We start from the raw sequence: 113,455 nt of genomic DNA, 5'->3' as shown, positions 1-113,455 counted from the left end.
CGGTGTATTGCAAGACCTTGGAAACGCCAGCCAGTGCAGCCCCTGGCCGATGCGCAGGTGCATGCCCTCGGTATCGATCCCTACCAGCGAGGCCGGTGCGCTGGCAGGCAGGCCGCTGAGCTCGACGTAGTGCGCGATGGCGTTGGCATGGTCGTCGTTCATGTGCTCGACCATGCTCACCTCGGCCTTGCCGGCGAACGGGTTGGCCAGGGTCACGTCGTCCAGCCAGTGAATCGCGCCGAAGCCGCCGATATAGCGATGGCGCACCGGCCTGAGCACCCAGAAGTCGAAGTCGTGGGCGCTGTGGTACTGGCTCGATTCGGGGAAGTAGCGGTAATAGCGCCCGGCGGCGGCCTCGATGGCCTCGGGGTCGGCCAGCTTGTGGGCCTCGGCCATCACGGTAAGACGACCCACCGCCTGCACGTCCTCGGCATCGCGCTCGCCTACCAGCAGCGAACACTTGGGGTCTTTTTGCAGGTTGTGGGTGTGCTGGGCAATGCGACTGATCAGGATCAGCGGGTTACCGTCGGCGTCCAGGCAGTACGGCACCACGGAACCGAAGGGGAAGCCGGGCATCGATTTGGAATGGGTCGAGAGTACGCCACGGTACTCCTTGAGCAGCAGCTCTCTTGCCTGCCTTGCAGCCTTCGCGCTCACGGGGGTGCTCCTGGGAAAGGTGTGATCGCGACAAGCTAATCATTATCAGTGGCGATTGCCAAGGGGCCTGCAGGCGCCGGCCCCTGAATGCGAAAGCGGTTTACCAGGCCACGCCGAAGCCGACGGTGTAGCGCGTCTTGTCCAGGTCGCTGTCGCTGGTGCCGCTGATGATGTCCTTCTCGGCCTTCAGGTTCAGCGATGCCCATTCGGTGACCTTGTAGCGCAGGCCCACCTCGGCATCCAGGCTGTAGTCCGCCACGCCGCCCAGCGGCTTGCCAACCTCGCCGTTGGTGAACAGCTCGACCGACTTGCCGATCAGGTAGCGGTTGTAGTCCCACTTCACGCCCAGCGAATAGAAGTTGTCCTTGCCGCCGTCGCTGTACTCGTAGTCGGTGCGGTTGAGCAGCGAACCCAGCGAGAACGCGCCCAGCTCGTCGTCCCAGAACTGGTAGCCCGGGCCGGTACCGACCGTGCGCTGGCGGGTCAGGTCTTCGATGTGGTCGCGCTTGTAGTTCAGACGCCCCTGCCAGAACCACTGCTCGGTAATGAAGCGGTCCAGCGCGTATTCGGCGCTCCAGTTGTTGGTGGTGGTCGTGTCGTTCTTGGTCTCGCGGTTGTACTCGCCCTCGGCGTTATGCCGCCAGCGACCGTGACGGGCAGTGGTCTTGAAGTCGACGTCATAGTCGTCACTGTCGGTCTCGGCGCGCTTGTAGTCCAGTGCCAGGTCGATGTTGCCCTTCCACAGCATGTCTTCGACCAGCGGCTTGGGCTTCATGATCTGCTGGATGCTGGCCAGTTCAACCGCCTTGGGCGCCTCGCCATTGGCCAGGATCACCTGGCCGTCTTCACCGGCCTGCAGCGACTTGGCCTTCTCGCCGGTGTAGGCGTCCTGCTTGACCAGCAGTTCCTGGTCGCTCTCCAGGGTCTTGACCTTCTTCCAGTCCAGCGCGATGGAGCCACCGTATTCGGTCTGCAGCACCAGCTTGCCACCGTCGAAGACCTTGATCTTGCCGCTGAGCCGGTCGCCGTTCTTCATCCATACGGTATCGGCCACCGCAGGGGCGCAGACACCGGTCATCACAAGGCACAACAAGGCTCTAGAATACATAGGCAGTACAGAAACTCGGGTTCGCAGAAAAATCGGGCATTATCCAGATACCCGCCAGCAGAACAAGGACTGACCCAGCCAATGCCGATGAGTTCAATTCGTATTTGTGCGCCCTGCCCCCTTCACTGCCCCGCAACGCCCCGATGAGCGCGGCCTTGACCGACGCGCAGCAGCGCGCAGAAGACCGACGGACGGCGCTCTACCTGGTGCTGGGCCAACTGCCGCCAGGCAAGGTGGTCAGCTATGGTGAACTGGCGGCCATCGCCGGCCTGGGCCGCGCGGCGCGCTGGGTGGGGCGCACCCTCAGCCAGTTGCCGAGCGACACTCGCCTGCCCTGGCACCGCGTGCTGGGCGCCGGCGGACGCCTGAGCCTGGCCCTTGGCACGCCCTCCGGGGATGAGCAGCGGGCCCGCCTGCGGGCCGAAGGGGTGACCGTCCGGAACAATCGTGTGGATATGTTGCGCCATGGCTGGCGCCCGATGGAGCACAGCGGTTAGAGTGCGCGCTTTGTTTTCGCAAACTTGAGGCAGATGTTGGCCCATGCCCCGTAAAACCTGGCGCGCTGCGCTCGCTGCCTATGCCAGCCCGTCGACCCTGGTGCTGTTGCTGCTCGGCTTTGCCGCCGGCCTGCCCTATATGTTGGTGTTCTCGACCCTGTCGGTATGGCTGCGCGAAGCCGGGGTTGCCCGTGAAACCATCGGTTATGCCAGCCTGATCGGCCTGGCCTACGCCTTCAAGTGGGTATGGTCGCCACTGCTGGACCAATGGCGCCTGCCATTGCTGGGCAAGCTTGGCCGACGCCGTTCCTGGCTGGTGCTGTCACAGATCCTGGTGGTCATCGGCCTGGTCGGCATGGGCTTTTGCGACCCGCAGAAGCACCTGTCGTGGCTGATCGCGCTGGCGGTGCTGGTGGCCTTCGCCTCGGCCACCCAGGACATCGCCGTGGATGCCTACCGTCTCGAGATCGCCGGCGACCAGCGCCAGGCCGCCCTGGCCGCCAGCTACATGGCCGGCTACCGGGTCGCCGCCCTGCTGGCCACTGCGGGCGCGCTGTTCTTTGCCGAAGGGTTCGGCTCCACCGGCTTCAGCTACAAGCACAGCGCCTGGACCGGCACCTATGTGCTGTTCGGCGTGCTGATGGTGCCCGCCCTGATCACCAGCCTGCTGATGCGCGAGCCGCCCGTACCACTGCGTACCCAGCTGTCGGCGGCGCGCTACGGCTTCGGCCACCAGCTGGCCTCGGTCTTCGTGCTGATCATTCTGCTGGTGTCGGTACCGGCGATGTTCACCCAGCTGTACAACACCGATTTCGCCAGCGTGCTGTTCGAAGGCGCCAGCCTGCTCGACCTGCTGCTTGAAGACCGCGCCTTCCTGCGCGCGATCCTCTACATCACCCTCACCACGCTGTGCCTGTCGTCCATGGGGCGACGCGGGCTGGCCCCGGTGCTGACTCCGGTCAACGACTTCATCGTGCGCTACCGCTGGCAGGCGCTGCTGCTGCTGGGGCTGATCGCCACCTACCGCATGTCGGACACGGTGATGGGCGTGATGGCCAACGTGTTCTATATCGACCAGGGCTTCACCAAGGACCAGATCGCCAGCGTCAGCAAGATCTTCGGCCTGTTCATGACCCTGTTCGGGGCCGGCATGGGCGGCCTGCTGATCGTGCGCTTCGGCATCCTGCCGATCCTGTTCATCGGCGGTGTGACCTCTGCGGCGACCAACCTGCTGTTCCTGATGCTCGCCGACATGGGGCCGAACCTGCAGATGCTGGTGGTGACCATCTCGCTCGACAACTTCAGCTCGGGTCTGGCGACCTCGGCCTTCGTGGCCTACCTGTCGAGCCTGACCAACCTGAAGTTCTCGGCCACCCAGTACGCCCTGCTCAGCTCGATCATGCTGCTGTTGCCGCGCCTGATCGGTGGCTACTCAGGCGTGATGGTCGAGAAGTACGGCTATCACGACTTCTTCCTGATCACCGCGATGCTCGGGGTGCCAACGCTGATCCTGATTGCCTTGCACTGGCACCAGGAACTGCGGCGCGGCAAGCTGGCCCCCGTGGAGCCCGAGACCACCGAGCGCCCCGGAGCCTAGGCCAGCGACGCCAGTTCGGCGTCGTCCTGCAGCACCGTGCGCAACGGCCACAGCGCCAGCAACCCGGCGCAACCTGCCGCCAGGGCGAAGCTCAACAGGCTCGCCCCTGCCCCCAGCATCGCCAGCAAGGCACCGCCCAGGCCCAGCAAGGCGATGGTGATCATGCCCAGCATCGCCGACACCAGGCCCTTGCTCTGCTCGCTGGAGAACAGCGTCATGCGGTACAGCACCGCGTTGGCGATGCCCAGGCCCAATGCGTACAGCGACATGCCCGCCACCAGGCTGAACACCGAAGGGTACAGCCAGGTGCCCAGCATGGCCGCGCCCAGGCCGATCAGATACGGCCACAGGGCCTTGCGGATCAGCGCGCGCAGGCTGTAGCGCTCGGCAATGCGGTTGATGATCAGGTTGCCCGCAATCAGGCCGCCGAACACCGGCAATTGCCACAGCGCATAGTCCAGGGTGCTCAAGCCCTCGTCATGAATCAGCAGCACCGGCGACAGACCGATCCAGCCGATCAGCGGCAGGCCCACCAGGCCCAGGGCAGCGCTGCCGGCAACGAAGCGGCGGTTGCCCAGCAGTTGCCCGTAACCGGCCAGCAAGGGCAGCAGGTGGATGGGCTGGAAGGCCAGGCGCGTACCGTTGCGCCGCTCCACCCCCAGGGTTTCAGGCATGAAGCGGTACAGCGCGCACCAGGTCAGCACGGCGAACCCTGCGAACAGTACGAACAGCCAGCGCCACGAGACCCATTCCAGCAGCACGGTGCCTACCAGTGGGCCGAGCAGCGGCGAAAGCAGCGCGATGTTGGCCAGCAGGGCCATCATGCGCACCGCATCCGCCTCGCTGAAGGCTTCGTTCAGGGCCGGGTAGCTGACCGTGACCACAAAGCCCAGGCCGATACCCTGCAACAGGCGCAGCAGGTTGAACAGCTCGATGCCCTCGACCCAGTAGGTGGCCAGGCAGGCCAGGCAGAAGATGGCGCACCCCCACAGCAGCAGCGGACGCCGCCCGTAGCGGTCGGCCAGCGGGCCGATCAGCCACTGCAGCAGCACACCGCCAAGCAGGTAGAGGTTCAGCGCATGGGGGATGAATTCGGGGCTGGCATTCAGGTCGCCCACCACCGTGGGCATGGCAGGCATCACCACGTCGCTGGCCAGGTAGGTCAGCAATTCGAACAACGCCAGGGTCATGGCGAAACAGAATGCCCGGAACGGGGTGATGTTTATCAGCGGGGTAAGCATGGCAAGGCCTGGCAGGGAAAATCAGCCAGCCTGTATGCCAGAAAAGGCAAAGGTCGGACAGTAACAAGAAGTGAACAAGTGTAATCGGTGCACCCGAATCGCGGGGCAAGCCGCGCTCCCACGCGGTAATCACTGTCTCCAGACACATGATGTACCTGTGGGAGCGGGCTTGACCCGCGATGAGCTCGAGGCGTGTTACTGCACGGCCGCTTCCTGCACCACACGGATTACCCGCTGCGGAAACGGGATGTCGATGCCCTCGGCCTTCAACCGGTCGCGCGCATGCTCGTTGAGCATGAACATCACGTCCCAGTAGTCAGCCGTCTTCACCCAGGCTCGCAGCGACACGGTGATCGAGCTGTCGCCCAGTGCCGAAATCACCGCCTGGGGCGCGCCCGGCTCCTGCAGCACCCGTGGGTCATTGGCCAGGTCCAGCAGCACCTTGCGCGCTACCTGCAGGTCGGCCTCGTAGTCCACGCCCACATCGAACACCACCTTGCGGGTCGGCTGGCGGTTGGTGTTGGTGATGATGCCGTTGGACAGGCTGCCGTTGGGCAGGATCACCGTCTTGTTGTCACCGGTACGCAGCACCGTGTGGAAGATCTGGATGCTGTCCACGGTACCGCTGACCCCCTGGGCCTCGATCCAGTCGCCCAGGCGGAACGGACGGAACAGCAGGATCAGCACCCCACCGGCGAAGTTCGCCAGGCTGCCCTGCAAGGCCAGGCCGATGGCCAGGCCGGCGGCACCGATAGCGGCCACGAACGAGGTGGTCTCGATGCCGATCATCGAGGCCACGCTGACCACCAGCAGGATCTTCAGAATGATGTTCGCCAGGCTGCTGATGAAGCCTTGCAGCGCCAGGTCGGCGTTGCGCAGGGCCAGCAGCTTGCCCAGGCGGTAGGTGACCTTGTTGATCACCCACCAGCCGATGGCCAGGGTCAGCAGCGCCAGCAACAGGCGACTGCCGTATTCCATGATCATCGGGATCCAGGTCTGCGAAGTCCTGACCAGCTGATCCACTTCAGCGTTCAAATCCATAGGTTGTCTCCTGATGCCGGGCGGCAAAAAACGGGGAAAGCGTGGCGCCGCAATCGTTTCAGCGGCCGCAGAAACCTCGGACGCCGAAATGGCGCCAAGGTTCCGGGTGCACGGGGATCAGTCGCGGAAGTTGTTGAACTGCAGCGGCATGCCGAACTCCTTGGCACGCAGGGCCGCGATGGCTTCCTGCAGGTCGTCGCGTTTCTTGCCGGTAACGCGTACCTGCTCGCCCTGGATGGCGGCCTGGACCTTGAGCTTGGCGTCCTTGATGTGGGCGACGATCTTCTTGGCCAGTTCCTTGTCGATGCCTTCCTTCAGCGTCGCTTCCTGCTTCATCACCTTGCCCGATGCGAAGGCATCCTTGACCTCCAGGCACTGCACGTCGATCTTGCGCTTGACCAGCGCCAGCTTGAGGATGTCGATCATCGCCTCGAGCTGGAACTCGGCCTCGGCGGTGAGGTTGACGGTCAGTTCCTTTTCCTTGAACTCGAAGCTGCCCTTGCCCTTGAGGTCGTAGCGGCGGTCGAGCTCCTTGACCGCGTTTTCCACGGCGTTGGTGACTTCGTGCTTGTCCAGTTCCGATACCACGTCGAACGACGGCATATCCATTCTCCAAAAAAATAAACGCACGCTCATGGGCCCCTGGTCGCAGAGCATGATGGAGCGTGCCGGGTTTGACGGTTAAAATGCGGGTTCATTATAACGGTTGCGAAACGCAGATGAGCAGCACCTGGCATATTCTCGGCGCCGGCAGCCTGGGCAGCCTCTGGGCCTGCCGCCTGGCACAGGCCGGCAAGGCGGTCCGCCTGATCCTGCGCGACCCTGCGCGCCTGCACGCCTACGAGGCAGCGGGCGGCCTGAGCCTGGTACACAACGGCCAGGCGCAGCGCCACGCGATCCCCGCCGAAACCGCCGATGCAGGCACGCCTATCCACCGGCTGCTGGTGGCCTGCAAGGCCTACGACGCGCCCGCGGCAGTGGCGCAGCTGGCGCCGCGACTGGCGCGCAATGCCGAGCTGGTGTTGCTGCAGAACGGCCTGGGCAGCCAGGACGAAGTCGCCAGCCAGGTCCCCCACGCACGCTGCATCTTCGCCTCCAGCACCGAGGGCGCGTTTCGCGAAGCCGACTGGCAGGTGAACTTTGCCGGGCATGGCTTCAACTGGCTGGGCGACCCGGCCAACCCACTGCCGCCCGATTGGCTCGACGACCTGACCGACGCCGGCATCCCGCACCAGTGGACCCCGGACATCCTCACCCGGCTGTGGCGCAAGCTGGCGCTCAACTGCGCCATCAACCCACTGACCGTGCTGCATGCGTGCCGCAACGGCGGCCTGGCCGAGCATCACTGCGAGGTGGCCACGCTGTGCGCGGAGCTGGCCGAGCTGCTGCAGCACTGCGGCCAGCCCGAAGCCGCCTCCGACCTGCAGGTCGAGGTCGAACGGGTCATCCAGGCCACGGCGGCGAACTACTCTTCCATGTACCAGGACGTGCGCCAGGGCCGACGCACCGAGATCCACTACCTGCTCGGCCACGCCTGCCGCGTTGCCGCCCGCCACGGCCGCCATCTGGCGCACCTTGAACGGCTGCACCGGCGCCTGGTCGAACACCTGAACGCACGCGGGTTGCCCAGCGACTGAGGGCAACGCTACCCTGCCCCTCCACCCACAGGATCACGCCGTCACCATGCCCTTGCGCGAACGCCTGGAAAACCTGCCGGTCGGCCAGAAGCTGCTGGCCGCCCTGCTGGTGCTGCTGATCACCATTCTGCTGGTGGCCAACCTGACCTTCATCAGCGCCGCCTACTGGATCTCCCAGGAGGCCATGGCGCCCCAGGCCCTGCAGACCATCGGCCGCCTGGTATCGCACCCGGAGCTGGCACAGCGCGCCGCCGACTCGCCAGAGGCGGCCAACGACCTGCTCAAGGAACTGGACAGCTACACCCCGCTGCGCGCCGCCGCGCTGTATGGCAGCGACGGCAAGCTGCTGGCGCAGTTGCAGCACGGCGAACCCCTGGCAGTGCCCAAGCGCTACCGCAACATCGAAAGCTGGCGCCTGACCGAGTTTCGCAGCACCCAGCTGGTAACCCTGCCGCGCCCCGGCAACCCGCCCGGGCATCTGCTGCTGGTGGCCAGCAGCGAGCTGCCGATGGCCTTCTATACCGGCACACTGACCGCCAGCCTGGGCATCCTGGTGTTCAGCATCCTGCTATGGATGCTGATTGCGCGGCAGATCAAGCGCCTGATCACCCAGCCGATCTACCAGCTCGAACAGCTCTCGCGCCAGGTAACCCGCGAAGAGAACTATGCCCTGCGTGCGCGCCCCGGCAACCGCGACGAAATCGGAAGCCTGGCCGAGGCGTTCAACACCATGCTGTCGCGCATCGAAGCCCGCGAACAGCAACTCAAGCGCGCCCGCGACGAATTCCAGACCGCCTATGACCAGGCCCAGGGCCTGGCCGAGGAAACCCGTCACACCAACCGCAAGCTGGAACTCGAAGTACAGGTGCGCAGCAAGATCGAGCGCAAGCTCACCGGCTTTCAGAACTACCTCAACAGCATCATCGACTCCATGCCCTCGGCACTGATCGCCCTGGACGAACAGCTCTACGTGACCCAGTGGAACCAGGAGGCCAGCGCGCTTTCCGGCACGCCGCTGGACGAGGCGCTGAACCAGCCTATCTTCCTCGCGTTCGAGCCGCTCAAGCCGTTCCTGCCGCAGCTCAAGGAAAGCGTCGAGAAGCACCGCGTGGCCAAGATCGAGCGGGTCACCTGGACCAGGGGCGACGATGCGCGCCACTACGCCCTGACCTTCTACCCGCTGATGGGCGGTGGCGGGCGCGGCGTGGTGATTCGCATCGACGACATCACCCAGCGCCTGTCGCTCGAAGAGATGATGGTGCAGTCGGAGAAGATGCTATCGGTCGGTGGCCTGGCTGCTGGCATGGCGCACGAGATCAACAACCCGCTGGGGGCGATCCTGCACAACGTGCAGAACATCCGTCGACGCCTGTCCCCCGACCTGCCGAAGAACCTGGAGCAGGCCAGCGAAACCGGCATCGACCTGGGTACGGTCAACCAGTACCTGGAAAACCGCCAGGTACCCCAGTTGCTCGATGGCATCCAGCAGGCCGGCGCACGGGCGGCCAAGATCGTCACCCACATGCTCAGCTTCAGCCGCCGCAGCAACCGCCAGATGGCACCGTGCGACCTGCCGGCACTGATCGACCAGGCGGTGGAGATCGCCGGCAACGACTTCGACCTGACCGAAGGCTTCGACTTCAAGGGCCAGGCCATCGTGCGCCAGTTCGACCCGGCCCTGGGCCCGGTGCCCGGCACCGCCAACGAGCTGGAACAGGTGCTGCTCAACCTGCTCAAGAACGCCGCCCAGGCGATTCACCAGCGCGAAGACGACAGCGAACCGGGGCGTATCATCCTGCGTACCCGGCTCAACCCGCCGTGGGCCGAGATCCAGGTCGAAGACAATGGCGTGGGCATGCCCGAGGCGGTGCGCAAGCGCACCTTCGAGCCGTTCTTCACCACCAAGGAAATCGGCCAGGGCACTGGCCTGGGCCTGTCGGTGTCGTATTTCATCATCACCAACAACCACAAGGGCCAGATGGAGGTGCAGTCGGCGCCGGGTCAGGGCACGTGCTTCACCTTGCGCCTGCCGCTGAGCAACCTGCCGATGCCACCCCCCGGCCCGCCAACGATGGAGTCATGAGCATGGGTTTTCGCTTGTCGAAGATTTACACCCGCACCGGCGACAAGGGCGAAACCGGCCTGGGCGACGGCCGTCGCGTCGCCAAGGACCATCCGCGCATCGAGGCCATCGGCGAGGTGGACACGCTCAACAGCCAGCTGGGCGTGTTGCTGGCAGGCCTGGCCGAGCAACACCTGGACGAGGTGGTCGAAGTGCTGGCGCCGTGTCAGCATCGGCTATTCGACCTGGGTGGTGAGCTGGCGATGCCCAGTTACCAGGCCTTGAACGAGGCCGAGGTGCAGCGCCTGGAAGCGGCGATCGACCACTGGAACGAAGAGCTGGGGCCTCTGGAGAACTTCATTCTGCCGGGCGGTTCGGCGCTGATTGCCCAGGCGCATGTATGCCGCAGCCTGGCCCGCAGTGCGGAGCGGCGGTGTCAGCAGTTGAATGCGGCAGAGCCGCTGGCGGGGGTAGGGCTGGCGTACATCAATCGGCTGTCGGACTTGCTGTTCGTGGCGGCGCGGGTGATTGCGCGGCGCCAGGGGGTGGCGGAGGTGTTGTGGCAGGCTGCGGCCAGGCCATGACGCCGCTTCGCCGGCAAGGCCGGCTCCTGCAAAGGTCAGCGCCGTCTGTAGGAGCCGGCCTTGCCGGCGAGGCTTCACTCAGGCCTCAGGCCAGAACGCCCGAATTCCGGCCACGCCTTGGGCGCCGAACTGCCAGGCCCGCTCGCAATCAGCCGGCCCCACGCCACCCAGCACATACACCGGCCGGTTGAAGCCTTCGATCAGCTCGCTGGCCTGCTCCCAGCCCAACGGTACCGCCTCGGGATGCGTCTGGGTCGCCTGCACCGGCGACAGGGTGACGAAATCCACCCCCATCTGCTCGGCCAGCTCCAGTTCTTCGGCGTTGTGACAAGACGCGGCCAGCCAGCGCTCCCTGGGGAACGGTCGGCCCTTGGGCGCATATTTGCGCAACTGCTCGGCCGTAAGGTGCCACCCTGCCGCCGGGAAATCGCCCAGCCACTCCAGCGGCCCCTTGAGCATCAACTGCGCCTTGCCGGCACACAGCCCCACCGCATCCACCGCCACATCGCGGTACTTGGGGTCGTAGCCGTTGGGCGCACGCAACTGCACCAGCTTGATCCCGCCGGCAATCGCCTTCTGGATGCCGCGCAGCAACTGCGGGGCTTCCAGTTCGCCCGGGGTGATCAGGTAGTGGCCAGGCAACCGCGCGGCCGCCACGATGGGCTGGTTGGCTTCAGGGAAGTCGTATTGCGGCAGTTCGCGTGGCGACACCCAGGCCAGTGGCTGGCCTTCGGCACCATGGGGCTCGCCGGTAAAGCCGTCGACCTCCCACACGTCCAGCAGCACCTGCTTGTCGGGGTAGTCGTGACGCACCTTGATCAAGGGCCGTGCACGGGTCACGACGATGCCCAGTTCCTCGTGCAGCTCGCGGGCCAGGGCGATCTCGACCGCCTCCCCCGCCTCCACCTTGCCGCCGGGAAACTCCCACAGGCCGCCCTGATGCTGGCTGTCGGCACGGCGCGCAATCAGGATGCGCCCGTCGGTGCGGATCACCGCAGCGGCAACATGCACCCGCTTCACGACGCACGCTCCGCCAGCGCAGCCTGCTGCCAGGCCTGGAAGGCCGGCCACTGGTAGATGGCCTCAACGTAGGCGGCGGCTGCCGCTGGCAGTTCGACACGGTAGCTGCGCAGGCGCACCGCCACCGGGGCGAAGAAGGCGTCGGCCAGGCTCAGTTCGCCGAACAGGTACGGGCCCGGGGTCTTGGCCACCAGGCGGCACTCGGACCACAGCGCGACGATGCGGTCGATGTCGATCTGCACCTCGAGTGGAATGCTCTCAAGGGCCTGATCGTGGTCCAGATTCATCGGCATGGTGCTGCGCAGGGCGAAGAAGCCACTGTGCATCTGCGCGCAGGCCGAACGCGCCTGGGCCCGGGCAGCGATGTCGCTGGGCCACAGGTTGGCTTCAGGGTGGCGCTCGGCCAGGTACTCGGCGATTGCCAGCGAATCGGCGATGGTGCCGTGCTCGGACTTGAGCAGGGGCACCTTGCCGGTGGCGGAGTGCGCCAGGATGCGCTGGCGGGTATCGGGCTGGTTGAGGGTGATCAGCAGTTCGGTGTAGGGCACCCTGGCAAGTTCGAGGGCCAGGGCGGCGCGCAGCGACCAGGAGGAATACAGCTTGTCGCCGATGATCAGTTGGTAGCTCATGGGTGGGCTCCATCGGGATGTGCGGGGGCCTATTGCGGGTCAAGCCCGCTCCCACAGGGTTACTGCAATCCTTGAGGGAGCGGGCTTGACCCGCAATACGGTCAGGTACGGTATTCGGCGTTGATCTTCACATACTCATGGGACAGGTCGGTGGTCCAGATCGTCTCGCTGCAGTCGCCACGCCCCAGGTCGATGCGGATGGTGATCTCTTCCTGGGCCATCACGGCCGAGCCCTGGGCCTCGGTGTAGGTGGCGTTGCGGCCGCCTTTGCTGGCGATGCACACATCGTCCAGGTACACGTCGATCAGGCTCACGTCCAGGTTCGGCACGCCAGCACGGCCCACAGCTGCCAGGATCCGGCCCCAGTTCGGGTCGGAGGCGAACAGCGCGGTCTTGATCAGCGGCGAATGCGCCACGGCATAGCCGACGTCCAGGCATTCCTGATGATTGCCACCACCGTTGACCTGAACGGTCACGAACTTGGTCGCGCCTTCACCGTCACGCACGATGGCCTGGGCCACTTCCATGCACACCTCGAACACCGCCTTTTTCAACGCGTCGAACAGCGGGCCGCGGGCTTCGGTCACTTCAGCCACGTCGGCCTTGCCGGTGGCGATCAGCATGCAGCAATCGTTGGTCGAGGTATCGCCGTCGATGGTGATGCGGTTGAACGACTTGTTGGCGCCGTCCAGCAGCAGGTCCTTGAGCACGGCCGGCGCCACCTTGGCGTCGGTGGCGATGTAGCCGAGCATGGTCGCCATGTTCGGGCGGATCATCCCGGCGCCCTTGCTGATGCCGGTCACGGTGATGGTTACGCCGTCATGCTGGAACTGGCGGCTGGCACCCTTGGGCAGGGTGTCGGTGGTCATGATGCCGGTGGCGGCCTCGGCCCAGTTGTTTTCCGACAGGTCGTCCAGGGCGGCCTGCAGCGCGCCTTCGATCTTCTCGACCGGCAGTGGCTCACCGATCACACCGGTGGAGAACGGCAGCACCGCGTCGGCGTCGACACCCGCCAGCTCGGCCAGCCTGGCGCAGGTGCGCTCGGCAGCGGCCAGGCCGGGGGCGCCGGTACCGGCGTTGGCGTTGCCGGTGTTGGTCAGCAGGTAACGCACACTGCCCTGCACGCGCTGCTTGGCCAGGATCACCGGGGCAGCGCAGAACGCATTGAGGGTGAACACGCCGGCAACGCTGGAGCCTTCGGCGCAGCGCATTACCACAACGTCCTTGCGCCCGGGGCGCTTGATGCCCGCAGAGGCAATACCGAGTTCAAAACCTGGAACCGGGTGCAACGTTGGCAAAGGACCAAGACCGACAGCCATGAAAGCGCTCCTAGAAAAAAGGCGCCGGCTCGAGATACCGGCGCTTGAGATGGAACAACGCCGCGACGGTTGGGCCCGTCGCGGCGCGGTGTTCAGATATCAGCAGGGGGCAACGGCAGTGCGATCAGTCGATCTTGCCGTGGCACTGCTTGAACTTCTTGCCCGAACCGCACCAGCAGGGTTCGTTGCGGCCCAGCTTCTGCTCGTTGCGCACCGGCGCTGCGGCCACGGCGACGTCGGCACCCTCCTCAAGCAGCTCGCCCGCTTCCAGGCCAGGGGCCTCGGCGTGCTGGAACTGCATGCGCTGGGCCAGCTCTTCGGCTTCGCGGCGCAGGCGTGCTTCCTCTTCGATCGGGTCTTCGCGGCGAACCTGAACGTGCGAGAGCACGCGGATGGTGTCGCGCTTGATCGAGTCCAGCAGTTCCTGGAACAGGGCAAACGACTCGCGCTTGTATTCCTGCTTCGGGTTCTTCTGGGCGTAGCCACGCAGGTGGATACCGTGGCGCAGGTGATCCATGGTCGACAGGTGGTCTTTCCACAGGTCGTCGATCACACGCAGCAGGATCTGCTTCTCGAAGGTACGCAGGGCATCGGCGCTGGCCTGCTCTTCCTTCTCGTTGTAGGCCGCCATCAGCTCGGCCATCAACTTCTCGCGCAGGGTCTCTTCGTACAGGTGGTCGTCTTCGTCCAGCCACTGCTGGATCGGCAGCTTGACCCCGAAATCGCTGGCCAGTGCCGCTTCCAGGCCCGGCACGTCCCACTGCTCGGGCAGCGACTGTGGCGGGATGTGCTGGGCCACGGTGGCATCGAGCACTTCCTGGCGGAACTCGGCGATGGTGTCGCCGATGTTGGTCGCCGCCAGCAGGCTGTTGCGCATGTGGTAGATGACCTTACGCTGCTCGTTGGCCACGTCGTCGAATTCGAGCAGTTGCTTGCGGATGTCGAAGTTGCGACCTTCGACCTTGCGCTGGGCCTTCTCGATGGCGTTGGTGACCATGCGGTGCTCGATGGCCTCGCCGGACTGCATGCCCAGGGCCTTCATGAAGTTCTTGACCCGGTCGGAGGCGAAGATGCGCATCAGGCTGTCTTCCAGCGACAGGTAGAAGCGGCTCGAGCCCGGGTCGCCCTGACGGCCGGAACGGCCACGCAGCTGGTTGTCGATACGGCGCGATTCGTGGCGCTCGGAGGCGATCACGTGCAGACCACCGGACTCGATCACCTGCTGGTGACGCTTCTGCCAGTCGGCCTTGACCTGGGCAACCTGCTCGGGCGTCGGGTTGTCCATGGCAGCCACTTCGACTTCCCAGTTGCCGCCCAGCAGGATGTCGGTACCACGACCGGCCATGTTGGTGGCGATGGTCAGTGCACCCGGGCGACCGGCCTGGGCGATGATCTCGGCTTCCTTCTCGTGGAACTTGGCGTTCAGGACCTTGTGATCGATGCCTTCCTTGATCAGCAGGTTGGACATGTGCTCGGAGGTTTCGATGGTGGCGGTACCCACCAGCACCGGACGCCCGGAAGCCATGCTCTCCTTGATGTCGGCGATGATCGCGGTGTACTTCTCTTCGGCGGTCAGGTAGACCAGGTCGTTGAAGTCCTTGCGCGCCAGCGGCTTGTTCGGCGGGATCACCATCACGTTGAGCTGGTAGATCTGGGCGAATTCGAACGCTTCGGTGTCAGCGGTACCGGTCATGCCGGACAGCTTGTTGTACAGGCGGAAGTAGTTCTGGAACGTGGTCGAGGCCAGGGTCTGGCTCTCGGGCTGGATGTTCAGGTTTTCCTTGGCCTCGATGGCCTGGTGCAGGCCCTCGGACAGGCGACGGCCCGGCATGGTGCGGCCGGTGTGCTCGTCGATCAGCAGGATCTGGCCGTCCTGCACGATGTACTCGACATTGCGGTGAAACAGCTTGTGGGCACGCAGGCCGGCATACACGTGGGTCAGCAGGCCCAGGTTGTGCGCCGAGTAGAGGCTCTCGCCCTCGGCCAGCATGCCGACCTGGGTGAGCATCTCTTCGATGTACTGGTGGCCGGCTTCGTTGAGTTCGACCTGGCGGGTCTTCTCGTCGATGCTGTAGTGGCCTTCCTGGGTGACCTGGCCTTCGACCTCTTCGATGTGCTGCTTGAGCTGCGGGATCAGCTTGTTGATCTCGATGTACAGCTTGGAGCTGTCTTCGGCCTGGCCGGAGATGATCAGCGGGGTACGGGCTTCGTCGATCAGGATGGAGTCGACTTCGTCGATCACGGCGAAATTCAGCTCGCGCTGGAATTTCTCTTCCATGCTGAACGCCATGTTGTCGCGCAGGTAGTCGAAACCGAATTCGTTGTTGGTGCCGTAGGTGATGTCGGCGGCATAGGCGATGCGCTTTTCTTCCGGCGGCTGGAACGGGGTGACCACACCCACGGTGAGGCCCAGGTATTCATACAGAGGGCGCATCCAGTTGGCGTCGCGGCGGGCCAGGTAGTCGTTGACCGTGACCACGTGCACGCCCTTGCCGGACAGCGCGTTGAGGTACACGCCCAGGGTCGCCACCAGGGTCTTGCCTTCACCGGTACGCATCTCTGCGATCATGCCCTCGTGCAAGGTCATGCCACCGATCAGCTGTACATCGAAGTGACGCATGCCCATGACCCGCTTGCCGGCCTCGCGCGCAACGGCGAAGGCTTCGGGCAACAGTTGGTCAAGGGTCTCGCCTTTGGCCAGGCGCTCTTTGAACGCTGCGGTCTTGGCCCGCAACTGCTCGTCCGTCAGGGCGACCATCTGCTCTTCGAAGGCATTGACGATCTGTACCGTCTTGAGCATGCGTTTGACTTCACGCTCGTTCTTGCTTCCAAAAAGTTTTTTTAACAAAGGCGCAAACATATTGGCAGGATCTTCCACACGTAGGGATGGAGGGCGGCCCCGTGAGTCGCCCGTGCAGCCCTTATGGCCGCATGCGAACGAGCATTCTACCCGGAAACGATGGTGAGGAAAGTGGCGGATTTCCACGATGCTGGCACAGCGCTTTTTGACGGGGCTTTTTTACAATAAGGCCTTTTTCGCCAACTTCAACCCATCGTCACATGAAGAATTACCGGCGGGGCGATCTGTTAAGATGGCGCCACTGTACTTTTCGGACCCTGCCCATGGCTTTTCGCCCCCTGCCCGCCCGTGCACCCGCCGTGCTTTTGCGTGAAGCGCGACCGCTCAAGGCCCTGTTCAGCCAGGCCCAGCGCCTGGCCCAGCTGCAGCGCCTGGTGGAGAGCCAGTTGCAGCCGGCAGCGCGTGAGCATTGCCATGTGGCCTCGTGGCGCGAGGGTACGCTGCTGCTGATCGTCACCGACGGGCACTGGGCCACGCGCCTGCGTTACCAGCAGAAACGCCTGCTGCGCCAGTTGCAGATGATGGAGGCCTTCAGCAGCCTGACCCGCATCAATTTCAGGGTGCAGCCGGTGGCCGGTGTGGCACCCGCGGCGGGGCACCCGATGGACATCTCGACACGTTCGGCGCAGAACATCCACGCTACGGCCGAAGGGATCACCGACCCCAAGCTCAAGGCAGCACTGGAGCGTCTGGCCAGGCACGGCAAGGGATAGACGAGCGCACAGCGCTCGCAAACCTGCGAGTGCGCGGCAATAAAAAAGGGCCACCCGAAGGCAGCCCCAAAAAATAACTAAAGAAGAGAGAGTTCGTACTTACACTGCCGCAACCGGACGCATGTAAGAGATCGGTGCCGTGCTGGCATCTTCGAACGTCACCACTTCCCACGCATCGGTTTCCTCGATCAGCTTGCGCAGCAGCTGATTGTTCAGCGCGTGTCCGGACTTGTAGCCCTTGAACTCGCCGATCAGGCTGTTGCCCAGCAGGTAGAGGTCGCCAATCGCATCGAGGATCTTGTGCTTGACGAATTCGTCTTCGTAGCGAAGGCCGTCTTCGTTGAGCACGCCATCCTTGTCCACGACGATGGCGTTTTCCACGCTGCCGCCGAGGGCGAGGTTGTGCTTGCGCAGGTACTCGATGTCACTCATGAACCCGAAGGTACGGGCGCGGCTGACTTCCTTCACGAACGAGGTGCTGGAAAAGTCCACGCTGGCACTCTGGGTCCGGTTGTGGAACACCGGGTGGTCGAAATCGATCTCGAAACTCACCTTGAACCCTTCGAAAGGCAGGAAAGTGGCGCGCTTGTCGCCGTCTTCCACTGTCACTTCACGCAGGATGCGGATGAACTTCTTGGCTGCGTCCTGTTCTTCCAGGCCGGCAGATTGAATCAGGAATACAAAGGGCCCGGCGCTGCCGTCCATAATTGGCACTTCGGACGCGGAGAGCTCGACGTAGGCGTTATCGATGCCCAGGCCAGCCATGGCCGAGAGCAGGTGCTCTACCGTGTCTACCTTGGTATCGCCATTGACCAGTGTCGTGGACATGGTCGTCTCGCCGACGTTTTCCGCACGGGCAGGGATCTGCACCACAGGGTCGAGGTCGGCACGGCAAAATACGATGCCGGTATCCACAGGGGCGGGCTTGAGGGTCAGGTAAACCTTTTCCCCGGAGTGCAGGCCGACACCTGTGGCACGGATGATATTTTTCAGGGTGCGTTGTTTAATCATGGCATTGGCCGCTTCAGCGCAAATTGCGAACTGGTATCAACAAAGGCTGAGGATAATAGCAGACCCGGCCTTTGCTGAACACCAATCACCTTCATAGCCCTGATAAATTCCATTAATCGGCCTGACGACGCAGGAAAGCCGGGATATCCAGATAATCCAGGTCGTCCTGCGGGTTCAGCTTCTGTGCCGCAGCGGCCCCGGCGTGAGCCTGGTTGCGCATGACGGTCGGACGCTCCAGATCGCGGTAGTTGACCGAAGGTTGCTCCGGACGGGCCGGTGCAGGGGCTGGGGTCTGTACAGCGGACGCTTGCAGGGTGTTGTCGATGACCTTGACCGGTTTCTCGATCTTGGCACCCAGGCCGGTGGCTACCACGGTGACGTGCAGCTCGTCGCGCATGTCCGGGTCGATGACGGTACCGACCTTGACCATGGCGTGGTCGGAGGCGAATGCCTCGATGATGCTGCCCACATCGGAGTATTCACCCAGCGACAGGTCAGGACCTGCGGTGATGTTCACCAGGATGCCGCGGGCGCCCTGCAGGTTGACGTCTTCGAGCAGCGGGTTGCGGATGGCCGCCTCGGTCGCTTCACGCGCACGGTTCGGACCGCTGGCGCAGCCGGTACCCATCATGGCCATGCCCATCTCGCTCATCACGGTACGCACGTCGGCGAAGTCGACGTTGATCATGCCCGGACGCTTGATGATGTCGGAGATACCGCGAACGGCACCGGCGAGCACGTCGTCAGCCTTGGCGAAGGCCGACAGCAGGCTGGCATCCTTGCCCAGGATGGTCAGCAGCTTCTCGTTCGGAATGGTGATCAGCGAATCGACGCTGTCGGCCAGGGCACGGATGCCCTCGTCGGCGATCTGCATGCGCTTGCGACCTTCGAACGGGAACGGACGGGTCACCACCGCAACGGTGAGGATGCCCATTTCCTTGGCCACTTCGGCGATGATCGGAGCAGCACCGGTACCGGTACCGCCGCCCATGCCGGTGGTGATGAACACCATGTTGGTGCCTTGCAGCACTTCGGCGATGCGCTCACGGTCTTCCAGCGCGGCCTGACGACCGACTTCCGGATTGGCACCTGCACCCAGGCCCTTGGTCACGCCGGTACCCAGTTGCAGGATGGTGCGCGCGCCGATGTTTTTCAGCGCTTGAGCATCGGTGTTGGCGCAGATGAATTCGACGCCTTCGATGTTGCTCTTGACCATGTGATTGACGGCGTTGCCACCGCCGCCACCGACGCCGATCACTTTGATGACCGGGCTTTGCGGGACGTTGTCTACGAGCTCGAACATTTTCCCTCTCCTTTCAGTTCTCTAGTTTTTTGCGCCTACTACTACTGCTTTGAAACTTAAAAGTTGCCCTGGACCCAGCGCTTGAGTCGCTCAAGCACCGGGGCCTTCGGTTCATCGCCATAGCTGTTGCTGCTGATACCGGTCAGGGTCACGCCTTCGGACTGCTTCTGCAGGCCATAGGTCAGAAGGCCCACGCCGGTGGAATAGATGGGGTTGCGCACCACGTCGCTCAGGCCCCGCACGGTGTAAGGCACGCCCAGGCGTACCGGCATGTGGAAAATCTCTTCGGCCAGTTCCACCGCGCCTTCCATCTTGGCGGTACCGCCGGTGAGCACGATGCCGGCCGGCACCAGGTCTTCGTAGCCACTGCGACGCAGTTCGGCCTGGATCAGGGTGAACAGTTCGTCGTAGCGTGGCTCGACCACTTCGGCCAGGGCCTGGCGCGACAGTTCGCGCGGCGGACGATCGCCCACGCTAGGCACCTTGATGGTTTCGCCGGCACCGGCCAGCTTGGCCAGGGCACAGGCGTAGCGGATCTTGATCTCTTCGGCGTACTGGGTGGGGGTACGCAGCGCCATGGCGATGTCGTTGGTCACCTGGTCGCCGGCAATCGGAATCACCGCCGTGTGGCGGATGGCGCCCTCGGTGAAGATCGCGATGTCGGTGGTACCGCCGCCGATGTCCACCAGGCACACGCCCAGCTCTTTTTCGTCATCGGTCAGCACCGAGTAGGCCGAGGCCAGTTGCTCGAGGATGATGTCGTCGATTTCAAGGCCGCAGCGGCGCACGCATTTTTCGATGTTCTGTGCTGCATTGACCGCACAGGTGACCACGTGCACCTTGGCTTCCAGGCGCACGCCGGACATGCCCAGCGGCTCGCGCACGCCTTCCTGGTTGTCGATCACGTAGTCCTGCGGCAGGGTGTGCAGCACCCGCTGGTCGGCCGGGATGGCCACGGCCTGGGCCGCGTCCAGCACCCGCTCCAGGTCCGCCGCGCTGACTTCGCGATCGCGGATGGCGACGATACCGTGGGAGTTCAGGCTGCGGATGTGATTGCCCGCCACGCCGACGAACGCCGAGTGAATCCGGCAGCCAGCCATCAGCTGGGCCTCTTCGACGGCGCGCTGGATCGACTGCACGGTGGATTCGATATTGACCACCACGCCCTTTTTCAGCCCGCGCGATGGATGGGTGCCGATACCGACGATTTCCAGGGTGCCATCGGCGGCCACTTCGCCCACCAGTGCAACCACCTTGGACGTACCGATATCCAGCCCGACGATCATTTTGCCGCTATGCGCATTTGCCATGGGTCCTGCCTCTCTCTAATTCTTCGCAACAGCGGGTTGGGCTGTCGTCGGTGCATTCGGTTCCCGCCAGCCAACGGCCAGGCCATTGGCGTAACGCAGATCGATGCGGGCGATGTTCGTGATCTGTTCTTTGAGCGTCTTGTCGTAAATGGCAATGAAGCGGCGCATCTTTTCCACCAGATGGTCGCGCCCCAGCAGCAACTCGATACCCGGCCCGGCGCTGCCGGCACCAGTGGTCAGGAACCAGCTGCCCCGCTCGCGCAGTTCCAGCCGGGCGATCGAGAAGCCCATGGGCCGCAACATCTGGCTCAGTACCTGATATTGCTGCATCACTTGCTGCTGCGCCCGCTGCGGCCCGAACAGCTGCGGCAGGTGCTCGTAGTTGGCCAGCTCGCGCGGGGTGAAGGCCTGGCCCTGGTTGTTGAGCAGGGCCTCGTCGCCCCAGCGCGCCACCGGCAGCTGTTCCTCGAGGCGGATCACCACTTCGTCCGGCCACACGCGACGCACTTCGGCATGCGCGATCCACGGCATCTGCTCGAGCTCGGTGCGCATGCTGGCCAGGTCGACGGTGAAGAAGCTGGCGGCCACATAGGGCGCGATACGCTGCTGCACGGCCTGCTGGCTGATGTAGCTCAGGTCGCCCTGCACGGCGATCTTGGTGATCGGCCGGTCGGCATACGGCATCAGGCGCTGTGCGCCCTCGTAGGCACCGAACCCGGCCACTACCAGCAGAACCGGCCACAGCAGACGCTTGAACACGCTGAAATTGGCCTTGGGCAGGCGCGCCGACAGTGGCTCCTTGGCCACCATCCGGCTGGCACCGCGCGGCACCGGCTTGCGGCCGGTGGCGGGTTGCTGATGACGTACCATCGCGCCTTGCATGGGCTTAACCTCGCGCCTCGACGCTGGCCGCCAGGATCGCCAGCACCAACTGCTGGAAGTCCAGGCCGGCCGCGCGTGCCGCCATTGGGACCAGGCTGTGATCGGTCATGCCTGGTGCGGTGTTGACTTCCAGAGGCCAGAAGTTGCCCTGCTCGTCCTGCATCACGTCCAGACGACCCCAGCCGGCAATGCCGATGGCGTCGCACGCACGTGCGGTCAGTTCGATCAGTTCCTGTTCCTTGGCAGCGTCCAGGCCGCACGGAATGCGGTACTGGGTATCGTTGGCGACGTACTTGGCGTCGTAGTCGTAGAACGTGTGCGGGGTGCCCAGCGCAATCGGCGGCAGCACCTGGCCGCGCAGCACGGCAATGGTGAACTCCGGACCGTGAATCCATTGTTCAACCAATACTTGCGAGTCGTAGGTGGCGGCGTCCTTCCAGGCAACGATCAATTCTTCGACGCTGCTCACTTTCGCCATACCGATACTGGAGCCTTCATGGGCCGGTTTGACGATCAAAGGGAAGCCCAGTTCCGCGCCCGCAGAAATACAGTCTTGCTCGCTGGCCAGCACCGCGTGGTGCGGGGTTGGAATACCCAGGCTTTTCCACACCTGTTTGGTGCGCAATTTGTCCATCGCCAGGGCCGACGCCAGGATGCCGCTGCCGGTGTAGGGGATACCCAGGCACTCGAGCAGGCCCTGCATGCTGCCGTCTTCACCGCCACGGCCGTGGAGAATGATGAAGGCGCGGTCGAGCTTCTCGCGCTGCAGACGGTCGAGCAGATCGTCACCCACATCGATGGCGATCACCTCGACGCCGGCGCTGGTGAGCGCCTCGATCACTGCGGCGCCGGACTTGAGCGACACCTCGCGCTCGGCGCTCTTGCCGCCGTACAGCACGCCGACACGGCCGAAGGCCTTCGGGTCGATGGTCGAGTGCAGCTTGGAGTATTGAGCAGTCATTTGGCCTTCCCTGCGGTGGCAACCGCGCCCGCGAACAATGGGCTTTTCAACAATTGCGGGGCCAGGCCACCGATGTCGCCGGCACCCTGGCACAGCAGGATGTCACCGGCACGCAGCAGCGGCTTGACCAGTGGCGCCAGCTCGATGCCGCGCTCGATGTAGATCGGGTCCAGCTGGCCACGCTGACGGATGCTGTGGCACAGCTGGCGGCTGTCGGCCCCCGGGATCGGCTCTTCGCCGGCCGGGTAGACCTCCATCAGCAGCAGCACGTTGGCATCGGCCAGCACCTGCACGAAGTCGTCGTACAGGTCGCGGGTACGGCTGTAGCGGTGCGGCTGGTAGACCATCACCAGGCGGCGCTCCGGCCAGCCACCGCGCACGGCCTTGATCACGGCCGCCACTTCGGTGGGGTGGTGACCGTAGTCGTCCACCAGCATCACGCTGCCACCGTCGACCGGCAGTTCGCCGTACACCTGGAAACGTCGGCCCACGCCCTGGAAGCCCGAAAGCCCCTGCACGATGGCCTCGTCGCTGATGCCCTCGTCGGTGGCGATGGCAATGGTGGCCAGTGCATTGAGCACATTGTGGTTGCCCGGCATGTTCACCGACACGTCCAGCGGCTCGCGGTCACGGCGCAGCACGGTGAAGTGGGTCTGCATGCCCGACTGGCGCACATTGATCGCGCGCACGTCGGCTTCCTCGGCAAAGCCGTAGGTCACTGCCGGGCGCTTGACCAGCGGCAGGATCTCGCGCACCACCGGATCATCCAGGCATACCACGGCCAGGCCGTAGAACGGCAGGTTGTGGAGGAACTCGACGAAGGTCTTCTTCAGCTTGTTGAAGTCGCCCTCATAGGTCGCCATGTGGTCGGCGTCGATGTTGGTGACCACGGCCACCAGCGGCTGCAGGTGCAGGAAGCTGGCGTCGCTTTCGTCGGCTTCGGCAATCAGGTAGCGGCTGGTACCCAGTTGTGCATTGGTACCTGCTGCATTCAGCCGGCCACCGATCACGAAGGTCGGGTCCAGGCCGCCGGCGGCGAACACCGAGGCCAGCAGGCTGGTGGTGGTGGTCTTGCCGTGGGTACCGGCTACCGCGATGCCGTGGCGATAGCGCATCAGTTCGGCGAGCATTTCGGCACGCGGTACCACGGGGATACGCCGCTCAAGGGCCGTCGCCACTTCCGGGTTGGCCGTATTGATGGCGCTGGACACCACCAGTACATCGGCACTGGCGGCGTTCTCGGCGCGGTGGCCAAGGAAGATTTCGGCACCAAAGGACTCCAGGCGCTCGGTGACCGGCGAGGCCTTGAGGTCCGAGCCGGAAACCTGGTAACCCAGGTTGAGCAATACCTCGGCAATACCGCACATGCCCACGCCGCCGATACCGACGAAGTGGATGCGGCGGATACGGCGCATTTCAGGTTGCGGGATGGCTTTCTGGCTTTCAACCATGGGCCACCTCCAGGCAGATATCGACCACGGTGCTGGTAGCCGCGGGCTTGGCCAGGCGTCGTGCGGTGCTGGCCATGGTGTCGAGTTTTTGCGGTTGCATCAGTACCTCGTTCAGGCGTTCAGCGAGCTGCGCTGCGCCAGTTGTCGCTTGCGGCATCAGGAAGGCGGCGCCTTCACGTGCCAGATAGTGGGCGTTGTGGGTCTGGTGATCGTCGATGGCATGGGGCAGCGGCACCAGCATCGAGGGCAGACCGGCCGCAGCCAGTTCGCTGACGGTCAGCGCACCGGCCCGGCAGATCACCAGGTCGGCCCAGCCATAGGCGTGGGCCATGTCTTTGATGAACGGCTCTACCTGAGCCTCGATCCCGGCCTCGCGATAGCGCTCGGCGGTAATCTGGTCATGCTGCTTGCCGGCCTGGTGGAACACCTCGGGGCGCAGGGCCTCGGGTACCAGGGCCAGGGCCTGTGGCAACAGTTTGTTCAACGGCTCCGCGCCCAGGCTGCCGCCCAGCACCAGCAGGCGCGCGCGGCGCCCGGCCAGTGGCGCGCGCACAGGCTCCAGGAACAGCTCGCCGCGCACCGGGTTGCCGGTGGTGCGCAGTTTGTCGCTGGCCTCGAAGGTGTTCGGGAAAGCTTCGCAGACTCGGCCTGCCAGCGGCACCAGCAGCCGATTGGCGGTACCGGCCTTGGCGTTCTGCTCGTGGATCACCACGGGCACGCCAGCCAGCTTCGCCGCCACACCGCCCGGGCCGGTCACATAGCCGCCAAAGCCGACCACACACACCGGCTTGAGCCGACGGATGATGCGCCGCGCCTGCAGCACCGCCTTGAACAGGGTGAACGGCGCCTTGAGCAGCGACAGCTTGCCCTTGCCACGCAAGCCGGTGACCTGGATCAGGTGCAGTTGCAACCCGGCCTGGGGCACCAGCTCGTTTTCGATACCGCGTGGGGTGCCCAGCCAGTGCACGGTGTAACCGCGTGCCTGGAACTCACGGGCGCAGGCCAGGGCCGGGAACACGTGGCCCCCGGTGCCGCCTGCCATGATCAATACGTTTTTGCCTTCAACGGCCATGTCTTGGCTCCTCGGCAAAATCGCTCTCATCGAATTCATGTTCTTCGCTGCCCAGGTGCGTGCGGCTCTCCCACTCGATGCGCAGCAGCAGGCCCATGCACACGCAGCAGATCACCAGCGAGCTGCCGCCGTAGCTGAGGAACGGCAGGGTCAGGCCCTTGGTCGGCAGCAGGCCGACGTTCACCCCGATGTTGATCAGGAACTGGCCGATCCACAGGAAGGCCAGGCCGTAGGCCATGTAGGCGGCAAAGAACTGCTTGGCTTTCTCGGCCCACAGACCGATGTACATCGCGCGCAGGCTGACGAACACGAACAGCGCAACGGTCAGCAGCGAACCGACCACGCCCAGCTCTTCGGCCAGTACCGAGAACACGAAGTCGGTGTGTGCTTCGGGCAGGTAGAACTGCTTCTGCACGCTGTTGCCCAGGCCCACGCCCAGCCACTCACCGCGGCCGAAGGCAATCAGGGCCTGGGTCAGCTGATAGCCGGAACCGAATTGATCCGACCAGGGGTCGGTGAAGGTGATCAGGCGCGCCATCCGGTAGGGCTGCGCCTGTACCAGAATGAACACCGCCGCCACCGCCAGCACCACCATCAGGCTGAAGCGGAACAGCCCCACCCCGCCCAGGAACAGCATCGCCGCGGCGGCGCCCATCATCACCACCGTGGCGCCGAAGTCCGGCTCCATCAGCAGCAGGCCGGCCATCGGCAGCAGCACGATGAACGGCTTGAAGAAGCCCATCCAGCTCTCGCGTACCTCGGTCTGGCGGCGCACCAGGTAGCCCGCCAGGTAGATCACCACGAACACCTTGGCGATTTCGGAAGGCTGCACGTTGAAGAAGCTGAAGCCGATCCAGCGCATCGAGCCGTTCACTTCGCGGCCGATGCCCGGCACCAGTACCAGCACCAGCAACCCGAAGGCACCGACCAGCATCATGAAGCCCATGCGCTGCCAGGTGGCGATCGGCACCATCATGGTGACGACGCAGGCGACCAGGCCGATGGCCACGTACACCAGGTGACGGATCATGTGGTAAAGCGGGTTGCCCGACTGCAACGCGGCCACTTCCGAGGAGGCCGAGGTGATCATCACCAGGCCAAGGCCCAGCAGCGCCAGGCAGCCCGCGAGCATGGCGAAATCGAGATCGATGCCGCGACCAGTGACCAGGGGGGACGGATAAGGCTTGATGATGCCGAAGATCATGCCAGCCCCTCCACGGCCTGGGCGAACAGGCGCCCACGCTCTTCGAAGTTCTTGAACATGTCCAGGCTTGCGCAGGCAGGCGACAGCAGCACGGCGTCGCCTGGCTGGGCCAGCGCGGCGCCCTGCTGCACGGCTTCGTCGAGGCTGCTGACGCGAATCAGCGGCACGCTGTCGCCCAATGCCTGGGCCAGGCGCTCGGCATCACGGCCCAGCAGCACCACGGCGCGGCAGTGCGCCGCCACCGGGGCACGCAGCGCCGAGAAATCCGCGCCCTTGCCGTCGCCGCCGGCCACCAGCACCAGCTTGCCGTCGATATCCGCACCCAGGCCTTCGATGGCCGCCAGCGCGGCACCGACGTTGGTGGCCTTGGAGTCGTCGTACCAGCTCACGCCGTCACGCTCGCGCAGCCACTGGCAACGGTGGGCCAGGCCGGCAAAGGTGCGCAGGCTGGCCAGCATGGCGTCGAATGGCAGGCCTGCGGCATGCCCCAGGGCCAGCGCCGCGAGGGCGTTGGACTGGTTGTGCGCACCACGGATCTTCAGCTCGCGCACCGGCATCAGGGTCTGGAACTCGAACGCCAGGTACTTCTCGCCGTTCTCTTCGCGCAGCCCGAAGCCCTTGAAGTCGGGCACATTCAGGCCGAACGTCCAGCACGGCACGTTTTCCATCGGCAGCGGACGGCTCAGGGCATCCTGGCGGTTGACCACCACCTGCCGTGCGCCACGGAAGATCCGGTGCTTGGCCAGGTGATAGGCCGGCAGGCCGCTGTAGCGGTCCATGTGGTCTTCGCTGACGTTGAGCACGGTGGCCACTTCGGCATTCAGCTGATCGGTGGTCTCCAGCTGGAAGCTCGACAGCTCCATCACGTACAGCTCGATGGCGTCGTCCAGCAGGTCCAGTGCCGGGGTACCGAGGTTGCCGCCCACTGCCACACGTTTGCCTGCCGCAACGGCCATCTCCCCGACCAGGGTGGTGACGGTGCTCTTGGCATTGGAACCGCTGATGGCAATGATCGGCGCCTTGGCATTGCGCGCGAACAGTTCGATGTCGCCCGACAGCTTCACGCCGCGCGCGGCAGCCTGCTGCAGGGCCGGGGTCGCCAGGGCCAGGCCGGGGCTGACGTACAGCTCGTCGGCACGGCACAGGAACTCCACATCCAGTTCGCCACAACGCACTTCCACCTGCGGGTAGTCGCGACGCAAGGTCGCCAGCTCCGGCGGGTTCTCGCGGGTATCGGCCACCGCAAACGCAATGCCCCGGTTCGCCAGGAAGCGAACCAGGGACATGCCGCTCTTGCCGAGGCCGACAACGATGCGGAAGTGGTCAGACGCGATCAGGGACACTCGTTTCTACCTCAGTTTCAGGGTGGCAAGGCCGAACAGCACGAGAATCACGGTGATGATCCAGAAGCGGACGATCACCCGAGGCTCGGGCCAACCCTTGAGTTCAAAGTGGTGGTGGATCGGTGCCATGCGAAACACGCGCTTGCCGGTCAGCTTGAAGGAGGCCACCTGGATCACCACCGACAGGGTCTCCATCACGAACACGCCGCCCATGATGAACAGCACGATCTCCTGACGCACGATCACGGCAATGGTGCCCAACGCGGCACCCAGTGCCAGGGCGCCGACGTCACCCATGAACACCTGCGCCGGGTAGGTGTTGAACCACAGAAAGCCCAGGCCCGCGCCGATCAGCGCGCCGCAGAACACGATCAGCTCGCCGGCGCCCGGCACGTAGGGGATCAGCAGGTATTCGGCGAACTTCACGTTGCCCGACAGGTAGCAGAAGATACCCAGCGCGCCTCCGACCATCACCGTCGGCATGATCGCCAGGCCGTCCAGGCCGTCGGTCAGGTTGACTGCGTTGCTCGAGCCCACGATGACGAAATAGGTCAGCACCACGAAGCCGATGCCCAGCGGGATGGTGACATCCTTGAGCATCGGCACGATCAGGGTGGTTTCCACGCTGGTGGGCGCGGTCATGTACAGGAAGATCGCCGCGCCCAGGCCGAACACCGATTGCCAGAAGTACTTCCAGCGGCTTGGCAGGCCACGCGAGTTCTTCTCGATCACCTTGCGGTAGTCGTCGACCCAGCCGATGGCGCCGAACAGCAGGGTGACGATCAGCACCACCCACACATAACGGTTGGTCAGGTCGGCCCACAGCAGCGTGCTCACGCCGATGGCAGACAGAATCAGCGCACCGCCCATGGTCGGGGTGCCGGACTTGGAGAGGTGCGATTGCGGGCCGTCATTGCGCACGGCTTGACCGATCTGGCGAATCTGCAGGGTACGAATCATCCAGGGGCCCAACCACAGGGCCAGCGACAACGCGGTCAGTACACCCAGAATCCCGCGCAGGGTCAGGTACTGAAAGACCGCGAAGCCTTTGTAGAACTGTTGCAGATACTCAGCCAGCAGCAGCAGCATTAATGTTTCTCCCCGCTGGAACCGCACAAGGCCGCCACGACGTTTTCCATCGCAGCGCTGCGCGAACCCTTGATCAAAATGGTGGTGTTGTTGGCCTGCTCGACGCGAACGGCGTCGATCAAGTCAGCTTGAGTGGCGAAATGATGGGCCCCGGTGCCAAATGCCTTGACCGCTTCGGCCATCATCGGGCCCACGGCATAAAGTGCTGCAACCTTGCCCCTGGCGTATGCGCCGACCTGCCGATGCCCTTCCTCGGCCCACTGGCCCAATTCGCCGATATCCCCGAGCACCAGGACGGTACGCCCGGAAAAGCCGGCGAGTATATCAACGGCAGCGCACATGGAGGTGGGGTTTGCGTTGTAACTGTCGTCGATCACGCGCACACCGGTGGGCGCCATGTGCACCACGGTGCGGCCCTTGACCGGCTGCACCGCGTCAAGACCCTCGACGATGCCTTCCAGTGTCACGCCGAAAGCCTGTGCGGCAGCCGCGGCGGCCAGGGCGTTGCTAACATTGTGAGTGCCCAGCAGGTTGAGCTGGACGCGGGCGTTGCCCAGCGGGCTGCGCAATTCGAAACCGGGGCAGCCGCGTTCGTCGTGACGAATGTCGGTGGCATGAAAATCTGCGTCGGCATTGGCCAGGGCGAAAGTGATCACAGGGTGATGGCCGGCGCGCTGCTTCCAGATGCCGAACGCCTTGTCATCCAGGTTCAATACCGCCACGCCATCCTGGCCCAGGCCTTCGAGGATCTCGCCCTTGGCTTCGACGATTTTCTCCGGCCCGCCGAACTCACCCACATGAGCGGTACCGGCGTTGTTGATGATCACCACCTGCGGCCGGGTCAGGCCGACGGTGTAGGCGATTTCGCCGATGCGCGAGGCGCCCAGCTCGATGACCGCCGCTGTATGGTGCGGGGCCAGCTCCAGCAGGGTCAGCGGTGCGCCGAAGTCGTTGTTGAGATTGCCACGGGTGGCCAGTACCGGCCCGCGGGTGCGCAGGATGCTGGCCAGCATCTCCTTGACCGTGGTCTTGCCACTGGAGCCGGTGATTGCGGCAACCGGCTTGTCGAAGGCGGCGCGATTGAGCGCCCCCAACTGGCCCAGGCCCAGGCGGGTATCGGCAACCACCAGTTGCGGCAGGTTGCTGCCCGGCACTTCGTGCTGCACCAGCGCCGCGACGGCGCCCTTGGCTGCCACTTCGTCCAGGTAATCGTGACCGTCGAAACGCGGCCCGGCCAGGGCGACGAACAACTGGCCAGGGGTGATCGCGCGGCTGTCGATGCTGACGCCATCGAAGGTTGCATCCTGGCCATGCAGGCGGCCCTGCAGCGGCGCTACCAACTGGCTGAGGGACATTGACTCAAGCATTCGGGGCCTCCCAGGCTGCCAGGGCTCTTTCGGCCTCGACCAGGTCGGAGAAGTCATGGCGCTCGCCGTTGATCTCCTGGTAATCCTCGTGCCCCTTGCCCGCCAGCACGATGACGTCGTCGGCAGCGGCGGTGGCAATCAGGTGCGCAATCGCCGGGCCACGGCCGGCGATGAACTCGACGCTTTCACCCCGGGCGAAGCCTGGGCGGATATCGTCGAAAATCTGCTGGGGCGCCTCGCTGCGCGGGTTGTCGTCGGTGACCAGCACGCGGTCGGCCAGGCGCTCGGCCACTTCGGCCATCAGCGGGCGCTTGCCGCGATCGCGGTCGCCGCCGCAGCCGAACAGGCACAGCAGCTTGCCTTGCGCATGGGGACGCAGGGCTTCGAGGACCTTTTCCAGGGCATCGGGGGTGTGGGCGTAATCGACCACCACCAACGGCTTGCTGCCACCGCCCAGGCGCTGCATGCGCCCTACGGGGCCCTCGAGCTGCGGCGTGACCTTGAGAATTTCGTCCAGCGGATGATCCATCGCCATCAGCGTGCCGACCGCGGCCAGCATGTTGCTGAGGTTGAAGCGCCCGAGCAGGCGGCTGCGCAGCATATGCTCGCCCTGTGCCGTTACCAGCACCGCACGCACGCCATCGTCGTCGAACTTCGCTTCGCGGCAGTACAGCGAGGCGGCAGGGTCGACGAGGCTGTAGCTGATCAGGCGCGAATCACCCTTCTGCGCCGCCAGCTCACGCCCGAAGGCATCGTCCAGATTGACCACCCGCGAGCGCAGGTCGGGCCAGGCGAACAGGCGCGCCTTGGCGGCCTGGTAGGCCTCCATGCTGCCGTGGTAGTCCAGGTGATCGCGTGACAGGTTGGTCATTACCACGATGTCGAAGGCCAGTGCCGCTACCCGGCCTTGTTCCAGCGCATGGGAGGACACTTCCATGGCCACGGCCTTGGCGCCAGCCTTCTTCAGGTCGCCCAGGGTCGACTGCACGGCAATCGGATCTGGCGTGGTCAGCCGGCCACTTTGCAGCTGGCCATAGAAACCGGTACCCAGGGTGCCGATCAGGCCGCAGTGCTGGCCCAGCAGGTCGAGCGCCTGGGCCACCAGCTGGGTGACGCTGGTCTTGCCGTTGGTGCCAGTCACGCCGATCAGCTCGAGCTGGCGGCTCGGCTCGCCATAGAAGCGCCCCGCGATATCCGACAGCTGGGCAATCAGGCCCTTGACCGGAATCATCGGCACATCGGTGATCGGCAGCACGGTGGTGTTCTGCACTTCATAGGCCACGGCTGCCGCGCCGCGCTTGAGCGCATCGGCAATATGCTCGCGGCCGTCGACACGCGCACCCGGCACCGCCAGGAACAAGTCCCCGGCGCGGACCTTGCGGCTGTCCAGGGTCAGTTCGCGGATCAACGGGTCGTTGTTGCCGCTCAGGGCAAACAGCTTACTCAATGGCATCGACATCAACCGCGCCCTCCCTTGGCGGGCGCAGCACCGGCCTGCTGCTGTGGAGTAGGAGCCGGCAGGTTGTCTGGCGGCACGTTCATCAGTCGCAGGGTGCCGGACATGACCTTGCTGAATACCGGCGCCGATACCAGGCCGCCGAAGTAGCCACCCTTGCTCGGCTCGTCGATCACCACCACGATGGCATAGCGCGGATCGCTCATCGGGCCGAAGCCGGTGAACAGCGAGCGGTAGGCGTTCTCGGTGTAGCCCTTGGAACCGACCGTGGCCTTACGGGCCGTACCCGACTTGCCGCCCACGTGATAGGAAGGCACCTGCGCACGGAACACGCCACGTGGCGCTTCGATGACCTGCTGCAGCATGCCCTGGATGGTCTTGGCGGTATCCTCGGGCACCACCTGGGTGGCTTCCGGGGTCTTGTCCACCTTGAGAATGCTCAGCGGTACCATCTTGCCGTTGTTGGCCAGCGCGGCGTAGGCATGCACCAGCTGCAACGCGGTCACCGACAGGCCGTAGCCGTAGGACAGGGTCGCGGTCTCGGCCTTGCGCCACTCGCGGTGGTTGGGCAGGTTGCCGACACGCTCGCCCGGGAAGCCCAGGCCGGTGTACTGGCCCAGGCCCAGTTGCGACATCACGCGGTAGATGGACTCGCCACCGATATCGAAGGCGATCTTGCTCATGCCCACGTTACTGGAGTTGATCAGGATGCCGGTCAGGTCGAGGATCGGGCCTTCGCTCCTGGACACGTCACGAATGGTGTAGCGGCCCAGCTGCAGGGTGCCCGGATAGACCTCGACCTTGTCGGTCGGCTTCCAGCGTCCGCTCTGCAGGGCGGCGCTCATGGAGAAAGGCTTGACCGTGGAACCCGGCTCGAACACGTCGATGATGGCACGGTTGCGCATCGCCGCCGGGAACATGCTGCGGCGGTTGTTGGGGTTGTAGGTGGGCTGGTTGACCATGGCCAGCACTTCGCCGGTCTTCACATCCATGATCACCAGGCTACCGGCCTTGGCTTCCTGTTCGGCAATCGCGTTACGCAATTCGCGGGTGGCCAGGTACTGCAGACGCAGGTCGATGGACAACGCCAAGGTCTTGCCGGCCTTGGCGTTCTTGGTGACCTGTACGTCCTTGATCAGCCGGCCGCGCCGGTCCTTGATCACCTGCCGCTTGCCGGGCACCCCGGCCAGCCACTCGTCGTAGGCGAGCTCCACCCCCTCGCGACCGTGATCGTCGAGGTCGGTGAACCCGACCATGTGCGCAGCGACATCGCCGGCGGGATAGAAGCGGCGGAACTCTTCGATGCCATACACGCCGGGCACCTTGAGGTCGAGCACCACCTGGCCCTGCTCCGGGGTAAGGCCGCGGACCAGGTAGATGAATTCCTTGTTGGCCTGCTGTTCGAGGCGCTCGGCCAGTTGCTGCGGGTTCTGCTTGAGCGCGGCGGCAAGCGCCGGCCAGCGGTCCTTGGCAGCCTGCATCTCCTTGGGGTTGGCCCACAGGGTGGTAACCGGCGTACTCACGGCCAGCGGCTCGCCGTTGCGGTCGGTGATCAACCCGCGGTGCGCAGGAATCGGAATGTGACGCAGGCTGCGGGCATCGCCCTGCCCCTTGAGGAAGTCGCGGTCAACCACCTGCAGGTCGACGATACGCCAGGCAATGGCCCCCACCATGATCACCAGCAGGCCGACCACAACGCGGAACCGCCACGGGTAGAGTGCGCCTTCAAGTTTCATCATGGCGCCACCATCCGTACTTCGTCAGCGGCGGGAATGCGCATGTGCAGCTGTTCGCTGGCCAGGTTCTCGATACGGCTGTGGGCGGTCCAGGTGCTCTGTTCCAGAATCAACCGGCCCCACTCGGCCTGCGCCTTGTCGCGTTCGTTGAGCTCGCCGTACAGGGTATTGAGCAACTGGCGGTTCCAGTGCGCACTGTAGGACACCGCCACCGACGAAACGAGCACGCCAATGAACAGCAGCAGCATCAGGAAGCTGCCGCCTGGCAAGGGCTTGGCGAAAAGCCTGCTCAACGCAGCTTCTCCGCCACACGCATGACCGCGCTACGCGAGCGCGGGTTGGCCTTGAGCTCGGCCTCGGAGGCGAACTGCGCCTTGCCATGGACCTTGATCTTGGGCTCGAAGGGCTTGTGTTGTACCGGCAGGTTGCGCGGCAGGTTGTCGGCCTCTCCCTTGGCCAGCTTGCGCATGAACAGCTTGACGATGCGGTCTTCCAGCGAATGGAAGCTGATGACCACCAGACGGCCACCGATCTCGAGCGTGTCGAGGGCAGCCTCGAGCCCGGCTTCGAGGTCGCCCAGCTCGTTGTTGACGTGAATGCGCAGCCCCTGGAAAGCACGGGTGGCGGGGTTCTTGCCCTTTTCCCACGCGGGGTTGGCGACCTTGAGCACTTCGGCGAGGTCGGCGGTACGGGTAAAGGGTTGCTGTTCGCGACGGGCGACCACGGCGTTGGCCATGCGCTTGGCGAAACGCTCTTCGCCGTACTCCTTGAACACGCGGGCGATTTCTTCGGCCGGCGCGGTGGCGATGAATTCGGCGGCGCTGACGCCACGACTCGGGTCCATGCGCATGTCCAGCGGGCCGTCGTTCATGAAACTGAAGCCGCGCTCGGGGTCATCGAGCTGTGGCGAGGACACGCCCAGGTCGAGCAGGATGCCATTGACCTTGCCGGACAGGCCCCGCTCGGCGACTTCGGCGCCCAGCTCGGCGAAACTGCGCTGCACAATGACAAAGCGGCCGTCTTCGGCCGCCAGCGCTTGCCCGGTGGCAATCGCTTGTGGGTCCTTGTCGAACCCCAGCAGCCGACCCTGCGGCCCCAGGTGCTGGAGAATCAGCCGACTGTGCCCGCCACGCCCGAAGGTGCCATCCAGATAGCAGCCATCGGCGCGTACGGCGAGAGCCTCGACGGCTTCGTCAAGCAGTACGGTGATGTGTTTGAAGCCACTATCTATAGTCACAGGATCAGATCACGCAGTTCATCAGGCATCGCGCCCGGTTGTTGAATGGCCACCAGGTCAGCTGCAGCAACAGCGTTCCAGGCGTCCTCGTCCCACAGTTGGAATTTGTTCAGTTGCCCCACCAGCATCGCCCGCTTGTCCAGCTTGGCGTACTCGCGCAGACGCGGTGGCACCAGGAAACGCCCACTGCCGTCGAGCTCCAGATCCACCGCATTGCCGATCAGCAGACGCTGCAGGCGACGGTTCTCTTCGCGTAACGACGGCAAGGCACGCAGCTTGGCTTCGATCAGTTCCCACTCATCCAGCGGATACACGCACAAGCAGGGATCAACCGCGTCGATCGTCACGATCAACTGCCCGGAACTGCGCGAATCGAGCTCGTCACGGTACCGGCTCGGCATTGCGAGACGGCCTTTTGCGTCGAGGTTGATTGCGTTGGCTCCGCGAAACACGGCTGCACTTCCCTAAATGTTAGCTTTTTTGTGTCTGAAAACCCACTTCATGCCACTTTCCGCCACTTGCGCACACTATAGGAATCCGCCCACCACACCGTCAAGGCGCGCTTATAAGGAAAACCCTTACAGATCGGCGATTTAGAGCAACAAGGCGATACAAAGAGGAGAATCGAGAGGGGCTTTGACGGGGAAAGGCAAATTCACTCAAACGGATAGAGTGCAAAGTTAAAGTGATTTATGAAGAGTAAGATTTTTTTGGTATTACCAGAACACATCTGCTATCGAATCAAGCAGGAAGGGAAAAGGTGGAGAGTCGATCTGTAAGCCGGGTTCTGTCGAGGACAGTCATTCCTCTACGACGGCCATCACTGGACGCCTTTAGCAACCTACCCGGTTCCAACGCGGGCCGCGCCATATGGAACCCTATTTGGTCTTGCTCCGAGTGGGGTTTACCTAGCCACGGACTGTTGCCAGCCGTGCGGTGCGCTCTTACCGCACCTTTTCACCCTTACCGGCACCGAAGTGCTTAGGCGGTTATTTTCTGTGGCACTTTCCGTAGGCTCACGCCCCCCAGGCATTACCTGGCACTCCGCCCTATGGAGCCCGGACTTTCCTCCCCCCTCTTTTGCGGAACAAAAGAAGGCAGCGACTGTCCAATCGACTCTCCGCCGCAAAGGTTAACGGCAGCGGGCCCCGAGAACAAGCGATAAAACAAATAATATCACTATGACATTAGTGGTCTTTCTGTTTTTCCAACGCTATTTGATACAAAACATTCTTCCGCACCCCGGTAATTTCCGCCGCCAAGGCTGCTGCACGCTTGAGCGGCATCTCTGCCAGCAGAAGATCAAGCACGCGCATCACTTCGCTGCTCACGACCTCTTCGTTCTCCGGGGCGGTCCAGCCCGCCACCAGCACCACGCACTCCCCACGCTGCTGATTGCTGTCGTTTTCGACAAACGCGCGCAGCTCGGCCAGGGGCAGCCCCTTCAGGGTCTCGAAGGTCTTGGTCAGCTCACGAGCCAGCAACGCCGGCCGTTCGCCGCCAAACACCGCCTCCATGTCCTGCAGACACTCCAGAATGCGGTGCGGCGCCTCATAGAAAATCAGCGTACGGGGTTCTTCCTTGACCTGGCTCAGGCGCGCGCGGCGACCTACCGCCTTGGCCGGCAGAAAACCCTCGAAGATGAACCGGTCGGACGGCAGGCCCGCCGCCGACAACGCCGCGATCAGTGCGCAGGCGCCCGGTACCGGCACCACATCGATGCCCGCTGCTCGCGCCTGGCGCACCAGGTGGTAGCCCGGGTCAGAGATCAGCGGCGTACCGGCATCGGAGATCAACGCCACATCGTCGCCGGCCAGCAGGCGCGTGATGAAGCGGCTGCCCTCGTCGCGCTCGTTGTGCTCGTGACAGGCGGCCAGCGGCGTGTTGATGCCGAAGTGCTGCAGCAGGCGGACCGAGTGGCGCGTGTCCTCGGCCGCGATCAGCGCCGCCTCGCGCAGCACCTTCAAGGCCCGGGCGCTCATGTCATCCAGGTTGCCAATGGGCGTAGCCACCACGAAAAGCTTGCCGGCAGTGGAATTGGAAGCACCTGGAGCATCGGTCACAGCACACACCTGTAAATAGAGAACAAAGCGCCATTGTAGCCCGTAAGGCGGCAACAATGCGTTACCCACAGCGGCGGCACGCCTGCGCAGGGCGACCTATATTGAAGGATTAACGCCAGCAAGATCGCGCCCCGGCCAGCGCTTGGGTACAATTGCAGGTTAATTTGATCGAGTAACAGGATTTTTACATGATCGCTTGCCTGCGGCTGCTCTCAGCCCTCTGCCTCGCTGCCCTGCTGGCAGCCTGCGCCAGTTCGCCCTCGTCCAGCCTGGGTGAGCTGCCGCGCACTCCGGATGCCAGCATCGAGCAACTGCTCGACCAGGCCGCCACCAGCAAGACACCTGAAAAGGCTGCACTGCTGCGCCTGAGCGCCGCTGACCTGGCCTACCACCAGAAAGACTTCGCACGGGCCTCGCGGATCCTCGAGCAGGTGCCACTGGACACCCTCAAGCCGGCCCAGCAAGTGTTCGCCAGCACCCTTGGCGCCGAGCTGGCGATGAGCCGCAACCAGCCCAAGGCCGCCCTCACCGCCCTGAGCCACCCGAGCCTGGTCCGGTTGGACGAACTGCCGCCCGAGCTTCAGGTGCGCACCCGCAGCGTGCACGCCGCCGCCCTGGAAGCCGATGGCCAGACCCTGGCTGCCGCGCAACAGCGCGTCGCCATGGCTCCCCTGCTCAGCGGCGCCGCCGCCAGTGCCAACCACGAGGCCATCTGGAACCTGGTTGCCGCCCTGCCCACCGAACAACTGCAAGGCACCGGCACCGACGTGATGGCCGGCTGGACCAGCCTGGCCCTGGCCGTCAAGAGCGCCGGCACCCTCGAACAGCAGCAGGCCGCCATCGAAAGCTGGCGCAACCAGCACGCCGGCCACCCTGCCGCCGTGCAACTGCCGCAGCCCCTGCTCAAACTCAAGGAACTGGCCAGCCAGCCGCTGACCAAGATCGCCCTGCTGCTGCCCCAGGAAGGCCCGCTGGCAGGTGTTGCCCGCGCCCTGCGCGACGGTTTCATGGCGGCGCACTTCCAGGCCCAGCAGGCCGGCCAGAAGCCACCTTCGGTCGAAGTCTTCGACAGCTCGCGCCTGACCTCCCTCGATGACTTCTACCGCAAGGCCCAGGCCAGCGGCGTCCAGCTGGTGGTAGGCCCGCTCGAGAAGAACCTGGTCAAGCAGTTGAGCGCCTACCCGCAACTGCCGATCACCACCCTGGCACTGAACTACAGCGACGCCGGCCAGACCGGCCCGGCGCAACTGTTCCAGTTCGGCCTGGCCGCCGAAGACGAAGCCCGCGAAGTCTCGCGCCGCGCCCAGGCGGACGGCATGCGTCGTGCCGTGGCCCTGGTGCCGAGCGGCGAATGGGGCGATCGCGTACTCAAGGCCTTCCGCCAGGACTGGGAAGCCAAGGGCGGCACGCTGATTGCCGCTGCCCACGTGTCGCAGCCGGTGGCCCTGGCCCAGCAGATCGCCGACCTGTTCCAGCTGCGCCAGAGCGAAGGCCGCGCCAAGAGCCTGCAGAGCACCGTGGGCGGCAGTGTCTCGGCACAGCCATCGCGTCGCCAGGACATCGATTTCATCTTCCTGGCCGCAACCCCGACCCAGGCCCAGCAGATCAAGCCGACACTGAACTTCCAGTACGCCGGTGACGTACCGGTGTACGCCACCTCCAACGTGTACAGCGCCAGCGGCAACGTCAACGAGTACAACGACATGAACGGCATTCGCTTCTGCGAAACGCCGTGGCTGCTCGACACCGGCAACAGCCTGCGCCAGCAGGTGGTACGCCAGTGGCCGCAAGCGGCCGGCAGCATCGGTCGCCTGTACGCGATGGGTGCCGATGCCTACAGCCTCGCGCCGCGCCTGGGCCAGCTCAAGGCACTGCCGGACAACCGTATCGAAGGCCTGTCCGGCAGCCTGAGCATGAACGCCAACCAACGCATCGAACGCCAGTTGCCATGGGCCGAGTTCACCGGCGGTCAGGTCAAGCGCCTGCCGGACACCCCGCGCTGATGCCCGACGGTTCTCGCCAGGCCGCGGGTATCGCGGCCGAACAGCAGGCCCTGCATTACCTTCAGGCGCAGGGCCTGCAGTTGCTGGCGCAGAACTGGCGATGCAAACGCGGCGAGCTTGATCTGGTCATGCTTGACGGCGATACAGTAGTATTCGTCGAAGTCCGCTACCGGCTGCACGCGGGCTTTGGCGGAGCACTGGCCAGCGTCGATACCCGCAAACAGCAAAAACTGGTGCTAGCGGCCCAGTATTTTCTGCAGCAGGAGGCGCGCTGGGCCAACCAGCCCTGTCGTTTCGACGTGATTGCCCTGCAGGGCCGCGGCCACTCGGGCACACCGCTCGACTGGCTGAAGAACGCTTTCGACAGTTGAACCCGCCCCGCTTGATGCATCCGTTACCCACTCAACTTTTTTGCTCTTTGTTTCGCGGGCTGCACAGTCATGTGCCGCAGGGTCTTCAAGACGTTGCGACACGCCCGACCAGCCGCCCCACTTAAGGTCACACAGATGGACATGCAATCCCGAATTCGCCAGCTATTCCAGGCCAGCATCAACACCAAGCAACAGGCGATGGAAGTCCTTGCACCACACATCGAGCAAGCCAGTCAGGTGATGGTCAACGCGCTGCTCAACGAGGGCAAGATGCTCGCCTGCGGCAACGGCGGCTCGGCGGGCGATGCCCAGCACTTCTCGTCCGAACTGCTCAACCGCTTCGAGCGCGAGCGCCCGAGCCTGCCGGCCATCGCGCTGACCACCGACAGCTCGACCATTACCTCGATCGCCAACGACTACAGCTACAACGAGATCTTCTCCAAGCAGATCCGCGCCCTGGGCCAACCGGGCGACGTGCTGCTGGCGATTTCCACCAGCGGCAACTCGGCGAACATCATTCAGGCGATCCAGGCCGCACATGATCGCGAAATGATTGTCGTAGCTCTGACCGGACGCGATGGCGGCGGCATGGCCTCGCTGCTGCTGCCCGAAGATGTGGAGATTCGCGTACCGGCCACCGTCACCGCACGCATCCAGGAAGTCCACCTGCTGGCGATCCACTGCCTTTGCGACTTGATCGACAGCCAATTGTTCGGGAGTGAAGAATGACCCCTAATCGCCTTGGCCTGATGGCCCTGACCCTGTGCCTGAGCATCACCGGCTGCAGTTCGGTGATTACTGCCAGCCGCGAAAACCCGATCGAGGACGATCGCGGCACTCGCACCTTCGGCAGCAAGATCGACGACTCGCTGATCGAAACCAAGGTAGCGGTGAACGTGGCCAAGGCCAGCCCGGACCTAGACAAGAACTCGCACATCGTCGTCACCAGCTTCAACGGCATCGTGCTGCTGGCCGGCCAGACCCCGCGCGCCGACCTCAAGAGCCTGGCCGAGCAAACCGCCGGTCAGGTGCAGCGGGTCAAGAAGGTGCACAACGAACTTCAGGTGCTGCCGCCCTCCTCGCTGCTGGCACGCAACAATGACGCCTGGCTGACCACCAAGATCAAGGCCCAGATGCTGACCGACAGCAACATCCCCGGTTCGCGCATCAAGGTGGTGACCGAGAACGGCATCGTCTACCTGCTGGGCCTGCTGACCCAGCAGGAAGCCAATCAGGCCACCAACCTGGTGCAAGGCGTGTCGGGTGTGCAGAAGATCGTCAAGCTGTTCGAATACATTGACTGACCGCGGCTTCACACCCTTCGCCGGCCTCGCCGGTGAAGGGCGTGAAGCCGCCGGCGCACCGCAACCCCCACCGACACCCCACAGGAATACCCATGAAGAACGGCCTGTTCGCCACCCTGCTGATCGCTACCTTCGCCACCCTGGCCGGCTGCTCCACCCCAAGCCTGATCACCCTCAATGACGGCCGTGAGTTCCAGGCGGTCGACGCGCCGAAACTCGAACGCAGCTCCGGCTTCTACGAGTTCCAGCAGCTCGACGGCAAACGCACCCGTGTGAACAAGGATCAGGTGCGCACCATCACCGACCTGTAAGCACACAGGCCCAAAAAAAAGGCGACCCCGCAAGGTCGCCTTTTTTCATTTCACCACTTTCAGGCTCGGACGCCCACTTGGCCGCGGCGGCTGCCCGCCACTCGGCGGACCGTCATCATCCGGCTCGACGCCCTCGTCCTCGAGGTCGTCATCCTCCATCAGTGGCGGCTCGAGCTCGAACACCATGCCCTGGCCATTCTCACGGGCATAGATACCCAGGATGGCGCCGGCAGGCACGTACAGCGTGTGGGCAACCCCACCGAAACGCCCCTCGAAGCTCACGGCTTCGTTATCCATGTGCAAGTGACGCACGGCATTGGGCGACACGTTCAAAACGATCTGGCCATCGCTGGCGAAGCCCTGAGGCACCTGCACCGCAGGGTACTCGGCATTGACCAGCATGTGCGGCGTGCAATCGTTGTCCACGATCCACTCATACAAGGCTCGCACCAGATACGGACGACTGGAGTTCATCAACGGCTCCTTAAAACCTAACGCATATCGCGTTCAGCGGCGGACAGGCTGGCCTTGAAGGCTTCCCGCGCAAACTGACGCTCCATGTAATCGAGCAGCGGCTTGGCTGGCCGCGGCAGTTCGATACCCAATACCGGCAAACGCCACAGTATGGGCAATAGACAACAATCCACCAGGCTTTGCTCCTCACTCAGGAAACAAGGCTTGTCGGCGAACAACGGCGAAACGCCGGTAAGGCTCTCGCGCAGCTCCTTGCGCGCCTGCACGCGGGCAGGCTCCTTGCTGCGCGGGTCGAGAATCAGGTCCACCAGCGAACACCAGTCACGCTGGATACGGTGGATCAGCAGGCGGCTGTTGGCACGCGCCACCGGGTAGACCGGCAACAGCGGCGGGTGCGGGTAGCGCTCGTCGAGGTATTCCATCACCACGGTCGACTCATACAACGCCAGGTCACGATCAACCAGGGTCGGTACGCTGCCATACGGGTTGGCTTCCAGCAGCTTGGGCGGCTGGCGCCCGGCTTCGACACTGATGATCTCGACGCCGACACCTTTCTCGGCGAGAACGATGCGCACCCGATGAGAATAATGATCAGCGGGGTCGGAGTAGCAGGCTAACCGATTGGTCACGCCCATGGGGGTCCTCCTCGCGTGTTGAACTTATGAAATTACAAATGCAAACGCGCCCTGGGGGCCCTCCATACTGCAGAGGGACCCCAGGGCGCGCGTTAAACTAACAGATTTTACCCTGTGATCAGTGCACGTCCTTCCAGTATTCGCGCTTGAGCAGGTAGGCGAACACGAAGAAGAAGGCCAGGTACAGCAGCACGTAGGTGCCGATGCGCTGGCTCTGCAGCTTGACCGGGTTGGCCGAGTAGGCCAGGAAGGTCACCAGGTTCTTGACCTTCTCGTCGAACTGCTCGTCGGTCAGGGTACCGGATTTCGGCACGATGGTCAGCTGATCGCACGCTTCGTGGGTCAGCGGGGCACCGGTGAGCGGGTCAAACTGCTTCTTGCCCTCGACCACGGTCTGGATCTGCTTGCAACCGACCACCTGACGCCCCTGCAGGCCCACCAGCACGTTTGGCATGCCAACGTTGGGGAAGACCTTGTTGTTCACACCCCAAGGGCGTGACGGGTCCTCGTAGAAGGCCCGCAGGTAGCTGTACAGCCAATCGGTGCCGCGCACCCGCGCCACCAGGGTCAGGTCGGGCGGCGCCGCACCGAACCAGGCCTTGGCGTCGGCCGGCTGCATGCCGATGTTCATGTGGTCGCCGATCTTGGCGCCGGTGAACACCAGCTTCTCGAGCATCAGCTCGTGCGGGATGCCCAGGTCATCGGCGACACGCTCGTAACGCTGGAACTTGGCGCTGTGGCAACCCATGCAATAGTTGGCAAAGGTCCGTGCGCCGTCCTGCATGGCGGCCTTGTCGGTCAGGTCGATGTCGACCTTGTCCAGTTCCACGCCGTGTTCGGCGGCGAAGGTCAGCGAAGGCATCACTGCCAGGAGCAATACTGCAAATAGCTTTTTCATCAGCCAGTCACCCTTTCCGGAACCGGTTTGGTCTTCTCGAGCCTGGTGTAGAACGGCATCAGAATGAAGTAGGCGAAATACAGGAAGGTACATACCTGCGACAGCAAGGTGCGGCCCGGGGTTGGCGCCAGCACGCCGAGCACGCCCAGGATCACGAAGGAGATGCAGAACACCCACAGCCAGGCCTTGCTCATCCAGCCCTTGTAGCGCATCGACTTGACCGGGCTACGGTCCAGCCATGGCAACACGAACAGCACCGCGATCGCAGCACCCATGGCGATCACGCCCAGCAGCTTGTCGGGTACCGCACGCAGGATCGCGTAGAACGGCGTGAAGTACCACACAGGGGCGATGTGCTCCGGGGTCTTGAACGCGTTGGCCTGTTCGAAGTTGGGTTTCTCCAGGAAGTAGCCGCCCATTTCCGGGAAGAAGAACACGATCATGCAGAAGACGAACAGGAACACCACCACGCCGACGATATCCTTGACGGTGTAGTACGGGTGGAACGGGATGCCGTCCAGCGGAATGCCGTTCTCGTCCTTTTTCTTCTTGATGTCCACGCCATCCGGGTTGTTCGAACCCACTTCGTGCAGCGCCAGGATGTGCAGCACCACCAGGCCGAGAATCACGATCGGCAGGGCCACCACGTGCAGGGCGAAGAAGCGGTTCAGGGTAATGCCGGAGATCAGGTAGTCGCCACGGATCCACTGGGTCAGGTCGCCGCCGATGACCGGGATGGCGCCGAACAGCGAGATGATCACCTGGGCACCCCAGTACGACATCTGGCCCCAGGGCAGCAGGTAGCCCATGAAGGCCTCTGCCATCAGCGCCAGGTAGATCAGCATGCCGAACAGCCATACCAGCTCGCGTGGCTTCTGGTACGAGCCGTAGAGCAGGCCACGGAACATGTGCAGGTAGACCACGATGAAGAACGCCGACGCACCCGTGGAGTGCAGGTAGCGCAGGATCCAGCCGTATTCGACGTCACGCATGATGTATTCGACCGAGGCGAACGCCTCTTCGGCCGAAGGGGTGAAGCTCATGGTCAGCCACACGCCGGTCACGATCTGGTTGACCAGGACCAGCAGGGCCAGGGAGCCGAAGAAATAGAAGAAGTTGAAGTTCTTCGGTGCGTAGTACTTGCTCAGGTGATCTTCCCACATCTTGGTGGCGGGGAAGCGGGCGTCAACCCAGTCCATGAACTTACTCATCACGCGTTCTCCTGATCGACGCCGACGACGATGATGTCATCCGACTCGTACGAGTGCGGTGGCACTGGCAGATTGAGCGGCGCTGGCTGGGACTTGTAGACGCGGCCGGCGAGGTCGTAGTGGGAGCCGTGGCATGGGCAGAAATAGCCACCCACCCACTTGGGACCCAGGTCGACAGGCGCCACTTCGGGACGGAAGGTCGGCGAGCAGCCCAGGTGGGTGCACAGGCCGACGAGCACGAGGATTTCCGGCTTGATCGAGCGGTTCGACGGGTCGACGTAGGCCGGCTGCTCCGACGCCTTGGACTCGGGGTCGGAGAGCTCACCGGTGATCTTCTTCAGGTTGCCCAGGATCTCCTCGGTGCGGCGGACGATGAACACGGGTTGGCCGCGCCATTCAGCAATCATCTGCTGGCCGGGCTCCACCTTGGCGATGTTGACCTTGACCGGTGCACCGGCAGCTTTCGCCTTGGCACTGGGAAACCATGACCCTACGAACGGGACCGCAGCCCCCACCGCTCCTGCAGCACCCACCACGGACGTGGCTGCTACCAGGAAGCGACGCCGGCCTGCATTGACGCCGTCATTGCTCATTCAGTCCTCTCCCATCAGCTTTGTGGCCTGTTGCAACAGGCATCTACTAAGTAAATTTCGAACTGCTAAAAATAAATTTCGAACTGCTAAAAATTTGCCGCATGGTAATGAAAAGACCCATCGAAGACAAGGTTATTACCCGGCATAAAGGCTGTATCCCTTATAGCACTTGACCTGCGTCTATGCGGCAAGTTGTCACACAGGGTCGGCAGCCCCTTTTATTCAAGACATAAAAAAAGCCCGGTTCCACCAGGAACCGGGCTTTTTTTGAACGCCGAAGCGAATTAACGCTTGGAGTACTGAGGACGCTTACGTGCTTTACGCAGACCCACTTTCTTACGCTCGACTTCACGAGCGTCACGGGTAACGAAGCCAGCTTTGCGCAGAGCGCCACGCAGGGTTTCGTCGTAGTCCATCAGTGCACGGGTGATACCGTGACGGATAGCGCCCGCTTGACCGCTGACACCACCACCGATGACGGTGACGTAGATGTCGAACTTCTCGGTGGTTTCGGTGAGTTCCAGCGGCTGGCGAACTACCATGCGCGCGGTTTCACGACCGAAGAAGGTCTCGAGGGAGCGGTTGTTGATGGAGATGCTGCCAGTACCCGGACGCAGGAAAACGCGTGCGGTTGCAGTCTTGCGACGGCCAGTGCCGTAATTTTGAGTCGCCGACATAATGAACTATTCCGTTAAATCTTCAGTTCTTGGGGCTGCTGAGCAGTATGAGGGTGTACAGCGCCCGCATAGACTTTCAGCTTACGGTACATGTCGCGACCCAGCGGGTTTTTAGGCAGCATGCCCTTTACCGCGGTCTCGATCACGCGCTCAGGCGCTTTGGCGATCAACTTCTCGAAGTTGATTTCCTTGATGCCGCCCGGGAAACCGGAGTGGGAGTAGTACATTTTGTCCGAAGTCTTGGCACCAGTAACACGTACCTGCTCGGCATTGATCACGACGATGTAGTCGCCGGTGTCAACGTGAGGGGTGTATTCTGGCTTGTGCTTGCCACGCAGACGGCTCGCGATCTCAGTGGCCAGACGACCCAGGGTCTTGCCAGCAGCGTCAACGACGAACCAGTCGCGTTTTACTGTTTCCGGTTTAGCAGTAAAAGTTTTCATTCTTTATAGCCTCAGGGGCCGTCCCGCAATTTTAAGACGGCAGATCTTACTGAATAGTGCGTACTTTGACAAGGTCAAAGGCAGCCGGATACGGACGCTATCGGGGGCTCGGGTCAGCACGTCCAATACTCGGCAAGATTCTTCGGCGGCGGGGCATCACTTCCACTGCTGAGAGAGGTGCAGAATTATCCAGATTGCAGAAAAAATATCAACCTGCTTTTATGCTTCTTTTGCCGTGGAGATCGTCATGGAGTATCGCCAGCTGGGTCGCACCGACCTCAACGTGAGTGCATTGTGCCTGGGCAGCATGACCTGGGGCGAGCAGAACGACCAGGCCGAGGGCTTCGCCCAGATCGAACGGGCCAAGGCGGCCGGGATCAATTTCATCGATACCGCGGAGATGTACCCGGTGCCACCGCGCCCGGAAACCTACTCGGCCACCGAGCAGATCATCGGCAACTGGTTCAGCCAGCGCGGCGATCGCGCCGACTGGATCCTGGCCAGCAAGGTGGCCGGCCCCGGCAACGGCATCAGCCACATTCGCGACGGCCAGCTCAAGCACAACCGCCAGCACATCGTGGCGGCCCTGGACGCCAGCCTCAAGCGCCTGCAGACCGACTGGATCGACCTGTACCAGCTGCACTGGCCCGAGCGCAGCACCAACTTCTTCGGCAAGCTGGGCTACCAGCACCTGCCCCAGGACCACTTCACGCCGCTGGAAGAAACCCTCGAAGTGCTCGACGAACAGGTCAAGGCAGGCAAGATCCGCCACATCGGCCTGTCCAACGAAACCCCGTGGGGCACCATGAAGTTCCTGCAACTGGCCGAAAGCCGCGGCTGGCCCCGTGCGGTCTCGATCCAGAACCCGTACAACCTGCTCAACCGCAGCTTCGAAGTGGGCCTGGCGGAAATCGCCATCCGCGAGCAGTGCGGCCTGCTGGCCTACTCGCCGCTGGCCTTCGGCATGCTGTCGGGCAAGTACGAGAACGGCGCGCGCCCGGAAAACGGCCGCCTGACCCTGTTCAACCGCTTCTCGCGCTATTCCAACCCGCAGACCGTCGCCGCGTGCAGCCGTTATGTGGCCCTGGCCCGCGAGCACGGCCTGGACCCGGCGCAGATGGCCCTGGCCTTCGTGACCCAGCAGCCGTTCGTGACCAGCAACATCATCGGCGCCACCTCGCTGGCGCAACTGGACAGCAACCTGGCAAGCGCCAGCCTGAAGCTCGGTGACGAGCTGCTGGCCGCCATCGATGCGATCCACCAGGACCAGCCCAACCCCGCCCCGTAAAGCGCTGCAACGGTTCCCGCAGCCCGCTGCGGGAACCGAGGGTAGACACAATCGCCAAAAAATAAGACGATCCAGCCGGTGATTGACCACTCTACCCTATAAGAATAACGACAATGATGTTTACCCAACCTACCGCATCGCTGCGGCGCGTCAGCATCCTGGCCATCGACAAGGTATTCGCATCGACCCTGATGCAGGCCAAGGATTTCTTCCACCTGGCCAGCCTGCGCTATGGCAAGCAACTGGGCCTGGGCCTGCAACCGATGTTCGAAACCCGCCTCGTGAGCCCCGACGGGCTGCCCGTGCAGAGCTTCAGCGGCGTGCAGCTACCGGTGGACAGCGGCCTCGAGCAGGCCGACGTGATCATCCTGCCGGCGTTCTGGGACGACTTCGATGCCCTGTGCCAGCGCTACCCCCAGGTACTGCCCTGGCTGCGCGAGCAGCATGCCCGAGGCGCGGTGCTGTGCGGCGAGGCCAGCGGCGTGTTCTGGCTGGCCGAGGCCGGCCTGCTCGATGGCAAGGAGGCCACCACCTACTGGCGCTTCTTCGGCCAGTTCGCCGAACGCTTCCCGAAGGTGTCGCTGAACCAGGACAAGCACCTCACCGATGCCGACAACCTCTATTGCGCCGGCGGCGCCACCTCGGCCTGCGACCTGTACATCTACCTGATCGAGCGCTTCTGCGGGGCCAACGTGGCCCAGGCCGTGGCCCGCGACATCCTCTACGAGGTGCAACGCAACTACACCCCGGGGCGCATGGGCTTTGGCGGACAGAAGCTGCACCAGGACCTGATCATCCTGCAGATCCAGCAGTGGCTGGAGGAGCACTTCGCCGACAAGTTCCGTTTCGAGGACGTGGCACGCAACCATGGCATGAGCATCCGCAACTTCATGCGCAGGTTCCAGAGTGCGACGGGGGACAAGCCGCTGCATTATCTGCAACGGCTGCGGATCGAGACGGCGAAGGGCTTGCTGTCGGGGACGCGCAAGAGCATCAAGACCATCAGCTACGAGGTGGGCTATGACGACGCCAGCTTTTTTGCGCGATTGTTCAGGCAGCACACGGAGCTGTCGCCTAACCAGTATCGGCAGCAATTCATGCAGGAGGCCTGAGGGCCTATCGCGGGTCACGCCCGCCCCCACAGGTTCGCTGCAAACCTCTGTGGGAGCGGGCGTGAGCCGCGACAGCAGTGACGCGATTTAAGGCTTGTGTGCCCGCGACAGGAACTCGTGGGACTGCATCTCCAGCAAGCGGCTCAGGGTACGCTGGAACTCGAAGCTCAGGCGCCCGCCGGTGTACAGGTCCTTGAGCTCCACTTCAGCCGAGATGATCAGCTTGACGTTGCGGTCGTAGAACTCGTCGACCATGTTGATGAAGCGACGCGCCAGATCGTCGGTGGCCACGCCCATCTGCTCCACGCCGCTGAGCAGCACCGCATGGAAGATCTTGCCCAGTTCGATGTAGTCGTTCTGGCTGCGCGGGCCGTCGCACAGTTCGCGGAAGTCGAACCAGGCCACGTCGTCGCAGGTACGCAGCGCACGGATCTCGCGGTTCTCGATCATCAGCACGTCGTTTTCCACCGCCTGGGTGCATTCCGGCGTCAATGCGCGAAAGCTCTTGCGCAGGCTTTCGTGGGCCGCTTCATTCAGCGGGAAGTGGAACAGCTCGGCCTGCTCCAGGTGACGCAGGCGATAGTCCACGCCGCTGTCGACGTTGACGATGTCGGTGTTCTGCTTGATCAGGGCAATTGCCGGCAGGAAGCGCGCACGCTGCAGGCCGTCCTTGTACAGGCCGTCCGGCACGATGTTGGAGGTGGCCACCAGGGTCACGCCGTTCTTGAACAGCTCCTCCATCAGGGTGCCAAGGATCATCGCGTCGGTGATATCGGACACGAAGAACTCGTCGAAGCAGATCACCCGCGCCTCGTCGGAGAACCGCTTGGCAATGATGGTCAGCGGGTTCTTCTCGCCCTTGAGGGTCTTCATTTCCTCATGCACGCGCTTCATGAAGCGGTGGAAGTGCGTACGCACCTTCTGCGGGAAAGGCAGCGCCTCATAGAACGTATCGACCAGGTAGGTCTTGCCGCGCCCTACCCCACCCCAGAAATACAGGCCCTTGACGGGCGCCTGCTCTTTCCTGCCGAACAGCTTGCCGAACACACCCGGCTTGCTGTTGTGCGCCGCGACCAGGTCGTCGTACAGGCGCTGCAAGTGACGCACCGCTGTTTCCTGCGCCGCGTCATGGAAGAATTCGGGACGTTTCAGATCTGCTTGATATCGTTCTAGGGGCGTCATAATTCGTTAGCAAGGCAACAAAAGCGGGCCGTCACTGTAGCGACGGCCCCGGGTAATGGCAATCAGACTTGCGATTGACGGTCAGTCCTGCTGGGGCTGCAAGGCAGCGCGCAGGCTCTCGATGGCGGCATCGCGCGCCGTGGCATCGGCGAACTGCGGGCCGTCGGCCACGCACTCGCCTTCCAGCCACAGGCTGAAGCCCAGGCCTTCGTCACGTACATCCAGCGGCTGGCCCAGTTGCAACTGCTTGCTCACCGCGCCGGCCGCCTTGCCATCGGCAAAGCTGCGCGACAGCAGCAACTGCTCGCCGTCGGCTGCCAGCAGGCGGAAGCGGAAGCTGCCGTCCTCTTCACGGAAGCTCACGAAGCGTGCCGCCTTGACCGCCTTCTTCCTGGTTTCACCGCTGACCTGAACCGTGCTGCGGAACGAGCGCAGGCCCACTGCCTCGCGCAATTGCTCAAGAAACGGCGTGGCGATCCTGCGGGCCTTCTGCGCGCCGGCCAGAAGAATATCCTCCAGGTCCGCCGGGCGGGAAATCAGCTGGTGGTAATGCTCACGCGGCGCGCTCAACTGGCCGTCGACCAGCTGGAACAGGCGCTGCTTGGCTTCGCCCCAACCCAGCCCCTGCAGCAGTTCGCTGCGGAAGGCTTCGGCTTGCTCGGCGGTGGCAAAGGCCTGGAACAGGGTGAACAGGTGCGAGTTGTCCGGGTCCTTGGCCTCGCCCGGCGCGCGCGAGTCGGTGACGATGCGCGAGATCGCGTCCTTCATCTCCTTGGCACTGGTGAACAGCGGGATGATGTTGTCGTAGCTCTTGGACATCTTGCGACCGTCCAGGCCCGGCAAGGTGGCCACGCTTTCCTCGATCAGCGCCTCGGGCATGGCGAAGAAGTCCTTGCCCTGGCCGAACAGGTGGTTGAAGCGCTGCCCGATATCACGGGCCATTTCCACGTGCTGGATCTGGTCGCGCCCCACCGGCACCTTGTTGGCATTGAACATCAGGATGTCCGCCGCCATCAGCACCGGATAGCTGTACAGGCCCATGCTCACGCCCGCATCCGGGTCTTCGCCGCTTTCCAGGTTCTTGTCCACCGAGGCCTTGTAGGCATGCGCGCGATTGAGCAGGCCCTTGGCCGCCACGCAGGTCAGCAGCCAGGTCAGCTCGGGGATCTCGGGAATGTCGGACTGGCGGTAGAAGGTCACGCGTTCCGGGTCCAGGCCGCCGGCCAGCCAGGTGGCGGCGATTTCCAGACGCGAGCGCTGGATGCGCTGCGGGTCGTCGCACTTGATCAGCGCATGGTAGTCGGCCAGGAAGTAGAACGAGTCGACGCCCGGCTGCTGGCTGGCGAGGACCGCCGGGCGGATGGCACCGGCATAGTTGCCAAGGTGCGGCGTGCCCGTGGTGGTGATACCGGTAAGGATACGAGTGGTCATGGGTAATCGCTTATCAGGCTTGTATCAGTTCGAAAGGCGTGGCAGCACCAGATCCTTGAGGTCGGTCAGCTTGCCGTGAAAAAAGTGACCGCATTCTGCCACTTTCAGCAGCTCATGGGGGCGCGCCAGTGCATCGGACCAGGCGTAGACGATCTGCGGATCGATCACCTCGTCGGTTTCGGGCTGGATCACGCTCAAGGCACCTGCCTGCGGCAGGCCGTCGGTACCGCCAAGGCGCATCACCGCCGGGGCTACCATGAACAGGTGCTTGAGCGTGACGCCCTGGGCTTCGAGCCGGCCGCCGAGGCTGGCCGCGACGAAGCCGCCGAAGGAGAAGCCCATCAGCGTCAAAGGTAATTCGGGATGTTTTTCGCGCAGCCAGGTTGCAGCGGCCTGTGCATCGTCGACTTCGCCGCTGCCCATGTCATGGCTGCCAGCGCTCTGGCCTACACCGCGGTAGTTGAAGCGCAGGGTGATGTATCCGGCATCGCGTGCGGTGCGCTGCAGCATCGACACCACCTTGTTGGTCATGGTGCCGCCCTGCACGGGGTTGGGGTGGCACAGCAGGACGATGCCGCGAGGGTCTGCCACGTCCAGGTACAGGGCTTCCAGCTGGCCAACCGGGCCATCGATGAATACGGGGGTTTCGCGGATAAGCAAGGGTGAACTCCGTGACCTCTGGAGGGGTCGACTCGTCTAGCTGATGATTCTGTCTGAGATATTTGCGATCGCTCGCGGTATACAGCGCAGGTCCGAGCCGTTAACGTAAAGCAAAGCCGTTTATAGAGGAAGGACTCGTGGAACTCTCGCTCTTAGTTTGGTTGTTGCCGACCCTGGCCCTGGTAGTGGGTGTAGTCGTTGGTTTCCTGGTCGCCCGCCTCTTGCCCAATGCCGCCCCGAGCAGCACCCAGCGGCAGCTGGACGATATCCAGGAACGTTTTGACAGTTATCAGAGTGAAGTGGTGACCCATTTCAACAGCACCGCGGCGCTGGTCAAGAAGCTGACCCAGAGCTACCAGGAAGTGCAGGACCACCTGGCCGAAGGCGCCAACCGTCTGGCCCTGGACGAACAGACCCGTCAGCGCCTGCTGGCCGCACTGCACTCCGAGGCGCAGGGCCCGCGTGACCGTCTGACCCCGCCCAAGGACACCGAAGTGCCACGCGACTACGCGCCCAAAGCACCGAACACCCCGGGCATGCTGGATGAGCATTACGGGCTCAAGCGCTGAGCGCAGCGGCCCCGTCACTGGCATGGCGCGCTCCTGCTGGAGCCGGCCTTGCCGGCGAATGCCACACCCAACCATCCGACACAAAGAAAAAAGGGGCCGATCACCGGCCCCTTTTTTCATCCCCTCACATCAACGATACCAGGGCCCCGCCGCATCCAGCGCCGGATACCTGGCCCGTGCCTGCGCCATCACATCGACCTCCAGCAGCCCGTCATCCACCAGCGCCTGCAAGCTGGCCAGCACCACACTGAAGCGGTCCACCTCGAAGAACTGGCGCAACCGCTGGCGCGTATCGCTGCGCCCGAAGCCGTCGGTGCCCAGCGTCACGTACGGCGCCGGCACGTACTCGGCAATCAGCTGCGGCCAGGCACGCACATAATCGGTCGCGGCAATCACCGGCGCATCCCCCACCAGGCATTGCGCCAGATGGCTGCTGCCGCCCAGCCCCAGACGCTGCCCGCGCTGCACATCCCGTGCATCACGCGCCAGTTCGCTGAAGCTGGTCACACTGAACACCTCGCTGGCGATGCCCCAGTCCGCCGCCAGCAGCTCGCTCGCGGCGATCACCTCGCGCAGGATCGCCCCGGAGCCCAGCAGGCGAACCCGCCCCAGGGCATGCTCCACCGGCTGTTCGGCAAACCGGTACATCCCGCGCAACACTGCCGCATGTGCCTCAGGTGGCAGGGAGGGGTGTGGATAACTTTCATTCATCACCGCCACATAGTGAAACTCGTCGCACTGCTCCACCAGCATGCGCCGCGCCGCGTGTTCCAGAATCACCGCCAGTTCGCCGGCAAAGCACGGCTCCCAGGCGCGGCAGTTGGGCACCATGGCCGCCATCACCAGGCTCGAGCCATCCTGGTGCTGCAAGCCTTCGCCGCCCAGGGTGGTGCGCCCTGCCGTAGCCCCCAGCAGCAGGCCCCGTGCACGCTGGTCGGCCGCCGCCCATATCAGGTCGCCGACCCGCTGGAAGCCGAACATCGAGTAATAGATGTACACCGGCAACATCGGCTCGCCATGCACCGCATAGGAGGTGGCCGCCGCTACCCAGGACGACAGGGCCCCGGCCTCGGTGATGCCCTCCTCCAGCAACTGACCATCGCGCGACTCCCTGTAGGAGAGCAGCGAACTGGCATCTTCGGGTTCGTAGCGCTGCCCATGGGGCGAGTAGATGCCGATCTGCCGGAACAGGCTGGCCATGCCGAAGGTGCGCGCTTCATCGGCGACGATCGGAACCACCCGCGGCCCCAGCTCCGGGGCCTTGAGCCAGGCACCGAGCATGCGCACCGCAGCCATGGTGGTGGACATTTCCTTGCCCTCGGCGTGCAGCGCAAAACCGCCCATCACCTCCAGCGCCGGTACCGGCAGCGTGCGCGCCTGGGGCCGCCGCGACGGCAGGCTGCCGCCCAGGGCATTGCGCCGCTCGCGCAGGTAGCGCATCTCCCGGCTGTTTTCGTCCGGCCGGTAGAACTGCAACTGCTCCACCTGCGCATCGCTCAAGGGCAGGTGGAAGCGGTCACGGAAGGCCAGCAGCGCCTGCACGTCGAGCTTCTTGGCCTGGTGCGCGGTCATGCGCGACTCGCCGGCCGCACTCATGCCGTAGCCCTTCTTGGTCTTGGCCAGGATCACCGTCGGCCGGCCCTTGCACGCCTTGGCGGCGGCAAAGGCGGCATACAGCTTGCGAAAATCATGGCCACCGCGCTTGAGCGCGTTGATCTCGGCCGAGCTCATGTGCTCGACCAGGCGCTGCAAGGCCGGGTGCTGGTTGAAGAAGTGTTCGAGGTTGTAGGCGCCGTCATTGGCCCCCAGGGTCTGGAACTGGCCGTCGGGGGTTGCCGCCAGCTGGCGCAGCAGCACGTGCTCGCTGTCGCGGGCAAACAGCGCATCCCATTCCGAGCCCCACAACACCTTGATCACGTTCCAGCCGGCGCCGCTGAACAGCGACTCCAGCTCCTGGATGATCTGGCCATTGCCACGCACCGGACCATCCAGGCGCTGCAGGTTGCAGTTGACGATGAAGGTCAGGTTGTCGAGTTGCTCACGGGCCGCCAGCGTCAGCCCGGCGATGGATTCGGGCTCGTCCATCTCGCCATCGCCGAACACGCCCCACACATGGCGCTGGGCGGTATCGGCCAGGCCGCGGTGCTGCAGGTAGCGCATGAAGCGCGCCTGGTACACGGCGTTTAGCGGACCGATGCCCATCGACCCGGTGGGAAACTGCCAGAAGTCGGGCATCAGCCACGGGTGCGGGTAGGAGCACAGGCCATCGCCTGCGACCTCCTGCCGATAGCTGGCCAACTGAGCCTCGCTCAGGCGCCCTTCAAGAAAGGCCCGGGCATAGATGCCGGGCGCCGAGTGCGGCTGGAAGAACACCAGGTCGGCCGTGCGCTGCTCGCCGCCCTCCTCGCCGCGAAAAAAATGCTGAAACCCCACCTCGAAGATCTCTGCGGCCGAAGCGTAACTGGCGATGTGCCCGCCCAGGTCACCGTAGGCATGGTTGGCACGCACCACCATCGCCAGGGCATTCCAGCGCAGGATGCTGGTGATGCGCTCGTCCAGTTCCAGGTCGCCCGGGTAGGCGCCCTGATGTTCGAGCGACAGGGTGTTGCGGTACGCCGAGTACGGCTGGGCACCACGCTCCAGGCCCAGTTCGCGGGCATGCGCCTCCAATTGTTCGAGCAGAAACCGCGCGCGGGCCGGGCCGCAGTGCGCCAGGGTCGACTCCAGCGCCTCCAGCCACTCTGCGGTTTCGCCAGGGTCGCTGTCACCGGGCACGCCGTCGCCAGGCACAAGGTTCATCATTGCCACCATTGCATTGACCTCATCCGTGACGGGTTCAGGCACTCGCCTTGAGTGCCTGTTGCACATCGGCCAGCAGGTCGTCGATGTCTTCCAGCCCCACCGACAACCGCACCAGCCCCTCGGAGATGCCGTAATGCGCACGCTCCTCTGGGGTATAGCTGGAATGAGTCATGCTTGCCGGGTGCTGCGCCAGCGACTCGGCATCGCCCAGGCTCACCGCGCGGCTGAACAGTTGCAGGGCGTTCATGAACCGCCGCCCGGCACCGATGCCGCCCTTGAGTTCGAAGGCGATCATGCCGCCCGGCTGGCTCATCTGCTGGCGGGCCAGGGTGTACTGCGGGAAGCTCGCCAGGCCCGGGTAATGGATCAGCTCCACCTGCGGCTGCCCGGCGAGGAACTCGGCCAGCACCTGAGCGTTGGCGCAGTGGCGGTCCATGCGCAGGTTGAGGGTCTTGATGCCGCGCATCAGCAGTGCGGCGTCATGGGGCGAGAGCACCGCACCGGTCATGTCCTTGAGGCCCTGCAGACGTATACGGTCCACCAGTGCCTGGCTGCCCACCACAATGCCAGCAGTGATGTCGCCATGGCCGCTCAGGTACTTGGTGGCCGAATGCACCACCAGGTCGGCGCCCAGCTCCAGTGGCCGTTGCAGGTACGGCGTGCAGTAGGTGTTGTCGACCACCACGGTCGCGCCGTGCTTGCGTGCAATCTTCGCCACGCCGGCGATATCGGCCATGTGCATGTTGGGGTTGGCCGGCGACTCGAAATAGATCACCCGGGTGGCCGGCGTCATGGCCGCCTCCAATGCCTGCAGGTCGGCCATGTCCACATGACGCAGCTTGACCCCGAACTCGCCGATGCCGTGGTGCAGGAAGGCAAAGGTGCAGCCGTACAGGGTGTTGCCCAGCAGCACCTCGTCACCGGGGCGCAGCAGCGTCCATAGCGTGGACGTGATCGCCCCCATGCCCGAGGCCAGCGCCAGCCCGGCCTCGCCGCCTTCCAGCGAGGCCATGCGTGCTTCCAGCAGGTTGAGGGTGGGGTTGGAGATGCGGCTGTAGAAATGCCCGGCCTGCTCGCCGGCAAAGCACGCAGCGCCGTATTCCACGGTGGGGAAGGTGAACGTCGCGGTCTGGTAGACCGGTGGCACCAGTGCGCCGCCGTGGTCCTGGGGGTCGTAGCCATGGTGAATGGCGCGGGTGGCAAATCCTGGGAGCTTGTTGGAGCCGTGCATGGCAACCGCCTCTTGTGGTTTGTTATAAGCTTATTCCACAGACCGGCTTAAATTTTTCCAAATACGCCTACGAAAAACGCCGTTCACTGACATAAAAACAACAAGAACAGGCTATGGAGGGCAAGACATGCCTAGCGCCATCGACCGTACCGACCGCGCACTGCTGGCCGCGCTGCAAGACAACGCCCGACTGACCGTGGCCGAGCTCGCCGACAGCGTCGCCCTGACCACTTCGCCGTGCTGGCGGCGGGTCAAGCTGCTGGAGGAGTCGGGCTACATCACCGGCTATCAGGCCATCCTGTCACCCAAGGCACTGGGCTTCGGAGTGACCGCCTTCGTCAGCATCATGATGGATTCGCACAGCAAGGAGATGGCCCGGGCATTCGAGCAGCGGCTGATGGATATCCCCGAAATCGTGGCGTGCCACAACATCTCCGGGCGCTATGACTTCCTGCTGGAGATTCTGGCGCGGGATCTGGAGTCGTTCGGCGAGTTCACCCGCGAGGTACTGCAGCGGCTGCCGGGGGTGAAGGAGATCTATTCGAGCTTCTCGTTCAAGGCGGTGAAGGAGAAGCGGGTGATTCCGGTGGCACAGAAGCATATTTGAAGCGGCGTGTCCGCTGGGCACTTCCCCGGCAAGGCCTGCTCCTGCATGGCCTTGCGCTCACCGTAGGAGCCGGCCTTGCCGGCGAAGCGGCCAGCCGCCACAAAAAAGCCCGCGATGGCCTTCACCATCGCGGGCTTTTCATTCAGCAGCAGCGCTTAGATCGCGCCACGCTTGCGCAGCAGTTCCAGTACCTGCTTGACGCCCTCTTCCACGCCAACGCTCTGGGTGTCGATCACCAGGTCCGCATCCTGCGGCACGTCATACGGGAAGCTCTCGCCCGGGATGTTGTCGCCACCGGCCGCGTACAGCCCCTGCGGATCACGCTCACGGCACACCAACGGCGAAGCCTGGACGTAAACGGTCAGCAAGCGCTCCTTGCCGATCAGCGCCTTGGCCTGTTCACGGCCTTCGGCATCCGGTGCCACGAACGCGGCCAGGGTCAGCAAGCCCGCTTCGTTGAACTGACGCGCCACATGCGCAGCACGACGCCAGTTCTCGGTACGCCCGGCACGGTCCTGCGGCAGGCCTTTGTTCAGGTCATGGCGCAGGTTCTGCCCATCGAGCACGTACACCGCACGGCCCATGTCGAACAGCTTGCGCTCAACGGCATACGCCAGGGTGCTCTTGCCCGCGCCCGACAGGCCGCTGAACAGCACGGTGGCCGGCTGCTGGCCGAAGCGCAAGGCACGCTCCTCGGTGGTCACGTGGGCCTGCCTGCCATGCTGGCCGGTGCTGCCGTGAGGCAGTACCGGTGGCGCGATGATCATGCCCGCGCCCACGGTGCCGTTGGTCAGGCGGTCGATGATGATGAACGCGCCGGTGGTGCGGTTGCTGTCGTAGCCGTCCAGCGCGATCGGAGCATCCAGGCTCACCTTGACCTTGCCGATCTCGTTGAGCTGCAACGCACTCGCAGCACCCTGTTCCAGGGTGTTCACATCGACCTTGTGGGCGATGCTGGCAATCGAGCCCGGCACGTAGCTGGTGGCGCGCTTGATGTCGTATTTCTTGCCCGGCAGCATCGGCTCTTCGGCCATCCACACCAGCATGGCGTCGAACTGGTCGGTCACCGGCGGGACGTTGTCGGCATGCACCAGCAGGTCGCCACGGGAGATGTCGATCTCGTCTTCCATGGTCAGGGTCACGGCCTGGCCCGGGCCGGCCTGCTCCAGCTCACCTTCGTAGGTGACGATGGACTTCACGCGGCTGCTCTTGCCCGACGGCAGCACCACGATCTCGTCGCCCTTGTGTACCACGCCGCTGGCCAGGGTGCCGGCAAAGCCACGGAAGTTCAGGTTGGGACGGTTGACGTACTGCACCGGAAAACGCAGGTCGGTGAAGTTGCGGTCGGCCGCCACTTCCACGGTTTCGAGGATTTCCATCAGCGCAGGGCCGGTGTACCACGGCGAACGCTCGCTGCGGTTGACCACGTTGTCGCCCTTGAGCGCCGACATCGGCACGAAGTGCAGGCTGCTGGGTGTCATGTTGATGGCTTCGGCAAACTTCAGGTAGTCGGCCTTGATGCCTTCGAACACGTCCTGGTCGAAGCCCTTGAGGTCCATCTTGTTCACGGCCACGACGATGTGCTTGATGCCCAGCAGCGAAGCGATGTAGCTGTGCCGGCGGGTCTGGGTCTGCACGCCGTAGCGCGCGTCCACCAGGATGATCGCCAGGTCGCAGGTGGACGCACCGGTGGCCATGTTGCGGGTGTACTGCTCGTGGCCCGGGGTATCGGCGATGATGAACTTGCGCTTGGCCGTGGAGAAATAGCGGTAGGCCACATCGATGGTGATGCCCTGCTCGCGCTCGGCCTGCAGGCCGTCGACCAGCAATGCCAGGTCGATGTCGTCACCGGTGGTGCCGACTTTCTTCGAATCGCGGGTAATGGCTTCCAGATGGTCTTCGTAGATCATCTTGGAGTCGTGCAGCAGGCGCCCGATCAGGGTGCTCTTGCCGTCGTCGACGTTACCGCAGGTCAAGAAGCGCAGCAGTTCCTTGCGTTCGTGCTGGGCCAGGTAGGCGAGGATGTCCTCGCTGATCAATTCGGATTGGTGCGACATGGTCTGACCCTAACTTAGAAATAGCCCTGACGTTTCTTGTCTTCCATGGAACCTGCGCCATCGTGGTCGATGACGCGGCCCTGGCGCTCGGAAGTGCGCGTCAGGAGCATTTCCTGAATGATGTCGGTCAGGCTCTGGGCCTGCGACTCCACCGCGCCCGTCAACGGGTAGCAGCCAAGGGTACGGAAACGCACTTTCTTCTTGACGATGCGAGCCTTCTCTTCATCCGAGAGGTGCTCCAGGATGCGCTCGTCATCGATCATGATCAGGGTGCCGTTCTTCTCGATCACTTCGCGCTCGGCTGCAAAGTACAGCGGCACGATCGGGATGCCTTCGAGGTAGATGTACTGCCAGATATCCAGCTCGGTCCAGTTCGACAGCGGGAACACGCGAATCGACTCGCCCTTGTTGACCTTGCCGTTGTACACGTTCCACAGCTCTGGGCGCTGGTTCTTCGGGTCCCAGCGGTGCTTGCTGTCACGGAACGAGTACACGCGCTCCTTGGCCCGCGACTTCTCTTCGTCGCGCCGCGCGCCACCGAAGGCGGCGTCGAAGCCGTGCTTGTCGAGCGCCTGCTTGAGGCCCTCGGTCTTCATGATGTCGGTGTGCTTGGCACTGCCGTGGGTGAACGGATTGATGCCCTGGGCAACGCCATCGGGGTTGACGTGGGTGATCAGCTCCAGGCCCATTTCCTCGACCATCTTGTCGCGGAAGCTGTACATCTCCTGGAATTTCCACTGGGTGTCGACGTGCATCACCGGAAACGGCAGCTTGCCCGGGAAGAAGGCCTTGCGTGCCAGGTGCAGCATCACGGCCGAATCCTTGCCGATCGAGTACAGCATCACCGGGTTGTCGAACTCGGCGGCCACCTCACGAATGATGTGGATGCTCTCCGCCTCCAACTGTTTCAAATGCGTCAGCTTGTCGACCATGGCTACTCACGGAAAATCAATCTTATGGACGGCCAGCGGGCCGTGTTCGAGCGGGCCACTTTATCACAGCACCCGATTCTATTTAGGCAGGCTACTAGAACGAAACAGTATAAGAATATGCCTTGGCGTTTTAGCCTCAGATCGGGTTCGGGCAGTCGATGAACAGGTGTTCCAGAGCGAATCGACGTGCCAGGTAATCGCCCAGCGCCTGCACCCCGTAACGCTCGGTGGCGTGGTGGCCGGCGGCGATGAAGCTGATGCCGTTCTCGCGAGCACTGTGGAAAGTCTGTTCCGACGCCTCGCCGCTCAGGTACAGGTCGACCCCTGCGGCAATCGCCTGGTCGATGTAGCCCTGGCCGCCGCCGGTGCACCAGCCCACCCGGCGAATGACCTCGTCGCCTTCGATCAGCAGCGGCTCGCGGCCCATCACGTCGCTGACCTTGCGCGCGAAATCCCGCGCCGACATCGGTTCGGCCAGCGAGCCCACCAGGCCCACCACCCGCGGGTTGGCCGGGTCCAGCGGGCCCTCGACGGTGATGTCCAGCTGGCGCGCCAGCTGCACGTTGTTGCCCACCTCGGGGTGCAGGTCCAGCGGCAGATGGTAGGCCAGCAGGCTCAGGTCGTGTTTGAGCAGGGTCTTGAGGCGGCGCTGCTTCATGCCGGTGATGCAGGGGTTCTCACCCTTCCAGAAGTAGCCGTGGTGCACCAGCACCAGGTCGGCGCCCGCCTCGACCGCAGCGTCCAGCAATGCCTGGCTGGCGGTGACGCCGGTGACGATGCGCGACACCTGCGGGTTGCCCTCGACCTGCAGGCCGTTGGGGCAGTAGTCCTGGATTTTTGCGCTGCCAAGGTAGCGATCGGCTTCCTCGACCAGGGTGCTCAGGGCAACAGCCATGCAAAGACTCCTCAATTCAGCGGTTCAGCGTGGCACAAGGCCTCGTATAATGGCCGCCATTATGAGCCGTCGACCGTTTTTGGGGAAACCGACGGCAACTGCCCGGGGGCGCGGCGCCATGACCGTCATGGCTCGACGTGATTTAGCAGTTCCTGCACGGGCCTTGCCGCAGTATGATCGCGCGCGTTCATCTACTCCCCACTGCGGCATCGGCTCTGGCCACCTCCCAGGATCCATCTCATGTTCAAGGCTCTGCGTTACTTTGCCTGGCCACTGGTCACCGGCGTACTGATCGCCCTGCTGGTCATCCAGCAATTTCCCCAATGGGTCGGCCTGCCCAGCCAGGACGTCAACCTGCAGCAGGCGCCGCAGACCACGCGGCTGATGCAGGGCCCCGTGTCGTATGCCGATGCGGTGAGCAATGCGGCCCCCGCAGTGGCCAACCTGTACACCACCAAGGTGGTCAACAAGACCGCGCACCCGCTGTTCGAAGACCCACAGTTCCGCCGCTTCTTCGGTGACAACCTGCCCAAGCAGCGGCGCTGGGAATCGAGCCTGGGCTCGGCGGTGATCATGAGCCCGGAGGGCTACCTGCTGACCAACAACCACGTGACCTCCGGCGCCGACCAGATCGTGGTGGCGCTCAAGGACGGCCGCGAGACCCTGGCACGGGTGATCGGCAGCGACCCGGAAACCGACCTGGCCGTGCTCAAGATCGACCTCAAGAACCTGCCCTCGATCACCATCGGGCGCTCGGACAACATCCACATCGGTGATGTGGCGCTGGCCATCGGCAACCCGTTCGGCGTCGGCCAGACGGTGACCATGGGCATCATCAGCGCCACCGGGCGCAACCAGCTGGGCCTGAACAACTACGAAGACTTCATCCAGACCGACGCGGCCATCAACCCGGGCAACTCCGGTGGCGCGCTGGTGGATGCCAATGGCAACCTGACCGGCATCAACACCGCGATCTTCTCCAAGTCCGGCGGCTCGCAAGGCATCGGCTTCGCCATCCCCACCAAGCTGGCGCTGGAGGTGATGAAGTCGATCATCGAGCATGGCCAGGTGATTCGCGGCTGGCTGGGCATCGAGGTGCAACCGCTGAGCCAGGAGCTGGCCGAGTCGTTCGGCATGCAGGGCCGGCCAGGCATCGTGGTGGCGGGCATCTTCCGCGACGGGCCGGCGCAGAAGGCCGGCCTGCAGCTGGGTGACGTGATTCTGAGCATCAATGGCGAACCGGCCGGCGATGGCCGGCGCTCGATGAACCAGGTGGCGCGGATCAAGCCCAACGACAAGGTGGCCATCGAAGTGGTGCGCAACGGCAAGCCGCTGAAGCTGATCGCCGAGATCGGCCTGCGTCCACCGCCAGCACCCGCGCCCAAGGAAGAGGACTGACCGCGCCGGCCTGACGCCGCATCGGCGCAGCACTGCGTGCGGCGGGTGATTGGCACAACCGACTGTTCTGTGACAGCCTTGCACGCAACGCCAGCGATGCCTTTTTTCAAGCACGCACCCCGGCCTGCGTGCACTTTTTCGGAGCAGTCATGACCAATCCCCTGATTCTCGAACCCCAGAAAACCGCCGACGCCTGTGTCATCTGGCTGCATGGCCTGGGCGCCGACCGCTACGACTTCATGCCGGTGGCCGAAGCCCTGCAGGAAGTGCTGCTGAGCACGCGCTTCGTGATGCCGCAGGCACCCACCCAGCCGGTCACCATCAACAATGGCTACGCCATGCCCAGCTGGTACGACATCAAGGCGCTGACGCCGGGTGCACGCGCCATCGACGAAACGCAACTCGACGCCTCGGCACAGGCGGTCATCGACCTGATCAAGCAGGAACAGGCCAAGGGCGTCGCCCTGTCGCGCATCATCCTGGCCGGCTTCTCCCAGGGCGGTGCAGTGGTTCTGCACACCGCCTATGTAAAGTGGCAGGAGACGCTGGGCGGGGTAATGGCCCTTTCCACCTACGCCCCGACCTTCACCGACAGCACCGTGCTCAGCGCCAGCCAGCAGCGCATTCCGGCGCTGTGCCTGCACGGCGTGTACGACCCGGTGGTCATCCCGTCCATGGGGCGTGCCGCCTTCGAGTACCTGAACAGCTGGGGCGTCACCGTGCAGTGGAAGGAATACCCGATGGAACACGCCGTGCTGCCCGAGGAAATCCAGGACATCGGCGCCTGGCTGATCGAGCGTCTGCGCTAAAAAACGCCTTGCCTGTAGTTGTCGGAGCAATCCACTACGCCGCGCCCGAATCTTGCATTACACTGGCCGGCGTACATTCCTTAACCAATTGATGAGATGACCGTGCTCAAAGCACTCAAGAAGATGTTCGGAAAGAGCGAGGTTGAGCAACTCGCCACCGAAAGCGTTGCTACCGTGCAGCCGCCCGTAGCACCCAAGGCCCCGGCTCCCGCCGCGCCGCTCAAGGCTCAGACCGAAGCCGCCGCGCCAGCGCGCGCCGAAAAGCCGGTGGAAAAACCCCTGGAGCAACCGGCGAGCAAACCGGTCGAGGCCAAGCCGCGCCGCGAGCGCAAGCCAAAACCCCAGGCCAGCACCTGGAAACTGGAAGACTTTGTGGTGGAACCGCAAGAGGGCAAGACCCGCTTCCACGACTTCAAGCTCTCGCCCGAGCTGATGCATGCCATCCACGACCTGGGTTTCCCGTACTGCACGCCGATCCAGGCCGAAGTACTGGGCTTCACCCTGCGTGGCAAGGATGCGATCGGCCGGGCCCAGACCGGCACCGGCAAGACCGCCGCGTTCCTGATCTCGATCATCAGCCAGCTGCAACAGACCCCGCCGCCCAAAGAGCGCTACATGGGCGAGCCGCGGGCGCTGATCATTGCCCCTACCCGCGAACTGGTGGTGCAGATCGCCAAGGACGCCGCCGAGCTGACCAAGTACACCGGCCTGAACGTGATGACGTTCGTCGGTGGCATGGACTTCGACAAGCAGCTCAAGGCCCTTGAGGCACGCCACTGCGACATCCTGGTGGCCACCCCGGGTCGCCTGCTGGACTTCAACCAGCGCGGCGAAGCGCACCTGGACATGGTCGAGGTGCTGGTGCTGGACGAAGCCGACCGCATGCTCGACATGGGCTTCATCCCGCAGGTTCGCCAGATCATCCGCCAGACCCCGCCCAAGAGCGAGCGCCAGACGCTGCTGTTCTCGGCCACCTTCACCGAAGACGTGATGAACCTGGCGCAACAGTGGACCACCGACCCGGCCATCGTCGAGATCGAGCCGGAGAACGTTGCCAGCGAAACCGTCGAGCAGCATGTGTATGCGGTAGCCGGTGCCGACAAGTACAAGCTGCTGTACAACCTGGTGACCGAGAACAAGTGGGAGCGGGTCATCGTGTTCGCCAACCGCAAGGACGAGGTGCGCCGTATCGAAGAGCGCCTGGTGCGTGACGGCGTGAATGCCGCGCAATTGTCGGGCGATGTGCCGCAGCACAAGCGCATCAAGACCCTGGAGAATTTCCGCGAAGGCCGGGTCACCGTGCTGGTGGCCACCGATGTGGCCGGTCGCGGGATCCACATCGACGGCATCAGCCACGTGATCAACTTCACCCTGCCCGAAGACCCGGACGACTACGTGCACCGTATCGGCCGTACCGGCCGTGCGGGTACCAGTGGCGTGTCGATCAGCTTCGCCGGTGAGGATGATTCGTACCAGTTGCCGGGTATCGAGGCATTGCTGGGGCGCAAGATCAGTTGCGAGACCCCGCCGACCGAGCTGCTCAAGCCGGTGGCGCGCAAGCATCACTGAGTCGATTGATGGACAGAAAACGCAGCCCTCGCCGGCTGCGTTTTTTTTGCGTTGACCGGGCTGGCTCATCGCGGGTCAAGCCCGCTCCCACAGCGACAACAGTAATGATTGTGGGGGGCAGGCTCGACCCGCGATAGGGTTGGCGCAATTAAACTATTTGTCCATAATAGACAAAATAGTTCAAATGGAGCGCCGCATGTCTACCCCACGCGTGATCGACCAGCCCCTGGCCCGCCAACTGCTCGCGCAGGTGGACGTGCCGCAGATCCTGCGCAAGCTGTTCCGTGACCTGGCCGCCGGCCAGGCCGTGCAGCCGCCGCAACAGCTGGTGGAGTTCCCGGCCGGCAGGGGCGACTTCATCAACTACGGCGGGGTGCTCGCCGAAGACCGCGTCTACGGCGTCAAGACCTCGCCCTACATCGTGCGCGAAGGCGCGCCGCTGATCACCGCCTGGACATTGCTGATGTCCATGGACAGCGGCCAGCCACTGCTATTGTGCGACGCCGGCGAACTGACCACCGCACGCACCGCTGCCACCACCGCCGTCGCGGTCGACGCCCTGGCCCCCACCAGCGCCAGGCGCCTGACCGTGATCGGCAGCGGCCCCATCGCCCAGGCCCACCTGCACTATGTGCGCGGCGTGCGCGACTGGCAGGACATCCGCCTGCACTCGCCAGGCCTCAAGGATAAAAGCGCCGAGCAGCGCGAAGCCCTCGGTGCACTCGACCCGCGCCTAAGCCTGGTGGACGACCTGCAATCAGCACTGCACGACGCCGACGTGATCATGCTGTGCACCTCGTCGGCAAAGCCTGTGATCGACCCGCGCCAGCTGAGCAAGCCGGCCCTGATCACCTCGATCAGCACCAACGCGGTACGCGCCCACGAAGTGCCGCCCGAGTGCCTGACCGACATGGACGTGTACTGCGACTACCGCCTGACCACACCCGGCTCGGCCGGCGAGATGCGCATCGCCAGCGAGCAGCACCGCTGGCAGGCCGACGCCATCATCGGCGACCTGGCCCAGTTGCTCAGCGAGCAGGCGCCGCGCCCGACCTACCAGCGCCATGCCTTCTTCCGCTCCATCGGCCTGGGCCTGGAAGACATCGCCCTGGCCAACGCCCTGTACCGCCTGCACGGGTGACGCCCGCCCGCGTTTGCGGCACACTCCCAGCGCCCTTCGCCTAGGGCGCTGACACCGCCTGGAGCCCGCCTGCATGCCGATACCGCCCCACGACCCCGCCCTGAGCAACTTTCGCGCGATTGCCGACGCCATCGCCACGCTGTTCTTCCCCCACGCCGAGGTGGTGCTGCACGACCTGCGCAGCCAGAAGATCGACTACATCGCCAATAACCTGTCCAAGCGCGAGATCGGCGACGATGCGGCCCTGGAAGACATGTTCGAGGCAGGTACCGACGAAACCAACATCGGCCCCTACGAAAAGCTCAATTGGGACGGGCAGAAGATCCGCTCGCTCAGCACCGTGCTGCGCGACGCCCAAGGCAAGCCGCAGGCCGTGCTGTGCATCAACCTGAACATCTCGATGTTCGAAAACGCCAAGGCGGCGCTGGACCTGTTTCTCTCGCCCACCCGGCTGATCGCCCAGCCCGACGCGCTGTTTCGCGATGACTGGCAGGAGCGCATCAACACGTTTCTCAACAGCTGGCTGCGCGAGCGCCAGCTGGCACTGAGCAACCTGAATCGCGACCACAAGCGCGAACTGGTGCTGGCCCTGCACGCCGAGGGTGCGTTTCGCGGCAAGAGCGCCGCCAACTACGTGGCCAACGTGCTGAACATGGGCCGGGCCACGGTGTACAAGCACCTCAAGGAGCTCAAGGCCTGAACGAACTCAGGCCTCGGGCAGGCGACGGTCAGTCGCCGTAGATGTCGGACTTGAAGTACTTGGCCTGGATCTTCTGGTACTCGCCATTGGCGCGAATGGCGTCGATGGCCGCGTTCAACTGGGCCACCAGTTCGGCGTTGCCCTTGCGCACCGCGATCCCGGCGCCCTCACCCACGTACTTGGGGTCTTTCAGCTCTGGCCCGACAAACCCGTAACCCTGGCCCTTGGGCGTCTCCAAGAAGCCCTGTTCAAGCGGGATGGTGTCAGCGAACACACCGTCCAGGCGACCGGCCACCAGGTCCATGAAGATTTCCTCGTTGCTGGTGTAGCGCACGATCTCGATGCCCTTGGGCACCAGTTCCGCAGTCACATAGCGGTCGGTGGTGGTCGCGCGCTGCACGCCGATGCGCTTGCCCTTGAGGTTGGCGAAGTCGTCATCGACCTGGCTGCCGACCTTCATGGCCAGGCGTGCGGAGGTGAAGTAGTACTTGTGGGTGAAGTCCACCGACTTCTTGCGGTCTTCGGTGATGGTGATCGACGACAGGGCGGCGTCGATCTTCTTGACCTTGAGCGACGGGATCAGGCCGTCGTATTCCTGTTCGGTCCACTGGCACTTGACCTGCATCTGCGCGCACAGGGCGTTGCCGATGTCGTAGTCGAAGCCACTGATAGCGCCGTCGGCGGTCTTGAACGCGAACGGTGGGTAGGCAGCTTCGATACCGATGCGCAGGGTCTTTTCAGCGGCGAACGACGGGGCGGCGGCAAACAGGCTCAACGCCAGCGCAGCCAACAGGGATGGGGTTTTCATCAGCGGTCTCTCTCGCTCGTTGTTGGGGTGTGTTGCAAGACAGAGGAAAAAGCGGCGGGCACAAGGCAGCCTGGAACTATTTTGTACTTATAATTCCATACTGGACTTTTGTGTATTAATTTTCAACCGATTCGCGGCACCGCACCGTTGCAGGAGCCAGCCTTGCCGGCGGGGCGTCTACCAACGCCCCGCAGCGTCCGCATCACTCTGGCGCCCCTCGACCCAGCGCGGCCCCTCGCCGGTCTGCTCCTTCTTCCAGAACGGCGCGCGGGTCTTGAGATAGTCCATCACGAAGTCGCACGCCTGGAACGCCGCCTGTCGGTGCGCACTGGCTACCCCCACGAACACGATCGGCTCGCCCGGCTGCAATGCGCCGATACGGTGCAGCACCTCGACCTTGAGCAACGGCCAGCGCTGCTCGGCCTCCAGCACGATCTTGGCCAGGGCCTTTTCGGTCATGCCCGGGTAATGCTCCAGGAACATCCCCGCCACCTCGCGACCGTCGTTGAAGTCGCGCACATAGCCGACAAACGACACCACCGCGCCCACCCCGACGTTGGCCGCGTGCATCGCATTGGTCTCGGCGCCGGGGTCGAACGCGGCGGCCTGCACTCGAACGCCCACCTCAGCCCCCGGTCACGGGCGGAAAGAACGCTACTTCGTCGCCGTCGGCCACCGGCTCCTCGAGCCTGCACAACTCCTGGTTGCGCGCGCACATCAGGTTCTGCTCGCCCAGCATCGCGTACCCCTCCCCGCGTGCCAGCAGGGCCTTGCGCACATCGTCGACGCTGTCGAACAGCCCGTCGAGGCGTTCGCCGTCGCTGTCCAGCGCCTCGCGATACCGCGCGAAATACACCACGTCGATGTTCATGGCGCCTCCACCTGGTAGTGCCCGCTCTTGCCGCCCAGTTTTTCCAGCACACGCACGCTGTGGATGGTCATGCCCCGGTCCACCGCCTTGCACATGTCGTAGATCGTCAGCGCCGCCACACTGGCGGCCGTCAGGGCCTCCATCTCGACGCCGGTCTGCCCGGCCAGCTTGCAGCGCGCCACGATATGCACCGTGTCGTCGCCTTCGCCAGTCAGCTCGAGCTTGACGCTGGTGAGCATCAACGGGTGGCACAGCGGGATCAGATCGCTGGTCTTCTTTGCCGCCTGGATGCCGGCAATGCGCGCCACGGCAAACACGTCGCCCTTGGGGTGGCCGCCAGCCACGATCATCTGCAAGGTTTGCGGGAGCATGCGCACCCGCGCTTCGGCCACCGCCTCGCGCGAGGTGACGGCTTTGTCGGTGACGTCGACCATGTTGGCCCGACCTTGGGAATCGAGATGAGTCAGCACAGGGTTACTCCTGATCAGGAGCACCGATTGTAAACCCAGGGGTCAACATTAGGCAGCGGAAAAAACCGGGCGGCGCAAGGCCGCCCGGTGGCAGGGGTTACAGGTGGGATTCGGCGTATTCGGCCAGGACCGAACGCGGCACGCCCTGCAGGGTGATGTGCACGCCGTTGGGGAAGTCCTTGAAGCGCTCGGTCAGGTAGGTCAGGCCCGAGCTGGTGGCGGACAGGTAAGGGGTGTCGATCTGCGCCAGGTTGCCCAGGCAGATCACCTTGGACCCGGCCCCGGCACGGGTGATGATGGTCTTCATCTGGTGCGGGGTGAGGTTCTGGCATTCGTCGATCAGGATCAGGCTCTGCTGGAAGCTGCGACCGCGAATGTAGTTGAGCGACTTGAACTGCAACGGCACGCGCTCGAGGATGTACTCGACGCTGCCATGGGTGTTTTCGTCGTCCATGTGCAAGGCTTCGAGGTTGTCGGTGATCGCCCCCAGCCAGGGCTCCATTTTTTCCGCTTCGGTGCCCGGCAGGAAGCCGATTTCCTGGTCCAGCCCCTGCACGCTGCGGGTGGCGATGATGCGCCGATAGCGCTTGCTGACCATCGTCTGCTCGATGGCTGCGGCCAGTGCCAGGATGGTCTTGCCCGAACCTGCGGCACCGGTGAGGTTGACCAGGTGGATGTCGGGGTCGAGCAGGGCGAACAGCGCCAGGCCCTGATGGATGTCACGCGGTTTCAGGCCCCAGGCTTCCTGGTGCAGCAGTGGCTCCTGATGCAGGTCGAGCAGCAGCAACTCGCTGTCACGGATGCCCTTGACCCAGCCGACGAAGCCCTGCTCGTCGATGATGAACTCGTTGATGTGAACCGCCGGCAGGTTGTCGGCCAGCTGCACGCGGTGCCAGGTGCGCCCGCGCTCCTGGCGGGTCTCGACCTTGTTGACGCGGTCCCAGAACGAGCCGCTGACCGAATGGTAGCCCTTGGGCAGCAACGAAACGTCGTCGACCAGCTGATCGGTACTGTAGTCCTCGGCGGCGATACCGCAGGCGCGGGCCTTGAGGCGCATGTTGATGTCTTTGGTCACCAGCACCACGTCCAGTTCCTTGCGCCGGCTACGCAGCTCGAGCAACTGGTTGATGATGATGTTGTCGTTGAGGTGTTCTGGCAGCAGCCGGTTGGGTTCGGCGCGTGGGGTCATCAGGATCGACAGGAAGCCCTTGGGGCCGCTCTTGCCGCGCTGGATCGGTACGCCCTGCTCGACATCCTCGGGCGTGGCATCGCCCAGGGTCTGGTCGATCAGACGAATGGCCTGGCGGCATTCGGCGGCGATCGTGTGTTTGCCGGTCTTGAGTTTGTCGAGCTCCTCGAGCACGGTCATCGGCAGCGCGACGTGGTGTTCCTCGAAATTCAGCAAGGCGTTCGGATCGTGAATCAGAACATTGGTATCGAGCACGTAAAGGATTGGCTGGTTGGAAGAAACGTTACGTCCTTGATCATCCATACTCGGTCACCTTTGTAGGGGCCAGACGACGCAATACCTGGGCGGTGCTGCGCCGCGAAGTGACCGCCGGTCTCCCCCTGGCCGCGTCGTTACGGTAGGGAAGCTGCGAACAAAGGAGGGGCCATTAGTACGCCACCTGTGCTGCAGGGTTCGGCGGTCTGACTTCTTGATACCGCAAAACCCGTGACGATAAAAAGCGTTTTTACGTTTTTTTGAAGTTTATTTTTCGTTGTGCGGTCAAGCCCTTGGCGTGAGCCGCAAGCACCACTACAGTTAATGATCAAACCCCGATGAACGCCTGGCGATTTTTTCCGCCGGGTGTCGCCGCGCCAAGCGATTACGGGGTTTCGGCGAATTCCCGGCAGTTGCCCCAGCCAATCCCGCTCTGGGCCGTGTGCTGCAGCAGCCAGTCGATCGCCGCCTGGGCCCTGGGCTGGCCGTCATGAAACTGGATCACCCCGCGGCGCCACAGCAGCATCAGGCTCAGCACCCGCTGCGCCGACTGCTCGGCATTCAACCCGGCCTGGTCCTGGGCGTCGATATCCCACAACATCACCTGCAGCTGCTGGCCGGCAAAAAACGCTGCACTGTCGGCGCGGCGCTGCCCGTAGGGCGGGCGAAACAGCGGCACGAATGCCTCGGGCAGGCTGCTCTGTACCAATGCCCGGCTGGAGACCACCGAGTCCTGCCAGCCGGTCCACTGCGCATGCGAGCTGTACTGCCAGCCCTGCAACCCCACGCACTGCCCGGCATACAGTTGCTGCAGCGCCGCGGCCGAGGTCTGGTCGCGGCGCGCCTGCAGGTTCTTGCCCACCACGAAGAACAGCCCGCCAAGCTTCTGCCGGCGCAGGTAGTCGGTCAGCGCCTCGGTAGCCGGCCCCGGGCCGCCATCGAAGCTGAGCACGAACAGCCGGTCGTTGAGTGCCTGGCCATCGCGCTCCTGGTCGGAAAACCGCTCCACCTCGCTGGAGGTCTGGGTAAACAGCGCCGCCTTGCGCAATTGCTCGTTCAGGTAGTACTCGTGAAAACGCCGGCTTGGCTGCGCCCAACCGGCGTAGAACGAATCGTCTGCAACACTGAACTTGCCCGCCTGCTGGCGCAGGTCCGGCAGGCTGTCGATGGCGTAGCAGAACGAGGCGTCCTGCTCGCAGCTCTGCTGGGCCAGGTCATAGTTGCGCCACAGCCGCTGCCACAGGCGCTGACGCAAGGCATTCAGCGTCACCAGGTTGACCTGGCGAAGGTTCAGGCGCTCGGCCAGCTGCGCCTCGCTCAGGGCCTCGCTGTCATACAGCACGCGGGCAAAGCTGAGGATTTCGGCACGCGAGGCCACATCGAACAGGGCCGGGCTGTCGAGTTGTTCGGGCCACACGCTGCGGTCGAACCGGGCCAGCTCGATCGGGGCAGCGTGCACCAGCGTGCTCAGCAGGCCGGCCAGTAAAAGAAGGGCTATGCGCACGATCACACTCTCCATTTTCTCGCCGCGCACTATAGCGCCAAGCGCCGCCAGGGTCTTGGCTATTGGCGCGATAGTTGGAGATCGGCGCCCCCCGCCCGTAGAATCGACGCCACGATTCAAGGAGCCGACCTCATGCTGACGGTGATCTCACCCGCCAAGACCCTCGATTACGACACCCCGCCCGTTACCCAGCGGCACACCCTGCCGCAATACCTGGACGACTCCCAGGAACTGATCCTGCAACTGCGCGAACTTTCGCCGCAGCAGATCAGCGACCTGATGCACCTCTCGGACAAGCTGGCCGGCCTCAATGCCGCGCGCTTCGGCAGCTGGACCCCGAACTTCACCCCGGCCAACGCCAAGCAGGCGCTGCTGGCGTTCAAGGGCGACGTGTACACCGGCCTGGATGCACAGAGCCTGAGCGAAGACGACTTCACCTATGCCCAGCAGCACCTGCGCATGCTGTCGGGGCTGTACGGCCTGCTGCGTCCGCTGGACCTGATGCAGCCCTACCGGCTGGAGATGGGCACCAAGCTGGCCAACGCCCGCGGCAAGGACCTCTACGCCTTCTGGGGCTCGCGCATCAGCGAGTGGCTGAACCAGGCGCTGGCCGAACAAGGCGACGACCTGCTGCTGAACCTGGCCAGCAACGAGTACTTCTCGGCGGTCAAGCGCAGCGCGTTGAAGGCGCGGGTGATCAACACCGAGTTTCGCGACTTCAAGAATGGCCAGTACAAGATCATCAGCTTCTATGCCAAGAAAGCGCGGGGCATGATGACCCGGTTCGTGACCCAGGAGCGCATCGACGACCCCGAGCGGCTCAAGCAGTTCGACGTGCAGGGCTACTACTACAGTGCCGAGCAGTCCAAACCGGACAACCTGGTGTTCCTGCGCGACCACCCGGCCGAGTAGAAAGCATCGCGGGTCCCCCCGCTCCCCCCGGGATCACCTGAATCCTTGCGGGCGCGGGGTTGACTCGCGATGGCGTCCTCACAGCCCGCCAGGCGCCAATCCCGTGGCGCCAAAAAACCACCCCCTCTAGCCATATCGCCAAACGTCATAAGACCGTTCGTAGTTTTCTGACGAAATATCCTGAAATTTTTTTTCATGCTGGCATAAAAACATCCCCCTCCAAGTTTGCCCTACAGACACGGGACGAAACTGCCGTGTGCTATCAAAGTGAAAGTATCGTCAACTGTTGAAATATTAAAAAATCCTTCACGGCGACTCGGGCGAGCCTGGAACTTATCCCCTTGAGGCTCGCTCATACCACCGGTACGGATTATCTCGTGACGTATGTGAGAGATGACGTACATGACAAATGGACAGTATCAGGAAGTTTTGAAAGCACTTTTTTGTCCGCGCAATTGTTCGACAAGATTACGCGTCCAAGCCAGGAGAGAGCACCCTTAAAAATCGTCCTAGTGGTTGATTTCAAAGGATTTAATCCACTTGAAATAACAAGCACAGCAGTACGCGCAGTGGGTACTGCAATAAAGACGGATACCGTCCAGGGCTCACCCCCTAATGTAAATGGCCATTAGTCGCCAACTTGAGTGCCGTTTATTTTTCGCACTCCAATTTAATTTGCCTGCCGGCAGTTAGCGGTTTAACCGTGATACTTCCGTGCACCCTGAATTTGCTGGTCAACCAACCCGGTCTGGCGCTTAGTTGTGCGCCGACATGATAAACACATGAGGTGAATGCGATGCGTATCAGCATCTTTGGTTTGGGTTATGTAGGTGCGGTCTGTGCGGGCTGCCTGTCCGCCCGGGGCCATGAAGTGATCGGCGTGGATGTATCGGCGACCAAGATCGACCTGATCAACCAGGGCAAATCCCCCATCGTGGAACCGGGCCTCGAAGCCCTGTTGCAGCAAGGCATTGCCAACCAGCGCCTGCGGGGCACCACCGATTTTGCCCAGGCCATTCGCGACAGCGACGTGTCGATGATCTGCGTCGGTACGCCGAGCAAGAAGAACGGTGACCTGGGCCTGGAATACATCGAGTCGGTGTGCCGCGAAATCGGTCTGGTACTGCGCGACAAGAGCAGCCGCCACACCATCGTGGTGCGCAGCACCGTACTGCCGGGCACCGTCAAGAACGTGGTGATCCCGATTCTCGAAGACTGCTCGGGCAAGAAGGCCGGCGTCGACTTCGGCGTGGCGGTCAACCCCGAGTTCCTGCGCGAAAGCACCGCGATCAAGGACTACGACCAGCCGCCGATGACTGTCATCGGCGAACTCGACCGCGCCAGCGGCGACGTGCTGCAGGCCCTCTACGAAGAGCTCGACGCCCCGATCATCCGCAAGGACATCGAAGTGGCCGAGATGATCAAGTACACCTGCAACGTGTGGCACGCCACCAAGGTCACCTTCGCCAACGAGATCGGCAACATCGCCAAGGCCTGCGGCGTCGATGGCCGCGAAGTGATGGAAGTGGTGTGCCAGGACAAGGCCCTGAACCTGTCGCAGTACTACATGCGCCCAGGCTTCGCCTTCGGCGGCTCGTGCCTGCCCAAGGACGTGCGCGCCCTCACCTACCGCGCCGGCAGCCTGGACGTGAAGGCGCCGCTGCTCAACTCGCTGATGACCAGCAACGAGTCCCAGGTGCAGAACGCCTTCGACATCATCGAAAGCCACGACAAGCGCAAGGTTGCCCTGCTGGGCCTGAGCTTCAAGGCCGGCACCGACGACCTGCGCGAGAGCCCGCTGGTGGAACTGGCCGAACGCCTGATCGGCAAGGGCTACGAGCTCAACATCTACGACAGCAACGTCGAGTACGCCCGCGTGCACGGCGCCAACAAGGACTACATCGAGTCGAAGATCCCCCACGTCTCGTCCCTGCTCAACGCCGACTTCGAGCAGGTGATCAACCACGCCGACGTGATCGTGCTGGGTAACCGCGACGAGAAGTTCCGTGCGCTGGCGCAACAGGCCCCGGCCGGCAAGCAGGTCATCGACCTGGTCGGCTTCATGGGCAAGCCGACCTGCCCCACCAGCCGCACCGAAGGCATCTGCTGGTAACAGCAGCCACTGCACGGGGTCGCCCCAGCCCCGTGCAGTTCCTTCCCATTCATTCGCTACGGATGCACACCATGCAAAGGCTCAAGCACGGCCTGCTACAGGTCGCCGGATGGCTGTTCTACGTGAGCCTGCTCATGCTGATCGCCCTGGCCTTGCCCAAGACCGTTTTCGACCCCGACTCCAAGGACTTCATCTTCCTCATCGGCGCTGTCGGAATCTGGCGTTATTCCATGGGTGCCACGCACTTCGTGCGGGGCATGCTGTTCCTCTACATCGTCTACCCGATGCTGCGACGCAAGGTGCGCAAACTGGGCAGCGCGGCCGACCCGTCGCACGTGTACCTGATGGTCACCAGCTTTCGCATCGACGCCCTGACCACCGCGCAGGTGTACAGCTCGGTGATCCGCGAGGCAATCGACTGCGGCTACCCCACCACCGTGGTCTGCTCACTGGTGGAAATGAGCGACGAACTGCTGGTGAAAAGCCTGTGGGCCAAGTTCAACCCGCCCGACCGCGTGGCCCTGGACTTCGTGCGCATCGCCGGCACCGGCAAGCGTGACGGCCTGGCCTACGGCTTTCGCGCCATCTCGCGCCACCTGCCCGACGAGAACGCGGTGGTCGCGGTGATCGACGGCGACACCGTGCTCGGCGAAGGCGTGGTGGCCAAGACCGTGCCCTGGTTCAAGCTCTACCCGAATGTCGGTGGCCTGACCACCAACGAATTCTGCGAAGTGCGCGGCGGCTACATCATGAGCGAGTGGCACAAGCTGCGCTTTGCCCAGCGCCACATCAACATGTGCTCGATGGCCCTGTCCAAGCGCGTGCTGACCATGACCGGGCGCATGTCGGTGTTCCGCGCCGCCGTGGTGACCAACCCCGAGTTCATCAAGGACGTCGAGAACGACTCGCTGCAGCACTGGCGCCTGGGCCGCTTCAAGTTCCTCACCGGCGACGACAAGTCCAGCTGGTTCAGCCTCATGCGCCTGGGCTACGACACGTTCTACGTGCCGGATGCGGCGATCAACACGGTCGAGCACCCGCCGGAAAAGAGCTTCATCAAGGCCAGCCGCAAGCTCATGTACCGCTGGTACGGCAACAACCTGCGCCAGAACTCCCGCGCCCTGGGCCTGGGCGTTCGCCGCCTCGGCCTGTTCACCAGCGTGGTGCTGTTCGACCAGCGCGTGTCGATGTGGACCAGCCTGCTCGGGCTCACCGTGGCGCTGATCGCCAGCCTCAAGTTCGGCCCTGCCTTCCTGCTGGTGTACCTGCTGTGGATCGGCATCACCCGCCTGATCCTGACCCTGATGCTGATGTGCTCGGGGCATGCCATCGGCCCGGCCTACCCGCTGATTCTCTATTACAACCAGATCGTCGGCGCAATCATGAAGATCTACGTGTTCTTCCGCCTCGACAAGCAGTCCTGGACCCGCCAGCCCACTGCGCTCAAACGCGACCTCGCGAGCTTTCAACAATGGTTCAACACCTGGTCTTCGCGGACCATGACCTTCTCGGCAGCCAGCATCTTCGTCGCTGTGCTGTTCATGGTCGTGTGAGCCGCCGCCCTACGGAATAAACAGGAACATATCGCCATGAATACCGCCGTGAATGCCAATGTCGTGCATGAGTCCGAAGCCCAGCGTCAGCACGCCCGGGTAAAGATCCCCGCCAAGCTGCGCTACCTGGGGGCCAACCGCGAGACCCTCGAAGTCAAGGTCGAGGACCTCTCGGCCGGTGGCCTGAGCTTCTACACCCGCCACCCGCTGAAGGTCGGCGAAGTGGTGCGCGGCCGCCTGCAGTTCGTGGTCGACAACCTGGGCCTGGCCATCGACATCGAGTTCCAGGTGCGCTCGCACAACGTCGCCGACGGTCGTACCGGCGTGCAGTTCCAGAACCTGGAACAGCGCGACATCGCCACCCTGCGCCACATCATCACCTCGCACCTGTCGGGCGAGCTGATCAGCATCGGCGACGTGCTCAGCACCCTGCAACGCGACAACTTCACCAAGGCGCGCAAGCAGAAGGACACCGGCGGCGGCCTGAGCGCCTTCGGCCGCCTGCGTGCGGTCACCTTCAGCCTCGGCGTGTTCGTGGTCGGCGTGGCCGCGTTCGGCTTCATCGCCAAGTCGGTGTACGGCCTGTACTTCGTCAGCCATGCCGAAGCCGGGGTGGTCAGCGTCCCCACCACCAACGTCACCATGCCGCGCGACGGCACCGTGCAGAGCCTGGTGAAGGCGGACGGCCCGGTGGTCAAGGGCGCGCCGCTGGCCTCGTTCAACACCAGCATGCTCGACCTGCTCAAGGGCCACCTGGACGACCAGCAACTGGAGCCGGCGCGGGTCGAGGAACTGTTCGGCAAGCAGCTCAGCGGCACCCTCACCAGCCCGTGCGACTGCGTGGTGGCCAGGCAACTGGTTGATGACGGGCAATACGCGAGCAAGGGCGCAGTGATCTTCCAGCTGATCCCGCGCACCACCAACCCGATCATCGAGGCCCGTTTCAGCTACCGCCAGTTCGACGAAGTGCAACCCGGCACCCGCGTCAACTTCCAGGTGGCCGGCGAAGACGACGTGCGCCAGGGTCGCATCGTCAGCAGCACCAGCCAGAACAGCGACGACCTGTCTTCGGACATTCGCGTGCAGATCAAGCCGGATGCGCCGATGCCCAGCGAGCTGGCCGGGCGCCCGGTGTCGGTCAACAGCGACCGGGGCCCGTCGATGGACTGGCTGATCGACAAGGCCGTGGCCCGTGGGCTTTGAAGAGGACATGCCGGTGACTACCCAACACACCGCGATCCCTGTAGGAGCCGGCCTTGCCGGCGAATCGTGCAGCCCCCTTCGCCGGCAAGGCCGGCTCCTACCGATGGGTGCACTGGCCCTGGCCGTCAGCCTGGCCGGTTGCGCCGGCCTGCCCGACCAGCGCCTGGCCAACGAAGCCCTCAAGCGCGGCGACACCGCCCTGGCCGAGCGCAACTACCAGCAACTCGCCGACCTGGGCTACAGCGAGGCCCAGGTAGGCCTGGCCGATATCCAGGTCGAAACCGGTGACCCGGCCAAGCTCAGGCAGGCCGAGGCCACCTACCGCGCCGCCGCCCGCACCTCGCCCCGCGCCCAGGCCCGCCTCGGCCGTCTGCTGGTGGCCAAGCCCGACAGCAGCGAGGCCGAGCGCCACGAGGCCCAGGGCCTGCTCAAGCAGGCCTTCGCCGCCGGCGAAAGCAACACCCTGATCCCGCTGGCCATGCTCTACCTGCAATACCCGCAGAGTTTCCCCGACCTCGATGCCCAGCAGCAGATCGACCAATGGCGCGCCGCCGGCTACCCCGGGGCGGGCCTGGCCCAGGTGCTGCTGTACCGTACCCACAACACCTACGACCAGCACCTGGACGAGGTGGAACGTATCTGCAAGGCCGCACTGGCCAGCACCGACATCTGCTATGTGGAACTGGCCAGCGTGTACCAGAAGCGTGCCCAGCCCGAACAACAGGCCGCGCTGATCGACCAGCTCAAGGCCGCCTATGCCCGCGGTGCGGTACCGGCCAGCCGGGTCGACAGCGTGGCCCGCGTACTGGCCGACCCCAGCCTGGGCCAGACCGACGAGAAAACCGCCCAGGCCCTGCTCGAACAGGTCGCACCGAGCAACCCCGCGTCCTGGGTCAGCCTGGCGCAACTGCTCTACAGCTTCCCCGAGCTGGGCGACAGCGACCAGTTGCTGGCCTACATCGACAAGGGCCGCGAGGCCGCACAACCGCGCGCCGAGCTGCTGCTGGGCCGCCTCTACTACGAAGGCAAGGCCGTGCCGGCCGACGCGAAAAAAGCCGAGACGCACCTGCAGTCCGCCGCCGATGCCGGCGAAATCAGCGCCCACTACTACCTCGGCCAGCTCTACCGCCGTGGCTATCTGGGCCAGGTCGAACCGCAGAAAGCCGTCGATCACCTGCTGCGCGCCGCCCGTGGCGGCCAGCTCAGCGCCGACTACGCGCTGGCCCAGCTGTTCAGCGAAGGTCGCGGCATTCGCCAGGACCTGGTCAACGCCTGGGTGTTCGCGCAACTGGTGCAGGCCAACCCCAGCGAGCAATCGACGGCAATGGCCGGCGAGCTCGACCAGCAGCTATCCGCCCCGCAGAAGGCCCAGGCCCAGCGCCTGTTGCAACAGGAGCGCCAGGCCCGTGGCGCCATGGGTCAGGGCCCCGGCGCCCAGGCCATGCAGGCCCTGCAGGACACCACCGAACAAGACGGCGAGGAATCCCTATGACACTCAACCCGTGGATGAAGGCCGGCCTGGGCCTGGGCTGTGCCCTGCTCTGGTCGTGCCCGACCCTGGCCGCGATGACCGCCGAGAAGAACTTCGGCCTGGAAGTGAAAGTCACCGGCCAGTCCGAGGATGACCGCGACCTGGGCACCCGCTCCGGCGGCGACGTCAACGGCCTGGGCCTGGACCTGCGCCCCTGGGTGTATGGCGAGCGCGGCAACTGGAGCGCCTACGCCATGGGCCAGGCGGTCACCGCCACCGACACCATCGACACCGACACCCTGCGCCAGGCCGACGACGACAGCCAGGTCGAAACCCGCCGCGCCAGCGGCCGCGAGCAGGACAAGAGCTACCTGGCCATGCGCGAGTTCTGGGTCGGCTACAGCGGCCTGACCGCCTACCCCGGCGAGCAACTGCGCCTGGGCCGCCAGCGCCTGCGCAGCGACGACGGCATGTGGCGCGACACCAACATCGAGGCGCTGAACTGGACCTTCGACACCACCCTGCTGCGCGCCAACGCCGGCGTGGCCCAGCGTTTCAGCGAGTACCGCACCGACCTCACCGACCTGGCCCCCGAAGACAAGGACCGCCTGCACGTCTACGGCGACGTGGCCGCGCAATGGACCCCCGGCCACTGGGTCGGCCTGCGCGCGCACCACACCCACGACGACGGCAAGCTGAAGAACCCGGGCGAGACCCTCGACCCGCTGGACAAGACCCGCAACGGCGACCTCACCTGGCTGGGCCTTGAGGCCAACAGCGACGCCTACAACTGGCGCAACCAGAACACCGTCAACTACTGGGGCAGCGTCACCTGGCTCACCGGCGACCGTGATCGCCTGAGCGCCACCACCCTGGCCAACGGCGACCAGTTGGCCACGCAAAAGCAGAGCGGCGATGTCAACGCCTGGGCCACCGACCTGGGCATCCGCCTGCGCCTGGACCCCAACTGGCAGGTGGGCGCGGCCTATGCCCGCGGCAGCGGCGGCGGTGGCAGCGACGGCTCGGGCAACTTCGAACAGACCGGCCTTGAGAGCAACCGCTCCAACTTCACCGGCACCCGCTCGCGTGTGCACCGCTTCGGCGAGGCCTTCCGTGGCGAGCTGGGCAACCTGCAGGCCGCCACCCTGTTCACCTCCTGGCAACTGCGCGACGACTACGACGCAAGCCTGGTGTACCACAAGTTCTGGCGCGTCGACGGCAAGCAGAACATCGGCAGCAGCGGCATCAACGCCGTGGTCGATGATGACGGCATCAACCGCCCGCTGATCCAGGGCGAAAAAGACCTCGGCCAGGAGATGGACCTGGTGGTCACCAAGTACTTCAAGCAGGGCCTGCTGCCGGCCGCGCTGAGCCAGTCGATCGACGAACCGTCGGCACTGGTGCGCTTTCGCGGTGGGGTGTTCAAGCCAGGCGACGCCTATGGCAAGGAAGCGGACTCGTACATGCACCGCGCCTTCATCGACGTGATCTGGCGTTTCTGATGCCTGGAGTGCATTGACATGAACCTTTACCCGCTCAACACGCTGATCGCCGGCAGCCTGCTGCTGGCCAGCAGCATCGCCCTGGCCAACGGCCTGCCCGTGGCCAGCCCGGCCAAAGAGCTGCAGCACGCCAAGACCTACACCGTCAGCAGCGCGCCGATCGAGCCGTTGCAGATCCCGGCGCCGACCCTGCCCGACCTCAGCGGCTACACCGCCGAAGCGGTGCAGGCCAAGATCCAGCGTGCACGCAAGGGCAAGGTCACGGTACGCCGCATGCTGCAGGAAGACGCCCTCAAGGAGTTCATCGGCGGCGACAACAAGATGGCCGAATGGGTAGCCCGCCAGCACGGCATCCCGCAGGCGATCTTCGTCGATGACGGGCATGTCGACTTCACCGAGCTGAGCAAGCACGTGCCGGCCCAGTACCTGCGTGAAACCGCGCCGGGGGTATACCTGTCGCGCCTGCCGATCGTGGTGGGGCAAAAGGGCGTGCTCGAGATCGATGCCAAGGTCAAGGAGCTGCGCCTGTCCCAGGAAGGCGGCGCGTTCATCGTCAACGACGGCAAGCTGTTCGTCAGCGACACCCGCGTCACCGGCTGGCGCGAAAAGGACAACGGCCCGGCGACCTTCCGCACACCCAAGGAATTTCGCCCGTTCCTGCTCTCGTGGGGCGGCACCGAGACCTACATCGTCAACACCCGCATGACCAGCTTCGGCTATGCCCAGAGCAAGTCCTACGGCGTGAGCATTTCGCAGTACACGCCCAACATGGCCAAGCAGATGGGCCGCCCCGAACCCACCGGCTGGATCATCGGCTCCGAGTTCAGCGACATGTGGTACGGCTTCTACTGCTACGAGACCAGCGACTTCGTGGTCAAGGACAACACCTACCGCGACAACATCGTGTACGGCATCGACCCCCACGACCGTTCGCACCGCCTGATCATCGCCGGCAACACCGTGCATGGCACCAAGAAGAAGCACGGCATCATCGTCTCGCGCGAGGTCAACGACAGCTGGATCATCAACAACAAGAGCTACGACAACAAGCTCTCGGGCGTGGTGATCGACCGCAACAGCGTCAACAACCTGATCGCCTACAACGAGATCTACCGCAACCACACCGACGGCATCACCCTGTACGAAAGCGGCGACAACCTGATCTGGGGCAACAAGGTCATCAGCAACCGTCGCCACGGCATCCGCGTGCGCAACAGCGTGAACATCCGCCTGTACGAAAACCTCGCCATGGCCAACGGCCTGGTGGGTGTGTACGGGCACATCAAGGACCTGTCCGATACCGACCGCGACATCGACCTGGACCCGTTCGACACCAAGGTGTCGCTGATCGTGGTGGGCGGTGAACTGGCGGCCAACGGCAGCGGCCCGCTGTCGATCGACTCGCCCCTGAGCGTGGAGCTGTACCGGGTGTCGATGCTGGCCCCGAGCAAGTCCAGCGGCATCAGTTTCTCCGGGGTGCTGGGCGATCGCCAGGACGAGATTCTCGACCTGATGGTTCGCCAGGGCAAAGCCGTACTGATCGACCCGGTCGAACGCCAGACCGACATGGCGGATTGAGGAAACCTGACATGACCCCACACCTGATGAAACTGCTTGGCCTGAGTGCGGCGCTGCTGGCGATCAGCAACGGCGTGCGTGCCGACGAGGTGCAGGCGCCCAGCTTCACCGCCCAGCCGTGCTGCCAACTGTGCCCCGAAGCCCACAATGCCAGCCGCTACACCACCCGCTACCAGCAGAACTTCACCACCCTGGTGCAAGCCCAGGGCGACTGGCTGTTCCGTACCCGCGAAGACCTGCGCACCGAATTCAGCACCACCCCGGCCGGCTACAAACGCCTGCAGCAGGTGCACGATGCGTTCAAGGCGCGCGGCGTGGAACTGGTGGTGGTGTACCAGCCCACCCGTGGCCTGGTGAACCGCAACATGCTCAACCCGGCCGACAAGGCCGCGTTCAACTACGAGAAGGCCCTGCGCAACTACCAGGCCATGCTCAAGCGCTTCGCCCAAATGGGCTACAACGTGCCCGACCTGTCGCCGCTGACCAACGAACAGTTGCCGGCCGCGCAGCAGGGCAAGGACTTCTACTTCCGCGGCGACCAGCACTGGACGCCCTATGGAGCCGAGCGTGCGGCAAAAATCGTGGCCGACACCGTGCACAGCATGCCGGCCTTCGCCGACATCCCGCGGCGTGAATTCGAAAGCCACACGTCCGGCCGCATGGGCAAGACCGGCACCCTGCACAACGTCGCCGGCCAACTGTGCGGCACCAGCTACGCGGTGCAGTACATGGACCAGTTCGTCACCGAGCCCAAGGGCGAGAGTGGCGGCGACGACCTGTTCGGCGACTCGGGCAACCCGCAGATCACCCTGGTTGGCACCAGCCACAGCGGCAAGAACTACAACTTCTCGGGTTTTCTGCAGCAGTACATCGGCGCCGACGTGCTCAACGTCGCGTTCCCCGGTGGCGGCCTGGAAGGTTCGATGATCCAGTACCTGGGCAGCGAGGAGTTCCAGAACAACCCGCCCAAGATCCTGGTGTGGGAGTTCTCGCCGCTGTACCGCCTGGACCAGGAAACCATCTGGCGCCAGATGCTCGCCCTGCTCGACAACGGCTGCGAAGGCAAGCCTGCGCAGATGAGCGTCAGCACCTCGCTCAAGCCGGGCACCAACGAGCTGCTGGTCAATGGCAAGAACGGCGTGATCAAGAACCTGGTCAACGGCCGTCATCAACTGGACATCCAGTTCGAAGACAAGTCGGTCAAGACCTTGCAGGCCACCCTGTGGTACCTCAATGGTCGTCACGAGGACCTGAAGATCGAAAAACCCGAAACCTCCGACACCGACGGACGCTTCGCCTTCCAGTTGCGCGAGGACGAGGACTGGGCCAACCAGACCTTGCTCGCGGTGGAAGTGCAGGGTCCCGAAAGCGGCAGCCAGAAGGTCCAGGCCAGGCTGTGTACACGCAACCCGATCGCCGGCGCCGGGCAGCATGCTGCCCATGCCGGCCTGTGAGGCGCACATGACATCCATCCGCACCCTTGCCACCCCCGCCCTGCTCGCCCTGGCCCTGTTCGGCCCGGCGGTGCAGGCCGGCGGGCTGGTCCCGCCGCAGGGCTACTACGCCGGCATCGAGAAACCCAAGACCAGCCCCAACGACTTCACCTGTGAGGCCGTGCCCAAGCCCTACACCGGCGCGCTGCAGTTTCGCAGCAAGTACGAAGGCTCGGACAAGGCCCGCGCGACGCTGAACAAGGCATCCGAACAGGCCTTTCGCGATTCCACCGCCAGCATCACCACGCTGGAGCGCGGGGTCAGCAAGCAGGTGATGCAGTACATGCGCGACGGCCGCCCGCAGCAGCTGGACTGCACCCTGCAGTGGCTGGGCACCTGGGCGCAGGCCGATGCGCTGATGTCCACCGACTACAACCACACCGGCAAGTCGATGCGCAAATGGGCGCTGGGCAGCCTGAGCTCGGCATACCTGCGCCTGAAGTTCTCCAACGCACAGCCACTGGCGGCGCACCAGGCCCAGGCCGAACAGATCGAGAAATGGTTCGCGCGCCTGGCCGAGCAGACGGTCAAGGACTGGAGCGACCTGCCGCTGGAAAAGATCAACAACCACTCGTACTGGGCCGCCTGGTCGGTGATGGCCACGGCGGTGGCGACCGATCGCCGCGACCTGTTCGACTGGGCCGTGAAGGAGTACCGCGTGGGTGCCAACCAGGTCGATGCGCAGGGCTTTCTGCCCAACGAGATGAAGCGCAAGCAGCGCGCCCTGGCGTACCACAACTACGCACTGCCGCCGCTGTCGATGATCGCCAGCTTCGCCCAGGCCAACGGCGTGGACCTGCGCCCGGAAAACAACGGCGCGCTCAAGCGCCTGGGCGAGCGGGTGTTGTCCGGGGCCAGAGACCCGAGTGCGTTCAAGGCGCGCAATGGCCAGAAGCAGGACATGGACGATCTGAAGATCGACAGCAAATACGCCTGGCTTGAGCCGTGGTGCAGCCTGTACCAGTGCGACGCCGATGCGCTCAAGCGCAAGCACGCGATGCAGCCGTTCAAGAGTTTCCGCCTGGGCGGCGACCTGACGCGCGTCTACGACCCGCAGGCAGAACAGAAGAAGTAGCAACGACCGCAATCCCTGTGGGAGCGGGCTTGACCCGCGATGCGTTTGATCTGGTTCCCCCGCAATTTCAGCGGGGGGTTTGGGGGGCTGCTGCCCCGATTGTGGATAACGACAAGGAGAGATCGGGATGGTGTTCTCGTCCAATGTGTTCCTGTTCCTGTTCCTGCCGATCTTTCTCGGCCTGTACTACCTGAGCGGGCAACGCTACCGCAACGCCCTGCTGCTGCTGGCCAGCTACGTGTTCTACGCCTGGTGGCGAGTGGACTTCCTGGCGCTGTTCGCTGCGGTCACCCTGTGGAACTACTGGATCGGCCTCAAGGTGGGCGCCGCCGGCGTGCGCACCAAGCCGGCCCAGCGCTGGCTGCTGCTGGGGGTGGTGGTCGACCTGGGTATCCTGGGCTACTTCAAGTACGCCAACTTCGGCGTCGACAGCATCAACGCGATCATGACCTCGTACGGCCTGGAGCCGTTCATCCTCACCCACATCCTGTTGCCCATCGGCATCTCGTTCTACATCTTCGAGTCGATCAGCTACATCATCGACGTGTACCGCGGCGACACCCCGGCCACCCGCAACCTGATCGACTTCGCCGCGTTCGTGGCGATCTTCCCGCACCTGATCGCCGGCCCCGTGCTGCGCTTTCGCGACCTGGCCGACCAGTTCAACCACCGCACCCACACCCTGGACAAGTTCTCCGAAGGCTGCACGCGGTTCATGCAGGGCTTCATCAAGAAGGTGTTCATCGCCGACACCCTGGCGGTGGTCGCCGACCACTGCTTCGCCCTGCAGAACCCGACCACCGGCGACGCCTGGCTGGGCGCACTGGCCTACACCGCGCAGCTGTACTTCGACTTCTCCGGCTACAGCGACATGGCCATCGGCCTGGGCCTGATGATGGGCTTTCGCTTCATGGAGAACTTCAAGCAGCCCTACATCAGCCAGTCGATCACCGAGTTCTGGCGGCGCTGGCACATCAGCCTGTCCACCTGGCTGCGCGACTACCTGTACATCACCCTGGGCGGCAACCGCGGCGGCACCTTCGCCACCTATCGCAACCTGTTCCTGACCATGCTGCTGGGCGGCCTGTGGCACGGTGCCAACTTCACCTACATCATCTGGGGCGCCTGGCACGGCATGTGGCTGGCGATCGAGCGCGCACTGGGCCTGGACACCAACCCGCAGCGCTTCAACCCGGTCAAGTGGGCCTTCACCTTCCTGCTGGTGGTGATGGGCTGGGTGATCTTCCGCGCCGAAAACCTGCACGTGGCCGCACGCATGTACGGCGCCATGTTCAGCTTCGGTGAATGGCAGCTGTCGGAGCTCAACCGCGCCAGCCTCACCGGCCTGCAAGTGGCCACCCTGGTGATCGCCTACCTGAGCCTGGCGTTCTTCGGCCTGCGCGACTTCTACCGCAACGCCAAGCCCACGGCCAAGGCCAGCCCGGTGGCCGTGCATGGCGACGGCAGCGTGAGCCTGGACTGGGGCCTGTACATGACCCGCGCGCTGGTGCTGCTGCTGTTCGTGGCCTCGATCCTCAAACTCTCGGCGCAAAGCTACTCGCCGTTCCTCTACTTCCAGTTCTGAGCGAGCCGACCATGACCCGATCATTACGCAAACTCTACGCCGTGCTGTTCATGGCCCTGCTGCTGGGCCTGGGCATCTGGTCGCTGGGGGGCCTGGGCAGTTTCCAGCGTACCGCGCAGATGTCCCTGCTCGACGGCAAGCTGGCCAAGGCCGCCGAAACCCACTACGACGCGCAGTTCCCGATCAAGCGCCTGGGCACCAACCTCTGGGCGGCGCTGGACTTCAAACTGTTCAACGAAGGCCGCCCGGGTGTGGTGCTGGGCCGCGAGCAATGGCTGTTCAGCGATGAAGAGTTCAAGCCGGTGGCCGGCAGCGAACAGTTCGAGGCCGAGAACCTCGCACTGATCCGCGGCGTGCGCGACACCCTCAAGCAGCACGGTGTGCAACTGGTGCTGGCGATCATTCCGGCCAAGGCCCGCCTGTACCCGGAGTACATCGGTGAGCAGACGCCCGCCAGCCTGCATGCCGACCTGTACAACCAGTTCCATGCCAAGGCGCGTCAGGCCGGCGTGTTCGCCCCGGACCTGCTCGGCCCGCTGCAGGCGGCCAAGGCCCAGGGCCAGGTGTTCCTGCGCACCGACACCCACTGGACACCACTGGGCGCCGAGGTGGTGGCACGCCACCTGGCCGAAGCCGTGGCCCGCCAGACCCTGCTCAGCGGCACGCCGCAGCAGTTCGTCACCGAAGCCAAAGCCGCCACACCGTACAAGGGCGACCTCACCAACTTCCTGCCGCTGGACCCGTTGTTCAGCCACCTGCTGCCGGCTCCGGACAGCCTGCAGCAACGCACCACCCGCCCTGCCCGGGCCCAGGACCAGGCCGACAGCGACGACGCGCTGTTTGCCGACAACGAGATCCCCGTGGCGCTGATCGGCACCAGCTACAGCGCCAACCCGCACTGGAACTTCCTCGGTGCGTTGCAGCAGGCGCTGCGCAGTGACGTGGTCAATTACGCCGAGGACGGCCATGGCCCGCTGCTGCCGATGCTCAAGTACCTGCAGACCGACGCCTTCAAGACCAGCGCCCCACAGGTGCTGGTATGGGAGTTCCCGGAACGTTATCTGCCAATGAAAAACGACCTCAGCGCCTTCGATCCGCAGTGGATCGCCCAGCTGAAGCAAACCCGTACCGCCAATCAAGACATGGCCCTGTCGTCCAATCGGACGCAACACTGAGAGGAACTGCACATGACCACCAAGCACCGCATTGCCAAAGCATTCGCCCTGACCGCCGGCATGAGCCTGCTCTCGCTGCAGGCCTGGGCCGGCGCCGACGCCGCACTGTACGGCCCCAGCGCGCCCAAGGGCTCGACCTTCGTGCGCCTGTACAACGCCGGCAACCAGCCGGTGGCCGCCAGTGTCGGCAATACCCAGATCAGCGAAGTGGCCGCCCAGGGCAGCAGCGATTTCAGCTTCATGCCCCAGGGCGACTACAGCGCCAAGGTCGGCAGCCAGACCGTACCGGTCAAGCTGGCGGGCGATCACTACTACACCCTGGTCAACCACGGCAGCGGCCAGCCGCAACTGGTCGAGGAACCGCCGTTCAAGAACAAGCAGAAATCCCTGGTACGCGTGCAGAACCTGAGCGACCAGGCCCTGACCCTGAAGACCGCCGATGGCAAGACCGAAGTGGTCAAGCCGGTGGCGGCCAAGGCGCGCGGCGAGCGCGAGATCAACCCGGTCAAGGTCAGCCTGGCGCTGTATGAAGGCGACAAGAAAGTCAGCGACCTCAAGCCCGTTGCGCTCGAACGTGGCGAAGCGGCCGTGCTGTATGTGACCGGCAGTGGCAGCAACCTGTCGCCGGTCTGGGTCAAGCGCCCTGTGTCCACCCGTTAATCAACTGCCCCTTTCAACGTTCGGAGATTACCCATGATTCCAGTCATCCTGTCCGGTGGTAGCGGCTCGCGTCTGTGGCCCCTGTCGCGCAAGCAATTCCCCAAGCAGTTCCTGGCCCTGACCGGTGAACACACGCTGTTCCAGCAAACCCTGTCGCGCCTGGTGTTCGACGGCATGGACGCGCCCATCGTGGTGTGCAACAAGGACCACCGTTTCATCGTCAACGAGCAGTTGGCCAACCTGAACCTGGACACCCAGGCGATCCTGATGGAACCGTTCGGGCGCAACACCGCGCCGGCCGTGGCGCTCACGGCCATGAAACTGGTCAACGAAGGCCGCGACGAGCTGATGCTGGTGCTGCCGGCCGACCACGTGCTGGACGACCAGAAGGCCCTGCAACGCGCCCTGGCCCTGGCTACGGTGGCCGCCGAGCGCGGCGAAATGGTGCTGTTCGGGGTGCCGGCGACCAAGCCGGAAACCGGCTACGGCTACATCAAGTCGAGCCAGGACGCCCTGCTGCCCGAAGGCATCAGCCGCGTGGCACAGTTCGTTGAAAAACCGGACGAAAAACGCGCCACCGAGTTCGTCAAAAGTGGCGGCTACTACTGGAACAGCGGCATGTTCCTGTTCCGCGCCAGCCGCTTCCTCGAAGAGCTGAAAAAGCACGACCCCGACATCTACGACACCTGCCTGCTGACCCTGGAGCGCAGCCTGGAAGACGGCGACAGCATCAGCATCGACGAGGCCACCTTCGCCTGCTGCCCGGACAACTCCATCGACTACGCGGTGATGGAAAAGACCCAGCGCGCCTGCGTGGTGCCGCTGAGTGCGGGCTGGAGCGACGTGGGCTGCTGGTCGTCGCTGTGGGACGTGCACGAGAAGGACACCAACGGCAACGTGACCAAGGGCGACGTGGTGGTGCAGGACAGCCACAACTGCATGATCCACGGCAACGGCAAGCTGGTGTCGGTGATCGGCCTGGAGAACATCGTGGTGGTCGAGACCAAGGACGCCATGATGATCGCGCACAAGGACAAGGTTCAGGGGGTCAAGCAGATGGTCAACACCCTGGACGCCCAGGGCCGCAACGAAACCCAGAACCACTGCGAGGTGTACCGCCCGTGGGGCTCGTATGACTCGGTGGACATGGGCGGGCGCTTCCAGGTCAAGCACATCACGGTAAAACCCGGCGCCAGCCTGTCGCTGCAGATGCACCACCACCGTGCCGAGCACTGGATCGTGGTGTCGGGCACGGCCGAGGTGACGTGCGACGAGAACGTGTTCCTACTGTGCGAGAACCAGTCCACGTACATCCCGATCGCCTCGGTGCACCGCCTGCGCAACCCGGGCAAGATCCCGCTGGAGATCATCGAGGTGCAGTCGGGCAGCTACCTGGGCGAGGACGACATCGAGCGTTTCGAAGACATCTACGGGCGCTCCACGCCAGTGGAGCGCGGGGTGTCGATCAAGACCATCGCGCAGTGATCTGAAGCCCGGAAGGCCCTTTCGCGGGTCAAGCCCGCTCCCACAACGGTCGCCATCGAACCTGTGGGAGCGGGCTTGACCCGCGATGCTTTTATCAGGGTAGGATGATCCTTCATCCGCACCCAAGGCGCCCTCCATGTTCATCGGTATCCTGCTCATCCTCACCTGGCTGGTCCTGCTGCTGCGCTACCCGGCCAAGGCCTTGCCGATCTCCATGGCCGCGCTGCTCGGCCTGGGCCTGGTGGGCCTGTGGGTGGTGTGGCTGGACAACCGCGAGGCCAGCCAGCTGGCCCGCCTGGAACTGCGCCTGGACTACGCCCCCGACGCCTGCCCGGCCGACCGGCCGCTGCGCGTACAGATAAAGAACGCCAACCGCGTGCCGCTGGTCGAGCTGCGCTGGCGCGTGGCCGCCTACGCCCCCGGCGACACCGTCAACCTGGCCGAGAACACCTACGCCGCACCGCGCTACCGCGGCCCCGGCGACCTGCAGCCCGAGGCCAGCTGGCACGACTGCCTGCCCCTGCCCCCCCTGCGCTCAGGCTACCGCCCGCAAACCCTGGAATTTCGTGCCGAGCACCTGCAGGGTGGCTTTGCCAACTAGTATTTTTGCCAGTTACCTCAGACACGCCAGCCGGGGTTGAATGGAGCGCACCGCAATTCTTGCAGGAGGCACCACCATGTCACTCAGGCCCGTGACCCGCCTCGACCAGCTCCAGGCGCTGCTCGACGATTGCACACGCCAACGCCCGGCCATGGTCATGGTGGGCTCGGCCAGTTGCCCGCCTTGCTGCACGATGCATCCCGGTGTTGCACGGCTTGGCAGTCAACATCCTCAGGTCGACTTCCACTATTTCAACGTCGACCTGTTCGAGGATCACCCGCAAGAACCGGCCCTGACCCTCCTGTTCCAGAGCCTGTCGCTGCACTATCTGCCTTCACATATCCTGTTGCCCGTCGCCGGCCCCAACCTCGTGGTGTGCGCCACGAGCATCACCCGGCTGATCGACGCCCTGACCGAACACCACATTCTGAGGAGAGCCCCCTTCCATGCCCGTCGTCCTGATCACCGGTTGCTCCAGCGGCATCGGCCGCGCCCTCGCCGACAGCTTCAAGTCCGCCGGCTACGACGTGTGGGCGACCGCGCGCAAGGCCGATGACGTCGCCACGCTGATCAAGGCCGGCTTCAGCAGCCGCCAGCTGGACGTCAACCACGAGGACGCCCTGGTGCGCCTGGCCGACGCCATCGAAACGGCCCATGGCGGCCTCGACATCCTGATCAACAACGCCGGCTACGGCGCGATGGGGCCGCTGCTGGACGGCGGTGTCGAGGCCATGCAGCGCCAGTTCGAGACCAACGTGTTCGCACTGATCGGTGTGACCCGTGCACTGTTCCCCTTGCTGCGACGCAATCGCGGCCTGGTGGTGAACATCGGCAGCGTGTCGGGTGTGCTGGTCACCCCGTTCGCCGGCGCCTATTGCGCATCCAAGGCGGCGGTGCATGCGCTCAGCGATGCGCTGCGCCTGGAACTGGCGCCGTTCGGCATCGGCGTGATGGAAGTGCAGCCCGGCGCCATCGCCTCAAGCTTCGCCAGCAATGCCGGGCGCGAGGCCGAGCAGGTGCTGGCGCAAGACTCGCCGTGGTGGCCATTGCGCGAGCAGGTGCGCGCCCGCGCCCGCGCCTCGCAGGACAGACCGACCCCCGCCAGCGCGTTCGCCCAGGGCCTGCTCAAGGCCGTACAGCAGCGTACCCCGCCCGACCTGCTGCGCCTGGGCAACGGCAGCCGCGCCTTGCCGCTGCTGGCCGGCGTGCTGCCCAAACGGCTGCTGGAAAAGGTGCTGAAGAAACGTTTCGGCCTCGACCGCAGCCTGTGATCTGCCCGGTTTGCGGGGGCCTGCGCCGGCGATAGCTGACCCTATCGCTAACTATAAAGTGCACACCAGAGCATTTTCCAAAGCGTCTCCAAGGCCAAGAATCGCCCTCGTACTGGATCGGCTGCATTGCCACAGCGGCGGCGCGCTCCAGGCAATCAGGGAGAAATCTCCAAGGTCGGAGCACCGCTGCCTGCTGGCAGCCTTTCTCACAAATGCAATCAGGCCCTTTCTGGAGACATTCGTGAAACACCTTAACCTTCCGCGCAAGATCCCCACCCAGGCCCGCTCGCGGATGATGGTCGAAACCATCCTCACCTCCACCGCCAAGGTGGTGGTCAAGCATGGCTACCAGGGCACCAACACCAACCTGGTGGCCCAGCGCGCCGGGGTCAGCGTGGGCTCGGTCTATCAGTACTTCCCGAACAAGGATGCATTGATCGCGGCGTTGCATGAGCGCCATGCGCAGGCCATGAACCGGGTGATTCTGGAGGTCGCCGGCGCCCACGAGGTGGCCGACCTGCCGGCCCACCTCAGGCTGCTGGTGCAAGCCCTGCTACACCTGCACCAGCAGGAACCGGAGCTGCACCGGCTGCTCGACACCGACCTGGCCAACCTGAGCCGCAGCGTCGACGACCTGCAGCACAAGGCCCGCATCACCCTGTCCATCGAGCGCCTGCTGGACCGCTGGCGGGCCACGCTGGCTCACAGCAACCTGCACCTGGCCGCCTGGCTGGCGGCGCAGGTGATCACCTCGATGGTCAAGGCCTACATCCTCGACTCGCCGCAGATGAGCCAGGCGCAGATCGAGGATGCGATCAGCAGCTCGCTGATCGGGCTGTTGTGCCTCCCGCCGGCCGTGCCGCTGGCCACCGCCCGCGCCCGCGCGCAGCCGCACAGCTCAGCGGCGTAGCGCCTGGCGCGCCTGCAACTGCTCGTAACGCTCCAGCAAGCGCAGCGCCTGCAGGTAGCTGGGCACTTCCACCACCAGGCCATCGACCTCGGCACGCACGTTGCCGCCCTGGGCCGCCGCCTCGAACGCCGCCACCTGCCGGCGCGCCAGTTCGGCGTCCGCGTCAGCGGGGGTGAGGTAGCGATTGGCGACCGCCACGTGCGCCGGGTTGACCACACCCTTGGCCTGGTAGCCGATGGAGCGGGCGAACTGCATGTCGGCTTCGGCACCCTGCGCGTCGGCAAAGGTGTAGGGCGAGTCGATGGCCAGCACCCCCGCTGCTGCGCATTCGAGCAGAAAGCGCGAGCGCGGGTAATACAGCTCGGTGCCGGCGCGGCTGCGCCCGGCGCCCAGGTCGGCCACCATGTCCTCGGTGGCCACCAGCATCGCCTTGATACGCGGGCTGGCGGCGGCGATCTCGATGGCGCGCACCACGCCCAGCGCGGTCTCGATGTTCGGCACGATCAACGTGCTGCCGGCAGCGATGCCATGGCGCCCCTCAAGCTCGGTGATCAACTGGTCCAGCTCGATCATCTGCTCGCGGCGCTCGACCTTGGACATCATCACCACCTGCGGGCGGCCAGCCATCACTGCCGCCAGGTCCTCGTGGCCACAGGTTTCAAACGGGTTGATGCGCACCGCACTGACCCGCCCGCAGGCACGCCAGCGCTGCAGGATATCCACCGCCAGTGCACGCGCCTCGGGGCGTCGCGCCGGTGGGGTGAAGTCCTCCAGCTCCTGCACCAGCACGTCGCCATCGCCGTCGAGTGCCGCCAGCAACGCGCGCTCGTCGGCGCCGGGAATGAAGAAAAAGGTGCGGCAAAGCGCCAGTGGGTTGTCCTTGGAAACTGCCATGGTTGACGTCCTGTACAGAGAAGAAAAGGAAGAAAAGAAAGCGCCTCAGAGCATCGCCAGGCCGCCGTCCACGGCGATGGTGGTGCCGCTGACGAACGAGGCCTTGCCCGACAGCAGCCAGGCGATCACCTCGGCGGCTTCCTCGGCACGGCCCTCGCGGCGCAAGGCGGTCATGCCGTGCAGCTGTTCGAGCTTGCCGGCGACGCGCGTGGTGTCATCGAGCATCGGCGTGCGGATCACCGCCGGGGCGACGCAATTGACGGTCAGCCCGCGCGGGCCCAGTTCGCGCGCCAGGCCCTTGCTCAGGGTGATTACCGCGCCCTTGCTGGTGGCGTAGCCGAGCGTGCCGGCCAGGCCACCGCCGCGAATGCCGGCGACGCTGGCCACGGTGCAGATATGCCCGCCGGCGCGCATCAAGGGCACGCTGTGCTGCACCACGCTGAAGGTGGCAAGCAGGTTGACCTCCAGCAACTGGCGCAGGCGCGCCACGCTCAGGTCGTCGAATGCCGTGGTGTCGACCACCCCGGCGCAGGTGGCCAGGCCATCGATGCGCCCTCGCCACTGGGCGATTTCGGCGAACACCGCGGCCACTGCCTGTTCATCGCACAGGTCCAGGGCGAACGGCCGATGGCCTGGGCCCAGCGCATGCAGGGTGCGATCCAGGCCGCCTTCGTCACGGTCCAGGCACGCCACCTGAAAACCCTCCCGTGCCAGCTGCAGGGCGGTCGCCGCGCCAATACCGCTGGCCGCACCGGTGACCACCGCCACCCTGTCTTGATTGGTCATGAACACTGCACTCCCTGAATGGCGATACAGGGCCGCTACAACAACGGCGCCTGAGTGGCGGCCATGCTAAAAGAATGCCTGCCGAACAACTACTCGCATTAAAAACCCCACACACAAGAGCCGTGCCCGTGTACCCGCCGTGGATTGCTCGCATTGCCAGGAATATTAAATATTCATGACCAAAGTTCGTTGTCGGCGGCGAAATGCGAGCAATTCAACGCCACCCTCAAGGCCGCCCCCACAAACGAACCATGGCGTACAACCAGCAGCCAGCAACCCCACGACAGACAAGCGCTGCAGCGCGAAAGCGAGCTTCCTGCAAACAAACGCGAGTAGCCTTGCAAGTTCAACTTGCCTAGCATTTGAAACAACTTGAAACCCACTTTCAAGGGACCGAACAAGTTGCCGAGAAGTTTCAAGAACATTTCGCCAACTTCAAACAGAACAAACAAAAGGAAGTGCACCATGAGCCAGAAAGGCTTTGAGACCGTCATTGAAATAAAATACCGCGACACCGACTCGATGGGCCATGTAAGCAGCCCCATCTATTATGACTACATGCAACATGCCTACCTCTGCTACATGCACCACCTGCTGCAACTGCCAAAGAGCGAAAAACTGCCGCACATCATGGTGCGCAGCGAGTGCGACTACCTCAAGCAGGCCATGTACGGCGAAACCCTGGTGGTCAGCAGCGCCGTGGTGAAATTCGGCACCAAGAGCTTCGAGATCGAGCACACCATGCGCCGCCAGGACGATACCCACGAGGTGGTGGCCAGGGCCAAGTCGTACCACGTGATGTTCGACTACGACAAACAGGCCACCGTGCCTGTGCCCCAGGCATTCAAGGATCAGGTCCTGGCTTTCCAGGAAGGCTGAGCCGGCGCTCAGGGACGAACCGTTCGCCGACGCTCAGGCGCCCCGGCGAACCGACTGCAAAGGTACGCTCAATGAAACTCTCCTGGACTCCACAGCAGCTCGCGCTGCTGTCGACCTACCGCGCCATCGGCGTGGAACTGGCCGAGGCGCGGCGCAGCGCCGCCCCCGGTTTCGATCACTACGGCTGGCAGCGCCTGTGCGACGCGGGCCTGTGGAAGCTGGTCATCCCGCTCGAATACGGCGGCCTGGGTGAAGACTGGTGGGGCTTCAGTGCCGCGCTGGAAGGCCTGGCCTCGTCGATCCGCACGCCCGAGCTACTGCTGTCGGTGATTGCCCAGGCCGGCATGGTCCGTGCCCTGATGCTCTACGGCAGCGACGCCCAGAAGGACCGCTACCTGAGCGCGATCCTGGCCGGCGCGCTGAGCGCCACCGGCATCGCCGAACCGGGCACCGGCACCGACGTGCGCAGTATCCACAGCCTGCTGACCCCGTGCGCGGACGGCTACCGGCTGACCGGCAGCAAGTTCAACATCGCCCATGCACCGGTGGCCGACTTCCTGCTGATCGTGACCCGCCTGGCCACCGACTCCAAGCACAACATCGCCCTGGTGATCATCGACAAGGACACCCCCGGCCTGACCCGTGGCGAGCCGGACGACAAGCTGGGCAACAAGCACCTGCCCACCGGCCCGCTGCACTTCGACAACCTGCCGGTGCCGGCCGAACAGGTACTGGGCGAGCCGGGCCGCGGCCTGCAGCAACTGATCAGGATCATCTCGCTGGGGCGTGCGTACTACGGCCTGGTAGCGGCCAACCTGCCCACGCCGTTCCTGGCCGAGGCCATGCACTACGCGGCCAACCGCCAGAGCTTCAACAGCGCCATCGACACCCACCAGTACGTGCAGAAGCGCCTGGTGGACATCGCCATGGGCATGGAGCGCAACCGCTGGATGGTGTACGCCGCGCTCGACCAGCTGCTGGGCAACGACCCCCAGGCGCTGATGAGCTGCTCGATCGCCAAGCTCGGCGCCGCGCAGGACTTCATCCACAGCGCCATCAGCCTGCTCAAGCTGTATGGCAGCCTGGGCTACCACGAAGGCGACATCGCCACCCTGGTCAAGGACGCGCTGGGCTTTGCCAGCGTGGGCGGCACCGAAGAGATGCACCAGAAGAACATCTTCAACCAGCTGCTGCGCCTGACCCAGGCCGGCTGATCCCGCAGCGCCCGCCCCTGCCACCTGCGCGCCCGGCCCCACCCGGCGCGCGGGCATGGCAGCGCGAGCGTGGGCGCCCTTGACCACTCCCCTTCCTGGTAGAGAACAGACCCGATGCCGATCGAATCGACTTTACTGCACGCAAGCCCTGTCGCCGCCCTGGCCCCGGTGCCCTTCGCCCAACCGTTCGATGACCACCTGGAACAGGCCGGCCTCGACGAGTTGCGCCAGCACCAGTTGCTGCGCCTGCGCCAGACCCTGCTGCATGCCTATACCCATGTGGCCTGGTACCGCGAGCAGTTCCATGCACTGGACGTGCACCCCTACGACCTCAAGCACCTCGACGACCTGGCGCACTTCCCGCTGACCAGCAAGGCACAGTTGCGCGACCACTACCCCTTTGGCCTGTTTGCCGTGCCGATGGACCAGGTGCTGCGCCTGCATGCCTCCAGCGGCACCACCGGCCAGCCCACCGTGGTCGGCTACACGCGCAACGATATCGACGTGTGGGCCTCGCTGGTGGCGCGCTCGATCCGCGCTGCGGGCGGGCGGCGCGGCGACCGCATCCATATCGCCTATGGCTACGGCCTGTTCACCGGCGGCCTGGGCGCACACTACGGCGCCGAGAAACTCGGCTGCACGGTGATCCCGATGTCGGGCGGGCAGACCGCACGCCAGGTGCAGCTGCTCAAGGACTTCCAGCCGGACATCATCATGGTGACGCCGTCCTACATGCTCAACATCGCCGAAGAGATCGAACGCCAGGGCATCGACCCGCAGTCGCTGTCGCTGCGCGCCGGGATCTTCGGCGCCGAGCCGTGGGGCGGACAGATGCGCGGCGAGCTGGAACAGCGCCTGGGCATCAAGGCCCTGGACATCTACGGCCTGTCGGAAGTGATGGGCCCGGGGGTGGCCATGGAGCACCTCGACACCCAGGACGGCCCGACACTCTGGGAAGACCACTTCTACCCCGAGATCATCGACCCGGTCACCGGCGCGGTGCTGCCCGACGGGCAGTTCGGCGAACTGGTGCTGACCACCCTGAGCAAGGAAGCGCTACCGATGGTGCGCTACCGCACCCGCGACCTCACCCGCCTGTTGCCCGGCAACGGTCGCGCCATGCGCCGCATCGACCGCATCACCGGGCGCAGCGACGACATGCTGATCATCCGCGGGGTCAACGTGTTCCCCAGCCAGATCGAGGAGCAACTGCTCAAGCTGCTGATGTTCAGCCCGGTGTACCAGCTGCATGTCAGCCGCCAGGGTAACCTCGACGTGCTGGCCGTCCACGTCGAGCTGCGCCCGGAACACAGCGGCCTGAGCGCCCAGCAGCAACAGGCCGCCTGCCAGCAGCTGAGCCACCAGATCAAGGTGCACGTGGGCATCAGCACCCACATCCAGCTGCACCCGTGCCACACCCTCAAGCGTTCCGAAGGCAAGGCCGGCAACGTCATCGACCTGCGCCGCCAGCCCTAGCGGCGCACCCTCTCTCAAGGATCACGAGGCTCCCCTACTCATGGACATGACCATTGGCGATTTTCTGCTGCGCCGCCTTCAGGAATTCGGCATCCGCCACCTGTTCGGCGTGCCCGGCGACTACAACCTGACCCTGCTCGAACAGGTCGAGGCGCTGCCCACGCTCGACTTCATCGGCAACTGCAACGAACTCAACGCGGCCTACGCGGCCGACGGCTACGCCCGCACCCAGGGCTTCGGCGCGGTGCTGACCACCTACGGGGTGGGCGACCTCAGTGCACTCAACGGCATCGCCGGCGCCTATGCCGAGCGGGTGCCGGTGATCATGGTGTCGGGCATGCCGCCGCTGCACGCGATCATCGACCGGGCCCTGATGCACCACACCCTGGGCGACGGCAACTACGACAACATCATGGTGACCCTGCGCCAGTTCACCGTGGCCCAGGCGCGCATCACCGTGGAAAACGCCGCCATGGAAATCGACCGCGTATTGCAGACCTGCTACCGCGAACGCCGCCCGGTGTACCTGCAACTGCCCAGCGACCTGGCCACCCTGCCGATCGAGGTGCCCGACACGCCGCTGCAACTGAGCGAGCCGCGCAGCGAGCCGGGGCAACTGCAGGCGGTGGTACGGGCGCTGGTGGCACGCCTGGATGCCGCCAGCTCGCCGGTGCTGCTGGTGGACATGGACGTGGCGCGCTTTGGCCTGGTGCCCCAGGTGCTCGAGCTGATCGAGCGCTTCGACCTGCCCTTCGCCTGCCTGCCGCCGGCCAAGGCCATGCTGCCCGAGTCGCACCCGCTGTTCCTCGGCACCTACGCCGGTGCCGGCTCCGCGCCCGGCGTGCGTGCGGCACTGGAGCAATCCGACTGCGTTATCAGCCTTGGCGCACGCTTCACCGACACCAGCACCGCACTGTTCTCCCACAGCTTCATGGACGGCGCGCTGATCCAGTTGCACGCCTACGCGGCCTCGATCGCCAGGCAGCACTACACCGCCGTGAGCCTGGGCCAGGTGCTCCAGGCGCTGGGCCAACAGGCGCTGGCACGCGAGCGCCGCGCCCAGCGCATCCCGCCGTTCAGTGCCAGCCCGGCGTTCGCCGCGCTGTCGGGCAAGCCGCTGAGCCAGCTGCGCTTCTGGCAGCGCATCGGCCACCTGATCGAAGCCGACGACCTGGTCATCGCCGAAAGCGGTACCTCGTCGGCGGGCATCAGCGGCCTGCGCCTGCCGACCGGGGCAACCTGCATCACCCAGCCGATCTGGGGCTCGATCGGCTACACCCTGCCCGCGCTGCTGGGCAGCCTGCTGGCCGCACCGACACGCCGCCAACTGCTGTTCATCGGCGACGGCTCGTTGCAGATGACCGTGCAGGAGCTGTCGACGATTCTGGCGCACAACCTCAAGCCGGTGATCTTCCTGATCAACAACGATGGCTACACCATCGAACGGCTGATCCTGGGCGAGCATGCCAGCTACAACGACGTGAACCCCTGGCGCTATGCGCAACTGGCCAGCGTGCTGGACACCCGCGAGCGCTCGCGCAGCTTCACCGTGCACACCGAGGACCAGCTCGAAGATGCGCTGGCCCAGGCCGCACAGGCCGACACGCTGGTGTTCATCGAAGTGGTGATGGAACGCATGGACGCGCCCGAATCGCTCAAGCGCTTTGCCCGGCTGTTCGCCGAGTTCGACTACGGGCTGCAACCGGCCAGCCTGCCGGCGATTGCCGGCTGAAGGCCGCGCCCGGGCGAGTCGCTCGCCCGGGCGCGGCAGGGTGCATCAGGCGATGGAACGAACCACGCCGCCATCCACGCGCAGGGCTGCGCCGGTGGTGGCGCTGGCCTGGCGCGAGGCCAGGTAGACCACCATGTTGGCGACCTCCTCGACCGTGGCCAGGCGCTTGATGACCGAGCTGGGGCGGTGCTCGGCAATGAACCGGGCCTCCAGCGTCTCGCTGTCCACCCCCTGCTCCCTGGCCATCTGGCTGAAGTAGCCGCCCACGCCTTCGGAGCGGGTCGGGCCCGGCAGCACCGCATTGACGGTCACGCCGGTACCGGCCAGGGTCTCGGCCAGCCCGCGGGAAATCGCCAGCAGAGCGGTCTTGGTGGTGCCGTAGTGCACCATCTCGGTCGGGATCTGCAGCGCCGATTCACTCGACAGGAACAGCACCCGGCCCCACTCGCGCGTGGCCATGCCCTTGGCGTAATGGCGCGACAGGCGCACCGCGCTCATCACGTTGACCTCGAAGAAGCGCTGCCAGTCCTCGTCGCTGATCTCGAAGAAGCCCTTGGGCTCGAAGATGCCCAGGTTGTTGACCAGGATGTCGGTTTCCGGCTCCTTGGCAAACAGGATGTCCGCCCCCTCGGCCGTGCCCAGGTCGGCCGCAATGCCCTTGACCTTGGCCCCCGGCAACTTGCGCTGGATCTGTTCTACGGCGCGCGTGACACGGGCCTTGGTGCGCCCGTTGACCACCACCTCGGCACCGGCCTCGGCCAGCCCGTGGGCAATGGCAAAGCCGATACCGGCGGTGGAGCCGCTGACGATCGCACGCTTGCCGTGCAAGGAAATATTCATACCTGCGTCCTTTTCTGGATGACATGTGAACCCCGGCGCGGCGCCGGCCGTGCCGGGGCACGGCCGGCGCAGGCCTCATGGGTGCTTTGACCGCTGCCCTCGATCGAGTTCAGCGCTGGCCTGGGCCGGTGGGGCAAATGACTGCCAGCCCCCGCCCAGGGATTTGTACAGGCCAACCATGGCCAGCGACACCGCCGCCGAGCTTTCGACCCACTGCTCCTGGTTGGCCAGCAAGGCGCTCTGCACGGTCAGCACGTTGAGGAAGTCGACCGCGCCCTCCACGTACTGGTTGCGCGCGGTGTCCAGCGCCACCCGGCTCTGGCGCACCGCTTCGTCGAGCAGGTCGCGGCGCAGCTGGCTGGCGTTGTACAGGCGCAGTACATCGTCGATCTCGTGCCAAGCGCGCAGCACCACCTGCTGGTACTGCACAGCCGCTTCCTGCTGCTGCGCCTCGCGCAGCTTGAGCACGCCGGTCAGGCGCCCGCCCTCGAAGATCGGCAGGCTCAACTGCGGGCCGATGGCAAACCGGCGCGAACTCCAGTTGCCGAAGTCCGACAGTTGCAGCGACTGGAACCCCGCGCTGCCCGACAGGCGGATGCTCGGATAGAAGTTGGCCTTGGCCACCCCGATGCTGGCCGTGGCGGCGTGCAGTTGCGCCTGTGCCTGGCGGATGTCGGGGCGCCGCTCGGCCAGTTCCGAGGGCAGGCCCATGGCAAAGCGCTGCGCGGTCTGCGGCATCGGTGCCGGTTGCAGCAGTTCGTTCTGCAGGCTGCGTGGCGGTTCGGCCAGCAGCAGGCTCAGGGCGTTGATCAGTTGCGCCTGGCGGTCTTCCAGGGTGGGCAGGCGCGCCTCGATGGACGCCACCTGCGCCTTGGCCTGGGCCACGTCGAGGTTGGTCGCCACGCCATCGTTCAGGCGCATCTGCGACAGGCGCAGGCTGTGGCGCGACACGTCGAGGTTCTCGCGGATCACCGCCAGGGTGCTCTGCACCGCACGCAGCTGGATATAGTCGTGGGCGGTCTCGGCCAGCAACGACAGCAGCACGCCCTGGCGGTCGTTTTCGGCCACCTCGACGCTGGCGTCGGCGGCCTCCACCTCACGCCGCACCCGGCCCCACAGGTCCAGTTCCCAGGCAGCGGTGAAGTCGCCCTGCCACAGGTTGAAGGCCGACTTGCCGTTCTTGCCGGACGGGTCGTTGAGGCCATCCTCGCTGTTGCGGGCGCGGCTGTAGTTGCCGTTCAGGTCGACCGACGGGTACTGCTCGGAGGCAATGCTGCTGCGCACCGCGCGGCTCTGCATCAGCCGGGCGGTGGCCACCTGCAGGTCCAGGTTGCGTTCGACCGCGCGCTGCACCAGTGACGACAGCTGCGCATCGTTGAACTGCTCCCACCAGCGCGCCTGCAGCGGTGTCGCCTCGGGCTGGCTGGGGCCGGCCTTGTCCTGCAGGGTCGGCCAGGCCGACGGCGCGGTGGAGCGCGGCGCTTCGAAATCGGGGCCCAGGCTGCAGGCGCCGAGGGTCAGCGTGGCGCCCAGCAGCAAGGGCGAAGTAGCCTGTGCGAAGTTCATCGAGCGCTGACCTCGTTGCCGGCCTGGGCCCTGGCCGGGCTCTGGGTATCGATTCTGGCGATCACCGACATGCCCACGCGCAGGCGGCTGAGCAATGGCTGGTCGGCGTCGAGCACGATCTTCACCGGGATGCGCTGCACCACCTTGGTGAAGTTGCCGGTGGCGTTGTCCGGCTTGACTGCGGCAAAGGTCAGGCCGGTGGCCGGGGCCACGCTCTGTACATGGCCGCGCAGCTGTTCACCGGCAAAGGTATCCACGCTCACCAGCACTGCCTGGCCTGGCTGCACGTGGGTCAGCTGGGTTTCCTGGAAGTTGCCGACCACGTAGGCCTGTGCCAGCGGCACCACCGAGAGCAGCCGTGCGCCCGGGTTGACGTAGGCGCCCACGCGCACGGCGCGCTCGCCGACCATGCCGTCGATGGGTGCGACGATCTGCGTGTAGGACAGGTCCAGGCGGGCACGGTCCAGCGCGGCCTCGGCATGCTTGAGGCCGCCCTGGGCTGCCTCCACCTGCGCGGTGAGAATGTCCACCTGCTTGCGTGCCGCGGCCAGCGCCGCACGGGTGTTGGCCAGGCGTGCCTGGGCCTGATCGACCCGGCTGCGCGCCTGCTGGGCGTTCTGCACGGTGCCGGCGCCCTGCTCGGCCAGGCGGGTGTGACGGGTCAGTTCATGGTTGGCGAACGCCAGCGCCGCCTCGTCGGCAGCCACCGTGGCCTGGGCCTGGGCGATCAGCGAAGCCTGGCGTTCGAGGGTGGCGCGGGCGTTCTGGTACTGCGCGCGGGACATCAGCAACTGCGCGTCGGCGGCGGCCAGCGCCGCCTGGAAGTCGCGGTCGTCGATCTGCGCCAGCACCTGGCCGGCCTTGACCTGCTGGTTGTCCTCGACGTGGACCGCCTTGATGAAGCCCGACACCTTGGGCGCCACCACGGTGTAGTCGGCCGTGACGTACGCATCGTTGGTGGACTGCGTGCCGCCGCTGCCGAACAGCGCGGGCAGCGCCACATAGGCTAGGCCGGCGACGACGATCACCGCCACGGCGATCAGGGTGAGTCTGGAAGTTTTACTTGAGGTCATGTCTTTCTCTCTCGACGGGACTAGGCCACTGCACGCGGCGGGTAGATCCGGGTAGGCACAAAGGGAATCAGCACGATCAGCGCCAGTGCCAGCAGCGCCATGCACAGGTAAAGGTCGGCCGAGGTCAGCACCACGGCCTGCTCATGGATGCGCCTGGCCAGCCCCGGCGCATCGCTGGCAGCCAGCGGCGAGTTGCCCAGGTTGTCCACCAGCATGTTGGAGTGGAAATGCCGGCGCACCGTGGTCAGGGCCTCCAGCACCCCGGCAGCCACCACCGAAGCCAGGCCCTTGATGGTGTTGAACCAGGCCGAAGCGAACGGGCCGTCCTGCGGGGTCATGCCGCCGGTGGCGAGCATCAGCAGCGGGATCACCGCCATCGGCTGGCCGAAGATCTGGAACAGTTGCAGCACATAGAAGTTTTCGCGCACCCACTGCGAGGTGATCTGCGTGCCGCCCAGGCATGACATGGCGAGCATGCCCAGGCCGATGGCCAGCACCCAGCGGCAGTCCACCGCGCGGATGTTGCACAGCGCCGCGGTCAGCGGCAGCGCCAGCAGTTGCGGCAGCGCCACCAGCAGCATCACCGGGCCGCTGTGCACGGGCCGATAGCCCTGGACCTGGGCCAGGTAGTTGGTGGGGATGATGATCACGGCCGACAGCACCACCAGCACCCCGCCCAGGGTGATCAGGGCGTGGGTCAGGTTGCGGTTGCGCAGCATCTGCAGCTTGAAGAACGGCAGCGGGTGCGACCATTCGTTGATCATGAACAGCACCAGCAGCACCACCCCGCCGCCCAGCAGCCAGCAGATCAGCGGCGAGTTGAACCAGCCCATGCGGTCGCCCTGGGACAGGCCGATCACGATCGAGCAGATGGCCGGCAGCCCCAGCAACAGGCCGCGCCAGTCGAACTGCTTGAAGCGCTCCAGGCGCAACGGGTCCTGCGGCAGGCCCCAGGCCACGCAGCCCATGGCCACCAGCGAGGGCAGGATGATCTGCCAGAACGCCCACTGCCAGCCGACATACTCGGTCCACATGCCCGCCAGCGGGAGGCCCAGGCTCGGCCCGAAGGTTGCGGTCAGGGCGTAGCCGGCCAGGCCGTAGAGCTTGATGCCGGGGGGCAGAAAGCGCAGCGCCACGCTCATCAGCATCGGCGGCAGCGCGCCCCCGGCAAGGCCTTGCAGGGTGCGCAGCAGCATCAGGCTTTCGAGGTTGGGTGCAAACGGGCAGAGCAACCCCAATACGGCAAAGGCGCCGATGGCACACAGGGTGAAGCGGCGCAGCGAGAAGGTCACCGAGCACCAGGGCGCAAAGGCCATGGCCGACACCGAGGTGGCCGAGTACAGCGCCACCAGCCAGGCCCCTTCGTCGGCGCCGATGTGCATCCCGCCACGGATGTCGGCCAGGGCCATCTTGGTGACCATCTCGTTGAGGCCGGCGCACAGCACCGCCAGCAGCACGCCGACCAGGCCCACCACGATACGCAGGCCGAAGGCAGCCGGGGCGGCCGGTTTGGCAGGCGCCGCGGCGGGCGCCGGGGTGGCCCCCAAGGGCGCCTGGGCCGCCAGCGACGTCATGGCCGGCCCCCGCCCACAGGCGCTGAAGCACGGCAGAAAAAAGGCACACACATGGCAGGAGGACTCCGGGTAGTTAAGTACCCGGCAAGTCTATGGAGGCCAATAGATGACGAAAACTGACATATTCGCAGTTTATTGCTGCGTCAAACGCAATCCACAAAAGCCGTCGATAACGCGTGCCTGCCCCGGGCTCAGGCGTAGTGCCTGGAGCAGCATTCCTTGAGGGTCTGGCGCAACCAGCGGTGGGCGGGGTCGTTGTCGAAGCGCGGGTGCCAGGCCTGCATGATGGTCACCGCCTCCAGCGCCATCGGGATGCGGAACGAGCGCAGCGGCAGGCCGAGCCGGGCCACGCTCATCAGCACGTGCTCGGGCAGCGCCAGCAGCAACTCGGAGTCGGGCAGCGAGAACATCGCCGAATGAAAGCTCGGGGTGATCAGCGCCACGCGCCGCTGCAGGCCCATGCCGGCCAGCGCCGCATCGATCGGGCCGGCGGCGCGACCACGGCGCGACACGCTGATCTGCTCGTAGCCGGCGAAGCGCTCGGGGGTGATCTCGTCATCGAAGATCGGGTGATCGACCCGCGCCAGGCCGACGAAAGTGGTGGAGAACAGGCTCTGCACCTTGATCTCGGGACCGAGGTTGCGCGTGGCACTGATGTACAGGTCCAGGCGCCCGTCGCGCAGTGCGGCGTCCTCGTCGCCGCCCTCGCCTTCGGGCACGAAGCGCAGCACCGTGTGCGGCGCCTGTTCGCGCATGGTTTCCAGCAGGGGCGCGGCAAAGGGCGCGATGAACACATCGTTGGCGCGCAGGTTGAAGGCCCGTTCCAGGCTCTGCAGGTCGACCTCGTCACTGGAACTGAACACCTGGTTGGCCTGCTCCACCACGCTGCGCACCTGACTGCGCAGGGCCATGGCCTTGGGCGTGGGCACCAGGCCGCGGCCGGCGCGCACCAGAATCGGGTCACCCACCGCATGGCGAATGCGCGTCAGGGTACGGCTCATGGCCGCGGGGCTCAGGTTCATCCGCCGCGCCGCGCCGACCACACTGCCTTCATCGAGCAGCGCATCCAGCGCGACCAGCAAATTCATATCTGGAAAGTGCATGGCAAGCATCCATTCATTGCTTCGTTGAGTCCGGGGCAAAGCTTAACAGTTTCCGCCGCGCTCACAGCCCCTGCATGTGGCGCAACTAGTCATTGCACGCTGCACCATTTACCGCGCCGCATGCTTTTTTCAAGAATGCTGCTCTTTGCACAGTGAGTGGACCCTGCCCCATGTACAGCGTCGTTTTGATCGCCATCGATGGCTCGCCACGCAGCCACGGCATCCTGGAAACCGTCAGCACGTTCTGCGAGCAGACCCGTCATCGCCTGCATGTGCTGCTGGCGGTCGACCGTGCCTACGCGCTGCCCGAACAGGACGGCCACATCAGCCCGCAGGACGAAACCGAATACCCGGCGGCCAGCCATGAACAGCAGGTGGCCGACATGAGCATGCTGCAGGCCGTGACCCACCTGCGCGAACGCGGCTTCCAGACCGAAGGCAACCTGGTCAATGGCGACCCGGTGTCGAGCATCGTCGCCGAGGCCAAGCGCCTGGGCAGCGACCTGATCGTGATGGGCCACCGCCACCTGTCGCGGCTGGACCGCATGTTCGACCCCTCGATCAGCAGCAAAGTCATCGACAAGGCCGGTTGCCCGGTACTGGTCGATGCGCGTCATCTCTGACGCCCCCTTGCACTCACCCCTTGAACGAGACTACACGGATGAAACTCGATTACCTGCTGCTGGAACAGATTGACGCGGTGGCGCTGATTCGCCTCAACCGGCCGCTGTCGCTCAATGCCCTGTGCGCCGAACTGGCGGCGGAGCTGGCCGGCGTGCTCGACCGCCTGGAACAGGACCGCAGCGTGCGCGCCGTGGTGCTGACCGGCACCGACACGGTGTTCGCCGCCGGGGCCGACATCATGGCCATGCGCAACCGCAACTACATCGACGTGTACACCAGCGACTTCGTGACCGTGGACTGGGAGCGCCTGGCCAGCTTTCGCAAGCCGGTGATCGCCGCGGTGGCCGGCTACGCACTGGGCGGTGGCTGCGAGATGGCGCTGATGTGCGACTTCATCATCGCCGCCGAGAGCGCGCGCTTCGGCCAGCCGGAAATCAAACTGGGGACCATCCCCGGTGCCGGCGGCAGCCAGCGCCTGGCGCACTTCATCGGCAAGGCCAAGGCCATGGACATGGTGCTCACCGGGCGCACCCTGGACGCCCACGAAGCCGAGCGCTGCGGCCTGGTGAGCCGGGTGGTGAGCGATGCGGCGCTACTCAACGAAGCCTTGCGTGTCGCGGCGCGGATCGCCGGCTACTCCGGGCCGGTAGCAATGATGGCCAAGGAGGCGGTGAACGGCGCCTTCGAAACCACCTTGAGCGAAGGCGTACGCCAGGAGCGCCGGCTGTTTCATTCCACCTTCGCCATCGAGGACCAGAAGGAAGGCATGGCCGCCTTCGCCGAGAAGCGCGAGCCGCAGTTCATGCACCGCTGAACGTTCGCCATGGCAGCGGCACGCGCTCAATCGCGCGGCTTGACCACCACCGTGCAGGTGGTGCCCGCTGCCAGCAGGAAGCCTTCGGGCACCTCGTCGATGTGAATGCGCACCGGTACCCGCTGGGCCAGGCGCACCCAGTTGAAGGTGGGGTTGACGTCGGCGATCAGTTCGCGGCTTTCAGGGTTGTCGCGGTCATAGATGCCGCGCGAGATGCTCTCCACATGCCCCTTGAGCACCTCGCCGCTCATCATCTGCAGGTCGGCCTGATCGCCCACCTTCACGTGCGGCAGCTTGGTCTCCTCGAAGAAGCCGTAGACCCAGAACGAGTCCTTGTCGACCACCGCCATCTTCGGCTCACCGGTGCGCGCATAGTCGCCGCGGTGAACGTTGAGGTTGGTCACGTAGCCGTCCACCGTGGCCAGGATGCGTGTGCGCTTGAGGTCCAGCTCTGCCGCCGCCAGCTGCGCCTGGGCCTGCTGGTAGTCGGCCAGGGCCGAGTTGGCGATGTTGCTGGCGTCGTCGCGGTTCTCCCGCGAGATCACCAGGTTGTCCATGTCGGCACGCCGGTGCGCATTGACCTTGCGCATCTCCCAGGTGGCCTTGCGCGAGGCTACCAGCGCCTGCGCCTGCCTGACCGCCACCTCGTAGTGCTCGGGGTCGATCTGGATCAGCAGGTCGCCCTTCTTCACCAGCTGGTTGTCGCGCACCGGCACGTCCACCACATAGCCGGGCACGTCGGCGGCCACGTTGATGATGTCGGCGCGTACCCGCCCGTCGCGGGTCCAGGGCGTATTCATGTACTGCACCCACAATTGCCGGCCGATCGCCACGGCAGCTGCCAGTACCAGCAAGGTGGCGATCAGGCTGAAAAACTTTTTCATCGACTAGGGTCTCAACGGTAGACGGTCAGCGCCATGGCGCCAAAGAGGCAAATGAACAGGCACAGGCGCAGCAGCGCCGGGTGCCAGAAAAAACGGTAGCCGTCATGCCCGGCAATGAACCGGTCCAGCCCCCAGGCAAGCCCTGCGGCGAACAGGAACATCAAGGTCATGGTCGGCATGTACAGGCCGTGGAAGGCGATTTCACGGGGCATCGGGCAGTCCTTGCGTCGCGGGCAGGTGGGCCAGCGGCGATTGTGGGTCGAGCAGCGAGGTACGGATGAAGTGCAGGTAGCTCTGCACCCGGCGCAGGGCCGAGGTGTCGAAGTGCCGGGCGAAAGGTTCGTCGGTGGCCTGCACGCGGCTGATCGCATGGTCCACTGCCACCAGCGCACGCTCGTGATTGCTGGCGGTGGGCTGCAGGAACAGCCGCGCCAGCGCCCGGCCCATCACGCGGATCGCCTGGCGCCAGGGCTGGGACTCGGCATAGCACGGGTGCACCGGGAGTATCGCCTGTTCCTTGCGCAGCTCGATGATCGCGTGGCCCACCTCCAGCACCACGAACATCCAGCGCAGCAGCTTGCTCTGCACCTGGGGCTGGCCCACGGCCAGGCCATAGGCCTGGTGCAGCAGGTCACGGGTGCGGCTCTCGAACGCCGAGCCCAGCCCGCGCAGGCGCCCGCTGATGGCGAACAGCACCTGGCCGCGCAGGTCCTGCTCCAGGCGGCTCCACAGCCAGCGGCTGTTGGGCGGCAGGATGATCGCCCCGGCCGCCGCGCACACCAGCATGCCGATGACCATGGCGATGTAGTCGTTGACGAAGGTGTAGGGGTTGTAGACGGTGAGGTTGTCGGGCACCGAGCCGGTCGAGAAGAAGATCAGCAGGCCCAGGCCATAACCGGCGTAGGCCGGGCGCGAGGCCAGGAACGCGCCCACCACGAACACCGGCGCCAGCACCATGCACAGCAGCGGGAAGCCGTCGATCCAGGGGAACACGAAGAAGGTTTCGAAGAACCCCACCAGCGCGCCGAACAGGGTGCCGCAGGCCATCTGAAACGACATGCGCTTGGGGTTGGGGGTGGCCGCCGACAGGCCCACGGTGGCCGCCGCGATCAGGGTCATCATGGCCCCGCTGGGCCACGCCGTGGCCAGCCAGAAGCTGCCCAGCACCAGCAGGATGAACGCGGCCCGCACGCCGGCAGCCAGCGACACCAGCCAGTTGGTCTGGGCCACGTAGGGTTCGTCCCATTGCTCACGGGCGTGGCTGTGCTCGGCCAGCGAGGCGTGGGTCTGGGCATAGCTGTGCAGGTCGTCGACGAAGCGGTACAGCAGTTCGTAGGCGGTGTGAAAGTCGAGCAGGTCGGCGTCGCTGGGCGCGGTGTCGAGGTAGGCGGCGCGCAGGCTGCGTACCCGCTCGGGCAGGTCGTCCTTGTAGGCGGCCAGTTGCTCGGCCAGGCGCGCGGCATCGGCGTGGGTCAGCGAGCGCCCGGCATAGCCGTCGAGCAGGTTGGCCAGGGCATCGAGGCCCGGTTCGATGGCCGTGACGATCTGCAGCGGGCCGCGCTGGCGCAGGCGCTCGAGCAGTTGGTGCAGGGCGTTGAAGCGCGTGGTGATGGCCATGAACTCGCTGTTCATGCGGCCCAGGCGGCCGTTGCGCCGGCGCATGTGCGGGTCTTCGAAGGCGGTCACGCTGCGCAGGCTTTCCAGGCCCACCGCCTCGGCGATGAAGCGCACGTTGCTGCTTTCGAAACGGTCGCGCTGGCTGTCGCCGCGCAGGCCTTCGGCGACGAAGCCGGCGAACACGCCAAAGCGCTGGTACAGGGCGTTGCGCATCGAGGCACTGGCCGACTGCGGCAGGATCGCGGCGCTGACCAGGGTCGACACCAGGATGCCCAGGGAGATCTCCAGCACCCGCCACACTGCCGCCATGAATGCACCGTCGGGGTGCTGCAGGGCCGGCAGGCCGACCATGGCCGCGGTGTAGCCGGCCAGCACGAAGCCATAGGCGCGAAAGTTGCGGTAGCGCATCGCCCCCGCCGAGCAGATGCCCACCCAGATCGCCAGGCTGGGCAGGAACAGCTCGGTGTTCTGCGGGAAGATCGCGATCAGCGCGACCATCACCGACGAACCGGCCAGGGTGCCGAGCAGGCGGTAGAAGCTCTTGGCGAACACGTGGCCGCTCTGCAGCTGCATCACGATGAACACGGTGATCATCGCGGTGCGCGGCTGCGGCAGCTCCAGGCGCATGGCCAGCCACAGGGTGAGAAACGCCGCGCTCAGCACCTTGAAGATGTACACCCAGGTGACGCCGTCGCTGCGCGCCCATTCAAAGAAGCCGCGACGCCATTCAAGTGATGCCAGCCAGCGAAACGGCAGGGTCATGGCGCTCATTTGTCGAACACCGCCAGGGTGCGCGGGGTGGCCGGTGCGGCCTGCTTATCCGGCGTCGGCACATCGTTGCCGGCGCCCAGCCCACCGCCCAGGGCGGTGACCAGTTCGGCATGCGCGGTCAGGCGCGCGGCCTGCACCTGCTGCTGGATCTGCTGCTGGCGAAACAGCAGGGTCTGCGCATTGAGCACGTTGAGGTAGTCGGTGAGGCCGCGCTGGAACGCGATCATGGCGATGTCGTAGGTCTTCTGCGCCGAGGCCACCGACTCGGCGGCAAAGTGTTGCTGCTCGTCCATCGAGTGGCGGCGGATCAACTGGTCGGACACCCCCTTGAGGGCCTCGACCACGGTCTGGTTGTAGCGCGCCACGGCGATGTCGTAGCCGGCCGAGGCCACGCCCAGTTGCGAGCGCAGGCGGCCACCGTCGAACACCGGCAGGCTGATGGCCGGGCCGACGTTGTAGTTGAACTTGCGCCCGGTGAGAAACTCCAGCGCACCGCCGCCGGTGGCCATGAAGCCGAGCCCGCCGACCAGGTCGACGTTGGGGAAGAAGCCGGCATGCGCCACATCGATACCGCGCGCCTGGGCCGCCACCTGCCAGCGGCTGGCAACCACGTCGGGACGCTGACCCACCAGCTCGGCAGGCAGCGCCGACGGCAGCTTGAGCGCGGTGGCCAACGAGAGATTCGGCCGCTGCAACTGCGCGCCCTCGCCCGGGCCCTTGCCGGCCAGCGCGGCCAGCTGGTTGCGCGCCAGGGCGATTTCTTCATCGAGGCTGTCGAGCTGGCGATGGGTTTCGGGCAGCGGCGTCTGCGCCTGGCTGACCTCGAAATGGGTGCCGATGCCGCCGGCCAGGCGCCGTTCGGCCAGGGCCAGGATCTGCTCCTGCTGGGCCAGCTCGGCCTTGACGATGTCGCGCTGGGCAAAGTGCAGCGACAGCTGGATGTACACCTTGACGATGTTGTTCTGCAGTTCGAGCTGCGCCTGGCGCGCCTGGGCCACGCTCATGTGGGCCATGTCCACGGCCTGCTCGCTGGCATTGCGCTCGCGGCCCCACAGGTCCAGCGCATAGCTCAGGCCCAGGGTGGCATTGTTGTCCCAGGTGTTGGCACCGGACAGCGCGCCGGGGCCATAGAACTGGTCTTCGGGCCAGTTGTGGCGCTTGAGGCTGGACTGGCCGTTGACCTGCAGTTTTTCGTCGGCCTCGATCACCCCGGCCATGGCCCTGGCTTCACGCACGCGGGCAGCGGCCATGGCCATGGTCGGGCTGCCCTGGAGCGCCAGGGCGATCCAGCGCGCCAGTTGCGGGTCGCCATAGGCTTGCCACCATTGCTGGTCGGGCCAGTGGGCATCCTGCGCGGCTGCTCGGATGGCCGCGTCGGTGGTCAGGGTATTGGCTTGCAGCGTCTTGCTTTGCGGGGCGATGCCCCAGGTTCCGATACAGCCGCTCAAGGTCAAGCTAAAGGCACAGACACTGAGCGCATTCAGCGCTCTGATGATGCGACGCGGCACAGCTGCGAGTTCCCGACTAGAAGGTGGATGACGCTAGGTGACGCAATTCTAGGGGGCCGCCGCACTGGCGATAAGCGTGCTTTACTGCGAATCTTTGTTACGAAAACCGCGATAATCCGGCTTTAGTCTGAAGACTGCTTTGGTTACTTCATGTCACAATTCTGTCGTCTTCCTTGAGAGCGCCCCATGGACACCCTGCAAAACATGCGTGCTTTCAGTTGCGTCGCGCAAGTCGGCAGTTTCACCGCCGCTGCCGTGCAACTGGATACGACCACCGCGAACGTGTCGCGGGCGGTTTCCAATCTTGAAGCGCACCTGCAAACCCGCCTGCTCAACCGCACCACCCGGCGCATCGCACTGACCGAAGCGGGCAAGCGCTACCTGATGCGCTGCGAGCAGATCCTCACCTACGTGGAGGAAGCCGAGGCCGAGGCCAGCGACGCGCATGCGCGCCCGGCCGGGCAACTGAAGGTGCACTCGATGACCGGCGTGGGCCAGCATTTCGTCATCGACGCCATCGCCCGCTACCGCGAAACGCACCCCGACGTGACCTTCGACCTGACCATGGCCAACCGTGTGCCCGACCTGCTGGACGAGGGCTACGACGTGTCCATCGTGCTCGCCAGCGAGCTGCCGGACTCGGGTTTCGTGTCGCAGCGCCTGGGCATCACCTACAGCATCGTGTGCGCCTCGCCCGAATACGTGAAGCGCCACGGCGTGGCGCACAAGCCGGCCGACCTGCTCAAGCACGCCTGCCTGCGCATGGTGAGCCCGGTGATCCCGCTGGAAAAATGGCTGTTCGACGGCCCCGAGGGCCAGGAGGTGGTGAACATCACCCAGGCGCCCTTCCAGGTGAACTCGGCCGATGCCATGAAGGCGGCGATCCGCAGCGGCATGGGCGTGGGCGTGCTGCCGATCTACTCGGCCATCGACGGCCTGCGCGACGGCAGCCTGGTACGGGTGATGCCCGAGTACCGCCTGCAGGAGCTGAACCTGTACGCGATCTACCCCTCGCGCCAGTACCTGGATGCGAAGATCAAGACCTGGGTCGAGTACCTGCGCAACTCGCTGCCGGAAATCCTCGCGGCCCACGAGGCCGACCTCAAGACCCACGAGCTGCTCATCGCCACCTGAAATCTTGCTGCACAGGGGCGGCGGAGAATGATAGCGTGCTACCCATTCTCCCCTGCCCGCAGCGAGTTCGCCGATGAAAAAGACCGTACTGGCCTTCAGCCGCATCACCGCCCCGATGGTCGAGCGTCTGCAGCAAGACTTCAACGTGATCGTGCCCAACCCCAAGCTGGGCGACATCAATGCCCAGTTCAACGAAGCGCTGCCCCAGGCCCACGGCCTGATCGGGGTGGGGCGCAAGCTGGGCGAAGCGCAGTTGCACAACGCTGAGCAGTTGCAGGTGGTGTCGAGCGTGTCGGTGGGTTACGACAACTACGACCTGGCCTACTTCAACCAGCGCGGCATCGCCCTGACCAACACCCCTGACGTCCTCACCGAAAGCACCGCCGACCTCGGCTTTGCGCTGATCATGAGCGCGGCGCGGCGGGTGGCCGAGCTGGACGCCTGGACCAAGGCCGGCGAATGGAAAGCCACCGTGGGCCCGGCACACTTTGGCAGCGACGTGCATGGCAAGACGCTGGGCATCGTCGGGCTGGGCAACATTGGCGCGGCGATTGCGCGGCGTGGCCGGTTCGGCTTCAACATGCCGGTGATCTACAGCGGCAACAGCCGCAAGACCGCGCTGGAGCAGGAACTGGGCGCGCAGTACCGCAGCCTGGATGAACTGCTGGCCGAAGCCGACTTCGTGTGCCTGGTGGTGCCGCTGGGGGCCAACACCAGGCACCTGATTGGCGAGCGCGAACTGAAGCTGATGAAGCCCAGTGCGTTTCTGGTCAACGTGTCGCGCGGGCCGGTGGTGGATGAGGCGGCGCTGGCGGCGGCGTTGCAGCAGGGCACGATTCGCGGTGCAGGGCTGGATGTGTACGAGAAGGAGCCGCTGAGCGAATCGCCGCTGTTCCAGCTGGCCAATGCGGTGACCTTGCCGCATGTGGGCTCGGCCACGGCCGAAACCCGCGAGGCGATGGCCAACCGTGCCATCGACAACCTGCGCGCGGCACTGCTGGGCGAGCGCCCGCGCGACCTGGTGAACCCGCAGGTGTGGAAGTAAGGCTGCCATTCGCCAGCAAGGCGGGCTCCTGCAAGGGTTACGCGGCCCTGGTAGGCGCCGGCCTTGCCGGCGAAGGCGTCACCACCCGCCCCTTCCGGAACACCAGCACATTGCCCAGCATCACCAGCACCAGCCCGCCCAGCGCCGGCGCTGTCCACTGGTACCCCTCGTAGAACGCCGACACGTTCAGCGCCACCAGCGGGAACAGCACCGTGCAGTACGCCGCACGCTCCGGCCCCATGCGCCCCACCAGCGTCAGGTACGCGGTAAAGCCGATCACCGACCCCGGGATCACCAGGTACAGCAGCGACCCCACATACCGCACATTCCATTCCATCGCGAACGGTATGCCGCTGACCACGCAGTACAGCGCCAGCATTCCGGCCCCGTAGAGCATGCCCCAGGCATTGGTGGTCATCGGCCGCAAGCCGGCCTTCTGCTGCAGGCTCGAGAGCATGTTGCCCGCCGAGAAACACAGCGTACC

104 protein-coding genes and 1 other RNA gene (1 of these 105 cut by a window edge) are annotated in these 113,455 nt (G+C 64.7%); 45 read left to right on the top strand and 60 right to left on the bottom strand.

Going from position 1 to position 113,455, the window contains the following annotated elements; genetic code table 11:
* Positions 1-657 carry the 5' portion of a HugZ family pyridoxamine 5'-phosphate oxidase gene (locus tag JZZ72_RS06710; protein WP_088515535.1) on the bottom strand. 75 nt of this gene lie to the left of the window's left edge, so the window shows 657 of its 732 coding nt (coding positions 1-657); its start codon is at positions 655-657; its stop codon lies off the left edge, out of view.
* Positions 658-757: 100 nt separating this feature from the next.
* Positions 758-1,765: a DUF481 domain-containing protein gene (locus tag JZZ72_RS06705; protein ID WP_043862087.1), complete on the bottom strand. Its 1,008-nt coding sequence runs from the start codon at positions 1,763-1,765 to the stop codon at positions 758-760.
* Positions 1,766-1,908: 143 nt separating this feature from the next.
* On the opposite strand from JZZ72_RS06705, the gene JZZ72_RS06700 reads away from it, so the two are divergent.
* The gene (locus JZZ72_RS06700) at positions 1,909-2,262 is read left to right on the top strand and encodes an MGMT family protein (protein WP_043862086.1); all 354 of its coding nucleotides are present in this window, start codon (positions 1,909-1,911) and stop codon (positions 2,260-2,262) included.
* Between the two features lie 43 nt (positions 2,263-2,305).
* Positions 2,306-3,859, top strand: coding sequence for an AmpG family muropeptide MFS transporter (locus JZZ72_RS06695; RefSeq protein WP_043862085.1), 1,554 nt, complete (start codon positions 2,306-2,308; stop codon positions 3,857-3,859).
* On the opposite strand, the gene JZZ72_RS06690 is transcribed toward JZZ72_RS06695, so the two are convergent.
* From JZZ72_RS06690 to JZZ72_RS06680, 3 genes are all read right to left on the bottom strand, one after another.
* The gene (locus JZZ72_RS06690) at positions 3,856-5,100 is read right to left on the bottom strand and encodes an MFS transporter (RefSeq protein ID WP_210014203.1); all 1,245 of its coding nucleotides are present in this window, start codon (positions 5,098-5,100) and stop codon (positions 3,856-3,858) included. The two genes, JZZ72_RS06695 and JZZ72_RS06690, sit on opposite strands and share 4 nt — an antisense overlap.
* A 195-nt stretch (positions 5,101-5,295) precedes the next feature.
* Positions 5,296-6,141, bottom strand: coding sequence for a mechanosensitive ion channel family protein (locus JZZ72_RS06685; RefSeq protein ID WP_043862083.1), 846 nt, complete (start codon positions 6,139-6,141; stop codon positions 5,296-5,298).
* A gap of 117 nt (positions 6,142-6,258) precedes the next feature.
* Positions 6,259-6,744, bottom strand: coding sequence for a YajQ family cyclic di-GMP-binding protein (locus tag JZZ72_RS06680; RefSeq protein ID WP_043862082.1), 486 nt, complete (start codon positions 6,742-6,744; stop codon positions 6,259-6,261).
* Between the two features lie 116 nt (positions 6,745-6,860).
* On the opposite strand from JZZ72_RS06680, the gene JZZ72_RS06675 reads away from it, so the two are divergent.
* The 3 genes from JZZ72_RS06675 to JZZ72_RS06665 are packed head-to-tail and all read left to right on the top strand — an operon-like array spanning position 6,861 to position 10,424.
* A complete protein-coding gene (locus tag JZZ72_RS06675) occupies positions 6,861-7,778 on the top strand; it encodes a putative 2-dehydropantoate 2-reductase (protein ID WP_210014202.1) in 918 nt (305 codons plus the stop codon).
* 46 nt (positions 7,779-7,824) lie between these two features.
* On the top strand, positions 7,825-9,861 hold the full coding sequence (locus JZZ72_RS06670) for an ATP-binding protein (protein WP_054914831.1): 2,037 nt from the start codon (positions 7,825-7,827) through the stop codon (positions 9,859-9,861).
* Positions 9,862-9,863: 2 nt separating this feature from the next.
* Complete coding sequence (locus JZZ72_RS06665; RefSeq protein WP_043862079.1) at positions 9,864-10,424, top strand: cob(I)yrinic acid a,c-diamide adenosyltransferase; 561 nt, start codon at positions 9,864-9,866, stop codon at positions 10,422-10,424.
* 78 nt (positions 10,425-10,502) lie between these two features.
* Here JZZ72_RS06665 and JZZ72_RS06660 read toward each other — a convergent pair whose 3' ends face one another.
* The 4 genes from JZZ72_RS06660 to secA all read right to left on the bottom strand — a co-directional run bounded on the left by JZZ72_RS06660 (position 10,503) and on the right by secA (position 16,252).
* Positions 10,503-11,444: a Nudix family hydrolase gene (locus tag JZZ72_RS06660; RefSeq protein ID WP_210014201.1), complete on the bottom strand. Its 942-nt coding sequence runs from the start codon at positions 11,442-11,444 to the stop codon at positions 10,503-10,505.
* Complete coding sequence (locus JZZ72_RS06655; RefSeq protein WP_088515537.1) at positions 11,441-12,073, bottom strand: glutathione S-transferase; 633 nt, start codon at positions 12,071-12,073, stop codon at positions 11,441-11,443. The genes JZZ72_RS06660 and JZZ72_RS06655 overlap by 4 nt, the downstream gene beginning before the upstream one ends.
* A 101-nt stretch (positions 12,074-12,174) precedes the next feature.
* Positions 12,175-13,392, bottom strand: coding sequence for a bifunctional glutamate N-acetyltransferase/amino-acid acetyltransferase ArgJ (gene argJ, locus JZZ72_RS06650; protein WP_078479527.1), 1,218 nt, complete (start codon positions 13,390-13,392; stop codon positions 12,175-12,177).
* A gap of 124 nt (positions 13,393-13,516) precedes the next feature.
* Positions 13,517-16,252: a preprotein translocase subunit SecA gene (gene secA / locus JZZ72_RS06645; RefSeq protein ID WP_054914834.1), complete on the bottom strand. Its 2,736-nt coding sequence runs from the start codon at positions 16,250-16,252 to the stop codon at positions 13,517-13,519.
* A 263-nt stretch (positions 16,253-16,515) separates the two neighbouring features.
* Between secA and JZZ72_RS06640 the strand changes: the two genes are divergently transcribed.
* Positions 16,516-16,965 (top strand): DUF721 domain-containing protein, encoded by a 450-nt coding sequence (locus JZZ72_RS06640; RefSeq protein WP_054914835.1) that lies wholly within the window; start codon positions 16,516-16,518, stop codon positions 16,963-16,965.
* A gap of 99 nt (positions 16,966-17,064) precedes the next feature.
* Here JZZ72_RS06640 and lpxC read toward each other — a convergent pair whose 3' ends face one another.
* The 18 genes from lpxC to rsmI all read right to left on the bottom strand — a co-directional run bounded on the left by lpxC (position 17,065) and on the right by rsmI (position 36,450).
* The gene (lpxC, locus tag JZZ72_RS06635) at positions 17,065-17,976 is read right to left on the bottom strand and encodes a UDP-3-O-acyl-N-acetylglucosamine deacetylase (RefSeq protein ID WP_043862073.1); all 912 of its coding nucleotides are present in this window, start codon (positions 17,974-17,976) and stop codon (positions 17,065-17,067) included.
* A gap of 112 nt (positions 17,977-18,088) precedes the next feature.
* Entirely contained in the window at positions 18,089-19,279 is a 1,191-nt protein-coding gene (ftsZ, locus tag JZZ72_RS06630) for a cell division protein FtsZ (RefSeq protein WP_043862072.1), read from the bottom strand.
* Positions 19,280-19,335: 56 nt separating this feature from the next.
* Entirely contained in the window at positions 19,336-20,589 is a 1,254-nt protein-coding gene (gene ftsA, locus JZZ72_RS06625) for a cell division protein FtsA (protein WP_043862071.1), read from the bottom strand.
* A 15-nt stretch (positions 20,590-20,604) separates the two neighbouring features.
* Complete coding sequence (locus tag JZZ72_RS06620) at positions 20,605-21,471, bottom strand: cell division protein FtsQ/DivIB (RefSeq protein ID WP_043862070.1); 867 nt, start codon at positions 21,469-21,471, stop codon at positions 20,605-20,607.
* A gap of 4 nt (positions 21,472-21,475) precedes the next feature.
* On the bottom strand, positions 21,476-22,432 hold the full coding sequence (locus JZZ72_RS06615; RefSeq protein WP_043862069.1) for a D-alanine--D-alanine ligase: 957 nt from the start codon (positions 22,430-22,432) through the stop codon (positions 21,476-21,478).
* On the bottom strand, positions 22,429-23,883 hold the full coding sequence (murC, locus tag JZZ72_RS06610) for a UDP-N-acetylmuramate--L-alanine ligase (RefSeq protein WP_043862068.1): 1,455 nt from the start codon (positions 23,881-23,883) through the stop codon (positions 22,429-22,431). The genes JZZ72_RS06615 and murC overlap by 4 nt, the downstream gene beginning before the upstream one ends.
* Positions 23,876-24,955: an undecaprenyldiphospho-muramoylpentapeptide beta-N-acetylglucosaminyltransferase gene (murG, locus tag JZZ72_RS06605; RefSeq protein WP_043862067.1), complete on the bottom strand. Its 1,080-nt coding sequence runs from the start codon at positions 24,953-24,955 to the stop codon at positions 23,876-23,878. The genes murC and murG overlap by 8 nt, the downstream gene beginning before the upstream one ends.
* Positions 24,945-26,159 carry a putative lipid II flippase FtsW gene (gene ftsW / locus JZZ72_RS06600; protein ID WP_054914837.1) on the bottom strand — a complete coding sequence of 405 codons (1,215 nt, stop codon included), beginning with the start codon at positions 26,157-26,159 and terminating at the stop codon, positions 24,945-24,947. Before ftsW ends, murG begins: the two co-directional genes overlap by 11 nt.
* Positions 26,156-27,502 (bottom strand): UDP-N-acetylmuramoyl-L-alanine--D-glutamate ligase, encoded by a 1,347-nt coding sequence (murD, locus tag JZZ72_RS06595; RefSeq protein ID WP_104571974.1) that lies wholly within the window; start codon positions 27,500-27,502, stop codon positions 26,156-26,158. Before murD ends, ftsW begins: the two co-directional genes overlap by 4 nt.
* 6 nt (positions 27,503-27,508) lie before the next feature.
* A complete protein-coding gene (gene mraY / locus JZZ72_RS06590; protein ID WP_043862064.1) occupies positions 27,509-28,591 on the bottom strand; it encodes a phospho-N-acetylmuramoyl-pentapeptide-transferase in 1,083 nt (360 codons plus the stop codon).
* On the bottom strand, positions 28,591-29,958 hold the full coding sequence (locus tag JZZ72_RS06585) for a UDP-N-acetylmuramoyl-tripeptide--D-alanyl-D-alanine ligase (RefSeq protein ID WP_210014200.1): 1,368 nt from the start codon (positions 29,956-29,958) through the stop codon (positions 28,591-28,593). The genes mraY and JZZ72_RS06585 overlap by 1 nt, the downstream gene beginning before the upstream one ends.
* The gene (locus JZZ72_RS06580; RefSeq protein ID WP_043862062.1) at positions 29,951-31,417 is read right to left on the bottom strand and encodes a UDP-N-acetylmuramoyl-L-alanyl-D-glutamate--2,6-diaminopimelate ligase; all 1,467 of its coding nucleotides are present in this window, start codon (positions 31,415-31,417) and stop codon (positions 29,951-29,953) included. The genes JZZ72_RS06585 and JZZ72_RS06580 overlap by 8 nt, the downstream gene beginning before the upstream one ends.
* A complete protein-coding gene (locus JZZ72_RS06575) occupies positions 31,417-33,150 on the bottom strand; it encodes a peptidoglycan D,D-transpeptidase FtsI family protein (protein WP_162484872.1) in 1,734 nt (577 codons plus the stop codon). The genes JZZ72_RS06580 and JZZ72_RS06575 overlap by 1 nt, the downstream gene beginning before the upstream one ends.
* Positions 33,150-33,443: a cell division protein FtsL gene (gene ftsL / locus JZZ72_RS06570; RefSeq protein ID WP_043862060.1), complete on the bottom strand. Its 294-nt coding sequence runs from the start codon at positions 33,441-33,443 to the stop codon at positions 33,150-33,152. The genes JZZ72_RS06575 and ftsL overlap by 1 nt, the downstream gene beginning before the upstream one ends.
* The gene (gene rsmH / locus JZZ72_RS06565) at positions 33,440-34,387 is read right to left on the bottom strand and encodes a 16S rRNA (cytosine(1402)-N(4))-methyltransferase RsmH (protein ID WP_043862059.1); all 948 of its coding nucleotides are present in this window, start codon (positions 34,385-34,387) and stop codon (positions 33,440-33,442) included. The genes ftsL and rsmH overlap by 4 nt, the downstream gene beginning before the upstream one ends.
* Entirely contained in the window at positions 34,384-34,839 is a 456-nt protein-coding gene (gene mraZ / locus JZZ72_RS06560; protein ID WP_043862058.1) for a division/cell wall cluster transcriptional repressor MraZ, read from the bottom strand. The genes rsmH and mraZ overlap by 4 nt, the downstream gene beginning before the upstream one ends.
* 308 nt (positions 34,840-35,147) lie before the next feature.
* Positions 35,148-35,507: RNase P RNA component class A (rnpB, locus tag JZZ72_RS06555), an RNA gene on the bottom strand.
* A gap of 67 nt (positions 35,508-35,574) precedes the next feature.
* Complete coding sequence (rsmI, locus tag JZZ72_RS06550; protein WP_210014213.1) at positions 35,575-36,450, bottom strand: 16S rRNA (cytidine(1402)-2'-O)-methyltransferase; 876 nt, start codon at positions 36,448-36,450, stop codon at positions 35,575-35,577.
* 188 nt (positions 36,451-36,638) lie between these two features.
* On the opposite strand from rsmI, the gene JZZ72_RS06545 reads away from it, so the two are divergent.
* The 5 genes from JZZ72_RS06545 to JZZ72_RS06525 all read left to right on the top strand — a co-directional run bounded on the left by JZZ72_RS06545 (position 36,639) and on the right by JZZ72_RS06525 (position 40,439).
* On the top strand, positions 36,639-38,453 hold the full coding sequence (locus JZZ72_RS06545) for a penicillin-binding protein activator (RefSeq protein WP_210014199.1): 1,815 nt from the start codon (positions 36,639-36,641) through the stop codon (positions 38,451-38,453).
* The gene (locus JZZ72_RS06540; RefSeq protein WP_043862055.1) at positions 38,453-38,824 is read left to right on the top strand and encodes a YraN family protein; all 372 of its coding nucleotides are present in this window, start codon (positions 38,453-38,455) and stop codon (positions 38,822-38,824) included. Before JZZ72_RS06545 ends, JZZ72_RS06540 begins: the two co-directional genes overlap by 1 nt.
* Positions 38,825-38,959: 135 nt before the next feature.
* Positions 38,960-39,553, top strand: a complete 594-nt coding sequence (locus JZZ72_RS06535; protein ID WP_043862054.1) for a phosphoheptose isomerase — start codon at positions 38,960-38,962, stop codon at positions 39,551-39,553.
* A complete protein-coding gene (locus tag JZZ72_RS06530) occupies positions 39,550-40,128 on the top strand; it encodes a BON domain-containing protein (protein WP_043862053.1) in 579 nt (192 codons plus the stop codon). Before JZZ72_RS06535 ends, JZZ72_RS06530 begins: the two co-directional genes overlap by 4 nt.
* A 92-nt stretch (positions 40,129-40,220) precedes the next feature.
* Positions 40,221-40,439 carry a YgdI/YgdR family lipoprotein gene (locus JZZ72_RS06525; RefSeq protein WP_043862052.1) on the top strand — a complete coding sequence of 73 codons (219 nt, stop codon included), beginning with the start codon at positions 40,221-40,223 and terminating at the stop codon, positions 40,437-40,439.
* Positions 40,440-40,484: 45 nt separating this feature from the next.
* Here JZZ72_RS06525 and JZZ72_RS06520 read toward each other — a convergent pair whose 3' ends face one another.
* From JZZ72_RS06520 to rplM, 7 genes are all read right to left on the bottom strand, one after another.
* Positions 40,485-40,913, bottom strand: a complete 429-nt coding sequence (locus JZZ72_RS06520; RefSeq protein WP_043862051.1) for a ClpXP protease specificity-enhancing factor — start codon at positions 40,911-40,913, stop codon at positions 40,485-40,487.
* 17 nt (positions 40,914-40,930) lie between these two features.
* Positions 40,931-41,548, bottom strand: coding sequence for a glutathione S-transferase N-terminal domain-containing protein (locus tag JZZ72_RS06515; protein ID WP_043862050.1), 618 nt, complete (start codon positions 41,546-41,548; stop codon positions 40,931-40,933).
* Between the two features lie 118 nt (positions 41,549-41,666).
* Positions 41,667-42,446, bottom strand: a complete 780-nt coding sequence (locus JZZ72_RS06510; RefSeq protein WP_043862049.1) for a cytochrome c1 — start codon at positions 42,444-42,446, stop codon at positions 41,667-41,669.
* A complete protein-coding gene (locus tag JZZ72_RS06505) occupies positions 42,446-43,657 on the bottom strand; it encodes a cytochrome b (RefSeq protein WP_043862048.1) in 1,212 nt (403 codons plus the stop codon). The genes JZZ72_RS06510 and JZZ72_RS06505 overlap by 1 nt, the downstream gene beginning before the upstream one ends.
* Positions 43,657-44,250 carry a ubiquinol-cytochrome c reductase iron-sulfur subunit gene (gene petA, locus JZZ72_RS06500; protein WP_043862047.1) on the bottom strand — a complete coding sequence of 198 codons (594 nt, stop codon included), beginning with the start codon at positions 44,248-44,250 and terminating at the stop codon, positions 43,657-43,659. The genes JZZ72_RS06505 and petA overlap by 1 nt, the downstream gene beginning before the upstream one ends.
* 284 nt (positions 44,251-44,534) lie before the next feature.
* Positions 44,535-44,927, bottom strand: coding sequence for a 30S ribosomal protein S9 (gene rpsI / locus JZZ72_RS06495; RefSeq protein WP_043862046.1), 393 nt, complete (start codon positions 44,925-44,927; stop codon positions 44,535-44,537).
* Between the two features lie 14 nt (positions 44,928-44,941).
* A complete protein-coding gene (gene rplM / locus JZZ72_RS06490; protein ID WP_043862045.1) occupies positions 44,942-45,370 on the bottom strand; it encodes a 50S ribosomal protein L13 in 429 nt (142 codons plus the stop codon).
* Positions 45,371-45,617: 247 nt separating this feature from the next.
* Here rplM and JZZ72_RS06485 point away from each other — a divergent pair, with 247 nt between their 5' ends.
* Positions 45,618-46,658: an NADP(H)-dependent aldo-keto reductase gene (locus JZZ72_RS06485; RefSeq protein ID WP_043862044.1), complete on the top strand. Its 1,041-nt coding sequence runs from the start codon at positions 45,618-45,620 to the stop codon at positions 46,656-46,658.
* A gap of 215 nt (positions 46,659-46,873) precedes the next feature.
* Positions 46,874-47,770, top strand: coding sequence for a GlxA family transcriptional regulator (locus JZZ72_RS06480; RefSeq protein ID WP_167400212.1), 897 nt, complete (start codon positions 46,874-46,876; stop codon positions 47,768-47,770).
* Positions 47,771-47,857: 87 nt separating this feature from the next.
* On the opposite strand, the gene zapE is transcribed toward JZZ72_RS06480, so the two are convergent.
* The 3 genes from zapE to JZZ72_RS06465 form a co-directional block, all read right to left on the bottom strand.
* Positions 47,858-48,952, bottom strand: a complete 1,095-nt coding sequence (gene zapE / locus JZZ72_RS06475) for a cell division protein ZapE (protein WP_043862043.1) — start codon at positions 48,950-48,952, stop codon at positions 47,858-47,860.
* Positions 48,953-49,033: 81 nt separating this feature from the next.
* Complete coding sequence (locus tag JZZ72_RS06470; RefSeq protein ID WP_210014198.1) at positions 49,034-50,383, bottom strand: tryptophan--tRNA ligase; 1,350 nt, start codon at positions 50,381-50,383, stop codon at positions 49,034-49,036.
* A gap of 24 nt (positions 50,384-50,407) precedes the next feature.
* Entirely contained in the window at positions 50,408-51,043 is a 636-nt protein-coding gene (locus JZZ72_RS06465) for an alpha/beta hydrolase (RefSeq protein WP_043862041.1), read from the bottom strand.
* A gap of 137 nt (positions 51,044-51,180) precedes the next feature.
* On the opposite strand from JZZ72_RS06465, the gene JZZ72_RS06460 reads away from it, so the two are divergent.
* The gene (locus tag JZZ72_RS06460; RefSeq protein ID WP_043862040.1) at positions 51,181-51,612 is read left to right on the top strand and encodes a YhcB family protein; all 432 of its coding nucleotides are present in this window, start codon (positions 51,181-51,183) and stop codon (positions 51,610-51,612) included.
* A gap of 129 nt (positions 51,613-51,741) precedes the next feature.
* Here the strand turns inward: JZZ72_RS06460 and mdeB are convergent, their stop codons facing one another.
* Both mdeB and JZZ72_RS06450 read right to left on the bottom strand, forming a co-directional pair.
* Entirely contained in the window at positions 51,742-54,423 is a 2,682-nt protein-coding gene (gene mdeB / locus JZZ72_RS06455) for an alpha-ketoglutarate dehydrogenase (protein WP_123752847.1), read from the bottom strand.
* A gap of 25 nt (positions 54,424-54,448) precedes the next feature.
* Positions 54,449-55,645, bottom strand: a complete 1,197-nt coding sequence (locus JZZ72_RS06450) for a methionine gamma-lyase (protein WP_043861022.1) — start codon at positions 55,643-55,645, stop codon at positions 54,449-54,451.
* A 127-nt stretch (positions 55,646-55,772) separates the two neighbouring features.
* Between JZZ72_RS06450 and JZZ72_RS06445 the strand changes: the two genes are divergently transcribed.
* On the top strand, positions 55,773-56,252 hold the full coding sequence (locus tag JZZ72_RS06445; RefSeq protein WP_043861021.1) for an Lrp/AsnC family transcriptional regulator: 480 nt from the start codon (positions 55,773-55,775) through the stop codon (positions 56,250-56,252).
* A 155-nt stretch (positions 56,253-56,407) separates the two neighbouring features.
* Here JZZ72_RS06445 and cysN read toward each other — a convergent pair whose 3' ends face one another.
* The 3 genes from cysN to JZZ72_RS06430 form a co-directional block, all read right to left on the bottom strand.
* Positions 56,408-58,309 carry a sulfate adenylyltransferase subunit CysN gene (gene cysN, locus JZZ72_RS06440; RefSeq protein WP_088515546.1) on the bottom strand — a complete coding sequence of 634 codons (1,902 nt, stop codon included), beginning with the start codon at positions 58,307-58,309 and terminating at the stop codon, positions 56,408-56,410.
* 14 nt (positions 58,310-58,323) lie between these two features.
* On the bottom strand, positions 58,324-59,241 hold the full coding sequence (gene cysD, locus JZZ72_RS06435; protein WP_054914845.1) for a sulfate adenylyltransferase subunit CysD: 918 nt from the start codon (positions 59,239-59,241) through the stop codon (positions 58,324-58,326).
* Positions 59,242-59,377: 136 nt separating this feature from the next.
* The gene (locus tag JZZ72_RS06430) at positions 59,378-60,136 is read right to left on the bottom strand and encodes a Nif3-like dinuclear metal center hexameric protein (protein WP_043861018.1); all 759 of its coding nucleotides are present in this window, start codon (positions 60,134-60,136) and stop codon (positions 59,378-59,380) included.
* A 240-nt stretch (positions 60,137-60,376) separates the two neighbouring features.
* Between JZZ72_RS06430 and algW the strand changes: the two genes are divergently transcribed.
* The 5 genes from algW (at position 60,377) to JZZ72_RS06405 (ending at position 65,753) form a co-directional block, all read left to right on the top strand.
* Positions 60,377-61,534 carry a Do family serine endopeptidase AlgW gene (gene algW / locus JZZ72_RS06425; RefSeq protein WP_043861017.1) on the top strand — a complete coding sequence of 386 codons (1,158 nt, stop codon included), beginning with the start codon at positions 60,377-60,379 and terminating at the stop codon, positions 61,532-61,534.
* A 149-nt stretch (positions 61,535-61,683) separates the two neighbouring features.
* Entirely contained in the window at positions 61,684-62,343 is a 660-nt protein-coding gene (locus JZZ72_RS06420; RefSeq protein ID WP_210014197.1) for an alpha/beta hydrolase, read from the top strand.
* 102 nt (positions 62,344-62,445) lie between these two features.
* Entirely contained in the window at positions 62,446-63,912 is a 1,467-nt protein-coding gene (gene rhlB, locus JZZ72_RS06415) for an ATP-dependent RNA helicase RhlB (RefSeq protein ID WP_328825121.1), read from the top strand.
* 196 nt (positions 63,913-64,108) lie between these two features.
* On the top strand, positions 64,109-65,053 hold the full coding sequence (locus JZZ72_RS06410) for an ornithine cyclodeaminase family protein (protein WP_210014195.1): 945 nt from the start codon (positions 64,109-64,111) through the stop codon (positions 65,051-65,053).
* Between the two features lie 73 nt (positions 65,054-65,126).
* Positions 65,127-65,753, top strand: a complete 627-nt coding sequence (locus tag JZZ72_RS06405; RefSeq protein ID WP_054914846.1) for a helix-turn-helix transcriptional regulator — start codon at positions 65,127-65,129, stop codon at positions 65,751-65,753.
* 28 nt (positions 65,754-65,781) lie between these two features.
* Here JZZ72_RS06405 and JZZ72_RS06400 read toward each other — a convergent pair whose 3' ends face one another.
* The 6 genes from JZZ72_RS06400 to JZZ72_RS06375 form a co-directional block, all read right to left on the bottom strand.
* A complete protein-coding gene (locus JZZ72_RS06400) occupies positions 65,782-66,561 on the bottom strand; it encodes an ABC transporter substrate-binding protein (RefSeq protein ID WP_210014194.1) in 780 nt (259 codons plus the stop codon).
* Positions 66,562-66,738: 177 nt separating this feature from the next.
* Positions 66,739-67,185 carry a molybdopterin synthase catalytic subunit MoaE gene (gene moaE, locus JZZ72_RS06395; protein ID WP_123752851.1) on the bottom strand — a complete coding sequence of 149 codons (447 nt, stop codon included), beginning with the start codon at positions 67,183-67,185 and terminating at the stop codon, positions 66,739-66,741.
* A 1-nt stretch (position 67,186) separates the two neighbouring features.
* Entirely contained in the window at positions 67,187-67,432 is a 246-nt protein-coding gene (locus tag JZZ72_RS06390) for a MoaD/ThiS family protein (RefSeq protein WP_123752852.1), read from the bottom strand.
* Entirely contained in the window at positions 67,429-67,902 is a 474-nt protein-coding gene (gene moaC, locus JZZ72_RS06385) for a cyclic pyranopterin monophosphate synthase MoaC (protein ID WP_058540865.1), read from the bottom strand. The genes JZZ72_RS06390 and moaC overlap by 4 nt, the downstream gene beginning before the upstream one ends.
* 97 nt (positions 67,903-67,999) lie before the next feature.
* Positions 68,000-69,394, bottom strand: coding sequence for a PhoH family protein (locus JZZ72_RS06380; RefSeq protein ID WP_043861009.1), 1,395 nt, complete (start codon positions 69,392-69,394; stop codon positions 68,000-68,002).
* A gap of 337 nt (positions 69,395-69,731) precedes the next feature.
* Positions 69,732-70,850 (bottom strand): polysaccharide deacetylase family protein, encoded by a 1,119-nt coding sequence (locus JZZ72_RS06375; protein WP_116055223.1) that lies wholly within the window; start codon positions 70,848-70,850, stop codon positions 69,732-69,734.
* A 132-nt stretch (positions 70,851-70,982) separates the two neighbouring features.
* Here JZZ72_RS06375 and yaaA point away from each other — a divergent pair, with 132 nt between their 5' ends.
* From yaaA to JZZ72_RS06290, 17 genes are all read left to right on the top strand, one after another.
* Positions 70,983-71,762 (top strand): peroxide stress protein YaaA, encoded by a 780-nt coding sequence (yaaA, locus tag JZZ72_RS06370; RefSeq protein WP_210014193.1) that lies wholly within the window; start codon positions 70,983-70,985, stop codon positions 71,760-71,762.
* A 796-nt stretch (positions 71,763-72,558) separates the two neighbouring features.
* Entirely contained in the window at positions 72,559-73,875 is a 1,317-nt protein-coding gene (locus JZZ72_RS06365) for a nucleotide sugar dehydrogenase (protein ID WP_043861007.1), read from the top strand.
* 62 nt (positions 73,876-73,937) lie between these two features.
* Positions 73,938-75,428: a mannuronan synthase gene (alg8, locus tag JZZ72_RS06360; protein WP_370409113.1), complete on the top strand. Its 1,491-nt coding sequence runs from the start codon at positions 73,938-73,940 to the stop codon at positions 75,426-75,428.
* Between the two features lie 36 nt (positions 75,429-75,464).
* Positions 75,465-76,631 carry an alginate biosynthesis protein Alg44 gene (locus JZZ72_RS06355; protein ID WP_043861005.1) on the top strand — a complete coding sequence of 389 codons (1,167 nt, stop codon included), beginning with the start codon at positions 75,465-75,467 and terminating at the stop codon, positions 76,629-76,631.
* Positions 76,632-76,734: 103 nt separating this feature from the next.
* On the top strand, positions 76,735-78,123 hold the full coding sequence (gene algK / locus JZZ72_RS06350) for an alginate biosynthesis TPR repeat lipoprotein AlgK (RefSeq protein ID WP_210014192.1): 1,389 nt from the start codon (positions 76,735-76,737) through the stop codon (positions 78,121-78,123).
* Positions 78,120-79,604: an alginate export family protein gene (locus tag JZZ72_RS06345; RefSeq protein ID WP_058540863.1), complete on the top strand. Its 1,485-nt coding sequence runs from the start codon at positions 78,120-78,122 to the stop codon at positions 79,602-79,604. Before algK ends, JZZ72_RS06345 begins: the two co-directional genes overlap by 4 nt.
* A gap of 18 nt (positions 79,605-79,622) precedes the next feature.
* Positions 79,623-81,182, top strand: a complete 1,560-nt coding sequence (gene algG / locus JZZ72_RS06340; RefSeq protein ID WP_210014191.1) for a mannuronan 5-epimerase AlgG — start codon at positions 79,623-79,625, stop codon at positions 81,180-81,182.
* An 11-nt stretch (positions 81,183-81,193) separates the two neighbouring features.
* Positions 81,194-82,636 (top strand): alginate O-acetyltransferase, encoded by a 1,443-nt coding sequence (locus tag JZZ72_RS06335; protein ID WP_210014190.1) that lies wholly within the window; start codon positions 81,194-81,196, stop codon positions 82,634-82,636.
* 7 nt (positions 82,637-82,643) lie between these two features.
* The gene (locus JZZ72_RS06330) at positions 82,644-83,750 is read left to right on the top strand and encodes a mannuronate-specific alginate lyase (RefSeq protein WP_058541092.1); all 1,107 of its coding nucleotides are present in this window, start codon (positions 82,644-82,646) and stop codon (positions 83,748-83,750) included.
* A 127-nt stretch (positions 83,751-83,877) separates the two neighbouring features.
* Entirely contained in the window at positions 83,878-85,335 is a 1,458-nt protein-coding gene (locus JZZ72_RS06325) for an MBOAT family O-acyltransferase (protein ID WP_058540860.1), read from the top strand.
* 11 nt (positions 85,336-85,346) lie between these two features.
* Entirely contained in the window at positions 85,347-86,510 is a 1,164-nt protein-coding gene (locus JZZ72_RS06320) for an alginate O-acetyltransferase (RefSeq protein ID WP_054914853.1), read from the top strand.
* 12 nt (positions 86,511-86,522) lie between these two features.
* Positions 86,523-87,170 carry an alginate O-acetyltransferase AlgF gene (locus JZZ72_RS06315; RefSeq protein ID WP_043860998.1) on the top strand — a complete coding sequence of 216 codons (648 nt, stop codon included), beginning with the start codon at positions 86,523-86,525 and terminating at the stop codon, positions 87,168-87,170.
* 33 nt (positions 87,171-87,203) lie between these two features.
* Entirely contained in the window at positions 87,204-88,655 is a 1,452-nt protein-coding gene (locus JZZ72_RS06310) for a mannose-1-phosphate guanylyltransferase/mannose-6-phosphate isomerase (protein ID WP_043860997.1), read from the top strand.
* Between the two features lie 136 nt (positions 88,656-88,791).
* Complete coding sequence (locus JZZ72_RS06305) at positions 88,792-89,256, top strand: hypothetical protein (RefSeq protein WP_043860996.1); 465 nt, start codon at positions 88,792-88,794, stop codon at positions 89,254-89,256.
* 76 nt (positions 89,257-89,332) lie between these two features.
* Positions 89,333-89,812, top strand: a complete 480-nt coding sequence (locus tag JZZ72_RS06300) for a thioredoxin family protein (RefSeq protein WP_210014189.1) — start codon at positions 89,333-89,335, stop codon at positions 89,810-89,812.
* Positions 89,703-90,527 (top strand): SDR family oxidoreductase, encoded by an 825-nt coding sequence (locus tag JZZ72_RS06295; protein WP_210014188.1) that lies wholly within the window; start codon positions 89,703-89,705, stop codon positions 90,525-90,527. Before JZZ72_RS06300 ends, JZZ72_RS06295 begins: the two co-directional genes overlap by 110 nt.
* Before the next feature lie 241 nt (positions 90,528-90,768).
* Positions 90,769-91,437, top strand: coding sequence for a TetR/AcrR family transcriptional regulator (locus JZZ72_RS06290; protein ID WP_210014187.1), 669 nt, complete (start codon positions 90,769-90,771; stop codon positions 91,435-91,437).
* On the opposite strand, the gene JZZ72_RS06285 is transcribed toward JZZ72_RS06290, so the two are convergent.
* On the bottom strand, positions 91,426-92,331 hold the full coding sequence (locus JZZ72_RS06285; RefSeq protein WP_043860993.1) for an HpcH/HpaI aldolase/citrate lyase family protein: 906 nt from the start codon (positions 92,329-92,331) through the stop codon (positions 91,426-91,428). The genes JZZ72_RS06290 and JZZ72_RS06285 overlap by 12 nt on opposite strands.
* Before the next feature lie 45 nt (positions 92,332-92,376).
* Complete coding sequence (locus tag JZZ72_RS06280) at positions 92,377-93,117, bottom strand: SDR family NAD(P)-dependent oxidoreductase (RefSeq protein WP_210014186.1); 741 nt, start codon at positions 93,115-93,117, stop codon at positions 92,377-92,379.
* 465 nt (positions 93,118-93,582) lie between these two features.
* Here JZZ72_RS06280 and JZZ72_RS06275 point away from each other — a divergent pair, with 465 nt between their 5' ends.
* The 4 genes from JZZ72_RS06275 to JZZ72_RS06260 all read left to right on the top strand — a co-directional run bounded on the left by JZZ72_RS06275 (position 93,583) and on the right by JZZ72_RS06260 (position 98,418).
* Complete coding sequence (locus tag JZZ72_RS06275; protein WP_043860990.1) at positions 93,583-93,996, top strand: acyl-CoA thioesterase; 414 nt, start codon at positions 93,583-93,585, stop codon at positions 93,994-93,996.
* 71 nt (positions 93,997-94,067) lie between these two features.
* Positions 94,068-95,210, top strand: a complete 1,143-nt coding sequence (locus JZZ72_RS06270; protein WP_078479507.1) for an acyl-CoA dehydrogenase family protein — start codon at positions 94,068-94,070, stop codon at positions 95,208-95,210.
* Positions 95,211-95,324: 114 nt separating this feature from the next.
* Complete coding sequence (gene paaK / locus JZZ72_RS06265; RefSeq protein WP_100633482.1) at positions 95,325-96,686, top strand: phenylacetate--CoA ligase PaaK; 1,362 nt, start codon at positions 95,325-95,327, stop codon at positions 96,684-96,686.
* 40 nt (positions 96,687-96,726) lie between these two features.
* Positions 96,727-98,418: an alpha-keto acid decarboxylase family protein gene (locus JZZ72_RS06260; protein ID WP_043860987.1), complete on the top strand. Its 1,692-nt coding sequence runs from the start codon at positions 96,727-96,729 to the stop codon at positions 98,416-98,418.
* Between the two features lie 45 nt (positions 98,419-98,463).
* Here JZZ72_RS06260 and JZZ72_RS06255 read toward each other — a convergent pair whose 3' ends face one another.
* The 5 genes from JZZ72_RS06255 to JZZ72_RS06235 form a co-directional block, all read right to left on the bottom strand.
* Positions 98,464-99,258 (bottom strand): SDR family NAD(P)-dependent oxidoreductase, encoded by a 795-nt coding sequence (locus JZZ72_RS06255; RefSeq protein WP_043860986.1) that lies wholly within the window; start codon positions 99,256-99,258, stop codon positions 98,464-98,466.
* A gap of 75 nt (positions 99,259-99,333) precedes the next feature.
* Complete coding sequence (locus tag JZZ72_RS06250; protein ID WP_054914860.1) at positions 99,334-100,824, bottom strand: efflux transporter outer membrane subunit; 1,491 nt, start codon at positions 100,822-100,824, stop codon at positions 99,334-99,336.
* Positions 100,821-101,897, bottom strand: coding sequence for an HlyD family secretion protein (locus JZZ72_RS06245; RefSeq protein ID WP_054914861.1), 1,077 nt, complete (start codon positions 101,895-101,897; stop codon positions 100,821-100,823). The genes JZZ72_RS06250 and JZZ72_RS06245 overlap by 4 nt, the downstream gene beginning before the upstream one ends.
* Before the next feature lie 20 nt (positions 101,898-101,917).
* On the bottom strand, positions 101,918-103,471 hold the full coding sequence (locus tag JZZ72_RS06240) for an MFS transporter (protein ID WP_043860983.1): 1,554 nt from the start codon (positions 103,469-103,471) through the stop codon (positions 101,918-101,920).
* Between the two features lie 191 nt (positions 103,472-103,662).
* Positions 103,663-104,574, bottom strand: a complete 912-nt coding sequence (locus JZZ72_RS06235) for a LysR family transcriptional regulator (RefSeq protein ID WP_043860982.1) — start codon at positions 104,572-104,574, stop codon at positions 103,663-103,665.
* A gap of 170 nt (positions 104,575-104,744) precedes the next feature.
* Here JZZ72_RS06235 and JZZ72_RS06230 point away from each other — a divergent pair, with 170 nt between their 5' ends.
* Both JZZ72_RS06230 and JZZ72_RS06225 read left to right on the top strand, forming a co-directional pair.
* Entirely contained in the window at positions 104,745-105,197 is a 453-nt protein-coding gene (locus JZZ72_RS06230) for a universal stress protein (RefSeq protein WP_043860981.1), read from the top strand.
* A gap of 38 nt (positions 105,198-105,235) precedes the next feature.
* A complete protein-coding gene (locus JZZ72_RS06225; protein ID WP_043860980.1) occupies positions 105,236-106,012 on the top strand; it encodes an enoyl-CoA hydratase in 777 nt (258 codons plus the stop codon).
* A 26-nt stretch (positions 106,013-106,038) separates the two neighbouring features.
* Here JZZ72_RS06225 and JZZ72_RS06220 read toward each other — a convergent pair whose 3' ends face one another.
* From JZZ72_RS06220 to JZZ72_RS06205, 4 genes are read right to left on the bottom strand one after another with little or no spacing between them, the layout of a single operon-like run.
* Positions 106,039-106,896 carry an efflux RND transporter periplasmic adaptor subunit gene (locus JZZ72_RS06220; RefSeq protein WP_043860979.1) on the bottom strand — a complete coding sequence of 286 codons (858 nt, stop codon included), beginning with the start codon at positions 106,894-106,896 and terminating at the stop codon, positions 106,039-106,041.
* Between the two features lie 11 nt (positions 106,897-106,907).
* Positions 106,908-107,108, bottom strand: coding sequence for a DUF1656 domain-containing protein (locus JZZ72_RS06215; RefSeq protein ID WP_043860978.1), 201 nt, complete (start codon positions 107,106-107,108; stop codon positions 106,908-106,910).
* Positions 107,098-109,284, bottom strand: a complete 2,187-nt coding sequence (locus tag JZZ72_RS06210; protein ID WP_054914863.1) for an FUSC family protein — start codon at positions 109,282-109,284, stop codon at positions 107,098-107,100. Before JZZ72_RS06210 ends, JZZ72_RS06215 begins: the two co-directional genes overlap by 11 nt.
* A complete protein-coding gene (locus JZZ72_RS06205) occupies positions 109,281-110,792 on the bottom strand; it encodes an efflux transporter outer membrane subunit (protein WP_043860976.1) in 1,512 nt (503 codons plus the stop codon). The genes JZZ72_RS06210 and JZZ72_RS06205 overlap by 4 nt, the downstream gene beginning before the upstream one ends.
* Positions 110,793-110,978: 186 nt before the next feature.
* On the opposite strand from JZZ72_RS06205, the gene JZZ72_RS06200 reads away from it, so the two are divergent.
* Complete coding sequence (locus tag JZZ72_RS06200; protein ID WP_043860975.1) at positions 110,979-111,926, top strand: LysR family transcriptional regulator; 948 nt, start codon at positions 110,979-110,981, stop codon at positions 111,924-111,926.
* A 73-nt stretch (positions 111,927-111,999) separates the two neighbouring features.
* Entirely contained in the window at positions 112,000-112,971 is a 972-nt protein-coding gene (locus JZZ72_RS06195; RefSeq protein WP_100633481.1) for a 2-hydroxyacid dehydrogenase, read from the top strand.
* A gap of 37 nt (positions 112,972-113,008) precedes the next feature.
* Here JZZ72_RS06195 and JZZ72_RS06190 read toward each other — a convergent pair.
* A partial coding sequence (locus tag JZZ72_RS06190; RefSeq protein ID WP_210014185.1) for a DMT family transporter occupies positions 113,009-113,455 on the bottom strand: 447 nt, incomplete at its 5' end.

The sequence above is a fragment of the Pseudomonas palmensis genome (assembly GCF_017848315.1).
GTDB classification, from domain to species: Bacteria; Pseudomonadota; Gammaproteobacteria; order Pseudomonadales; family Pseudomonadaceae; genus Aquipseudomonas; species Aquipseudomonas palmensis.
The sequence above is the reverse complement of the archived record's forward strand: the minus strand, read 5'-3'. Positions and strand labels throughout refer to the sequence as shown.

Excerpts from the sequence above, each read along its gene's own strand:
- JZZ72_RS06305 (WP_043860996.1), top strand. The coding sequence starts at position 88,792 with ATGTTCATCGGTATCCTGCTCATCCTCACCTGGCTGGTCCTGCTGCTG.
- zapE (WP_043862043.1), bottom strand. The coding sequence starts at position 48,952 with ATGACGCCCCTAGAACGATATCAAGCAGATCTGAAACGTCCCGAATTC.
- JZZ72_RS06390 (WP_123752852.1), bottom strand. The coding sequence starts at position 67,432 with ATGAACATCGACGTGGTGTATTTCGCGCGGTATCGCGAGGCGCTGGAC.
- JZZ72_RS06540 (WP_043862055.1), top strand. The coding sequence starts at position 38,453 with ATGCCCGACGGTTCTCGCCAGGCCGCGGGTATCGCGGCCGAACAGCAG.
- JZZ72_RS06695 (WP_043862085.1), top strand. The coding sequence starts at position 2,306 with ATGCCCCGTAAAACCTGGCGCGCTGCGCTCGCTGCCTATGCCAGCCCG.
- JZZ72_RS06470 (WP_210014198.1), bottom strand. The coding sequence starts at position 50,383 with ATGACCACTCGTATCCTTACCGGTATCACCACCACGGGCACGCCGCAC.
- JZZ72_RS06515 (WP_043862050.1), bottom strand. The coding sequence starts at position 41,548 with ATGGGCGTGACCAATCGGTTAGCCTGCTACTCCGACCCCGCTGATCAT.
- JZZ72_RS06525 (WP_043862052.1), top strand. The coding sequence starts at position 40,221 with ATGAAGAACGGCCTGTTCGCCACCCTGCTGATCGCTACCTTCGCCACC.
- JZZ72_RS06400 (WP_210014194.1), bottom strand. The coding sequence starts at position 66,561 with ATGAAAACCCCATCCCTGTTGGCTGCGCTGGCGTTGAGCCTGTTTGCC.
- JZZ72_RS06275 (WP_043860990.1), top strand. The coding sequence starts at position 93,583 with ATGAGCCAGAAAGGCTTTGAGACCGTCATTGAAATAAAATACCGCGAC.
- JZZ72_RS06585 (WP_210014200.1), bottom strand. The coding sequence starts at position 29,958 with ATGCTTGAGTCAATGTCCCTCAGCCAGTTGGTAGCGCCGCTGCAGGGC.
- JZZ72_RS06280 (WP_210014186.1), bottom strand. The coding sequence starts at position 93,117 with ATGACCAATCAAGACAGGGTGGCGGTGGTCACCGGTGCGGCCAGCGGT.
- JZZ72_RS06420 (WP_210014197.1), top strand. The coding sequence starts at position 61,684 with ATGACCAATCCCCTGATTCTCGAACCCCAGAAAACCGCCGACGCCTGT.
- JZZ72_RS06690 (WP_210014203.1), bottom strand. The coding sequence starts at position 5,100 with ATGCTTACCCCGCTGATAAACATCACCCCGTTCCGGGCATTCTGTTTC.
- murC (WP_043862068.1), bottom strand. The coding sequence starts at position 23,883 with ATGGTTGAAAGCCAGAAAGCCATCCCGCAACCTGAAATGCGCCGTATC.
- JZZ72_RS06240 (WP_043860983.1), bottom strand. The coding sequence starts at position 103,471 with ATGACGTCGCTGGCGGCCCAGGCGCCCTTGGGGGCCACCCCGGCGCCC.
- JZZ72_RS06535 (WP_043862054.1), top strand. The coding sequence starts at position 38,960 with ATGGACATGCAATCCCGAATTCGCCAGCTATTCCAGGCCAGCATCAAC.
- JZZ72_RS06255 (WP_043860986.1), bottom strand. The coding sequence starts at position 99,258 with ATGAATATTTCCTTGCACGGCAAGCGTGCGATCGTCAGCGGCTCCACC.
- alg8 (WP_370409113.1), top strand. The coding sequence starts at position 73,938 with ATGCACACCATGCAAAGGCTCAAGCACGGCCTGCTACAGGTCGCCGGA.
- JZZ72_RS06260 (WP_043860987.1), top strand. The coding sequence starts at position 96,727 with ATGGACATGACCATTGGCGATTTTCTGCTGCGCCGCCTTCAGGAATTC.
- argJ (WP_078479527.1), bottom strand. The coding sequence starts at position 13,392 with ATGGCTGTCGGTCTTGGTCCTTTGCCAACGTTGCACCCGGTTCCAGGT.
- JZZ72_RS06450 (WP_043861022.1), bottom strand. The coding sequence starts at position 55,645 with ATGCACGGCTCCAACAAGCTCCCAGGATTTGCCACCCGCGCCATTCAC.
- JZZ72_RS06505 (WP_043862048.1), bottom strand. The coding sequence starts at position 43,657 with ATGAGTAAGTTCATGGACTGGGTTGACGCCCGCTTCCCCGCCACCAAG.
- JZZ72_RS06705 (WP_043862087.1), bottom strand. The coding sequence starts at position 1,765 with ATGTATTCTAGAGCCTTGTTGTGCCTTGTGATGACCGGTGTCTGCGCC.
- ftsA (WP_043862071.1), bottom strand. The coding sequence starts at position 20,589 with ATGGCAAATGCGCATAGCGGCAAAATGATCGTCGGGCTGGATATCGGT.
- JZZ72_RS06320 (WP_054914853.1), top strand. The coding sequence starts at position 85,347 with ATGACCCGATCATTACGCAAACTCTACGCCGTGCTGTTCATGGCCCTG.
- JZZ72_RS06330 (WP_058541092.1), top strand. The coding sequence starts at position 82,644 with ATGACATCCATCCGCACCCTTGCCACCCCCGCCCTGCTCGCCCTGGCC.
- JZZ72_RS06230 (WP_043860981.1), top strand. The coding sequence starts at position 104,745 with ATGTACAGCGTCGTTTTGATCGCCATCGATGGCTCGCCACGCAGCCAC.
- JZZ72_RS06545 (WP_210014199.1), top strand. The coding sequence starts at position 36,639 with ATGATCGCTTGCCTGCGGCTGCTCTCAGCCCTCTGCCTCGCTGCCCTG.
- JZZ72_RS06245 (WP_054914861.1), bottom strand. The coding sequence starts at position 101,897 with ATGACCTCAAGTAAAACTTCCAGACTCACCCTGATCGCCGTGGCGGTG.
- paaK (WP_100633482.1), top strand. The coding sequence starts at position 95,325 with ATGCCGATCGAATCGACTTTACTGCACGCAAGCCCTGTCGCCGCCCTG.
- JZZ72_RS06575 (WP_162484872.1), bottom strand. The coding sequence starts at position 33,150 with ATGAAACTTGAAGGCGCACTCTACCCGTGGCGGTTCCGCGTTGTGGTC.
- JZZ72_RS06580 (WP_043862062.1), bottom strand. The coding sequence starts at position 31,417 with ATGTCGATGCCATTGAGTAAGCTGTTTGCCCTGAGCGGCAACAACGAC.
- JZZ72_RS06310 (WP_043860997.1), top strand. The coding sequence starts at position 87,204 with ATGATTCCAGTCATCCTGTCCGGTGGTAGCGGCTCGCGTCTGTGGCCC.
- JZZ72_RS06405 (WP_054914846.1), top strand. The coding sequence starts at position 65,127 with ATGCCGATACCGCCCCACGACCCCGCCCTGAGCAACTTTCGCGCGATT.
- rpsI (WP_043862046.1), bottom strand. The coding sequence starts at position 44,927 with ATGTCGGCGACTCAAAATTACGGCACTGGCCGTCGCAAGACTGCAACC.
- JZZ72_RS06270 (WP_078479507.1), top strand. The coding sequence starts at position 94,068 with ATGAAACTCTCCTGGACTCCACAGCAGCTCGCGCTGCTGTCGACCTAC.
- JZZ72_RS06670 (WP_054914831.1), top strand. The coding sequence starts at position 7,825 with ATGCCCTTGCGCGAACGCCTGGAAAACCTGCCGGTCGGCCAGAAGCTG.
- JZZ72_RS06640 (WP_054914835.1), top strand. The coding sequence starts at position 16,516 with ATGGCTTTTCGCCCCCTGCCCGCCCGTGCACCCGCCGTGCTTTTGCGT.
- JZZ72_RS06325 (WP_058540860.1), top strand. The coding sequence starts at position 83,878 with ATGGTGTTCTCGTCCAATGTGTTCCTGTTCCTGTTCCTGCCGATCTTT.
- JZZ72_RS06655 (WP_088515537.1), bottom strand. The coding sequence starts at position 12,073 with ATGAGCTACCAACTGATCATCGGCGACAAGCTGTATTCCTCCTGGTCG.
- JZZ72_RS06200 (WP_043860975.1), top strand. The coding sequence starts at position 110,979 with ATGGACACCCTGCAAAACATGCGTGCTTTCAGTTGCGTCGCGCAAGTC.
- JZZ72_RS06620 (WP_043862070.1), bottom strand. The coding sequence starts at position 21,471 with ATGCAAGGCGCGATGGTACGTCATCAGCAACCCGCCACCGGCCGCAAG.
- lpxC (WP_043862073.1), bottom strand. The coding sequence starts at position 17,976 with ATGATTAAACAACGCACCCTGAAAAATATCATCCGTGCCACAGGTGTC.
- JZZ72_RS06410 (WP_210014195.1), top strand. The coding sequence starts at position 64,109 with ATGTCTACCCCACGCGTGATCGACCAGCCCCTGGCCCGCCAACTGCTC.
- ftsW (WP_054914837.1), bottom strand. The coding sequence starts at position 26,159 with ATGATCTTCGGCATCATCAAGCCTTATCCGTCCCCCCTGGTCACTGGT.
- JZZ72_RS06510 (WP_043862049.1), bottom strand. The coding sequence starts at position 42,446 with ATGAAAAAGCTATTTGCAGTATTGCTCCTGGCAGTGATGCCTTCGCTG.
- JZZ72_RS06530 (WP_043862053.1), top strand. The coding sequence starts at position 39,550 with ATGACCCCTAATCGCCTTGGCCTGATGGCCCTGACCCTGTGCCTGAGC.
- JZZ72_RS06615 (WP_043862069.1), bottom strand. The coding sequence starts at position 22,432 with ATGACTGCTCAATACTCCAAGCTGCACTCGACCATCGACCCGAAGGCC.
- algW (WP_043861017.1), top strand. The coding sequence starts at position 60,377 with ATGTTCAAGGCTCTGCGTTACTTTGCCTGGCCACTGGTCACCGGCGTA.
- JZZ72_RS06520 (WP_043862051.1), bottom strand. The coding sequence starts at position 40,913 with ATGAACTCCAGTCGTCCGTATCTGGTGCGAGCCTTGTATGAGTGGATC.
- JZZ72_RS06675 (WP_210014202.1), top strand. The coding sequence starts at position 6,861 with ATGAGCAGCACCTGGCATATTCTCGGCGCCGGCAGCCTGGGCAGCCTC.
- JZZ72_RS06355 (WP_043861005.1), top strand. The coding sequence starts at position 75,465 with ATGAATACCGCCGTGAATGCCAATGTCGTGCATGAGTCCGAAGCCCAG.
- JZZ72_RS06380 (WP_043861009.1), bottom strand. The coding sequence starts at position 69,394 with ATGGATGATCAAGGACGTAACGTTTCTTCCAACCAGCCAATCCTTTAC.
- JZZ72_RS06345 (WP_058540863.1), top strand. The coding sequence starts at position 78,120 with ATGACACTCAACCCGTGGATGAAGGCCGGCCTGGGCCTGGGCTGTGCC.
- mraY (WP_043862064.1), bottom strand. The coding sequence starts at position 28,591 with ATGCTGCTGCTGCTGGCTGAGTATCTGCAACAGTTCTACAAAGGCTTC.
- yaaA (WP_210014193.1), top strand. The coding sequence starts at position 70,983 with ATGCTGACGGTGATCTCACCCGCCAAGACCCTCGATTACGACACCCCG.
- JZZ72_RS06295 (WP_210014188.1), top strand. The coding sequence starts at position 89,703 with ATGCCCGTCGTCCTGATCACCGGTTGCTCCAGCGGCATCGGCCGCGCC.
- JZZ72_RS06225 (WP_043860980.1), top strand. The coding sequence starts at position 105,236 with ATGAAACTCGATTACCTGCTGCTGGAACAGATTGACGCGGTGGCGCTG.
- JZZ72_RS06665 (WP_043862079.1), top strand. The coding sequence starts at position 9,864 with ATGGGTTTTCGCTTGTCGAAGATTTACACCCGCACCGGCGACAAGGGC.
- JZZ72_RS06680 (WP_043862082.1), bottom strand. The coding sequence starts at position 6,744 with ATGCCGTCGTTCGACGTGGTATCGGAACTGGACAAGCACGAAGTCACC.
- JZZ72_RS06315 (WP_043860998.1), top strand. The coding sequence starts at position 86,523 with ATGACCACCAAGCACCGCATTGCCAAAGCATTCGCCCTGACCGCCGGC.
- mdeB (WP_123752847.1), bottom strand. The coding sequence starts at position 54,423 with ATGGTGGCAATGATGAACCTTGTGCCTGGCGACGGCGTGCCCGGTGAC.
- JZZ72_RS06300 (WP_210014189.1), top strand. The coding sequence starts at position 89,333 with ATGTCACTCAGGCCCGTGACCCGCCTCGACCAGCTCCAGGCGCTGCTC.
- JZZ72_RS06220 (WP_043860979.1), bottom strand. The coding sequence starts at position 106,896 with ATGAAAAAGTTTTTCAGCCTGATCGCCACCTTGCTGGTACTGGCAGCT.
- algG (WP_210014191.1), top strand. The coding sequence starts at position 79,623 with ATGAACCTTTACCCGCTCAACACGCTGATCGCCGGCAGCCTGCTGCTG.
- ftsZ (WP_043862072.1), bottom strand. The coding sequence starts at position 19,279 with ATGTTCGAGCTCGTAGACAACGTCCCGCAAAGCCCGGTCATCAAAGTG.
- JZZ72_RS06365 (WP_043861007.1), top strand. The coding sequence starts at position 72,559 with ATGCGTATCAGCATCTTTGGTTTGGGTTATGTAGGTGCGGTCTGTGCG.
- algK (WP_210014192.1), top strand. The coding sequence starts at position 76,735 with ATGGGTGCACTGGCCCTGGCCGTCAGCCTGGCCGGTTGCGCCGGCCTG.
- cysD (WP_054914845.1), bottom strand. The coding sequence starts at position 59,241 with ATGGTCGACAAGCTGACGCATTTGAAACAGTTGGAGGCGGAGAGCATC.
- rplM (WP_043862045.1), bottom strand. The coding sequence starts at position 45,370 with ATGAAAACTTTTACTGCTAAACCGGAAACAGTAAAACGCGACTGGTTC.
- petA (WP_043862047.1), bottom strand. The coding sequence starts at position 44,250 with ATGAGCAATGACGGCGTCAATGCAGGCCGGCGTCGCTTCCTGGTAGCA.
- murG (WP_043862067.1), bottom strand. The coding sequence starts at position 24,955 with ATGGCCGTTGAAGGCAAAAACGTATTGATCATGGCAGGCGGCACCGGG.
- JZZ72_RS06195 (WP_100633481.1), top strand. The coding sequence starts at position 112,000 with ATGAAAAAGACCGTACTGGCCTTCAGCCGCATCACCGCCCCGATGGTC.
- JZZ72_RS06335 (WP_210014190.1), top strand. The coding sequence starts at position 81,194 with ATGACCCCACACCTGATGAAACTGCTTGGCCTGAGTGCGGCGCTGCTG.
- secA (WP_054914834.1), bottom strand. The coding sequence starts at position 16,252 with ATGTTTGCGCCTTTGTTAAAAAAACTTTTTGGAAGCAAGAACGAGCGT.
- JZZ72_RS06285 (WP_043860993.1), bottom strand. The coding sequence starts at position 92,331 with ATGGCAGTTTCCAAGGACAACCCACTGGCGCTTTGCCGCACCTTTTTC.
- JZZ72_RS06250 (WP_054914860.1), bottom strand. The coding sequence starts at position 100,824 with ATGAACTTCGCACAGGCTACTTCGCCCTTGCTGCTGGGCGCCACGCTG.
- cysN (WP_088515546.1), bottom strand. The coding sequence starts at position 58,309 with ATGTCGCACCAATCCGAATTGATCAGCGAGGACATCCTCGCCTACCTG.
- JZZ72_RS06235 (WP_043860982.1), bottom strand. The coding sequence starts at position 104,574 with ATGCACTTTCCAGATATGAATTTGCTGGTCGCGCTGGATGCGCTGCTC.
- JZZ72_RS06210 (WP_054914863.1), bottom strand. The coding sequence starts at position 109,284 with ATGAGCGCCATGACCCTGCCGTTTCGCTGGCTGGCATCACTTGAATGG.
- JZZ72_RS06445 (WP_043861021.1), top strand. The coding sequence starts at position 55,773 with ATGCCTAGCGCCATCGACCGTACCGACCGCGCACTGCTGGCCGCGCTG.
- JZZ72_RS06430 (WP_043861018.1), bottom strand. The coding sequence starts at position 60,136 with ATGGCTGTTGCCCTGAGCACCCTGGTCGAGGAAGCCGATCGCTACCTT.
- JZZ72_RS06485 (WP_043862044.1), top strand. The coding sequence starts at position 45,618 with ATGGAGTATCGCCAGCTGGGTCGCACCGACCTCAACGTGAGTGCATTG.
- JZZ72_RS06685 (WP_043862083.1), bottom strand. The coding sequence starts at position 6,141 with ATGGATTTGAACGCTGAAGTGGATCAGCTGGTCAGGACTTCGCAGACC.
- JZZ72_RS06700 (WP_043862086.1), top strand. The coding sequence starts at position 1,909 with ATGAGCGCGGCCTTGACCGACGCGCAGCAGCGCGCAGAAGACCGACGG.
- JZZ72_RS06215 (WP_043860978.1), bottom strand. The coding sequence starts at position 107,108 with ATGCCCCGTGAAATCGCCTTCCACGGCCTGTACATGCCGACCATGACC.